This is a genomic window from Micromonospora sp. NPDC049903 (assembly GCF_044460945.1).
Classification (GTDB): Bacteria; Actinomycetota; Actinomycetes; order Mycobacteriales; family Micromonosporaceae; genus Micromonospora.
Genome location: NZ_JBITKL010000009.1, coordinates 38,977 through 154,319, shown reverse-complemented (window position 1 = coordinate 154,319; position 115,343 = coordinate 38,977). Strand labels below are relative to the sequence as shown.

Here is a 115,343-nt window from a genome sequence, read left to right as displayed (position 1 = left end):
GACGAACTCCTCGCGGCGGCCGGCCTGCGGTTGGCCCCGGTCGACCCGCTGCACGACACGACGCTGCCCGAGCGGACCACCGGGCTGTACCTCGGCGGCGGCTTCCCCGAGATGTACGCCGCCGGCCTGACCGACAACGTACCCCTGCGCCGGGCGGTGGCCGACGCCGCGGCGCGCGGCGTCCCGACGGTCGCCGAGTGCGCCGGCCTGCTCTATCTGGCCCGCGACCTCGACGGCGCGCCGATGACCGGGGTCCTGCCGGTGCGTGCCCGGATGACCGACCGGCTCACGTTGGGCTACCGGGACGCCCGGGCCGCCACGGACAGCGTGCTCACCGACGCCGACCAGGCGGTCACCGGCCACGAGTTCCACCGGACCCGCGTCGACGCCGATCCCGACAGCACGCCCGCCTGGCGGTTCCGGCCCCGCCCGTCCGCCGCGCACGGCACCGCCGCGCCGGTGCCCGACGGCGTCGTGTCCGGCACCGTGCACGCCTCCTACCTGCACGTGCACTGGGCCGGACACCCGAGCCTGGCGGCCCGCTTCGCCACCGCCGTGCACCGGCACACCACCGGCGCGGCACCGCGTACCCCCGCTGCCGTCCCGGCCAACCCGGACCCGGAAGCCCGGACTCCCGCCACCGCCTCGGCCGTCGCGGACCCGGAACCCGGTGGTTCCGCCACCGTCCCGGCTGACGCAGGCCCGGTACCTCGTACCCCCGCTGCCGTCCCGGCTGATGCGGGCTCCGCTGTCCCCGGCTCGGCTGTCGCGGGCCCGGCGGCCGGCGAGATTCCGGCCCCGCGTGTGTCCCGGGCGACCGGTCCCGTCCCGGCCGAATCGCCTGCCGTCGGTCGGGTCACGCTGGTCGGGGGTGGCCCCGGCGATCCGGGTCTGCTCACCCGCCGGGCGCTGGACCGTCTCGCCGAGGCCGACGTGGTGGTGGCCGACCGGCTCGTGCCGCACGCGGTGCTGCGCGACCTACGGCCCGGCGTCCGGGTCGTCGACGTGTCGAAGGTGCCGCGCGGCGCGTTCGTCCCGCAGGAGCAGATCAACCAGATCCTGGTCGCCGAGGCCCGCGCCGGACACCGGGTGGTGCGGCTCAAGGGCGGCGACCCGTTCGTCTTCGGCCGGGGCATGGAGGAGATGCTGGCCTGCCGGGCCGCCGGGGTGCCGGTGGAGGTGGTGCCCGGTGTGACCAGCGCCGTCGCCGTACCCGAGCTGGCCGGAGTGCCGGTGACCCACCGTGGTCTGACGCAGGGCTTCACCGTGCTCGCCGCCCACCTGCCGCCCGACGACCCGGGCAGCACCGTCGACTGGGCCGGGGTGGCCCGCTCCGGCACCACGATCGTGCTGCTGATGGCGGTGCAGACGCTGCCCGAGGTGACCGCCGCGCTGCTGCGGCACGGCATGGACCCGGCCACGGCGGCGGTCAGCGTGGAGAACGGCGGCACCGACCGGCAACGCGTGTTGCGCGGCCGTCTGGACGACATCGCCGACGTCGCCGCCGCCCACCACCTGAGCGCACCCGCCGTCACCGTGATCGGTGCGGTCGCCGCGTTCGCCGACGTCACCCCGCTCGCCGACGCCAGCGCCCGCCCCGGGTACGACGTCTGAGCCCGTCCCGGGGAACCGGCGTGGTCCCCCGGGACGGCAGCACTCAGCCGGACTCCTCCAGGTGGCCCTCGACCTCCAGGTACGCCTGCCGCAGCGCGTCCATCAGCGCCGGATCGGGCTTGGCCCAGAGCCCACGGTCGGCGGCCTCGGTGAGCCGCTCGACGATCCCGCGCAGCGCCCACGGGTTCGACCGGCGCAGGAACTGCTGGTTCTCCGGGTCCAGGACGTAGCTCTCCGCGAGCTGCTCGTACATCCAGTCGGTGACCACGCCGGCCGTGGCGTCGTACCCGAACAGGTAGTCCACGGTGGCGGTCATCTCGAACGCGCCCTTGTAGCCGTGCCGACGCATGGCGGTGATCCACCGTGGATTGACCACCCGGGCCCGGAACACCCGCGCGGTCTCCTCGGTCAGCGACCGGGTGCGGGTGGCGTCCGGGGTGGTGCTGTCCCCGATGTACGCCCGAGGCGCCTGCCCGGTCAACGCCCGCACCGTGGCGATCATCCCGCCGTGGTACTGGAAGTAGTCGTCGGAGTCGGCGATGTCGTGCTCACGGGTGTCGGTGTTCTTCGCCGCCACCGCGATCCGCCGGTACGCCGACTCCATGTCCTCCCGGGCGGGCCGCCCGTCCAGGTCACGGCCGTACGCGAAGCCTCCCCACACGGTGTAGACCTCGGCCAGGTCGGCGTCGTCGCGCCAGTTCCCGCTCTCGATCAGCGGCAACAGTCCGGCGCCGTACGCGCCGGGCTTGGAGCCGAAGATGCGGGTGGTGGCGCGCCGGTCGTCGCCGTGCCGGGCGGCGTCGGCGCGGGCGTGCGCGGCGAGGTAGTTCTCCTCGTCCGGCTCGTCCAGCGCGGCCACCTCCCGGATCGCGTCGTCCAGCAGGAGCACCACGTGCGGGAAGGCGTCCCGAAAGAAGCCGCTGATGCGCAGCGTGACGTCGATACGGGGGCGGCCCAGGTCGGCCAGCGGGACGATCTCGACGCCGGTGACCCGCCGGGACGCCGGATCCCAGACCGGTTGCGCGCCGATCAGCGCCAACACCTCGGCGATGTCGTCGCCGGAGGTCCGCATCGCCGAAGTGCCCCAGGCCGACAGGCCGACCGAGCGGGGCCACTCGCCGGTGTCCCGGCGGTAGCGCTCCAGCAGGCTGGTGGCCATCGCCTGCCCGGTCTCCCAGGCCAGTCGGCTGGGGATGGCCTTGGGGTCGACGGTGTAGAAGTTGCGGCCGGTCGGCAGCACGTTGACCAGTCCGCGCAGCGGCGACCCACTCGGTCCGGCGGGCACGTAACCCCCGTCGAGGGCGTGCAGGACGGCGTCGAGTTCGCCGGTGGTGCCGGCCAGGCGCGGCGCGACCTCGGTGGCGGCGAACGTCAGCACCCGGCCGACCTCCGCGCCGTGCGGGTGGTCGTCGCCGAGCACCTCGACGCGTACCCGGTCGACCGCCTCGACGGACCAGTCGTGCCGCTCCATCTCCTCGACCAGCCGTCGGGCCACCGCCTCGATCCGGTCCACCTCGGCGGTGTGTTCGGCACCGCCCTCGTCGAGGCCGAGCGCGGCCCGCAACCCGGGCACGGCGTCGGCCTGCCCGCCGAAGACCTGACGGGCGCGGAGGATGGCCAGCATCAGGTTGATCCGCGCCTCGCCGGTCGGGGCGTGCCCGAGCACGTGCAGGCCGTCGCGGATCTGCGCGTCCTTGACCTCGCAGAGCCACCCGTCGACGTGCAGCAGGAAGTCGTCGAACTCGGCGTCGTGTGGGCGCTGCTCCATCCCCAGGTCGTGGTCGAGCCGGGCGGCCTGGATGAGCGTCCAGATCTGCGCCCGCACCGCCGGCAGCTTGGCCGGGTCCATGGTGGCGATGTTGGCGTGCTCGTCGAGCAACTGCTCCAGCCGGGCGATGTCGCCGTAACTCTCCGCCCGCGCCATCGGCGGCACCAGATGGTCCACGATGGTGGCGTGCGCCCGCCGCTTGGCCTGCGCGCCCTCGCCCGGGTCGTTGACCAGGAACGGATAGATCAGCGGCAGCTCACCGAGGACCGCGTCCGGCCCGCAGCTCGCGGAGAGGCCGAGGTTCTTGCCGGGCAGCCACTCCAGCGACCCGTGCTTGCCCAGGTGCACCACGGCGTGCGCGCCGAACTCCTCGTCCAGCCACCGGTAGGCGGCCAGGTAGTGGTGCGTCGGCGGCAGGTCCGGGTCGTGGTAGATGGCCACCGGGTTCTCGCCGAAACCACGAGGCGGCTGGATCATCAACAGCACGTTGCCGGCCCGCAACCCGGCCAGGACGATCTCGCCGTCCGGGTCGGCGGACCGGTCGACGAACAGGTCACCCGGGGCGGGACCCCAGTGCTCGGTCATCGCCTCCCGCAGGTCGTCGGGGAGCGCGTCGAACCAGCGGCGGTAGGCGGCGGCCGGGACGCGGACCGGGTTGCCGGCCAACTTCTCCTCGGTGAGCCACTCCGGGTCCTGGCCGCCAGCCGCGATCAGCGCGTGGATCAGGCGGTCCCCGTCGGCGTCCTGGCCGTCACCGCTGGGCAGCAGACCGGGCAGCGCGTCCGGGCCGTCGACCGGTCCGACGTCGTACCCCTGCCCGCGCAGCGTCCGCAGCAGGTGGACGGCGCTGGCCGGAGTGTCCAGACCGACCGCGTTGCCGACCCGCGCGTGCTTCGTCGGGTACGCCGACAACACCACCGCGATCCGCCGCTCGGCCGGCGGAACGTGCCGCAGCCGGGCGTGCCGGACCGCGATGCCGGCGACCCGGCGGGCGCGCTCCGGATCGGCGACGTAGTGCGGCAACCCGTCGGCGTCGGTCTCCTTGAACGAGAACGGGACCGTGATCAGCCGTCCGTCGAACTCCGGCACCGCCACCTGGGTGGCCGCGTCCAGCGGGCTGAGCCCGTCGTCGCTCTCCGCCCAGGACGCCCGGTCCTGGGTCAGCGCCAGCGCCTGGAGGATCGGCACGTCCAGCTCGGCGAGCGCGCCGACGTCCCACGCCTCGTCGGCGCCTCCGGCGGAGACCTCCGCCGGCCGGGTGCCCCCGGCCGCCAACACCGTGACCAGCAGCGCGTCCGCCCGACCGAGCGTGGCCAGCAGGTCCGGCTCGGGGGCGCGCAGGCTTGCGCAGAACACCGGCAGCGGTACGCCACCGGCCTGCTCGACGGCCGCGCAGAGCCCCTCCACGAAGGCGGTGTTGCCGCTGAGCTGGTGGGCCCGGTAGTAGAGGATGCCCACCGTCGGCCCGGCCACCGTCGGTGCCGGACGTGACATGACGCCCCAGTCGGGGTGCGCGAGCGGCGGCGCGAAACCGTGACCGGTCAGCAGCACCGTGTCGCTGAGGAAGGCGTGCAGCTCGCGGAGGTTGTCCGGACCGCCCTGCGCGAGGTAGGCGTGCGCCTGCGCGGCGATGCCCTGGGCCACCGTGGAGCGGGCCATCAGGTCCGCGTCGGGCAGTTGTTCACCGCCGAGGGCGACCACCGGCACGTCGCCGCCGAGCAGCGTGTCCAGGCCACGCTGCCACATCCGGTAACCGCCGAGGATGCGGACCACCACTAGGTCCACGCCGGCCGTCAGGTCGGCCAGCGCCTCCGGTTCCTCGCCGACGCGGGCCGGGTTCGCCAGCCGGTACGCCGCACCGCTGGACCGGGCGCTGAGCAGGTCGGTGTCCGAGGTGGACAGTAGTAGGATCACACCGTCACCGGGCATGGTTGACTCCTCCCCGGGTCCGCGCCCGTGGCCGTCGGTCGCGGTCGACCGGAGTGTCTGGCTCGCGGGCCGGCACGGGGCCGGACCGGTGACAGTGGCGGGACCGCCCCGGACTCGCACCGGGTTCCTCCGCGCCGACCGCGTGATGCTGATCTCGGCGCGTTCCGTGCCGAGACTCCGACTCTACGATGAACGGGTGCCTGCTGTCTCCACCCCGTCCGGCCGTTCCGGCGCCGACCGGTGTCCCGGGGCGCTCCGAGCCCACCAGGCCGCCGACGGACTGCTGGTGCGCGTACGGCTTCCCGGCGGTCGGCTGAGCACGTCACAGCTACGCCGGCTGGCCGCCACCACCCGAGGCGACGCCGACGGCACGCTGGAGCTGACGTCACGGGCGAACGTGCAGCTCCGCGGCATCCGCGACCAGCAGGCGGTGGACCGGATCGCCGCCGTCCTGGTCGACTCGGGGCTGCTGCCCAGCGCCAGCCACGAGACGGTCCGCAACATCGTCGCCTCGCCGCTGAGTGGTCTGGACCACAGTGGCCGGCCCGACGTACGGCCGGTGGTGGCCCGGGTCGACGAGGCGCTCTGTGCCTGTCCCGAGCTGGCCGACCTCAGCGGTCGTTTCCTGATCGCCGTCGACGACGGCCGGGGTGACGTCGCCGCCCTCGGCGCGGACCTGTGCTGGCTGGCCGAGACCGGTGCGCTGCTGGTCGCGGGGCGCGACGTCGGGCTGCGGGCCGACGCCGACCAGGTCGCCGCGACGATCGTCACCGCCGCCCGAGCCTTCCTGCGTCACCGCGCCGGGCGGCGGGACGTGTGGCGGGTGGCCGACCTGCCCGAGGCACCCGCCGCCGTCGTCGCGGCACTGGGCGGGCCGCACGCCGAGCCGGTCGACCCGCCGCATGGCGGCCCGCCGCCGGTCGGTCCACATCCGGCCGGCTTCGTGGTCGCCGCCGCACCGCTGGGCCGGCTCACCGCCGCGCAGGCCGATGCGGTCGCGACGCTGACCGACGGACCGGTGGTGGTCACGCCGTGGCGGACCGTCGTCGTGGTCGCCGCACCCGAGGCGGCGGTGCCGGCGCTGAGCGGGGCCGGGTTGGTCGTCGACCCCGCCTCGCCCTGGGTCGGGGTGACCGCCTGCGCCGGCCGACCCGGCTGCGGTAGCGCGCTGGCCGACGTCCGCGCCGACGCCACCGCCGCCCTGGCCGCCGCCGCGCCGCCCGCCGCCGACGCGCTTCCCCTGCACTGGGCCGGCTGTGACCGGTGCTGCGGCCGACCCTCCGGCCCGGTCGCTCTGGCGGTGGCCACCGGCGCCGGTTACCGTGTCGCCGGTCCCCGAGAGGATCACCACGGCCCGCTGTCCGAGCGGGTGGCACAGGCACGGAGACCACGATGAGTTACGACTACGTCCGCGAGGGCGCCGAGATCTACCGCCGCTCGTTCGCCACCATCCGCGCCGAGACCGACCTGTCCCGGTTCCCCGCCGACGTCGCCCGGGTGGTGGTGCGGATGATCCACGCCTGCGGCATGGTCGACCTGGTCGACGACGTGGACGCGCACCCCGAAGTGGTCGCCGCCGGGTACTCGGCACTGGCCGCCGGTGCGCCGGTGCTCTGCGACGCGGCGATGGTCGCCGCCGGTATCACCCGCAGCCGGCTGCCCGCCGACAACGAGGTGGTGTGCACGCTGCGTGATCCGGCGGTGCCGGAGTTGGCCCGGCAGTTGGGCACCACCCGCAGCGCCGCCGCCATGGAGTTGTGGCGGGACCGGCTCGACGGCGCGGTGGTCGCCATCGGCAACGCCCCGACCTCCCTGTTCCGGCTGCTGGAGCTTATCGACGAGGGTGCGGGTCGGCCGGCGGCGGTGGTGGGCGTACCGGTCGGGTTCATCGGCGCGGCCGAGTCCAAGCAGGCGCTGGCCGACCATTCGGCCGGGATTCCGTACCTGGTCGTGCAGGGTCGTCGGGGTGGCAGCGCCGTCACCGCGGCGGCGGTGAACGGCATCGCGAGCGAGGTGGAGTGACCATGGTGGAGCCCGGCACCCTCTACGGCGTCGGGGTCGGACCCGGCGACCCGGAACTGTTGACCGTCAAGGCGGCCCGTCTGATCGCCGAGACCGACGTGGTCGCGTACTACTCGGCCCGGCACGGTCGCAGCATCGCCCGATCCATCGTGACCGGGCTGCTGCGGGAGGACCACGTGCACGAGGCCCTGGTGTACCCGGTCACCACCGAGGGCACCGACGACCCGGCCGGCTACGAGGGCGTGATCCGCCGGTTCTACGACGACAGCGCCGAGCGGCTGGCCGTCCACCTGGCCGCCGGACGCGACGTGGTGGTGCTCTGCGCGGGCGACCCGATGTTCTACGGCTCCTACATGTATCTGCACGAACGGCTCGCGCACCGGTTCCCGGCCGAGGTGGTGCCGGGGGTGACCTCGGTCAGCGCCGCCTCCGCCGTGCTGGGTCGACCGCTCGTCGAACGCGACGAGGTGCTGACCGTCCTGCCCGGCACGCTGCCCGCCGAGGAACTCGCCCGGCGGCTCGCCGACACCGACGCCGCCGCCGTGCTCAAGCTGGGCCGGACCTTCGACAACGTCCGCGCCGCCCTGGACGACGCGGGTCGGCTGCCCGAGACGTGGTACGTGGAGCGGGCCACCTCACCACGCGGACGGCACGCCCCGCTGGCCGACGTGTCCGCCGACGAGGTGCCGTACTTCTCGCTGGCGTTGCTGCCCAGCCCGACCAGTGCCGCCAGCCGGGACGACCTGCCGGCACCCGGACCGGCGTCGGCGGGGGAGGTGGTCGTGGTCGGGCTCGGCCCGGCCGGACCGCGCTGGCTCACCCCGGAGGTGGCGCGGGCGCTGCGCGAGGCCCAGCACCTGGTCGGCTACGGCCCGTACGTGGACCGGGTGCCGGTGCGTCCCGGCCAGCAGCGGCACACCTCGGGCAACCAGGTGGAGACCGAACGGGCCGCGCACGCGTTGGAGTTGGCCCTCGGCGGGGCCAGGGTGGTGGTGGTCTCCTCCGGCGACCCCGGGGTGTTCGCGATGGCCAGCGCGGTCTACGAGGTGGCGACCGGCCAGGCGAGATTCGCCGGGGTGCCGGTGCGGGTGCTGCCGGGCCTGACTGCGGCGCAGGCGGCGGCGAGCCGTGTGGGTGCCCCGCTCGGGCACGACTTCGCGGTGCTGTCGCTGTCGGACCGGCTCAAGCCGTGGCCGGTCATCGAGGCGCGGCTGGCCGCCGCCGCTGCGGCCGACCTGGTCCTGGCGCTCTACAACCCGGCCTCGGCCAGCCGTCGCTGGCAGGTCGGCGCGGCCCGGGAGACGCTGCTGCGCCACCGTGACCCGAAGACGCCCGTGGTCCTGGCCCGGGACGTGGGCCGGGCCACCGAGTCGATCACCGTGGTCACGCTCGGCGATCTCGACCCGGAGACGGTCGACATGCGGTGCCTGCTCATCATCGGTTCGTCGACCACCCAGGTCAGCACCCGGGGCGACGACTCCGTGGTGGTCTGGACGCCCCGCACCTATCCCGGGTGAACCGGCAGCGCCGACACCCAGTCCACCGCCTCGTCCACCCTGGACACCGCCGTCGGGCGGACGGCGGGGACCGGCCGGTCGATCATCACGACCGGTAGTCCGAGCTGCCGGGCCGCGTCGAGTTTCGCCTCGGTGAGCCGGCCGCCGCTGTCCTTGGTCACCACCACGTCGATGCGATGGGTGCGGATCAGCTCCAGTTCACCGGCGAGCGTGTAGGGACCCCGGCTGCGCAGCAGTCGGATGTGTTCCGGCAGCGGCTCCTCCGGCGCGTCCACGACCCGGGCCAGGATCCACAGCCCGGTCGACGGGCGGAACGCCGCGAGGCTCTGCCGTCCGGTGGTGAGCAGGACCCGCCGCCCGAGCGCCGGAAGTTCCCGGACCGCAGCGGCCACGTCGGGTACGCGGTGCCAGCGGTCGCCCGGCCGCGCCGTCCAGCCCGGTCGTTCCAGCCGCAGATGAGGTACGCCGACCCGGGCGGCGGCGGTGACGGCGGCGGTCCGGATCCGGGCCGCGTACGGGTGGGTGGCGTCGATCAGCACCTCGACGCGGTGCGTGTCGAGCCACCGGGCCAGCCCGTCGGCACCGCCGAACCCGCCGACGCGTACCTCACCGACCGGCAGGCGGGGATCGGCGACCCGCCCGGCCAGCGAGGAGATCACCGACAGCCCCGGTCGGTCGACGAGCCGAGCGGCGAGATCACGTGCCTCGGCGGTGCCCCCGAGGATGAGTACCCGCACCCGCTACCCCCTCGCACTCGTACCCGGGGGAGTAGTGAACCACGCGGCCTCGATGAAAGGAGGGGTCCCCTGCTAACGCCTACGGTATAGAAAGGGACCCCTCCTAACATCGGACCGCGTCGGTGCCGGCGCCCCGCGTCGGTGCCGGCGCCCCGCGTCGGTGCCGGCACCCCGCGTCGGTGCCGGCACCCCGCGTCGGTGCCGGCACCCCGTGTCGGTGCTGGCTCCCGCGTCGGTCAGGAGGCGACCAGGCCGTCGATCTGGTTGATCGCCCCGGTGGCGCCCTCCACCATGCCCATGTCCAGCACCTGCTGGAGCGCCTCGGCGGACGGGTACGTGCTCACGTACGTCGCCCGGGTCCCGCCGTTGTGCGCGGTGAAGGTGAAGACGCTCTTGGAGATCGGCATGTCCGGGTTGGGGGTGAGGTCGTCGTGGGCGAAGCCGTCCTCGAAGGCGAAGCTGCGGGTCGGGTCCACGGCGGTGACCAGCCAGTACCCGGCGAAGCGTTCGCCCTCGGGGCTGGTCATGTAGTAGGTCACCCGCCCGCCGGGTGTGAGGTCGTGGTCGACGACGGTGGCCGGATAGGTCGGCGGCCCCCAGATCTTCTCCAGTTGGCGTGGGTCGGCGTACACCTGCCAGATCCGCTCCACCGGCGCGGCGAAGTCGGCGGTGATGGTCAGGCTCAGGTTGTCGAGGTCCTGCTTGACGTCGGTGACGGGCACTGTTCAGTCCTCCTGGTCGGTTTCTGATGCGATGAGCATGTCGATGCGGGCGATACGGCCGCGCCAGATGTGTTCGAGCTCGGTGAGCATGGACGCCACCGACCGCACCGCCTGCACGTCGCCGCTGGCCAGTTGCTCGCGACCGCTGCGTCGCTTGGTCAGCAGGCCGGCCCTCTCCAGCACGGCGACGTGTTTCTGCACGGCGGCGAAGCTCATGTCGTAATTGGCGGCGAGCGCGGAGACGGAGTGCTCCCCGGCCAGCACACGGCGCAGGATGTCGCGCCGGGTGCGGTCGGCGAGCGCGTGGAACAGGGCGTCCGCCCGGTCCTCACTCGTCTCCGTCACAAACCCAATATACAACCGATCGGTTGTACGTCGTCAAGGGGTTAGCGGATTTGTCGGCGCGTGTCGCGACGCGGTACCTCGCGCCTTCCCGCTCAGCGGACGTCGACACGCACCCACCACGGCACGGCCCGGCCCCGCGAGATGTGTCGACTACCGGGGGTGGGCCGCCACGGCCCCGCGCCGATGATCGACCGCCGGTCGCCCTCCGCCGAGCAAGAGCGCTGGGCGTGCAAGGAAGGGTCCCCTGTTAACGCTTGGGGGTGTTAACAGGGGACCCTTCCTTGCGTCTGGGCGGGCCGGGGATGCAGAGATCGGAAGGTGGGTAGATTTGTTGTCGCTATGGCAGCAACAAATCGACCCACCTGCGAACGTCCCTGTGTGGGTCTTTCCCGCCAGTCGCCAGTTCGGGAACTTTGTCCGTTCTGGTGAAGGCTGTAACCCCGGAGCTGGCCCGACCACCACAGCGGCTGGTCCGACCGGTCAACTCACACGGCGAAGCGGGCTCAGCGGCGAGGCAACCGTGCCAGCCGGTTGAACACGGCTCCCAGGCCGACCGGGTGCCGACTGATCCAGAAGCCCGGCTCACGGCGGCCGGGCTTACTGCGGCCGGGCTTACTGCGGCCCGGCTTACTGCGGCCCGGCTTACTGCCGGCCGCCTCATGGCGCTTCGCCTCACGCGGCTGGCGACGGGCTCTCGGTCGGCTTCGCGCAGTTCATCCTGCGACTGGGCTGGTGCGCTCGGGGCGGCCGGTGGTCAGGGCGTCGAGGCGGCGGGGGGTTCGGGCTCAGAGGCGCGGCGCCGTTGCAGCGTCCGCGCGGCGACCACCGGCAGGACGCGCAGGATGAGCGCCAGGACCACGGCCAGAGTGACGGCCTGCCGTACCGACAGACCCTGCCACGCCAGCACGGCACCCGCGCCCACGCCGGTCAGCAACGCCCCGCGTGCGACCCGCAGCGCGACGACGAGACCCGAGGGTTCCTCCCCGGCCCGGTCGGGCTTGGACCACAGCGTGCTCACCGCCGCCGTGACCGCGAACAGTACGGCGATCAGCAACGCCCAGAGGGCGACCCGACCGATGCCGGCGTCGTCGGTCAGCGACGGTGCGGCGAAGGTGGCCGCCAGGAGGATGAAGAGGGTGGGCACCCACGTCAGGAGGAAGGCCGCCAGCCCGGTCTGCAACGCCCGGCGCCCCCGACCGACCTGCGGTTGCACCTGACTTCCGATGCCGGCGGTCACTTCGTCGGGGGCCCATACCAGCTGGCCGACCCTGCGCGGCTCGGGCGTTGGCTCAGACATGCCGGCAAGCCTAGTGCGCGGACTTCCCTCACCCTGTTCGGCGTCCTGCCCGCCGTGCTCGGAGTCCGGTGATCTCGGCCGACGTTCCCGCCGCTGTGGACGGTGTCCCGACCGCCAGCGCGCCCTCACCGCTCGCGCAGGGTCGCTGTCCGCGCGCCCTCACGGTCGCTGTCCGCGCGCCCTCACGGTCGCTGTCCGCGCGCCCTCACGGTCGCTGTCCGCGCGCCCTCACGGTCGCTGTCCGCGCGCCCTCACCGCTCGCGCAGGGCCGCCGTGAGCGCGGCGTCGAGGATGTCCAGGCCGGCGTGCAGGTCGTCGTCGCTGATGGTGAGCGGCGGGGCGATCCGGAAGATGCCGCCCATGCCGGGCAGTTGGACGATGTTCATGTGCAGACCCCGGTCGAGGCAGGCCGAGGTGACCCGGGCGCCCAGCGCGTCGGCCGGCGTCCGGCTCACCTTGTCGGTCACCAGTTCGATGCCCTGGAGCAGGCCCCGGCCCCGGACATCGCCCACCACCTCGTGCTCGTCCCGCAGGGTCTGGAGCCGCTCGGTGAGCTGCTCGCCGAGCTGCGCGGCCCGCCGGACCAGGTCCTCCCGGGCGATGACGTCGAGGACGGTCAGCGCGACCGCCGCCGCCAGCGGGTCGGAGACGTGGGTGGTGTAGAAGAGGAATCCCCGCTCGTGGCAGACCTGCTCGATCTCGGCGCTGGTCACCACGGCGGCCACCGGCAGTCCGGCGCCGAGGGTCTTGGACAGGGTCAAGATGTCCGGGGCGACGCCGTCGCGTTCGAAGGCGTACATCGCGCCGGTGCGGCCGAGACCGGTCTGCGCCTCGTCCAGGATGAGCAGCATCCCGCGCTCGTCGCACATCTGCCGGAGTCGGCGCAGGTATCCGGGCGGCAGGTCGATGATGCCGCCCGAGGAGAGGATCGGCTCGACCAGGCACGCGGCGAGGCTTCCGGCGGACTGCTGGTCAACCAGGGCGAAGCCGTACGCGAGTTCGGCCTCCCAGTCGTGTGCGCCGGTGGCCGTACGGAACGGCGACCGGTAGGCGTTCGGTGTGGGCAGGACGAGGTTGCCCGGCATCGGCGGACCGTAGCCGCGCCGCCCGGCGGAGAAGGTCGCCGACGCCGCCCCCTGCGTCATGCCGTGCCAGGACCGGTCGAACGAGACGATCTCGTACCGGCCGGTGTGGAGCTTGGCCATCTTGATCGCCGCCTCGTTCGCCTCGGCGCCGGTGGTGAGCAGCAGCGTCTTGCCCAGCGAGGGAGGCAGTGTGGCGGCGAGCCGCTCGGCCAGTGCGAGCAGCGGCGGGCTGAGCATGCCGCTGTAGAGGTGGTCCAGTGAGGCGACCGCGGACGAGACGGTGGAGACGATGTCCGGGTGCGCGTGGCCCAGGATGGCGCTCATCTGTCCCGAGGTGAAGTCGAGGATCGGCCTGCCCTCGCGGTCGAAGACGTACGCCCCACGGGCGCGCTCGATGATCCGGGGGGTGAAGCTGGCCCCGTAACGGATCAGCAGGCGGTCCGCCTGGTCCCAGAACGTCGTGTCCATCAGTGGTCCTCTCGTACGCACCGGGCGGCGGAGCCGGTCCCTGCCGGTCATCCTGCGACGGCCCCGGTGCGGGCGACAAGCAGACAAAGATCGCTGATCATTCGTCGTCGCCGTACGGTCGACCCCATGCTCAACCCTCGACGTCTGGTGGTGCTTCGGGCGGTCCTGGCCGCCGGATCGATCAACCAAGCCGCCCGGAACCTCACCTACGCCCCGGCCACGATCAGTCAGCACATGACCGAGCTGGCCAGGGAGACCGGCCTGGTCCTCTTCGTGAAGCAGGGACGGGGCATCGTCGCCACCGACGCCGCGCGACACCTCGCCGACCAGGCGCAGACGCTGGTCGCCGACTTCGAGCGGCTGGAACGGGTCGTCGCGGACCTGCGCGGCGGCCAGGGGGAGCACCTGGCGATCGCCTGTTTCGCCTCGGCGGCCGAACGGTGGATCCCGGAGCTGGTGCGGACCGTTCGGCAGCACCGACCGAACCTCACCGTGGAGATCAGCCTCAACGAGCCGGTCGACGGTCGGGGTCGCCGGCAGCCGGACCTGGACATCCGCACCGAGCCGGCTGGCGGCGTCGAGGTACGGCTCGACGGCTACCACCGGCACGAACTCGCCGTGGAGGAACTCGTCGCCGTGCTGCCCGTCGGGCACCCGCTGGTGGACGCCCCCGAGATCGCGTTGCGGGATCTCGGGGGCGAGCCGTGGGTGGACCACGACATCTACGACAGCCCGATCGGGCAGATCATCTCCAGCGCCTGCCGCACCGCCGGGTTCACGCCCCGGTTCGCCGCCCGGCTGGACGACCACCGGGCGGCCCTGCGACTGGTGGCGGCCGGTGTCGGTGTCACGCTGCTGCCGCGCCTGGCCGTGGTGGACCTGCCAGAGGGCGCGGTGTCGAGACCGGTGGTCCGTCCCGTCGTCCGGCGTCGCATCGTCGTGCACGTGCGTCGAGACCGCCGCCGGCACGAACTCCTCGCCCGGGCGGTGGCACGCCTGCGCGCCGACGCCGAGTCCGACCCCTGCACCGCGAGTCCCGACCACTGACCCGACCGCCGGGCAAGGGACGCCACCGACCGAGGCGGCGCGGATGACCGAGGGCGCAGGCGTCCGCACACGACCGGTCGCGAGCCTGGCGTACCCGCCGACCCGGCCCTGGCCGTCCCACCAGGCCCAGCCCGGGCCTGAGTCGAGCCCAGGCCCGGGCCGGGCGTACGCGCGCGACCGGCGCCCGAGGGCACCGGTCGCGGCGATGGGGCGACGGTCGATCAGCGCAACGGCCGGAATCCGGCGCGCAGCTCCTCGGCGAAGGCCATCGGCCGTTCCCAGGCGGCGAAGTGCCCGCCCCGGTCGAGCCGGTGGTAGTAGACGAGGTTCGGGTACGCCTGCTCCACCCAGCTCCGCGGCGCCTCGTACAGCTCGTCCGGGAAGACGCTGACCGCCACCGGCACCCGTACGCCCTTGGTGGCGAAGAACGAGAGTGCGTTCTCCGCGTAGAGCCGGGACGACGAGACACCGGTGTTGGTCAACCAGTACAACGTGATGTTGTCCAACACGTCGTCCCGGCTGAGGCCGCCCGGCCCACCCGCGAAGACCCGCGAGATGAGGTCCAGGCTGCGCGCGTCGTGGTCGAGCAGGAACGCGGCCAACCCGACCGGCGAGTCCGCCAGCGCGGTCAGGGTCTGCGGCCGGGTGCCCATCATGAGGGCGTACGCGACGTGCTTCCACACGAAGTCGAGCTGCTCGCAGGCGCGCCGCTCCTCGGCGGAGAGGTTCGACGGCAGCGAGCCGAGGGCGTCGTTCGCCCCGCTCATGTCGGACTGGAACAGCTTGTCGAGATCCGCCGGTACGGCTCCCGGCATGTTGGTGTGGATACCGGCCAACTCCGGCGGGGCCTGCACCCCCATCAGGTCCGAGATGATCGCGCCCCAGTCGCCGCCCTGGGCGACGAAGCGGTCGTACCCGAGACGCCGCATCAGCTCGGTCCACGCGCTGGCGATGTGCTCCGGACCCCAGCCCGGCATGGTCGGCTTGCCGGAGAAGCCGTGCCCGGGCATGGACGGGATCACCACGTGGAAGGCGTCCGAGGCGCTTCCGCCGTGGGCGGTGGGATCGGTGAGCGGGCCGATGACCTTGAGCTGTTCGATCACCGAGCCGGGCCAGCCGTGCGTGATGATCAGCGGCAGCGCGTCCTCGTGCTTCGAGCGGACGTGGATGAAGTGGATGTCCAGCCCGTCGATCTCGGTCATGAACTGCGGGACGCTGTTCAGCCGTGCCTCGACGCCACGCCAGTCGTACTCCCGCTCCCAGTAGCGCGCGACCGCCTGGATGGTCGCGAGCGGCACGCCCTGCGACTGGTCGGCGACGGTCTCCTTCTCCGGCCACCGCGTGGCGGCGATCTGGCGGCGTAGGTCGTCCAGCTCCGCCTGCGGGATCTCGACCGTGAACGGCCGGATCTGCGCGGTACGCGGTCGGGCTTCGGTCTTGACGGCCATCTCTGCCTCCTGTTCCCACTGTCGCGGGCGAACGGGATGTCCTCGTGCCGGGTCAGCTCACCGCCGGGCGGCGAACCGGTCGAGGTACGCCCCGTAGCCCTCGCGCTCCAGGTCGTCGCGGGGCACGAAGCGCAGCGCGGCCGAGTTCATGCAGTAGCGCAGCCCACCGGTCTCGATCGGACCGTCGTCGAAGACGTGGCCGAGGTGGCTGTCGCCGTGCGCGGACCGGACCTCGGTGCGGGTGACGCCGAGGCTGCGGTCCGGGATCTCGACCAGGTTCCCGGACTCGACCGGCTTGCTGAACGTCGGCCAACCGGTGCCGCTGTCGTACTTGTCGACGGAGGCGAACAGGGGTTCACCGGACACCACGTCGACATAGAGACCGGGATCCTTCGTGTCCCAGTACTCGTTGGCGAAGGGTGTTTCGGTCGCGGACTCCTGGGTGACCCGGTACTGCTCGGGCGTCAGGTCCGAGATCACGTCGGGGCTCTTGCGGTAGTCCTGAGACACCATCTCTCCTCCCGGCGGGCAGTGGCCCGATGGTCGGGGAATCTCCGAACCCGCTGCTTACCCCGCCCCCCGAGGCCTACGCCCCGGCCGGACAGTCACCGCGAGGCGTGTGCGGCCCGGGCGGGGGCACCCACCTCGTGCAGGTGTCGCAGCGCCTGCCGGTACGAGTCGACCAGGCCGGTCTGCTCGTAGCGGACACCGATCTCGGCACAGTACGCCTGCACGATCGGCTGGGCCCGGCGCAGGTTCGGCGTCGGCATGCCGGGGAACAGGTGGTGCTCGATCTGGTAGTTCAGGCCGCCGAGGGCCGCGTCCACCAGCCGGCTGCCGTGGACGTTGCGCGAGGTCAGCACCTGCTTGCGCAGATAGTCCTCGGAGCCGGTCGGATGCGGCATCCCCTTGTGGTTGGGCGCGAAGGTCATCCCGAGATAGACGCCGAAGATCGCCTGGTGCAGCAGCAGGAAGACCACGGCCTGCGGCGGGGTGAGGACGAGCAGCAGGGCCGTGAGGTAGCCGGCGGCGTGCAAAAGCAGCAGGGCGGCCTCGACACCCGGCCGCTTGACCGTGCCGTCTCGCAACGCCTTGACGCTGGACACCTTGAGACTGACGGCGAGCAGCGTGAGCAGGGGGAAGAACAGGACGGCCTGATGCCGGACGATGAATCCGCGCAGCCCACGGCGGCCGAGGGACGCCTCCGCGGCCCAGACGAGCACCTCCGGGGCCACGTCCGGGTCGAGATCGTCGTGGTTGGGGTTGTTGTGGTGGCGGGTGTGCTTGTCCATCCACCACCCGTAGCTCATCCCGACGCCGAGGTTGCCGGCCACCAGCCCGGCGAACGCACTCGGACGCCTGGTCCGGAACACCTGGCGGTGTGCCAGGTCGTGTGCCACGAGCGCGACCTGGGCGAACGTGACGGCGAGGAAGACTGCGGTGATCATCTGCCACCACGACGAACCGAGGGCGAAGAAGGCCGTCCAGCCACCGACGAACATGAGCCCGACGACACCCAACCTCAGGGCGTAGTAGAGGGGCCGGCGTCGCATCAACCCGGCGTCGGTGATCCGGCGGGACAGGACGGCGAAATCGCTGCCGCTCGTCGGGCGCGGTGGCGTCGTGGCGGTCGTCATGGTCCCAGCAGACCGCATACGGGACGCACCCGTCAGGAGTTCTGCCCCCACCCTACGACGGGGTGCTAGCACCACCGAGAAGCGCCTGACACGCAGGCACAATGTGACGATGGACCGGGTCGACGGCGAGGAGCGGGCGTACGCGTGGGCGTGGCGGGGCCTGCGTGCCGTACTCGCCGGTCTGGCCGCCGTCGGTCTGGCCGTGACCAACCTCGTGCTGCTCGGCGTCTCGCTGGTGGCACTGGCACTGGTCCCGGTGCCGTTCCTCGGCATGGCGTTGCTGCCGTGGACGATGACGCTGGTCCGCCACCGCGCGGATCTCGAACGCCGGCTGGCCACCCGCGCCGGTGTCCCGGTGTCCCGGCCCTACCGTCCGCCCCCGGCACGCGGTGTCCCCGGCGGGTGGCGGCGGTTCCGCTGGATCGTCACGGACCCGGCCACCTGGCGCGATCTCGCCTGGCTCCTGCCCGGCGCGGTGGTGTCCACCGCCCTCGGCCTGATCTCCCTGGCCGTGCCGCTCTACGGCGTGATGGGCCTGACGCTGGTGCCGGTGTGGATCTGGCTCGGCACCGACTGGTACGGCTACGGCCTCGTCTGGTCCGTCGACAATGCCGTGGAAGGGCTGGTCTGTGTGCCGCAGGGCGCCGCCATCCTCGCCGGTGGGCTCTGGTTGGCCCCGTGGCTGCGCCGCGTCGACGGGTACTTCACCCGGCTGCTGCTCGCCCCGACCAAGGCCGCGGAGCTGCGACTGCGCGTCACCGAACTGACCGTCACACGGGCCGACACCGTCGACGCCCAGGCCGCCGAGCTGCGTCGCATCGAGCGTGACCTGCACGACGGCATCCAGGCTCGCCTCGTCTCCCTGGGCATGATGATCGGCCTGGCCGACGAGCTGATCGACCGTGACCCGAGCGCGGCTCGTCAGATGCTCGCGGAAGCGCGGGAGTCCAGCGGTACCGCCCTGGTCGAGCTGCGCCATCTCGTCCGCGGCATCCATCCGCCGGTGCTGGCCGAGCGTGGGCTCGAAGGCGCGGTGCGGGCGTTGGCGCTGGGCCTGCCCGTCCCGATCACGGTCGATGTCGACCTGCCCGGCCGACTCGACACGCCGGTCGAGTCGGCCGCCTACTTCGCCGTGGCCGAGACGCTCACCAACCTGGTCCGGCACAGTCGGGCGCGGACCGGGGCGGTGTCCCTGCGGCACACCGACGGCACGCTGACCATGGTCGTCGCCGACGACGGGATCGGTGGTGCCGACCCGGGTGCCGGTTCCGGCCTACGAGGCATCGAACGCCGCCTGGCCGCCTTCGATGGCACGATGACCGTGTCGAGCCCGGTCGGAGGGCCCACCGTCGTCACCATGGAGTTGCCGTGCGCGTTGTCATCGCTGAGGACCACGCACTCCTCCGGGACGGGTTGACCCGGATCCTGCGGGCCTTCGACTTCGACGTCGTCGCGGCCGTCGACAACGGACCTGCCCTACTGCCCGCCCTGGTCAGCCTCCGGCCTGAGGTGGCGGTCGTGGACGTACGGCTGCCACCGACGTTCACCGACGAGGGCCTGCACGCCGCGATCGCCGCCCGTACCCGTCTTCCCGGGCTGCCGATCCTGGTGTTGTCCCAACACGTCGAGCCGTTGTACGCCCGGGAACTGCTCAGCACCCCGCACGGCGGCGTGGGCTACCTGCTCAAGGACCGGGTGTCCCACGTCGGCGAGTTCGTCGACGCGGTCCGTCGGGTCGCCCAGGGTGGCACCGCGATGGACCCCGAGGTGATCTCTCGACTGCTGGCCCGCCGGGAGCCCCTCGCGGCGCTCACCGTCCGGGAGCGGGAGGTGCTCGGCGAGATGGCCGAGGGCCGCTCCAACGCCGCGATCGCCGGCAAGCTGCACATCACCGAGAAGGCCGTCAGCAAACACATCAACAACATCTTCACCAAGCTCGACATGCCGCCCTCCGACGACCACAACCGGCGGGTCCTCGCCGTACTGGCATACCTCAACCCTTGAGGGGCGACGTTCTGTCGTACTCGGACCTGCGGAGTTCCGTCAGGTGTCTCAAGCGTCCACTCTCCACGGACCGTTACCGTCTGCTCACCAGAGGATCGAGTCGGTGCGTGCCGTCGACGACAGTCGGCCGGGACCGCCGACCGCGCCGGGTGCTCCGTTGCTCGTTCGGGCCGCCCGGACGAGCAACGGAGAGGGGCTCACGATGGTGCGACGAAGCGGGCGTCGACGGGTCACCGCCCTGGTGGTGGTGCCATGCGCGGCGGCACTCGTCCTGTCCCTGACGGTCGCGACACCTGCGGTCGCCGCCCCGGATGAGGTCGGGCCGGTCTTCGTCGACGGCCAGGCCCAGATCGTGCCCGAGTTCGCCGACTCCGCCGGTTGGATCCGGCAGCAGTTGTGGGTGGAGACGGAGTTCGACTCCGACGGCGACGGCCGGCGCGACCGGATGCACGTGGACATCACCCGACCGGGACAGACCGACGACGGCCTCAAGGTGCCGATCGTGTACGAGACCAGTCCCTACTACGCGGGCACCGCCTCCACCCAGGCGCAGTATTTCTGGAACGTGCGGCACGAGCTGGGGGAGGAGCCGCCCGCCCGGGTCTCCCCGCCCGCCATCGCCCACCGCGCGACCCGGACGGCGGTCTCCACCAGCGAGGTCGCCACCTGGGTGCCGCGTGGCTTCGCCGTGGTGCACTCCGACTCGCCGGGCACCGGCCTGTCGCAGGGCTGCCCGACCGTGGGCGGCAGCAACGAGTCGTTGGCGCCGAAGGCGGTCGTCGACTGGTTGAACGGGCGGGCCACGGGCTACACCAGCGTCGACGGTGACGTGGAGGTCGCGGCCACCGGCTGGTCCACCGGCAAGGTCGGCATGACCGGTACGTCGTACAACGGCACGCTGCCGCTGGCCGCCGCCACCACCGGCGTGGACGGACTCGAAGCGATCATCCCGATCGCGCCGAACACCTCGTACTACCACTACTACCGCGCCAACGGCCTGGTCCGGAACCCGGGTGGCTGGGTCGGCGAGGACATCGACTACCTGTTCGACTACGTCCACAGTGGCTACCCGGACCGCCGGGCGTACTGCGTCGAGCAGGTCCGGGTCAACGAGCTGAACCGCTTCCAGGACCGCCGCAACGGCGACTACAACGACTTCTGGGCCGGGCGCGACTACCTGCACGCCGTCGGCGGCGTACGCGCGGCGACCCTGATGGCACACGCCTTCAACGACTGGAACGTGATGCCCGAGCACAGCGTGCGGATCACCGACGCGCTCAAGGCCCGGGGCACTCCGGTGCAGATGTACTTCCACCAGGGCGGACACGGTGGTGCGCCGCCGCTGGAGATGCGCAACAAGTGGTTCAGCCGCTACCTGTACGGCCTCCGCAACGGCGTGGAGGACGACGCGCGGGCCTGGGTGGTCCGCAACGAGACCGGGACCAGCACGCTCACCCCGTACCCGGACTACCCGAACCCGGCCGCGCAACCGGTGACCATGGTCCTCCAGCCCGGCGGCGACACCAGCGGCGGGCTGACCTCGCTGGCGCTGCCGGGCGTCGGCGTCGAATCGCTGGTGGACGCCGGTGACACCGCCTGCAACGCCGGCGCCCTCGCCACCACCGTCTCGGACCAGCGGCTGCTCTACGTCACGCCGGAACTCACCGCCCCGGTGCACATCTCCGGCACCGCCACCGTGACGCTGCGGATGCGGTCGAGCAAGCCGGCGGTCAACCTGTCGGTGGCGCTGGTACGCCTGCCCTGGACCAGCGCGTCGGGCTGCACCTCCAGCACCCAGGGCAGCACCACCAGCATCATCACCCGGGGCTGGGCCGACCCGCAGAACCGCCACTCGCTGACCCGCGGCGAGCCGCTCGTGCCGGGGGAGTTCGTCGAGGTGACCGTACCGTTGCAGCCGGACGACCAGGTCGTGCCCGCGGGCTACCGGATCGGCCTGCTGGTCTTCTCCACCGACCGGGAGTTCACCCTGCAACCGGCCCCGGGCAACGTGCTCGGCGTGGACCTGGCGGCGTCGCGGCTGCGGCTGCCGGTGGTCGGTGGGCCGCTCGCCATGCCGATCTGCGCGGGTACCGACACCCGGGCGACCGTGGTGGTCGGCGGCGTGGACAGCCGGGTGGCCAACCGTGCGCTGGCCGGCACCTGCACGATCAACGACCACATCCTCGACGGGGAGCCGTGGCCGAACCGTGGCCAGTTCGTGCGACACGTCAACGAGGTGGTGGACCGGCTGGTCGCGGCCGGGGTGCTCACACCGGGCCAGCGTGGACCGATCGTGTCGGCGGCCGCCCGCTCCGGCGTCGGCGGCTGACCGAGATGTAAGGAGGGGTCCCCTGCTAACGCCTGGTGTATAGCAGGGGACCCCTCCTTACACGCCGGGCGATCGCGAGGGCGGGGCAGCCCGGTCGGGCCGCCCCGCCCTCGCGCCGTCGTCAGCTGGTCGGGAAGTTGTCCGGGGTACGGATCCGGTCGCGGACCCAGACCCCGGCGGGCTTGAGCACACCGGTGCCGGTGTACGAGCTGCCGCCGCAGGTGCCGGCGTTGAAGACGGCACCACTGCGGAAGTCGTCGGAGAAGTTCCAGTTCACCCAACTGATCTTCTTGGTGGCCATCAGGTCCAGGTACTGCTGGGCACGGGTGAAGTCGTTCGCCCCGTCACCGGAGGCGGTCTGGGTGCCGAACTCGGTGACGAAGACCGGCAGCCGGTCGGCGGTCCGGGACAGCGCGTTCAGGTACGTCGTGCCGTGCGAGGCGGCGTAGAAGTGGAACGTGTACATGATGTTCGACGCGTTCACCGGACTGTTGACGATCTCGGTCTCCGAGGAGCCCTCGGACAGGCCCAGCGACGACCAGGCGCGCGTGCCGACCAGCACCACGCCGTCCGGGTCCTGCGCCCGGATGACCGGGATGATCTGCTCGGCGTAGCTCTTGATCGACGCCCAGCTCACCCCGTTCGGCTCGTTGGCCACCTCGTACAGGATGTTGGTCTTGTCCTTGTGGCGCTGGGCGATCTCGGTGAAGAAGGTACGGGCCCGGGCCAGGTTGTGGTTCGGGTCGCCCGGGGTGAGCATGTGCCAGTCGACGATGGCGTACATGCCGCGTGCGGTGGCCCGTTCGATGTAGTCGTGCACCCGGTCGGTGAAGCCGCGCGGGTCGGTCTCGTAGCCGCCCTCCTGGATGTACATGGAGATGCGCAGCACGTCGGCGTTCCAGTCGTAGGCGAGCGCGTCCAGCGAGGCGTTGTTGACGCACTGCGAGTACCACTGGATGCCGTGGGTGCTCATGCCGCGCAACTGGATCGGCCGGCCGTACCGGTTGCAGAGCTGCACGCCGCAGACCCGCAGTTGACCGTTGATCGAGGCGGGGGTGCCGGTCACCGTACCGGGTGCGGTGGTCGCGGAGACCGTCGTGCTCGCCGCCGAGACGTTGCCGGCGGCGTCGCGGGCCCGGACCGAGAAGGTGTACGCGGTGGCGGGGCTCAGGCCGCCGACGGTGGCCGAGGTGGTGCCGACGACGCTGGTGGCGAGCGTGCTGCCCCGGTAGACGTCGTAGCCGGTGACCCCGACGTTGTCGGTCGCGGCGTTCCAGGCCAGCGCCACGCTCGACGTGCTGGTGCCGGTCACCCGGAGGTTGCCGGGCACGCTGGGCGCCTGGGTGTCGGCGCTGCCGCCGCTGCACGAGCCGCCGTTGACGGTGCAGTTGGTCGGCGTGCCGCTGCCGGTGACGATGAAACCGAACGTGGTCGACGCACCGGCGGTCAGGGTGCCGTTCCAGGTGCGGTTGGTGAAGCTGTGCCGGTTGCCGCTGCTGGTCAGCAGGGCGTCCCAGTAGCTGCCGAGGGTGGAGCCGGCCGGCAGGTCGAAGTCGACCCGCCAACTGGTGATGGTGGTGGCGGTGTCGTTGCGGACGGTGAAGCGGGCCTCGTAGCCGCCACCCCACTCCTGGACCTTGGCGAAGTTCGCGGTCGCGGCCTGTGCGCCGGGGGCGGCGACCAGGACGCCGGCGATGGCGAGTGTGGCGGCGAGGACTCCGGACACCGCAGTACGCAGTCTGGACATTCCACTCCCTCTGTCGTCGTGGGGTAGCTGCCGACACGCGTCGAAACAGGACTGTAAAGATGTCTTACAGTCGGGTCAACCCGTCGATGGCAATCCATGCGATCGTCGGGTCGGCCGGCATCGCGTCGACCCGTCGACGACGACCGCGCGCATCCGCTCCGCCGGGAGCCCGACGCCAGCGGGTCTACCGTCCGGTCCCGGACCAGGTGGTGATCCGGACGACCTGGTCGTGCCCTCCCGTGACCAGGGTCGTCGGGCCGCCGAAGGCCACGCCGTGCACCGCCCCGGCGTGATGGACCCGGCCCACCTCCCGGCCCTCCGGCACCGTCCACACGCGCCCGGTGCGGTCGTCCCCGGCGGTGCCGAGCAGACGACCCCACGCACCGAACGCCACCGACAGGACCCCGCCGTCGTGCCGGACGGTAGTGACGGGCTCACCGGACCGGACGTCCCAGACCACGGCGGTGCCGTCGTAGCTGGCGGTGGCGATCAGCGCGCCGTCGGGGCTGAAGGCCACCGCGTTGACCCAGTCATCGTGCGGTAGCGACCGGAGCCGTCTGCGCGCGGCGACGTCCCACACCTCGGCGTCCCGCCGTCCGCCGGCCGTCGCCAGCAGCGCGCCGTCGGGATGCAGGGCGACTCCGTGCAGCAGGTGAGTGCCGGTGAACGTGGCCAGCCGGCGTCCCGATCGACTGTCCCAGAGCACGGCGGTCTGGTCGTGGCTGGCCGTGGCGAGCAGCGTGCCGTCCGGGCTGAAGGTCACCGCGTTTACCCGGTCGTCGTGGCGCACCCGCAGCAGATGGTTGCCGGTGGCGGCGTCCCAGACGCGGGCGGTGCAGTCCCGCCCCGCCGCCGCGACCCGGGTGCCGTCGGGGGCACAGCAGACGCCACCGGCCGCGTCGCCTCCGGGGTCGAGGCGGCGGCGCCAGCGCAGCCGTTCGTGGCGTAGGTCCCAGAGCTGGACCTCGCCGGGCGAGCCGGTCGTCAGGGTGAGACCCGCACCGTCGACCGCCACCGCATAGACCCGGCGTCCCACCGTGATCGTGCGCGGGTCGGTGCGGCCGTGCTGGTCGACGACGGGCGACGCCCCGTCGCCGTCGGGTGTGGGCCCGCCGTCGGGGGTGGCGGCGGTCGGCCTGGTCTGGCCGTGGCCGGGCCGGGCGCCGGAGGCCCGTCGGGAGCCGGGTGTGGGTCGGACGGCCAGGAGCGCCGCACCGTACGCGACGGCCAGCTCCGGTTCGGCGGTACGCAGGACCGGCCGTCCGGTGTGCCCGGACAGGGTCCGCCCGACCGAGGGCATCCGGCTCGGCCCGCCCACCGGGATGATCCGGTCGATGTCGGACCAGTGCAGGCCGAGGTCGTCGAGAAGCCGCTCGCACTCGGCGATGGTCTCCAGCAGCGCCGGCCGGACCAACTCGTCCAGTTCGTCACGGGTGAGCGTGAACGTCGTCGGCGGATCCAGCTCGGTGAGGTGCGCCGGATGGACGGTGACCGTGGAGAGCCGGATCTTGATCTGCTCGCAGGTGTCGCGCAACGCCAGCCGGCGGGGCAGCAGGTCGAGGTCGGTGGTGTCGGCGAACAGGTGGGCGATGCGGTCCGGGAACCGCTGACGGAGGTGGGCCAGTAGCAGGCGGTCGAAGTCGGTTCCGCCCAGGTCGGGAATGCCGCCCGGTCTGCCCAGCACCGCGAAGGCGCCGTCCGGACCGGTCTGCGCCACCGCGCAGTCGAAGGTGCCGCCGCCCAGGTCGTAGACGAGCGCGGTGACCTGCGCCGGCAACGTGGTGTCGGCGAAGGCGTACGCGGCTGCGGCCACCGCGTCCGACTCCAGCCGTACCGTCGCCGGGTCGAAGCCGGCGCGGCCGGCGGCGGTGCGCATGAGCTGCCGGTTGTGTTCCTCCCAGCTCGCCGGCACCGTGACGACGACCCGCTCCGGTGCGCCTGCCACCGTCTCGACGGCCTGGTCGCGCAGGAAGCGCAGCACCTCGGCGGTCAACTCGTGCGCGGTGAGCTCACGGTCCTCACCCAGCGCCGAGGGGATCGGGTCGGCGAAGTCGCGTTTGAAGCGGGAGCGGTAGTGCTGGGGCCGGAGCCGCCCGGCGGTCTCGGCCGCGCCACCCACCGCGAGGGTGCCGTCGGGCAGCAGGCACACCGTCGACGGCACGGTGGGCACGCCCGCCCGTACGGCCGGGTCGCGGGCCAGGACCGGCTCCTTGCCGGGGCGGCCGATCACCAGCGTCGAGGTGGACATGCCGACGTCGACGCCGTAGACGAGGCCGGTGGTCATCACGGTCGCCGGTGTGCCTCGTCGGTCGGCCGGGCCAGGTCGTGGGCCCGGTCCCGGAGCCGGTCGAACTGTTCCTGAAGGCCGGCGAAGACGCCCACCCGGGCGTTCAACTCCGCGATCCGCTCCGCCCGCTCACGCTCGTCCCGGGCCCGGGCGGCAGTCAACCGCCGTTCGGTGGCCGCGTACGACTCGCTCTGCGCGGCCACGTGGTCCTCCAACGCCTGGGCAAGCGCGTCGACGTAGTCGTTGACCTGGTAGGTGAACTGCCGCTCGGCCCGTCGACGGGAGGATTCGATCATCGGGATGACGCGGTCGCGCAGCGCCGCCTCCTGCTCGTGCCGACGGCGACGTTCGGCCTGGAGCTGGGCCTCCTGCCGTCCGGCGAACCAGCCGGTGATCTGCCCGACCATGCCACCGACGATGCCGCCGAGCAACGCGCCCACGATCGGGATGACGCTGCCCGCCACCGCGCCGATCGCGGCACCCGCCCCGCCGTACGCCATGCTGCCGCTCCACCCCGTGCGGAACGTGGCGAAGCGGGTGGGCTTGTTGCTGCGCGTCGGATGCACGTCGTGCACCCCCGCTACGGCGACGAGATCGGTGCCCTGCGGGAGGTCGACGACGACGGAGAGGCGTTGGGCGTACCGGTCCGCCAGATGCTCGGCGGCCAGCCGGAGCTCCCGTTGGGCGCGTTGACCCGCGTCGACGATCTGGGTCGAGACCCGGCGGGCCAGGGCGTTCGGGTCGGATCCGGCCTCGTCCGTGCCGAGGCTGCGCCGGAACTGTTCGGCGATCTGGTCGAAGTCCACGCCGAGTTGGTCGCGTACGCCGCGGGCGGCCAACTCCATGTCCCCGCGCAGGCTGCGTCGCCACCCATGGGTCTCGGCCCGGAGCTTGTCGGCCTCGGCCCGGGCCGTCTCGATCTGCGTGCCCAGCTTGTCGAGGTTGTCGTCGACGAGCGCGGTCAGCTCGGTCGCCAGCGGCGCGATGGCGTCGTCGAGAAGGGTGGTCACGGCGTCCGCGACCCGGACGACCTGCCGGGCTCCGCAGGTGGACGCGAGGGCCCCCCACAGCTCGCGATCGAGGGCGGGGAACCCGGACTCGGCGAGCAACTCGGGGTCCTCGTCGGCCAGCGCGGTGGTCTTGCGTAGGGCGGAGACGGCGACCATCCGCAGCTCGTCCTCGGGTATGCCGGCCACCGCGGCGATGCGGCTGCGGGCTGCCGCCACCACGGGCTGCGGGTCGACGACCTTGTCGATGCAGGTGATCGCGACCAGCACGGTCGGGCACTGGGCCAGGGCGTGGGTGAGGAACTCCAGTTCGGGCGTACCGAGGGGCTCGACCGCCGACGAGACGAAGATCAACGCGTCAGCCTGGGGCAGGAAGGCCCGGGTCGCGGCCGTGTGCGCCGGGTTGAGGCTGCCGATCCCGGGGGTGTCGACGAGCACCAGGCCGGAGCGCAGCCGCTCCAGCGGCAGCCCGATCTCCACCAGGCTCACCCGGCGGGTGTTGTCCGGGTTCGCCTGCTCGGTCACGAACCCGCCGATCTCGTCCGGCCGGACCGACAGCGGGGCGGGTGCGGCGGACGGTTCGTCCGGGTCCTCCGCGAAGTGCACCACCGCCTGTTCCGTTTCGGCCCAGTGCAGCGCGGTGGCGGTCGCGGTGGTGACGTCCAGGTCGACCGGAAAGAGTCCGATCCGTTCCACCAGCGCGTTCAGCAGGCTCGACTTGCCCTGCCGGAACTCGCCGCAGACGACCACGTGGTAACGGCCGGCCGCCACCCGCTCGCGTTCGGCGGTCAGCGTCCGGACGGCGGATTGCGGCAGGTCGTCGGCGAGGGCGACCTGGACGTGGTCGAGGAGGGAGAGCGTGTCCTGTCGGAGTCGATCGAGTGCGTTCACTGGTCACCTCTCTGAAGGGCCGGGCGGTGGACGATCACCTGCTGGTCGTGCGGCGCCGTGCCGTCTCCGGCCGGAGCGGGTGATCCAAGGTCGTCGACGCCGGACAGCAGGCGCAGCGCCTGGCGTGCCCGGTGGGCGATGTGTTCGTGGCACCGCCGCATGGTGGCCACCGCCCGCGCGGTGGGCCGGTCCAGCGTCGGATCCTGCTCCCGGGCCGCCCAGGCGCGGACCCGTTCCCGGGCCCGGTCGAGGATGAGCCGCGGTGCGCTCTCCTCGGGCAGGCCCAGCCGGGCGGCGCAACTGGTGCCGTGTTCCCCGGTGACGCGCAGCAGTTCGGCCGACTCTTGCGCGGTGAGCGTCACCTCGCCGTTGTAGAAGGCCGACAGCGTCCGCAGTTCGGCGAAGGCGGGCATCCGGGCGCGTAGTCGCTCGACCGCGGCGGCGACCTCGCCCACCGGCGCGGGTACGGGCGGCCCGCCCCGCTGCGCGGTCAGCCGGACACGCGCCACCTCCCGGTCGGCGTCGCGCAGTCCGTGGTCGAGTTTGAGCAGTGTGGACCGGTTGCCGAAGTGGCTGACGATCAGGTCCTCCAGGGCGCTGACCCCGCTGTCGGCACGCAGCCGGTCCCGAAGCTCGGCAGGGGTGAGACCGTCCCGGACGTACCCGCAGGCGCGGGTGACGCCCCAGGCGCCGAGATGTTCGGTCAGCGCCCGGCGTTCGGCGACCGGCAGGGTGATGCCGCTGAGGTTCGGCGCGTGGGCGAAGCGGCCGACGTCGGCGGCGTGGCGGACGAGCCGTCGCGGGTCGGCGGTGGCGAGGTCGGCCAACCAGTCCAGGTGCTCGTCGGTCAGGGTCTGCCCGCCGATGCCGAGCAGCCCCGAGACGGGCAGGATGGTGTAGAACATCCGCCGCATCCGGGGCCGACGAAGATGCTCGTCGGCCAGTGCGCGCGCCGCGACCATCGGGTCGAACGTCATCGGGTCCGGGCGGCCTGGCAGGTCCGCCATCGGTGGCCAGAATTGGTCGCAGCGGGTCAGTACGCCGAAGGACCGCAGCGGTGTGATCGTACCGCCGACATCGCCGAGGAACTCCTCCAGCGTCGCCTTGTCGGTCTCGTGCAGGGCGCGGCTGAACAGATAGAGCACGGCGTCGGCGCGGTCCAGTTCGGCGGCGCTGTCCTGGTGCACGTCCCGCGCGGTGCGGTGCAGGACGTCGAGTGTGGAGCCCACCGCGACGCCGCCATCGGTCGGCGCTAGCCCGAGGAACTCGCTGGTGTTCGCCGAGTCGACGCCGTACACGCTGCCCAGCCCGGGTGTGTCGACCAACCGGAACCGGCACAGCAGGTCGTGGGGCAGCCCGAACTCCACCTTGCGGATGCGCCGCAGGTGCGCCAGGTGCTCGGGGTCGCGGACGGTCAGTTCGCGCAGCCGCTCCGGTGGCAGTTCGGTCGGCGTCGGGTCACCCCGGTAGTGGACCCGGACGGTGGGCACCGGGGCGTATCGCAGCTCGTTGACGGTGAAGGTCAACTCCAGTTGGCCGGTGGCCGCCACCGGTGTGCCGAGCAGCGCGTTGACGAGCGTCGACTTGCCGCGCTTGATCTGGCCGACGACGGCGACCCGCATCGGCTGGGACAGCCGGTCACCGGCCTGCCGCAGCAGGTCGGCCAACGGGTCGAGCGCCGGTCCGCCGGTCCGGGCGAGGGCGGCGCAGCGTGCCAGCTCCGTCAGCACGGAGCCCGGTGGCGGGTGCGGGGGCACGACAGTGGGGGACATGGCCCTGGCCTTCCGGGTCACGATGCCGGTCGCGTCGAGGCTATGTCCGGCGGCGACCCCTGTTCCGGTCATACGACGGCATCTGAGGTGCTCGGGCGGTCCGACAATGACCGCGCCGCCGGTCCGGCGGAAGCGGTGGATCCCGCCCCGGTGCCCGAGAGGAGACGGAGACATGGCCCAGCAGGGGAGGTTCGTCCGCAGGCTGCTGATGGCGGTCGACATCGAGGGGTACAGCCGGCGTACCGCGGCGACCCACTACGACGCCCAGGTGCGGCTGCTGCGGATCGTGCAGTGCGCCTGCCGCTACGCGCGGATCCGCCAGGTCGAGCCGCAGGAGAGCGGCGACGGCCTGATGCTGGTGTTCCCGCCGGGGCTCGACGAGGCCCGCGTGGTGCCGGCGCTGATCCGGGGCTTCCGGCACGGGCTGTACGAGAACAACCGTGATCCGGGCGAGTTCGGACCGATCCGGGCCAGGATGGCGATCGTGGAGGGTGCCACCGCCCGCAGTCCCAACGGCTACGCCGGTCCGGCCTCGATCCTCGTCAACGACCTTGTGGGCGTGCCGGTGCTGAAGCGGAAGCTGGCCGACGCCCGGCCGGACAGCGACGTCGCGGTCATCGTGCCGCACCCCCTCTATGCGGACCTGGTCAGCCAGAACTATCCCGGCCTGTCCCGTGAGCACTTCTCCCGCGTCGAGTTGGCCCTGCGGGGGGAACCGGTGGTCGCCTGGATCTGTCTCCCGCTGGCCGGGCCGGCACCCGATCCGCACGGTGCGGAGGTCCGCTGGGACGGGGTCGCCACGGTGCTCACGGTCTCCGGGCTCGCCACCGTCGCCGCCGAGTTCGCCCGCCGTCACCGGGCGGCCGTGGTAGCCGCCGGGCGTGCGACGTCGCCCGGCGGCCGGGACACCCACCACCGTGACCACGACGACCCTGACCGCTGGGAGCACCATCCGCCCAGCCACCACGACGACGTCGACGAGCCGCGCCACGACCTGCACCACCACGACGACGACCTGCACCACCACGACGACCTGCACCACGACGACGACCAGTCGCACCCCTGACCGGCGCGACGGTGGTGACTTTCGGTGTCGATGCCATCACCTGAGGTCGATCGACCGGCCGATCGGTGGTGTGCTGTCGGCATGACCGGCCTGCCATCGCCGCCACCCGACCCGCCCCTGACCCCCGCCGAGGAGATCGCCGTCGCCGGCACCATCAACGCCTCGTTCCAGGTCGCCACCCAACAGGCGGACAGCAAGGTCAGCATGTTGCTCGTGGTGCACTCCGGCATAGCCGTGGTGATGTCCACCCACCTGAAGGGGGCGGCCGGGCTGGTGGCCTCCGGTGCGGCGGCCGGGTTGGCAGCCGTACCGTTGCTGGCGGTCGTGGTGGTCGGTTTCCTGGTCTCCGGATACCACCTCATGCAGGGACTTCGGCCACGACTGACGCCGCCGGCGCCGGACAACCGGTTCGCGTTCCCGGCGGTCGCCGCCGGGGCCCTCGGTGGACCGGAGGCGCCCGCCGCCGGGGCGGCCTCCGGCCGGTTGCGTGCCGAGGCATGGGAGTCGGCCCGGCGGCTGGCGGAGATCGCGATGGTGAAGAACCAGCACGTGGTCAGGGCACTGAACTGGATGGCGCTGATGGTGCTGGCGGCGCTGGTGGCGATGACCCTGGTGACCCTCGCCGGTTAGGGCGCGACGGCTGCTGCCACGGTCCGCAGCCGTCCCGCGTCCGTGATCACCACCCGTCGGTAGCCGAGTGTCACCGCGCCGTCGCGCTTGAGTCCGGCGAGCGCCCGCTGCACGCTCGGCTCGGCCGCGGCCACCAACTCGGCCAGGTCGGAGTGGCTCAACGGCACGTCGACGAGGATGCCGTCGCTGACCGGACGGCCGTAGACCTCCCCCATGTGCACGAGCAGCCGGGCGATCCGGACCCGCACCGGGTCGCCACCGACGTCCACCCGGTGCCGGTTGGCCATCCGCAGCTTGGCGGTGACGACCCGGCGTACCGCCCCGGCGAGTTCGGGACGGTCGTCGAGCAGCCGGCGGAAGTCCGCTGCGGGGGTGACCCGTCCGGACGCGGCCGCCGCCGCCACGACCGACGCGGAGCGCGGGCCGCCGTCGAGGACGGCCAGCTCACCGATGAGGTCACCGGGGACTCGGACGGCGAGCAGGGTGGGGTTGCCGTCCGCCTTGTGGCCCAGCACCCGGACGTGTCCGCGCAGCAGCAGGATGACCGCGGTGCCGGTGTCGCCCTCACGGATGATCAGGTCGCGGGGCCGCCACGACCGGGGACTGCCGGCCGCCAGCATCACCGCGCGGTCGTTCTCGGGCAGCCCGGCGAGGAAGCTGCCGGCGGGCCACGGGCTGCTGGGGGCGGTTCGCTGTTCGGGGATCACGGAAGCTCCCGGGTGGGCCGGCGAAGCGGATGCGAGGAAGCTAACGCCCGCGGGCGGCCACCCGGCATCATCCTTCACGGTACGCCGGAGACCCGTTCACTCTGTGTAGATCACTCGACCGTCCAGTGTGTTCTCGCCGACTCGGTAGGCGACCCGGAGCACCCATTCCACGTGATGACGCCGTTTGGTCTGATCGCTCGCCACCTTCATGTCCAGATTCGGACTGGTCGACTTCTTGCTGTTCCTCGGCCAGCAGGGCGGATAGGGGCCGGCGGGCACGGTGATCTCGGCGTCGTGGCCGGCGAAGCGGTCCCGCAGCAACACGTCGGACCGCTCGGCGAAGCGCCGCCACCAGCTGCCGGGTGCGGGCAACGGGCGCGGGAACAGGGAGCGCACCGCCTCGTCGACCACCACCAGGCGGCGCAGTCGACCGCCCTGGTCGCGCTCGTCTGCGTACTCCCGCAGTCGGCGCAACAGGTGCTCCCGGTAGTGCCGCTGCTGGCCCTCCTCGTCCAGCCGATGCTTGCCCGCTCGGGCCGGGTGCAGACTGTGGTCCAGCGACGCGCGACTACCCGCCAGGCTGAGCACGTCGGTCACCAGGCGCGCCAGGTCGTCCTCGCGTGCGTGCAGCGCCGCGAACACCTCGGCGTCCGGTTCCGCACAGGGCAGGTCGAGTCCCGCGCTGCCCACACCGGGCAGGGCCGGTACGAGCGCGCCCGGCGGCCCGGCGACACCCTCTCCCAACCGGGCGAGTCGGCCGCGCCAACGGGTGGCCTGCCGATCGGGAAATCCGAGGCAGGTCAACCACATCCACTCCCAACAGTGGGCCGGGTCGGACGGGGGTGCGGCGTCCCGCCAGGCGGCCAGCTCGTCGTCGGCGAGGAACTGCGCCACGAGCGCGTCCACCTCGGCCGCGAGTACCGGCCGACCCCGCCCCGGACCACCGGCCGGCACGGAGCCGGAGGTGGACGCGGCCGCAGCCGGGCTCCGGGACGCCGGGACGGACGGCTCGGTGTCCCCGGTGCGCGGTGCACCGACGGTGGGCTCAGCGGCGGTCGGTGCCGGACCGGCGGCGGCCCACAGTCGGCGCAGCACGTCGCCGATCAGCCGGCCCGTCTCCCGGTCGGCGTCGTCACCGGGCGGCGGCCAGTGGGCGGCGGCAGCCAGCGCCCGGCCCAGCTCGTCGAGGGCCCGCCGGGCCTGGTCGGCGCGGGGTCCGCCGCGCCGGGCGAGGGCGTCGAGCGTCACCTCGAGCGGCGTACCGTCCGTCGGCTGCATCAGTGCTTCCCGGTGAACGGGTCCCAGTCGTCGTTCCACATCGGTTCTCCCTCGCTCATCGCGGTGTGGAAGACGGCTCCGGGGTGGCCGAGCATGTCGGTCAACCGGGTCGTGGTCAGGTATCGCGGATAGCCACGGTGCACCCGCAGCCAACCGCGTCGGTCCAGGGAGGCGAAGTAGGGCACCGCGCGGTCGTACGGTCCGTCGGGCGGCTCGAGATGTGCCAGGACGACGGTGTCGCCCGCCGCGTCGACCCCCTCGAACTGCCACAGCCGGCGGCCGTCACCGACGTCTACGGGTGCCGGCAGCGGCTGTTCGCCGACCATCCCGGGCACCGGCGGCTCGTCCGGGTGCAGGGTGTGCATCCGGTGCGGCCACGCCGGGTGGTCGGTGGCGGCGGGGAAGACCAGGGTCGCGTCGTCCGACCGGTGGCCGGTGTGGCGGGCCGACGGCGCCCCGACGTGGATCGCGACCGGCAGCCGGTCGATGGTCCCGTCCGGTCCGGTGACTCCCGCCCGCAGGCGGGGCAGGATGTTCGCCCCCGGCTCGTGCAGCAGGTGGTCGGGGGTCCCGCCCACGCAGAGGAAGACCGTCGGGGTGAGGTCCTGGTCGATCTGTAGTTGGAAGTACAGGTCGGCGGGGGGCTCGCCGGGCAGCGTCAGACCGGTCTGGCGCAACGCGTGGGTCGCCAGGTGGAACTGGAACTCGCCCCACTCGATGGATTCGCGGGCGCCCAGGTCGCGGTGCACCCGCAGGTTGCGCGGAACCGGATACCAGCGGCTGCGTGCGGCCAGGTTGCCGTTGCGGTCGCTGTACCGGCAGGGGGTGCCCGCCTCCAGCAGTAGCAGCCCGCTGCCGCCGTCGGGCTCGCGCAGGAAGAAGTGGCACGGCAGGGAGAGGAACATGTTGTTAACGTCGATCATGACGGCGCTGCCGCCCCGGTTGAGCTGGGCGACGATCCCGGCGCCATCCTCGGCGGTGCCGCGTAGGTTCTGTTGCTCCTCCGCCCAGCAAGCACCGAGCGAGGCGGCCTGCTTCGCGTTCGTGGTCTCCACCGCCATCGCCGACGGGTCCCAGGCCCCGGTGGCGCCGTGCTGGGTGAGCCGTCGGGCGAGCGTCTCGCCGACGAGTTGGCGTACTACCGGCATCTGGGCGCTCCGCCCGGAGAAGAAGACCTGGTCGAGCGGTTCCGCGTCCGCGCCGCGCAGGCGTACGTTGACGATGTCCGCGGCCAGGTCGGCCGCCTTGACCACGACCGGCCGGACCAGGCGGACGAAGTCCTCGCTGGACAGTTCCAGCGACGGCGCGCGCGCACCGCCGTCGAGCAGCGGCACGTCGCTCCGGCGGACCTCGGCGAGAACCTGGTCGAGTTGGGTGTCGAGCACGGTGACGGATCCCGGCCCGGTCAGCCGACCCAGCTCGATCTTGACGCTCTCCGCCTCCGTCCACAGCAGATTGAAGGCGTACGTCGAGATGCCCGACTCGGCGTCGGTCGGAAGCAGGTCACTCAACGCCTGGCGGACCGACGACGGGGCCGGATCGAGCGACTGGTTCGCCAGCACCATCGGAGCCAGTGGCTGGTAGCTGCCGTCGATCGCCCGGCTGACCCCGGGCCACTGGTAGGTGTCCTGCATCCGCCGACGCTCCTGCTCCGGCAGGTTCGCCACCAGCGCGTCGGTCAACCTGGCCTTGATCCAGTAGAAGACCCGCAGGGTGAGCAGGTCACCGCCGAGCTGCGGATGTCCGGTGGAGCCGAGTACCCGTGGGGTGATCAGGTAGGAGCAGCCCGCCCTCGGGTCGTTCGCGGCGGCCGGGGTCCGGTCCTCCAGGTCGAGGGCGAGCAGGGCGATGTCGGTGGTCCCGCCCCCGATGTCGATGACGAGCAGGTTCCGTCGCCAGACCCGGTGTCCGGCCACGTCGACCGGACGGCTGCGACTGCGGAACCGTTCCATCCCCTCCGGCAGACTGCCGCGCAGCTCCCGCATGAGGAAGTACATGCCGGCCGCGACCCCCTCGTCGTAGGTGAAGGTCGGCAGCGGCACCAGCAGGTCGTCCTGGAACAGGCTGCGCAGTCGTTCCCGGCGCGCCGGTGGCATGGTGGTCGGATAGGTGACGACGACGTGGCCCACCGCCTGCGGCTGCCCCGTTCCGCCGCGCGCGGCGAAGCGCAACGCGCTGTCGATGAGCCAGTTGTAGGCGTGCAGCACCAGGAAGTCGCTGTTGGCCGGCTTCCTGGGCGCGGGCTTCCAGTTCAGCCCCGCCAGGTCCGGCGCCAACGGCCGGCTCCGGCCCAGCGACCGTTTGAGCCCCGGCAGCGACCGGACGTAGCCCTTCTCGTCCTCGGTCGGCCGCACCAGGCTGACCCGGGCCGGCGCGGGATCGGTGCCGATGACGTGCACGGTGCTGGAGACGGTGTCCGGGTTGTCGACCTGGTCGAACTGGACCTTCATCAGCTTCGAGGTCGTCAGCGCCGGGGTGTAGAGGGCGTCGTCGAGGATCCGGTGCAGGCGGCCCGCGAGCCAGGTGCCCAGCAGGGGATCGCTGGTGGCCCCCGGCCGCAGTGCGATCAGCACCAGGTCCCGGATCCGGGCCCGGAACTCGTTGACACCCTCCCTGGCGTCGTCGAGCAGCCGGACCAGTTCGTCGATGTCGGTGAACGGGTGGTCCGGTGCGCCCGGCAGGCCGACGGTGCGTTCCCGCACCAGCCGCAGGCACTTGTCGCGCAGGTCGAGCCAGGCGCGGCGGGCCGCGCCGTCGTCTGGCCCGGCGGACTGAAGCAGCTCGGCCAGCGCGGTGCGGAGAACCTCGTCCTGTGCGGGGTCGAGGTCGCTGCCCTGGATCTTGTGGTCGTTCACCATGGTGATGGTGGAGCTGGAGGTGCCGAAGTCGATGGCGAACATCTTGGCCACCTGGTGCCCGGTCACCGGCTGCCGCAGCGGCTGCTCGGCCACCCCGCTGCCCAGCCCCTCGCCCCCGGAGAGCGTCTCGGTCTCCGGCTCGGCGTCGGGTGCCGCGAACTCCAGCAGCAGCGGGAAGTCCCGGGTGGTGACCGCTTCGCCGCCGAAGGTCACCCGCCAGGTGAGCCGGACGGACTCCAGCCGACCGGCCGCGCCGGGCAGGTTCAGATACTCGAAGACCGGAAGCGCGGCGGACACTTCCTGGGGCTCGCCCACGGTGACGGCCCGCCACGACGTCGTCGGGTAGTTGCGGGCCAGGTACCGACCGAGGGCCCCGGTGGCCGGTGCGGCGTCGGCGAGGAACACGTCCCACACCTCCACCGGCCCGCCGACGGCGCGGATCGCCACCCGAGGCAGGTGATAGCGCCCGTGGTGCGGGTACAGCCGGAACCGGTCGGGTGCCACCACGGCGGTACGGCTGCCTGCTGCGGGCTCGAAGAGCATCTCGACGGTCACTTGTTCTCCTCCTGGCTGGAATCCAGATCGGTCGGCCAGTCCCGGAGCAGTCGCTGCCACACCGAGCCGGTCGTGGTGCCGCCCGGCTGGGTGTTTCCGCCGAGCCAGGCGGCGGACCCGTCGGGGACGAGCCGCTCGATCGACACCGCCTTCGGGATCTCCTGGTGGACCTCGGTGACCTCCCGCCGGACCCGGTCCGCCAGGTCCACCAGCGCGTCGAACAGGCGTTGCTGGGCGACGCGCAGCACCCCGTCGGTGACCTCCTGACGCATCCGCAGCAGCCGGACGACGTGCTGTTCCTGCCCCTCGTCCTGGCTGGTCACCGCGGCCTGCCCGGGTGCGGTCGCCCACGGCAGTTGCTGGGCGGGCAGCAGCGGGAACAGATCGGGTACGTCCGGGCCGTCGAGAGGTGCCGGTTGCGCCAACGCGTCGGACCGTCGACGGATGCGTCTGACCACCCATTGCACCTGGGTGTAGCTGCGTAACCAGGTACGCCGGTTGGCCCCGCCGTCCGGGTCCAGCGCGGCGAGCGCCGCCGCCCGGGCCGGTTCGTCGAACGGGTCGCCGGGACCGTTCCACACCGAGCCCAGGGCTTTAGTCGTCTCGTCGACCCAGAGTGCGGTGAGCCGGTTGAACTGACGACCCGCCTCCCGGGTGGCGTCGGCGACGAGGCCGGCGAAGCGGAGCCGCAACTGGGCGGTGTTCGTCAGCAGTTCGGCACCGCCGCCCCCGGTCTGCGGGGTGTGGGTACGCCGGTCCTCCTCGTCGTCCTCGTCGACCACGTGCTCACCGGCGGCGGAGGTGGGGACCATCACCCGTCCGGTGTGCAGCGTGGCGTCGAGCGTCTCGTCCCAGCCCTGCCAGGCGAACACGGTGCGGGCCACGGAGACCCGCAGCAGGTCGAGGGAGTCGTCCAGATGCTGTCGCCACGCCGGGTCGGCGGTGCCGGGGCGCAGCTTCGCCGCACCACCGACGAGGACCTGTTCCGCGGCGAGCAGTTCGTCGCGCAGCCGGAACAGGTCGTTCACCACGTCGTCGCCGGCCTGCCGGGAGGTGCTGGTGTCGTGCCAACCGAGGGTGGTGACCAGTTGGTGCATCGTCGCGGTGTGCCGGCGCAGCGCGTCGAGCTTGAGCCGTACGCCGTGCTCCGTCACGTGCCGGGCGACGAGCGTCCGCAGCGCCTCGACGCCGCCGTCCTCGGCGGCGGCGGTGACGGCCCGGGCCAGTGGCGCGGTGGCGTCCCTGGCGGTGAGCGCGTCCCCGATCCCGCGCCAGGCCGCCATCCGTTGCTGCACGACCGCACGGTGGGCGGCGAGCACCCCGGCCAGTTCCCGGTCCGGCCGGTACGGCATCCGATGCGCGTCGATGGCGTGCAGGAGACTGGTCAGGGCGATCCGGTCGGGGCGTCGGCCGGTCAGCTCGTATCCGGTGCGGGCCAGGTCGCGGAAGCCGGGGTCGGTTCGGGCGAGCTGGTCGACCGTGACCGCCCCGGTGGGCGCGGCCGGCGGGGTGAGCAGGTCGAACATGGTGCCCACCACGAGCACCGAGTCGGCCAGCTCGGCCTTGCTGCGTCCGTGCCCGGCCAGCAGCGCCAGGAACCGGGTGGCGACCTCAGTGCCGGGCCGTTCCGACCGGACAGTGATGAGGATGGTGTGGGTGTCGCGCAGCAGGGCGGCCGACAGGAAGTCGTCGCGGGCGGCACCGCGCGCGTTGAGGCCGGGGAAGTCGAGGAACTCGACCTCCTGGACGCCGGCCAGCCGGTCGACCGGCCACCGGTCCGCCGGCACCGAGACCTGGAGCGTGATCCGCCCCAGCAGGGGAAAGATCTCCCGAAGCACCGTGGCGGTCAGTTCGGTGTGCGCCGGGAGGGGGATCGCCGGTGCACGGACCGGATAGGACGACGGTGGTCTGCGTGCGCCGCCGATGGTCAGTCCCTCGGCGTAGGCGTCCAGGTGCAGCGGCCGGGACGCCCCGGCGTTCGTCGGGTGCACCAGTTCGCCGGCACGGTCCAGGGCGTCCCGGATGCGCAGCAGCTCCCACGCCGAGTCTCGGATGGCCAGGACGCTGGTTTCGGGAAGAGCGCCCTCGGGATGCTCCGGCCAGACGTACCGGCGGCACCACTTCTCGAAGGTCGTCCAGCCGTCCCGCACCGGGTGATACCCGCGCAGGGTCGACACGTCGACCGGCAGGTCGGTCTCGGCGACCGTATTGCAGATCTTGTTGAGGATGAAGACCGCGCCGGCCGACACCTGTGCCGCCGACAGCAGGCTCACCGAGGCGGACGTCACCTCCACTGGTGAACCCGGTGGCCCGGCACCGAGCCGGACGGCGGTGACGTTGCCGGTCGTCGCCTCCGTCGACACCGGGAGCAGCTCCGGACGACCGAGCAGCGTGCCCAGCAGCAGGGACTTGCCGGCGCTGTACTCACCCACCACGCCGATGGTCACCGGTGCCAGGCAGGCGTTCTCCAGCTCGTAGGTCTGGGCGACCAGGTCCTTGCGTAGGTCGAGGAGTTCGGCGGGCCCGGTGGCGGTCTGCGTCTGTAAGCGGACCCGCTCGGCCCATCGTCGGTACCCGTCGATCCGGTCCTGTGTGGTGTGCGACATTGGCATCTCCGCTTCGGGTGGGGCTGTTCAGCCGCCGTGCCTGAGGTGGCCCAGACGGGTGGACTTGCGGAAGTTCTCCTCCTCGCGGGCGAGGTCGTAGAGGGTGTTGGCGCGCACCTGGTCGAGGTCGGCGACCTGGTCGACGGAGTCACGGCCGGCCTGCAACCACCGCGCGGTGCGATACGCCGACAGTTCGGCCTGGGCCCGGACCCGGCGGTCGTAAAGGGTCGGCGGGGCCAGCAGCTTGAGCGAGACCGGCAGCAGGTCGATGGCGAGCAGCGTCACCCGCAGAACCCAGGGGATCGCCACCACCAGCAGGTTGTCCCGGTTGTCTTGGAGGAACCGGTGCAGCGCCCGTTCCTGGGTGATCCACCCACGGTCGGCGGTGATCGCCGCGACGCTCGCGTCGATCCTGCTCTGTCGGTCGCTGCGCAGCTTCTCGATGCGCTCGTCGAGGGCGGCGTTGGCGGCGGCGACCTCGTCGCGGGTCTGCCGGGCGACCGTGCGCAGTCGCCGCAGCTCCGTCTCACGCTGCGCGGCGACCTGGCCGTAGCCGGGCCGTCCGCTGCCGCTGGACCCGTCCGCCTCGCCGGCCAGGGCGTCCGCCGCCTCGGTGACCGCCTGTTCGGCCGCCGTGACCCGGTCGTCGTTCGCCTGCTTCTCGGACCGCAGCGCCGCGATCTCGGTCGTCTCGCCCCGGGAGTCGACCTGCTGCGCCACCCGGACCTGCTCGGTATGGCTACGGTCCAGCTCGCGGCGGATCTCGGACTGGAAGATCAGCAGCAGGACGGCTTCGGTGACCAGGAAGGCGGCACCGACGGCGATGACCACCCGGAAGCCGTACTGCGGCAGCCGGCGACCGCGCCGCGACCACCAGCCGGCGCGCCGCGTGGCGGAACCGGCGTCGACATGACGGAGGTCGCCGTAGCTCGGCTCGGCCATGATCGAGCGGTCGGCCCAGAAGATCAGCACACCCCAGCCGACGGCGAACGGGATCAACGCGACGGTGAACCCGCCCCGGATCACGGACCCGAACAGGGCGAACATGACCGCTGACAGGGTCGCGATCAGCACGATGAACACGCCGATGCCGACGTAGCGGTACCGCTCCAGCCGGGTCTCGACGAGGGTGCGGTCCACCCCCGCGCACCACAGGAACAGCCAGGTGAACGGATTACGCCCGGCCGCCCGACCTGGCCGGGCGGTCTCCGTGGGTGGCGGCGCGGCACTCGTCGCCGCACGCAGCGCGTCGCCGCTGTCCGGGCCGCGCCGGCGGCGCCGCCATCTGTTGCCCCATCTCGTCACCATGACCGCGCCACTCCCCACGACGGGCCTGCACCGCACCGGCCGGTGCCGGCGATGGACAGTGTGTGGGCCGGGGCGGTGCGCAGTCCCGATCAGAAAGCGGGATGTGTGGGCTCGAAAGGCGTCGCCCCGGCCCACGTGGGCCGGGGCGACGGTGGTCGTCCGAGGGTCAGCTCCGCGGGACGTTCATCCGAGCGGGGATGAGGTCGTAGCGCGCGGGGTCGATGTCGTCCAGGGTGCCGTCGGTGATCGAGTCGACGATGCCGAAGAGGCCGTCCTCGACCTGCTTGGTCAGCATGCCGTGCTGCTTCTGGCCCCACGACTGGGTCTGGCCACGCGTCTCGAACAGGATGGTGGCGCTACCGCGCAGCGCGAACGAACCCAGCGCGGTGCCGGGCAGGTTCGTGTTCTGCGGGTAGAGCGTGACCTTGCTCTGCGGGGAGTTGCCGGACTGGAGCGCGTCGTAGACCGCGACGTTCACCCGGCGCGACGCGTCGTAGTCGAACTTCGGCCAGTTGCCGTGCTGCGCCGGGTCCGTGATGAAGCGTCCGGAGATCGACAGGGTGGTGTAGTCGTCCATCCCCACACCGGTGTAACAGGCGGCCTGGTTGTGCAGGTCGGCGAAGACGTCGACGGTGCCGAACTCCCGCTCCAACGAACGGTAGACGTCCCGGGCGGTCTGGGCCTCCGGGGTGATGTACCAGCCGACGGAGGCGCTGTTGCCCGGGAAGTCGCCGGGGCTGGGCACGTAGTCGAGGTTGGGGTTGAAGTCGCGGTTCACGTCGAACCCGCCGACCCGGGTGTTGTAGTTCCAGGCGGTCCGGGCGTCAGCCAACTGCGGGAAGTCGGCGACGACGTCGGCCCAGGTGCGGGCGTTCTGCCGGGTGTCCAGCTCGCTGCCGTCCGGGTTGAGCTTGGGGATGGCCACCACGGTGACCGCCTTGCGGATCTCCTCGGACCGCTTCGAGTTGTTGCCCAGCGTCCGCAGGGCGTCGAGCACCGCGGCCGTACCGTGCATCTCGTTGCCGTGGATCTGGCTCTGGATCAGGACGACCCGGTCGCCCTCGCCGACCCGGGCGGTCCAGATCTCGCGACCGTGGTTCGAATGGCCGGCCACGTCGACGCGGACCTTGCCGTTGCTGGTGTGCTCGATCTGCCGAAGGCTCCGACGGAGTTCCTCGTGGCTGATGAAGCCCTGCACCGACTTGTTGCCGGTCTCGTTTCCGCAGTGCGATTCGAGGGGTTGGGCGACCGCCGGCCCGGTGAGTGCCACCACGGCACCGGGAGCGCCGATGAGTAGTGCGGCGGCGACCGCGACAGAACGCTTGACCCGACGTGTTGGCGATGCCGCCATAGCTGAGCGCATGAATGTCCTCCACAGTGATCGGGTGGATCTAGTCCGTCACCTAAGCACAGGTCAGGGCCGGTAGCAATGCACGGCGGAGAGATCGGCCACTGTTTGCGGCCGAATGTCGGAACCGTGTTTCCGAAAGCATTCCGATCGATTTTCGGGAGGGCTCGCCGGGTGGCGGCGGGAAGTCTCAAGAATTCCTCAACAGTCGACCGGGAAGCTGCACTCCGAACGTGTGGCCGACTATTTTCGCGCGCACGGCCAGGAGTTGCCGGGAGGTGGTCCGACGATTGTCGGAAAGCGGTTCGGCGATTGTCGGAGCAGTTTCCCGCAATTGTTTCCGATGCCTCGACAGATGTCGGAGGCGGCTCAGTCGGCGGACGGTTTCGGGGTGCCGCAGAGCGTGGTGCCGGGCGGGATGACCTCTTCGGCGCTGTGGATGCGGTACGGCGGCGGCCCCAACCGGCCGGACGGGTCGATCGGCGTGACGTTCAGCAACCGCAGAAACTTGTTGATCACCTTCGCCACCGGGGCCAGGATCGTGTAGCCGACGCCGTACGAGGCCCGGATGCCGATGCCCACGCCACGGCACACCGCCAGCGGCGCGCCCAGCGCCGACCCCATCGTCGTCCCGTACGCCGTCGACACCTCGAAGAAGAGGCCGGCCTTGAGCACGAACGCGCTGAACCCCAGGTCGAATCGGACCCGGTGCTCGGTGAGCAGGCCCGTCACGCCGACCGGCACCCCACGCAGGGAGTTGATCAGGCTTTCCTTGCGCTGGAAGCTCTTGCTGACCTGCGGGCCGAACGTACCGTACCCGTACCCGTACCCGAGCGAGCCGGCCAGGGAGAACTCGCCGTTGCCCTTGAGCGTCCCGGCCTTCGCGCCGAACGCCGTGGTGACCTTGACCGTCTGACTGATCGTCAGCGCCAGCGGCACGCCGATCACGGTGCCCATCGGGATGGCGAACTCGACCGGGATCGGCAGCACCGCCTTGATGTTCGGCCCACCCCGGATGCCCGCCTCGAACGCGTACCGGATGCCGAAGCCTCCGGTGATCGACAGTTCGGCCCGGGTCACGCTGCCGCCCCTGACGTCCAGATGGAAACTCGCCTTGGGCTGGTCGAAGGTGAGCGCCGCCCGGCCGGACAGCTTGGTGCCGTCGCGGTCGTAGTGGAAGCTCACCTCGGCCCCGCTGCGCAGGCTGACCCCGGTGGAGAAGTTCGCCACGACCGACCTGACCTCGCCGCCACCCCGGACCGGTGCCGGCTGCGCCGGCCGGGGCGGCGTCGGCGCGACCCGCAGCGGTCCGTGGCGACCGGCCCGGCCCGACGGGGTGGCCAGCGCCGCGTCGGCCTCCTCCTCGTCGAGCGTCCAGATCGGCTCACCGGCCTGGTAGGCGACCGGATCGTCGAGCGCGATGTCCTGCCGGGCCAGCGTGCCGTCGCGGATCACGTCGGTGACGGTCACCGGCCCGATCGTGACCAGCAGGTCCCCACCCTCGCGCCGCAGGTCGAGCACCCGGCCGACCCCGCGGCCGGTGACGAACATGACCTTCCCGGGCGCGAGGTCGTCGGCGCGGGGCGCGGCAGCGTCGATCCGCCAGGTGAGGCCGTCGGCGGTGACCGAACGCACCGCGCGGCCACCGCCGCCGACGAGGACCACGTCCGGTTGGTACGTCAGGTCGGGGTGCGGCACGGGTGCCATCCCGTACCGCAGCGCGGACTCGCTGTACGGGTCCTCGTCCAGCACGCCGACCGCGTCGCCCGGTGACCTGCCGGTGCAGGCCGAGGCGGTCAGCAGCAGCACCACCGTGAGGACGGCCGAGACAAGCTTGCGCACCAGGGACTCCTCGCCGCCGGGGGTACGACCCGCCGTTCCGGCCGCCGAGCGGTGGCGTGGTCCGGTCAGGTCGGGTCAGCGGCGGTGCGATCGACAGTAGAGTCCGCTCGGCGCGGAGGAATCCGGAGTTTCCCCACCCGTCGGGAGCACCGCACGGGCCGGTCGCCGGTCTCCGAGGGGTGTTCCGATTCCTCCGCCCGGGCGGCCGGACAGTGCGACAGTGGTCGGGAGGGCACGGGTCGGGGGCGGGGGAGTCGATGCGGATCGGGTACAAGCTGGCCAGCGAGGGATTCGGGCCGACCGAGATCATCCAACAGGCGGTCCGGGCCGAACAGGTCGGATTCGACTTCGTCGAGATGAGCGACCACTTCCACCCGTGGCTGGACGACCAGGGCCACTCCTCGTTCACCTGGACGGTGCTCGGCGCCGTCGCCGCGCGTACCGACCGGATCGGTCTGGCCACCGGGGTGACCTGCCCGACGGTGCGCTACCACCCGGCGATCATCGCGCAGGCCGCCGCCACCCTCGCGATCATCTCCGACAACCGGTTCACGCTCGGCGTCGGCGCCGGTGAGCGCCTCAACGAGCACGTCGTCGGCCAGGGGTTTCCGAGCGCACGCGGGCGGCACGAGCGGTTGCGCGAGGCGCTGGACATCATCCGGCTGCTCTGGTCCGGTGGCTACCACTCGTACGAGGGCAAGCACCTGCACCTGGAGGACGCGCGGGTGTTCGACCTGCCGGACCGTCCGCCGGTCATCGCCGTCGCCGCCAGCGGTGCCGCGTCGGTGGCCATCGCCGCCGAGCTGGGTGACGGGCTGTTCGCCACCGAGCCGGTGGCCGACCTGGTGCAGAACTACCAGCGGCTCGGCGGTCAGGGGCCGCGCTACGCGGAGGTCCCGATGGCCTGGGCCACCGACGAGGAGCAGGCGGTGCGGGCCGCCTGGGAGACCAGCCGCTGGGCGGTCACCGGCTGGAAGGTGATGAGCGAGCTGCCGAACCCGATCAACTTCGAGGCTGCCGCGCGGACCGTCACCCCGGACGACGTCCGCGCGCAGTTCGCCGTCGGCCCCGACCCGGACACCTACGTCCAGGCGGTCCGCACGTACGTCGACGCCGGTTTCGACCACATCGTGCTGCAGAACGCCGGGCCGGATCCGGACGGGTTCCTCGACTTCTTCCGCGACGTCCTGGCCGAGCGCCTGCGCGCACTCGGCTGACCGCCGCACTCCCGTCCGCGCGCCGCGTACCCGCTTCGTCGCGGGGTGTCGCGGCGCGTCGTCGTGCTCTGCCCCGGTGCGCGGGCGCGGCTAGGCTCGATCATGCCGCCCTCGCCCCACCCCGTGGCGGCCCGCGTCGACCCGTCCTACCTGGGAGAGCTGTGACCCTCGTCAGCGCCTACACCGCCTCGTCCGCGACCGCGCCCCTCGCGCCGGGTCAGATCCGTCGGCGGGAGGTGGGACCCCGCGACGTGCTGATCCAGATCGCCTGGGCGGGAATCTGCCACTCCGACATCCACACCGTGCGCGGCGACTGGGGCACCGTGCCGTACCCGCTGACCGTCGGGCACGAGATCGTCGGCGTCGTGACCGAGGTCGGAGCGGAGGTGACCCGGCACGCCGTGGGTGACCGGGTCGGGGTCGGCTGCATGGTCGACTCGTGCCGGGAGTGCGCCAACTGCCAGGCCGGTCAGGAGCAGTACTGCCTGCGCGGGTTCACCGACACCTACAACGGCACCGACCGGGACGGCTCGGTCACCCAGGGCGGCTACTCGACGCACATCGTGGTGGACGAACACTTCGTGCTGCGGATCCCCGAGTCGATCCCCTTCGAGAAGGCCGCGCCGCTGCTCTGCGCCGGCATCACCACGTACTCGCCGCTGCGGCACTGGAAGGCCGGGTCCGGCAGCCGGGTCGCGGTGGTCGGCCTCGGCGGTCTCGGCCATATGGCGGTGCAGCTCGCCGCCGCGATGGGCGCGGAGGTGACGGTGCTGTCCCAGACGCTGAACAAGCGCGACGACGGGCTGCGCCTCGGTGCCACGCACTACCACGCCACCAACGACCCGGAGACCTTCACCCGGCTGCGGTACGGCTTCGACCTGATCGTCAACACGGTGAGCGCGCAGATCGACCTGGAGGACTACCTGAACCTGCTCGCCCTGGACGGCACGCTGGTGACCGTCGGCGCGCCGCCGGAGCCGATGCCGGTCCGCATGTTCACGCTCTTCGACAACCGGCGCTCGCTGGCCGGGTCCACCATCGGCGGGATCCGCGAGACCCAGGAGATGCTCGACCTCTGCGCCGAACGGGGGATCGCCCCCGAGGTGGAGGTGATCGAGGCCGCCCAGGTCAACGACGCCTGGGAGCGGGTGCTCGCCGCCGACGTGCGCTACCGGTTCGTGATCGACATCTCCACGATGACGTCCTGAGTCGGGTGCGCCGACGCGTGCTCGGCCCGCCTTTTCCTCAATTTTCGCCGCCACCTGGTTCGCTGCTCGCAGGACCGGACGACGCAGCAGACCGCCGAAGGAGACGAATGCGATACCACGTGTGGGCCGGATCGGCCCTGGCCGTACTGCTGGTGGCCGGGACCGCCGCGTGCGGCAACGGTGACACCGACGCCACCGGTCCCGGCCCGGACCCGGGACCGGTGGCCACCAGTACGGCGAGCAGCTCCCCGTCGGCGACGCCCGACCTCGACGCGGGGGAGGAACTGGCCCGGGGCATCGACGTGCCGTGGGGGCTGGCGTTCCTGCCCGGCGGCGACGCGCTGGTCGCCGAGCGCAACACCGGCCGGGTCCTGCGGATCTCGCCGGGCGGCGGCACGCCCGACGAGGTCACCACGGTGCCCGGCGTGAGCGCCGGTGGTGAGGGCGGGCTGCTCGGGCTCGCCGTGTCGCCGGACTTCGCCGACGACGACCTGGTCTACGCCTACTTCACCGCGTCTGACGACAACCGCATCGTCCGGTTCCGACTCGACGGCGGCCAGCCGGAGGTGGTCTTCTCCGGCATCCCCAAGGCCAGCTTCCACAACGGCGGACGCATCGCCTTCGGCCCCGACGGCATGCTGTACGTCGGCACCGGCGACGCCGGGGACACCGGCACCTCGCAGGACCCGGCCAGCCCGGCCGGCAAGATCCTGCGGCTCACGCCGGACGGCGAACCGGCGCCCGGCAACCCGACTGCCGGTTCCCCGGTCTACAGCCTCGGGCACCGCAACGTGCAGGGCCTGGCCTGGGACCCGGAGGGCCGGCTCTTCGCCACCGAGTTCGGGCAGAACGACGTCGACGAGGTCAACCTGATCGAGGCCGGGCGCAACTACGGCTGGCCCGAGGTCGAGGGTGAGGGCGACACCGCGGGCGGGCGCTACACCAACCCGCTGATCACCTGGTCCACCCGGGAGGCGTCGCCGTCCGGCATGGCGATCACCGCCGGCAACGCCTACGTCGCGGCGCTGCGCGGCGAGCGGCTCTGGGTGGTGCCGCTCGACGGCGACCGGCTCGGCGAGCCGACCGCGCGGCTCGACGGGTACGGGCGGCTGCGGACCGTGCAGGTGGCCCCGGACGGGGCGCTCTGGGTCACCACGTCCAACACCGACGGGCGGGGCGACGTCCGCGACGGCGACGACCGGGTGCTGCGCTTCCCGGCTCGCTGAACCGTGACCCGGCGGGCCCGACGGGTCCGCCGGGGATGCGGTGTCAGGCCACCGCGCCGTGCAGGACCACGTGCTCCGGCGGCGCGGTGCCGAACACCACGTCACCGTGGAAGACGGCCCGACCCGACGGCCCGTCCAGGCTGAACGAGACGCGGTCGAACCGGCTGCCGTCGAGGCGGGTGGTGCCGTGGAACTGGGCACCGGTGAAGTCGACGTGTCCGGCCTCGCCGCCACGCAGGTCGAGGTCGACCAGCGTGGCGCCGCAGAGCCACAGGTGCACCCCCCGCCACTGTCCCGGCCCCGGACGCAGCCGGTCGGCGAGCAGCCGCTGCGCCAGTCGCCGTTCCCGCAGCAGGGCGTCCTGCCCGGCGGTGCGGGCCTCGGCGTCCAGCGGGAACGGCACGGGCACCCGCAGGAAGGCGCAGAACGCCGTCACGACGCGCTGCCGCAGCTCGGGTCGGTCGTCCCCGAGACGGGCCAGGATCCGTAGCCCGGCCGCACGCACCACCGGGTCGGTGTCGGCCAACTGCCGGGTATAGGGCGCGACCGAGGCGTCCGGCGTCAGGGGACCGCCCGTGGCGTCCACCGTCCAGCCGAACGGCCACTCCGACTCGCCGTCGTCGGTGCCGCCGGACCAGTGGGCGCCGGTCAGGTCACCGCCGGGGTGGGTGAGGTGGGCCCGTCCGGCGAACCGGGCACCGGTGAAGGTCGCCCGGGCCCCGAAGCGAGCGTGGTGGAACCAGGCCGGGCCGTCGAAGCGTACGTCCCGGAACGACACGTCGCCGACGAACCGTGCGCCGTCGCCACCCTCCTCCCAGTCCTGGTAGTCCTCCACCAGGACCGCCACCGGCCAGTGCGGGTCGTCCTCGTTGGGCTCGTCCCACGGCGCCGGGGTGATCTCGTCCACCGTGTCCCACGCCTCGTCCTCCTCCCACCACGTCTCGGCGCCCCGGCCGAACCAGGCCATGCCGGCGAACACCGCGCCGGTGAAGTCGGTCCGTCCCCGGAACCGGGTCCGGCCGAAGGCGGCGTCGCCGGTGACCCGCAGGCCGGTGAAGGTGGCGTCGTCGGCGAAGACCGCCCGCGAGAACGACGCGTCGGTGTCGACAACGGCCCCCTCGAAGGCGGTGACACCGTGGAACCGGGTGTCGGTGAACCGGGCCGCCCGCAGTCGACAGGCGCGGAAGTCGGCGTCGTGCAGCGTCGCGCCGGACAGGTCCACGCCGATCCCGTCCCAGGGCGGGGTCCTCGGGGCCGGGCCGGAGCCGCGCAGTCGGTCGGCGAGCAGGCGCAGCACCGTCCGACGTTCCTCGGCGTCGACGTCCTCCGGCGCGGGCGCGGTCCGCAGCCACGCGCAGATCGTGTCGGCGATCGGCTGTCGCCGTGCGGGGTCGGTCGCGCCGAGGGCGACCAGTGCCTGCGCCGCCGCGAACCGCGCGCCGGGCGCGGCGGCGGTCAGCCGTCGCACCGCCTCGCCGTACGCCGTCGAGGTGTCGTCCACGGCGCGAGCCTAGTACGGCGACGCCCATCGTGATCATGGTCGGCCGGGCCGCTTCACTGTGGCACCGCTCAGGACGCGGGTGCGGTGCGGGCCCCTGCGGTCAGGATCGCCTCGGCCAGGGCGGCCACCGTGTCGGCGGGCGCGCTGTCGCGGTGCAGCAGGACGAACTCCACCTCGCCCAGCGGCGGCAACCGGTGTCCGGCCGGGGCCGGCACCAGCCCGGGCGGGACCAGCTCGGCGGAGTGTGCCATCACCCCGAGACCGGCGCGGGTCGCCGCCACCAGCCCACCGAGGCTGGTGCTGGTGCAGGCGAGCTGCCAGGCGCGACCGGCCGCGCCCAGCGCGTCCAGGGCCTGCGCGCGGGAGATGCTCGGCGGCGGGTACGCGACCAGCGGCACCGGTTCGTCCGGGCCGAGCCGGTGACCGGGGGCCGCCAGCCAGATCAGCCGGTCCCGCCAGACCAGCCGGCCCCGGTCCTGCCCGGCCAGACGCTTGGCGAAGACCACGTCCAACTGCTGCGCGTCGAGCCGGTGGTGCAGGGTGCCGCTCAGGTCGACGGTCAGCTCCAGGTGCACCAGCGGATGGCGGTGCCGGAAGTCGCGCAGCACCCGGGGCAGGTGGGTGGAGATCAGGTCGTCGGAGACCCCGAGTCGCAACCGGCCGCGTACCGGTCCGGCGGCGAAGTGGCGTCGGGCCCGGTCGCCCGCGTCCAGGATGTCGCGGGCGAAGGTCACCATCGCCTCGCCGTCGACGGTGAGGCCGACGCTGTGCGTGTCCCGCACGAACAACGCGCGGCCGGTCTCGGCCTCCAGCCGCCGGACGTGCTGACTCACCGTGGACTGGCGCAGCCCCAGTCGGGCCGCCGCTCGGGTGAAGCTCAGAGCCTGGGCCACCGCCAGGAAGCTGCGCAGCTGAACGGGGTCGTACACCCGGCGAAGCTATCACGTTGTGTGATGGCAGTCAGCATGATGATCGCCTTTCCCACTGATCCATCCGGGCCGACAATGGTCGGGCAGCCGCCCCGAGGTGGGCGGACGGCAGGAGCGACCGGAGGGGAGAGGCGATGCGCTGGCCGCGTCGGCTGCCGATCGACCCGTTCATCGCGGCGCTGTTCGGCACCGTGGCGCTGGCCGCCCTGCTCCCGCTGCGGGGCACGGCCGCCGAGGTGGGGCGGGTGGCGGCCCAACTCGCGGTGGCGTTGCTCTTCTTCCTGCACGGCGCCAAGATCGCCCCGAGGGCGGCGCTCGCCGGTGCCCGGCACTGGCGGCTGCACGCGGTGGTGCTGCTCGCCACGTTCGTCCTCTTCCCACTGCTCGGGCTCGCCGCCGCGCCACTGCGACCGGCGGTGCTGACCCCCGAGCTGTACCAGGGTTTGCTCTTCCTCTGCGCCGTCCCCTCGACGGTGCAGACCTCGATCGCGTTCACCGCCATCGCTCGGGGCAACGTGCCGGCGGCCGTCTTCACCGCCTCCTTCTCCAACATCGCCGGCATCGCGCTCACCCCGCTGCTGGTCACCCTGCTGCTCCAGGGCTCCGGCGAGGTACGCGTCAGCGCCGGCTCGATCGGCACGGTGGTGCTGCAACTGCTCGTGCCGTTCGTCGCGGGGCAACTCTCCCGCCGGTGGACCGCCGGCTGGATCGAGCGGCACCGCTCACTGACCGGCCGGGTCGACCGGGGCGCGATCCTGCTGGTGGTCTACTCGGCCTTCAGCGCCGGCGTGGTGGCCGGGGTCTGGGACGAGGTCTCACCCGGGCGGTTGGCCGTCCTGATCGCCGTCGTCGCCGGCCTGCTCGCGCTGGTGCTGGGGCTGCTGTACGCCGGTGGCCGGCTACTCCGCTTCGACCGGCCCGACCGGGTGACGATCCTGTTCTGCGGGGCCAAGAAGAGCCTGGCCACCGGGCTGCCGATGGCCGCCGTGCTGGTGCAGCCCGAGGCGCTCGGCCTGCTGGTGCTGCCCCTGATGATCTACCACCAGATCCAACTCGTCGTCTGTGCGTGGATCGCCCGCCGCTGGGCCGACCGCGGGTAAGGAGGGGTCCCCTACTAACGTCTCGTGTATAGGAGGGGTCCCCTCCTTGCACCTCAGGGCGTGCGGCGTGGACGGAAGGCGCGGCCCCGGCCCAGCGCGTCGGTGTACCCCCACCGACCGGGGATGTCGAGCAGTTCGATCTGGCCCATCTGTTCCGGCACCCCGGCCTCCACCGCCAGGTGGTTCGCGTACGGCTCCAGGCCGAGCAGCGTCCGCAGCACCATCAGGGGCGTACCGCTGGACGGGGCGTACGGGCTGTCGGCGAGCCCGTACGGCACCGGGACCTTGGTGGCGGCCCGGTCGTAGCCGGTGAGGTACGCGGGCAGCCGGCCGTCGAAGTAGCGGCTCGCCTCCAGCATCCCCTCGGCGATGCGCGCCGCCTCCGCACGGAATCCGGCCCGGCACAGCCCCCACGCGATGATCGAGTTGTCCCAGGGCCAGACCGCGCCGGTGTGCCGCCCGAGCGGGTTGTAGCCGGGTTCGTCCTCGGCGACGGTGCGGATGCCCCAGCCCGACCAGAGGCCGGGACCGAACAGGTGCCGCACCACGTCGTCGCGCCGCGACATCGGGACCATGTCGCTCCAGAGCAGGTGGCCCATGTTCGAGGCCAGCCCGTCCACCGGTCGGCCGTCGACGGAGAGCGCCACCGCGTAGTGCCCCCGCTCGGGCAGCCAGAAGTCCCGATCGAAGCGGTCCTGCAACTCGGCGGCCTCGCGGTCCAGTCTGTCGGCCCACTCCGGGTCCCCCCAGAACAGGCGCGCCATCCGGGCGGCCCGCCGTTTGGCGTCGTAGGTGTAGCCCTGGACCTCGCAGGTCGCCTGCGGGAACCCGGCCGGACGACCGTCGGCGAAGCAGATCGCCTGCGCCGAGCTGCGCCAGGTGCCGCCCACCTGCTCGGTGCGGCTGGTCTGGCACCCGGCCCAGACGTAACCGGTGCGATGCGGGTCGGCGTGGCCGTCGAGCCAGGCGATGGCCGCCCGCACCTCGTACTCGTACCCGCGTACCACGTCGGCGTCGCCGGTCCACCGCTCGTACTCGTCGAGCAGGATGACGAAGAGCGCGGTGGTGTCGACGGCGGTGAAGTTTGCCGACTCGGGGGTGTCGTTGAAGGCGGCCGAGTCGCCGTACCGGCACTCCTGGACGATCTTGCCCGGCTGTTCGCCCCGGAACGGGTCGTCGCGCGCACCCTGGGTCAGCGCCAGGATGCGCAGGGTCCGGGCCGCCCGTTCCGGCAGGAAGGGCAGCGCCTGGAAGCTGCTGACCAGGCTCTCCCGGACCAGCAGGGTCATCGACCAGGGCAGGCCGGTGGCGGGTAGCCCCTCGAGGTAGTTGAGGCCGGGGTAGTGCAGCGCGGCGAGGTCGTGCACGGACCGCTCGTACGCCCGTTGCAACGGCGCGTAGTCGGCGCGTAGCCGGGGTGCCGACGAGGTCAACCGGGTGATGTCGGTCAGGAGTCGGGTGTCGGCGCGCCCGGTCGAGCTGTTCAGCCGCTCCCGCAGGTCACGGCTGTGCAGGTCGCGGACGAGGGTCAGCACCCGCAGCCGGGTGCTCCAGGCGCTCTTGGCCTCGATCGTGACCGTGAAGGTCAACCCGTCCTCGTCGATGACGGCCGGTTCGCTGGCCGTGACCACGGTCTCCCGGTGCAGGCTCTCCCGCTTGTAGTGCAGCCGCAGGGTGTCGCGCTCGACCGTCGCGACCACCGGTCGGTCCCGGCGGAGGCCGCTGCGGACCTCGGGGACCTCGGCGAAGTCCGCAGCGACCGCCAGTCGCATGGTGTAGCGCACCGCTGCGGGCGCGTGGTTGAGCAGCGTGATCTCCTCCTGGAACTCCTTGTCCACCCGGCGTCGCCGCATGATCGAGGTGGTCGCGCTGACGTAGTGGGTGGGCTCGCCGGGCACCAGCCCGAACCGGGACTCCCAGGTGTGCACCGCGTCGTGGGAGAGCACCGAGAGTTGCTCCCCGTCGAGGGTCAGGTCCCAGGTCGACAGGAACCGGGTGTCGAAGAAGTAGAGGCCCATCGGCGTGGTCGGTGTGGTCCCGACGTTCCCGTTGGCTTCGCTGATCATGAACAGGCTGCCGGCGAAGATGCGGGTGGCCTGCTGGAGCCCGACCAGGCCGGGCTCGGCGAAGGCCGTACCCGGTTCGGCCGGCTCGGTGGCGCCACTGTAGGCGGCCACCGGCAGCAGCCGGCGGAAGAGGTGCATCAGGGCGAGGTCGCCCTCGACCGAGAGCACTCCCCGGAACAGCATCGAGACGAAGTGGTCGTGGCCGGCGAGGAGGCGCTCGAAGGAGGCCCGGCTCATCTCCACCCGGCAGTCGGCGTGGCTGCCGTCCCGGCGCGCGTGGACGCGGCCGTCGGCGAGCGTGACGAACCAGGTGTCGTCCCCGTCGAAGTCGAGGCGGAGCACCCCGGTGGGCGTGGTGGGCAGGCGGCCGGGCGGTGTCTCGGCCAGGCTCGCGAAGAAGCTGTCGAGCAGTCCGTCCACCTGCCCCTCCCCGTCCGCCCGCCGCGCCGGTAACACGTTAAATCGGACATACAACATATAATTGTCTTCTGGTGTGGGGCCGTGCTTCAGTGGAAGTGCGGACACATCGGTCCGGGGAGGTGCGACGGTGGACGGACGGATCGCGGCAGGGATGCGCTACCACACGTACGGGCCAGGACGGGGCGACACGTTCCTGCTCGTCCACGGCTGGTGCGGCGACCACACGTACCTGGAGCCCGTGGCCCGTCACCTGGCCGCCCGACCGGCCCGGGTGGTCGCCGTCGACATGCCCGGCCACGGCGACAGCCCACCCTCGCCCGACGGGTACGGCGTCGAGCAGATGGGCGGTCACCTGCGCGCCCTGGTCGAGGCGCTGGATCTGCGGCGGGTCACGGTGATCGGGCACAGCCTCGGCGGGGTCTGGTCGTTGGCCGCCGCAGCCGCCGACCGGAGTCGCTTCACCGGGCTGGTGATGCTCGATTCCGCGGTGGCCGGGCCGCCGGGGGCCGCCGAGTCGCTCGACCAGGTGGCCGAATCGCTGCGCGACGACACCTCGGGCGCAGCCCGGGAGAAGATCGTCCGCTCGTACTTCCGGCCCTACTCCGAGCCGCGCCTGGTGGAGCGGGTCGTCCGGGCGATGGGCCGACCCGCCACCGAGATCGCCTACGAGCCGATCGCCGGCCTGGCCGCGTACGTGCGGCAGGGCGCGGACGTGGCGGCGTTGACCACCTGGGCCCGGCCGTTGCTGATGATCGGCACCGACGCGCCGTTCGCCGACTACGCCCACCTCACCCGACTCGTCCCCGAGGCGCACATCGGGCAGACCGCAGGCTCCGGGCACTTCGTGCAACTGGAGGTGCCGGCACAGGTGAACGCGATGATCGACCGCCATCTGGAGATCACCCGCTGAGCGCGCCGCGCACGGGACGGGGCGACCGACGCCGGAGCGGGACACGCCGACCGGACGGCGCGCCACGGGCCGCCGCCGGGTCGGCCGATGACGGGGGAGCGGTGAGGACGGACGACGTACGGGCTCGGGCGCTGCTGCTGGCGGGAGTGCTGCTCGGCGCGGCCGGGATCTTCGACGCGGTCGCGGCCGGCGCCGACCTGACCGGTGACCGGTACGTCTCGATCGGCGAGGGCGTCGTCCACCAGCACGACATCACCGGGTGGGTCTGGCTGCGACTGGTCACCGCGGTGGGCACGGCACTGGCCGGGGCGCTCGTACCCCTCGGCCGCCGTTGGTCGACGGTGCTCGCGCTGGCCGCCGTGGCGGTCTTCGTCGTGCTGCACCTGTTCCTGTTCACCTACCACCCGGTGCAGACGGTGCTGGTGCTCGGGCCGGCACTGGCCGCCGCCCGGCTGGTGCTCCTGCACCGCTCCGGCCCAGCCCGCTGAACCGCGCCGGACCCGGCCCGGTCAGCGGGTCGGTCGGCAGACTTTCCCGGTGAAGGCGGGGTCGGGTTGCCGGAACGCTGCCCAGGCCGGGTTGGCCGCGATGGCCAGCGGTGGCGCCTGCCACGCGGCGCCGAGCCGCTGCAACAGCGGGTACTCGTCGCGCTCCTGCTGGATCGGCTCGCCGGAGAGGAAGGCGACCAGCCGGTTCTCGACCAGCGCGCGGTTCAGCAGGCCGCCGTGGACCCCGGGCATCTGGAACACCGGGATGTCGGAGTAGTCGCCGGGTGGCGCCTCGGCCGCGGTGCTGGTGGGGACGAAGGCGACCATCCGTACGCCGGGCACCGGGCACATGAGCTGGTTGCGGTAGAACGGCGCGTTGTCGACCAGCGAACGGATGAACGGCTCGTCCGGGCCGGTGCCCGGTCCACCGCCCTTGTGCAGCACGCCGAACATGACCCGCAACTGCCACCCGGTGACCACGCCCCAGCCCCGGTCCTGGTGCGGCGGCGGATAGTAGGCGCGTCCCGCGTTGATCAGCGGGCTGAACATCGCCAGCGCGTCGACCGCCGGATGGGCACCCTCCTCGAGGTAGGTGCGGGCGACCATGGCACCCTCGCTCTCGCCGATCAGCGCGATCGGCCGCCCGGTACGCCCGTGCAGCCGCTGCACCTGCTCGCCGAGCAGGCGTACGCTCTGCGCCACCGAGATCGTGGTGTCCGGCGGCCCGTACGGCAGGGGGGTGCCGTCCGGGGCCAGTCCCCGGTAGGAGAACCGCTCGACCCGGTCGTCGGCCGGTGCCTCGCCGCCGTACGCGGAGCCGTAGCCGGCGAGGACGATGACCGCCTGCGGCACCTCCGGCGGCAGCGGGTGGTCGAGCACCACCGCCTCGGCCCGCAGGTCCTTGCCTGGGACCGCGTGCACCAGCGGCGGGATGAGCAGCGGCACCGCCAGCGCGAGCACGGCCGCGACCGGGGTCGCCGGCAGCCACGCCAACCGGACCCGGGGCGCGCACAACGCGGCGTGCACCGTCCGGTCCCACAGCAACCCGTTCACCACCCCTGCGGCGGCGGCCACCGGCACCGTCCACCAGCCCGGCACGCTCCAACACAACGCACCGGCCATGGTCAGCACCACGAAGTTCAGCAGCGACCAGCCGACCAGGGACAGCGACGGCACTCCACGCCACCAGGGACCCACCACGGCGGCCCGTTGCAGGAACGGTGCCAGCAGGAACATCGGCAGCAGGGAGGCCAGCAGCACCCAGGACAGCGCCACCACCGACGCGGCCACCGAGATCAACGCCCACGGTGCCACGATCACCGCCACCAGCAGGGCCAGCCCGAGGCTGCGCCGCAGCAACCACCGCACCGGCGGTCGGGGCACCCCGTCCGGCCAGGCCAGCACCACCAGCACGGTGTGGAACACGCCCCGCGCCGCCACCACCACGCCGAACCAGAACAGGAACTTCGGCCAGGAATCGTGGTAGACGTACAGCCAGCGCAGGTCGTGGTAGGTGTCGTACGGCCAGACGGCCGAGGTCTGCGGCGCGAGCCCGGTGGCGGCGACGAAGCCCAGGGCGACCAGGACGGTGGCCTCGACGGTCGGCGACACGGCAGTGAGCAGCAGGAGTCCCGCCCGCCTGCGCTGCCGCATCCTGCCTCCCTGCCGTCTCCTCCCTGGCAGACTCCACCGGGAACGGCCGTCGTGTCGGGCAGTTCGGCAACTTCGCGGCGTGCAAGTGCTCGGCAGACCGGGTGACGACGCCCCGGCGGGGCGCCGCCACCCGGCAGGACACGCCTAGCCGAGCGCCGGGTACGGGGCCTCGATCTCGGTGACGATCTCCTCGCCGTCGACGGTGCCGGTGACCCGGACGGTGGCGGTCCCGGCCGGCACCGCCGCGCCGCGCGTGTTGAACTGCTGGAAGGCGGTCTTGCCCGGGGCGACGCCGGTCACCGTCCGCGAGCCGAAGGCGGTGACCAGCTCGATGGTGAGCGGCATCTGGTCGGCGTTGCGGGCGGAGACGGAGACGTAGGCGTTGCCGCCGATACGCTGCGTCTTCGCGGTGACCTCGACGTCGAACGAGGTCCCGGGGTCGAGTTCGGCCCTGGCCCGGGTGGCGTCGGCGACGATCCGGTCGCGTTGCGCGGCGGTGAAGACGTCCGCGTCGACGAACGCGTCGGCGATGCGGGTGACGGTCGTGACGAACTGGCTGTGGCCGGCGAACGGCGCTTCGTCCCAGAGCAGGTCGAGGAAGGTCGGACCGTCGGTGCCGGGTGACGGCACGCCGGTGACCGGCACGTCGTACGCGGGCAGGCCGTCGTTGCGCTTGTGGTTGGGTACGCCGGTGTCGATGCCGCCGAACACCACCGTCGGTTCGACCCGTCGGAAATACGACGAGACGGCCTGGGTGTCGGCGACGTAGTACGGCCGCAGGGTGAACCCGTGCGTGGCGAAGAGCTGGTCACCGGCGGCCGTGGTGCTGCTCGGGGTGATGGCGGCCCGGGTGTAGTCGCCGTCGCGCTTGAGATGGCGGTACAACGACAGTTCCCGGAAGGCGCCGCCACCGGGGTTGCCGAGGATCTGCAGCAGCACCGGTCCCCAGAACACGGCCTGGGTGTCGGGGCGGTCGATGGCGCGCTCGATCTGGATGCTGAACGGCATCCGGATGTCGACCGTGTCACCGGATCGCCAGGTGCGGCTCAGCGTCAGGTAGCTGCCCGGGGTGGCGCTGTGCTGGTGCGCGACCCCGTTGACGCTGACCTGGAAGCCCTTGCGCACCCAGGCCGGTACGCGGAGCTTGACGTCCAGCGGGCCACTGCCGTTGACGGTCAGCCGGACGTGGTCCTGGCGGGGGTACTCCGTCTCCTGTACGACCGTGAGGTCCTTCTCCGACCAGGTCAGGGTCGACGGCACGTACAGGTTGACCCAGAGGGTGGAGTCGTCGGCGGACTTGAAGTAGATCGTCTCCTGGTACTTGGTGTGGTTCTCGATGCCGGTCCCGCCGCAGCAGGTGCCGGTGTTGCCGTAGCCACGGGCGGCCCCCGGGGTCAACGGCTGGAAGTAGGTGACCTGCGGGTTGCTGACGGTGGTGGTGTCGGCGCGGGACCCGGCGATCTGGTTGATCAGACCCCGCTCGTAGTAGTCCAGGTACGCCGGGTCCTGCTCGTGGAAGAACAGGTTGCGGGCGAGTTTGATCAGGTTGTAGGTGGTGCAGGTCTCGGCGCCGCCCTGGGCGATCGAGTTGGCGATGTTGTCCCGGTTCTGGAACAGCTCGATGTTGTTGTTCGAGCCGGGGTAGTTGCCGCCGGTGCCGCCGTTGGCGTACGCGCGGTGCGGGACCACCATGCCGAAGAAGTTCTTGGCGGCCTGGAAGTACTCGGTGTCCCCGCTGTGCTCGTAGACGCGCAGGTAGCCGACGAACTGCGGCACGTGCGAGTTGGCGTGCAACCGGTCGGGCCGGCGCCGCCCCGGGTTGGTGGCCGCAGTGGTGACCAGGATGTCCCGGTTCTCCACGCAGGCGTCGAAGAGCGACTCGCGGTTGTCGAACAGCTTGGCGGTCTCCAGGTGCCGACTGTCGCCGGTGAGCGCGGAGATCTCGGGGAACACCTCGTTCGCGCCGCCGGTCTCACCGGCGATGTAGAGGTCCCACATGTAGTTCAGGTTGTCCCGGGTGATCGGCCCCGGGTAGCCGGGGTGGTTCTTGTCCCCGACCGTCAACGCCAGGTGCGCCCAGTTGGCCATCCTGGTCACCACGTCGAGCGCGGTGGCGTTGTCGGTGTGGTAGTACGCGTCGAGCAGACCCCGCATGATCTTGTGTTGGGTGTACCAGGGGGCCCAGGTGTTCGTTGCCGCGTTGCTGCCGTACACCGCCCACCTGGGCGGTCCGAGCCGCAGCACCGCATCCTCGGGGATGGCGCCGAGGTAACCGGGGTGGGTCGGTACCCACAGCTCGGTGCCCCCGCTCTGGGTGGCGACGATGCCGCCGTCGCGACCGTTGGGCGACGAGTCCAGGATCGTCGACCCGCCCTCCTCCTCGAACCGGTACCAGGCGATCGAGCCGCCACCGGTGCTGCCGGCGGGGGAGTCCTGGAGGGAGGCCACCTCCGGCGCGCTCAGCGCCCGGTCGAAGATGTGGAACTCGTCGATGGTGGCGTTGAGCATCGGGTCGCCGTACTGCGATCGTCCGATCCACCGGTTGCCGGGGTTCCCCAGGTTCGCCGGGCTCAGCGTCATGTTCGTGTTCTGGCCGGCCTGCACGCCGTTGACGTAGAGCGTGCCGGTGTTCTGGGTGAGCGTGACGGCCAGGTGCACCCACTGGTTGACGGGCAACGCGCTGGTGCCGTTGATCTGCTGTTCGCCGGTGCTGCCGCCGACCGTGATGGCGAACCGGGGAGCGTTCCCGGTCGACCCGGCGCGTGGGGCGAGGAACATGTTCACCGTGCTGTTCTGGCCGAAGTCGAACAGCCGGCTCCAGTTCTGCGTGGCCGCCAGGTTGACCCACGTCGCGATGGTGAAGTCGGTGAGCTGGCTGATCGCCTCCTGCGGCAGCGTCACGTGCTCGGCCCGGCTGGGCCCGCCCAGTCGCAGGCCGCTGCCGAACCGGCCGGTCACCCGGCCGATCTCGGGCTGCTCCGGCTCCTGCGGGTCCCCGCCCGGATCGCCGGTGCCCATCCGCGCCGTGATGGCCGCCTGGCAGGCGGCGAGTTCGCCGACCATCCAGTCGAGCTTGTTCTTGAAGATCGGTTCGCCCAGGTCGGCGTACCCCTGAGCGAGGGCGGTCATGAAGTGCCCGGCCCAGTGGCCGCTGAGCAGCCCGCCGTCCTCCCAGCCGCCGGGTGTGGTGACCCCGGCCGGGTTCGGCCGGCCCGCCTGGTTGTTGAACAGCACCAGGAAACGCCGCTCGTCGAGCTGCCGCAGGTAGTTCTTCATCCGGTCCCGCTTCTGCTGAAGCAGACCGTCGCCGAGCCGGACGTCACGGAGCTGGAACGGCCGGACCGGTGCGGTGCCGCCCGGACCGGGGTCGGCGACGACGCTGCCCGGGGCGGGCGAGCCGGGGCTCGAACCCGGGGCCGGCGCCGCCTGTGCGGCGGCCGGGAACGCCGCCGCAGTGGCGACCGCGGCCACTCCGGCGGCGGACACCTGCAGGACCTGACGTCGACTCACGGGGATCTCAACGGATTCAGCCACTTAGGATCGTCCTTCCAGGTGGGGTACGGCTCGACCGGTGCGGTGGCGCAGAGACGGATTGTCAGCGAGTGTGAGCGTTAACTTTTCGCTCGTCAATCCCTACGACCCGGTAAAGTGCGGACTTCGACACCTGCGGGAAACGAGGTGATGTTAGCGCTCACACACGCGGTCAACTGGGATTCCGGGCACTGTGGAGACGCCCTCTCAGCCGTGGTCGACGTCGGATCCGTCGTCCTCGGACGCGGCCAGCCGTCCCAGCGACAGCGGCGCGGCGATCGGTCGTTCCGCGAAGGCGCGCAGGTCCGCCTCGGTGACCGCCCGACCGGCGTACCGAGCGGTCAGGCAGGCGGTGGCGAAGCCGCACACCCGCCCCTGGCACCACCCCATCCCGGGCCGGGCCAGCAGCTTGACCGTCCGGGCCTCGGTGGCGCCCAACCCGGTCACGGCCTGCCGGATCTCGCCCGCGCCGACCTCCTCGCACCGGCAGAATACGGTCTCGTCGGCGCAGCGCACGAGCACGTCGGCGGGGACCGGGTAGGCCCGGTGCAGCGCGGCGGCGAACCGGCGCAGGGCGCGGCGTCGCCGACGCGCCGCCCGGTCCCCGGTCGGCGGTCCGTCGCCGAGCGAACCCGCCGCCGAGGCACCGGCGATCCGACCCTCCACCGTGGCCAGGTCGGCGCCGCCGACGCCGGTGGCCTCACCGGCCGCCCACACCCCGGCGACACTCGTCGCCTGGTCCTCGTCGACGGAGAGCACCAGGCTCCGGTCGGCGTCGACCCGGGTCGCGCACCCGAGCTGAAGTGCCAGGTCGAGCTGCGGTGTGAAGCCCCAACCGACCGCCAACACGTCGCAGTCGATCCGCCGCTCGGAGCCGGTGCGGATCCGGCCGTCCCGGCCCCGCCGGCCGACGATGACACCGGTCAGCCGGTCCGTGCCGGTCGCCCGCAGCACCACGTGCCGGTGCCGGACCGGCACCCGGTGCCGCAGCAGCCGGGCGGCGTACCCGGCGGCCTCGCCGAACTTGCCGGCCACGCCGAGCAGCGCGCGGGGATGCCGGGCGAGGCCGAGCGGACCGTGCGCCTCCAACACCGCCGCCACCCGCGCGCCGTACCGGGCCAGACCGTCGGCGACCGGCAGCAGGAACGGGCCGGTGCCGGCCACCACCACCCGCCGTCCGGGTACGACGAGGTGCCCCTTGAGCAGCGTCTGCGCGCCGCCCGCCGTGAGCACGCCGGGCAGGTCCCAGCCGGGGAAGGGCAGTTGCCGGTCGTACGCGCCGGTGGCGAGGACGAGTCGGCGGGCGGTGACGGTCACCGGGGCGGGGGTGCCGTGCTTGCGGGGCTCGGCGCCTACCAGGCAGCGCAGCGCCCAGCCGTCGCCCTCCGGCGTGACCGACCAGACGTGGTGCCCGGCCAGCCGGACGACCCGACCGGCGTCGGCCAGCGTGGCGAGACGGTCCACGGTGGAGGTGAACCGCGTCCATCCGTGGTGCAGGGTGGTCGGCCGGAAGCGGCCGACGCCGGGAGCGGGGGAGCGCCAGTACTGCCCGCCGGGGCGTACGCCCGCGTCGACGATCGCCACCCGGGCCCCGGCCTCGGCCGAGGCCAGCGCGGCGGCCAGTCCCGCCGGGCCGGCCCCGACGACCGCCACGTCCACGTCTGTGCCGGTCATCGTCCGGTGCCCTGCTGGGTGCGGACGTCGTCGCCCGGGGCGGCCGGCACCAGGCAGGCGCGCAGCGACGGTTGCCCGTTGACGGTCAGCAGGCAGTCGAAGCAGATCCCGATGCCGCAGAACAGCCCCCGAGGTCGCCCGCCGAGCCGGGTGTCCCGCCAGGACCGCACCCCGGCGGCGGTGAGGGCGGCACCGACGGTCCAGCCGTCGCGGCAGGGCACCGGCGTGCCGTCCAGGAGGATCTCGAACTCGTCGGGGTGGCTCACCGGGACACCTCCGGGTCGAACCGGTCCGGGCGGAACGGGGTCAGGTCCAGCTCGGTCGGCGTGCCGAGCAGGCTCTGCGTGACCAGGCGCGCGGTGCCCGGGGCCAGGCCGATACCGGCACCCTCGTGACCGCAGGCGTGGTGCAGCCCGGGTGCGCGAGGATCCGGGCCGATCACCGGCAGATGGTCGGGACAGTACGGCCGGAAGCCCTGGTACGCGCGGATCACCGCGACGTCGCGCAGCACCGGGAAGAGGCGTATCGCACCGGCGGCGAGCTGCCGCAGGGCCGGGACCGAGACGCTCCGGTCGAAACCGACGCGTTCCCGGCTGGCGCCGATGAGCACCGTGCCGGCCCGGGTGCCCTCGACCACCGTGGAGGTCCGTAGCGCGGCCGAGTCGCTGGCCACGTCGGCGACGTAGTCGGCGAGGTACACCTTGTGCCGGATCAGCGCCGGGAGCGGCTCGGTCACCAGGATGTAGCCGCGTCGGGGCGCGATCGGCAACGCGACGTCGGCCAGCGCGGCGACCTCGCCGGCCCAGGTGCCGGCGGCGTTGAGCACGGCGGCGGCGGGGATGTCGCGTCGCGGCGTCCGCACGCCGACCACCCGTGGCCCGTCCCGCAGCAGGCCGGTGACCGGCTCGTGCGGCAGCACGGTGGCGCCGTCGCGGCGGGCCAGCCGCAGCAGGTGGGCGGCGGCGAGCATCGGCTGCACCTGCATGTCCTGTGGGTACCGGTAGCCGCCGGTGAGGTCGTCGCTCAGGTGAGGTTCGTGCTCCCGCAGCCGGTCCCGGTCGGCCGCGACCGCCTCGACGCCGAGGTCGCGTTGCCGCGCGGCGAGCCGGGCCAGGCCGTCCAGGGACGCCCGGTCGGTGGCGACCACCAGCCCGCCCTTGGCCTCCATCTCCACCAGCTCACCGAAGGTCGTGCCCCGCACCGGCAGTTCGGCCAGGGCGCGCCACTGCCGGTGCGAGTGCAGCGCGAGGTCGAGTTCCGGGCCCGGTTCCTTGTCGGAGACGAGGATGTTCCCCTCGCCCGCCCCGGTGGTGCCGCCGACGATCGGTCCACTGTCCACGACGGTGACCGACAGGCCCGCCCGGCTCGCGTGATACGCGCAGGCCGCCCCGACGATGCCCGCGCCCACCACGACCAGGTCCACCGCTCCGCTACGCACGCGACCACCGGCCCGATCGGACGGTGCCGCAGGGGCGGGGCGCGGGCATGGCACCTCCGACGTCGAGGGCTGGAGAGCGGTGGGACGCCGTTGTAATGTGTGACATTGTACTGGCCGGCACGGATAAGGAGCACCCCGATGCCCCCTCGGTCGAGACCATGGCACGGCGTCCTGGTGGCCACCACGGTGCCGCTCGACGACCGACTCGCGGTCGACGTCGACCGGTACGCCGAGCACGTCCGCTGGCTCGCCGACGAGGGCTGCGACGGGGTCGTGCCGAACGGCTCGCTCGGTGAATACCAGACCCTCACCCCCGAGGAGCGCAGCACGCTGGTCCGGGTCGCGGTCGACGCGGCTCCGGACGGCTTCACCGTGATGCCCGGCATCTCCGCGTACGGCGCCATCGAGGCGCGGCGGTGGGCCGAGGACGCCGCCGAGGCCGGGTGCGCGGCGGTGATGCTGCTGCCGCCGAACGCCTACCGGGCCGACGAACGGGCCGTGGTGGCGCACTACCGCGAGGTCGCCAAGGTCGGCGTGCCGGTGGTCGCGTACAACAATCCCATCGACACCAAGGTCGACCTCACCCCGGAGCTGCTCGCCCGCCTGCACGGCGAGGGCCTGATCGTCGGCGTCAAGGAGTTCACCGGCGACGTCCGCCGCGCCTACCGGATCGCCGAGGCGGCACCCGGCCTGGACCTGATCGCCGGTGCCGACGACGTCACCCTGGAACTCGCCGTGGCCGGCGCGCCCGGCTGGATCGCCGGGTACGTCAACGCGCTGCCCCGGGCCTGCGTCCGGCTCTTCGACGCGGCTGCCGACGGCGACCTGGCCACCGCGTTGCCGCTCTACCGCGCGCTGCACCCGTTGCTGCGCTGGGACTCGCGGACCGAGTTCGTGCAGGCCATCAAGCTCTCGATGGACGTGGTCGGACGCTACGGTGGGCCGTGCCGCCCGCCCCGGGTGCCCCTCACGCCGGAACATGAGCGCATCGTTCGGGAGGCCACCGAGAAGGCGGTGGCGGCCGGCGGTCGGTGACGGGAAGGGCGGTAGGGCGATGCGCAGCACACGGGTGTTCCACGCGGTCGACTCGCACACCGAGGGAATGCCGACCCGGGTGATCACCGGCGGGATCGGCGTGGTCCCCGGTGACTCGATGGCGCAGCGGCGTCGGTACTTCGTCGCCCACCTCGACCACCTGCGCACCCTGCTGATGTGCGAGCCGCGCGGGCACGCCGCGATGAGCGGGGCGATCCTGCAACCGCCCACCCGGCCCGACGCCGACTGGGGCGTGCTCTTCATCGAGGTCAGCGGCTGCCTGCCGATGTGCGGACACGGCGCCATCGGGGTGGCCACCGTCCTGGTGGAGACCGGCATGGTCACCGTCACCGAGCCGACCACCGTGATCCGGCTCGACACCCCGGCCGGGCTGGTGGTGGTCGACGTGGCGGTCCGCGACGGGCATGCCGAGTCGGTGACCCTGCGCAACGTGCCTGCCTTCGTGTCGGAGCTGGACGCCACGGTCGACGTGCCCGACTTCGGTCCGGTCACCCTGGACCTCGCCTTCGGCGGCAACTTCTATGCCGTCGTCGACCTCGACCGGCTCGGGATCGCCTTCACGCCGACCGATCCTCAGGTCCGGCAGCGGATGCTCGACGCCGGGCTGGCCATCATGGACGCGGTCACCGACCAGCTCCGGCCGGTGCATCCGGAGGACCCGACGATCGCCGGCTGCCACCACGTCTACCTCGCCGCACCGGGCTCGGACGCCCGGCACTCGCGGCACGCCATGGCCATCCACCCCGGCTGGTTCGACCGCTCACCCTGCGGCACCGGGACCTCGGCCCGGATGGCCCAACTGCACGCCCGGGGCGAGTTGGCGCTCGGCGCCGACTTCGTCAACGAGTCGCTGATCGGCAGCCGCTTCGTCGGACGGCTGCTGGACCACACCACCGTGGCGGACCGACCGGCCGTGATCCCGACGGTCACCGGCCGCGCCTGGATCACCGGCACCGCCCAGTACCTTCTCGACCCCACCGACCCGTTCCCCGCCGGCTTCCAGCTCTGACCAGCACTGGAGTTCTCACATGTCCGTCGTCGTGTCCGCCTGCCTCCAGCGCCCGGAGGACACGGTCGTCTCGGTGCCCGCCGCGACCACCGAGGACGTCTGCACGGCCGCCGAGGCGGCCCGCGCCGCCCAGCGCGGCTGGGCGGCGGCACCTCCTGCCGGGCGGTCGGCGGCGCTGCACGCCGCCGGCGAGAAGGAGACGTGGTGGTGACTGACGCCTTGGAGTTGCCGGCCCTGGGGGCGCGTACGAGCCTGCGCGGGCAGGTCGCGCACGCGCTGCGGGCCGCGCTGGTGGCCGGCCAGATGCGCCCCGGCGAGGTCTACTCCGCACCGACGCTCGCCGCCCGACTCGGCGTCTCCGCCACACCGGTCCGGGAGGCGATGCTCGACCTGGTCAAGGAGGGCCTGGTCGAGACCGTGCGGAACAAGGGTTTCCGGGTCACCGAACTGTCCGACCGGGAACTCGACAACCTGACCGAGATCCGCCAGTTGATCGAGGTGCCGACCACTGTGCGGGTGATCGGTGTGGCCACCGCCGAGGACGTCGCGCGGCTGCGGCCGATCGCCCACCGGATCGTCGAGGTGGCCGAACGCAAGGACCTGATCGCCTACATCGAGCACGACCGCCGGTTCCACCTGGAACTGCTCGCGTTGGCCGGCAACAGCCACCTGGTCTCGCTCGTCGGTGAGCTGCGGGCGAGGTCGCGGCTGTTCGGGCTGACCCGGCTCGCCGAGACCGGGGAACTGGTGCCCTCTGCCCGCGAGCACGTCGAGATGCTCGACCTGATCGAGGCGGGCGACCGGACCGGACTGGAACGGCTGATGCGCGTGCACATCGGCCACGTACGCGGCCGGTGGGCCGGTCGGGCGGAACCGACCGCCGACTGAGCGGTGGGCGTACGTCAGCGCTGCCAGGCGGCCCAGAGTTCGGCGTACCGGCCGCCCGCGGCGACGAGTTCCGCCGGGGTGCCCAGCTCGACGATCCGCCCGTGCGCCATCACCGCGATCCGGTCACAGCTCTGCGCCTGGGTCAGCCGGTGCGCGACCACCACGGCGGTGCGGCCCCGCACCAGGGCGGCACTGGCCAGCTCCAGTTGCCGGGCACCGGCGCTGCCCGCCTCGGCACTCGCCTCGTCGAGCACCACGATCGGCGGGTCGAGCAGTGCGACCCGGGCCAGCGCCACCTGTTGCGCCTGCCCGGGGGTGACCGGGTGGTCACCCTCACCGACCGGGGTGTGCAGCCCCTCCGGCAGCGCGGCGACCCACTGGTCGGCCCCGACCAGCCGCAGCGCGTCCCACAGCTCCTCCTCGGAGGCGTGCGGCGCGGCCAGGCGCAGGTCCTCGGCGAGCGTGCCGGCGAAGACGTGCACCTCCTGGGTGACGACGCCGACGGTGCGCCGCAGCTCCGCCGGATCCAGGTCGGCGATCGGCCGACCGCCGAGCAGGACCTCGCCCTCGGCGGCCGGGAACACCCCGCCGAGGATGGCCGCCAGCGTCGTCTTGCCGGCGCCGCTCTCGCCGACCACGGCCAGCGACTCGCCCTCGGCGATCTCCACCGAGACGTCGTGCACGACGGTGGGCCCGCCGGGGTAGCGGTGCCCGATCGACTTGGCGCCGATCCCGCCCGCCGGTCGATCGCCGGTGCCCGCGCGGGACTCCGGCACGTCGAGTCCGGTGATACCGACCAGCCGGGCCAGCGCGGCCCCGGCCGACTGCACGTCGTTGAACGAGATCAGCAGCATGCCGAGCGGGCCGAAGAGCCGGTGGAACAGCAGTGCGGCGGCGGTGACGTCACCCACGCTGCTCTCGCCCGCGCGGACCAGCAGGAAGCCGGCGAGCAGGACGGCGGTGAGTCCGATCGCCTCCGCGTAGTTCATCATGTTCGCGAACCACAGGAATCCGCGTACCGCCCGCAGGCGCGCGGTGACCGCGTTGCGCGACGCTCCGTCCACCCGCTGGCCCTGCCGCTGCGCCATACCGTAGGCGTGCACCGTCCGCGCGCCGGTGAACGTGGTCAGCAGGCTCTGCGTCCGCACCGCCGCCGCCTCGCGCTCGGCGGCGTAGAGCCGCTTCGCCTGGGGCACGAACCGACGCAGGCTCAGCACGTGCACCGGGAAGACGACCAGGAACGCCAGCGCGATCCGCCAGTCCAGGGTGGCGAAACCGGCGAAGGTGATGACGACGGTGACCAGGGCGGTGAAGATCCCGGCGGCCAGCCGGACCGAGTCGGTGACCTGTTCCACGTCGTCGGTCACCCGGGCGGCGACGTCGCCGGAGCCGGCGCTCTCCAACCGCGCCGAGTCCATCCGCAGGGCCCGGTCGAGCACCTCTTCCCGCAGGTCGGCGCAGGCGCGCATGCCCCACTCGGTGACCAGCCACCGCGACACGCCGGTCAGTACGGCGGCCAGCAGGCCGGTGCCGAGGATCCAGGCCGAGGTCGTCAGCAACGCGTCGACGGTGCCGCCCGCGACGACCAGGTCGACCAGTCGGCCGAGCAGGATCGGCACCACCACGGCCGCAGCGCTGGCCGCCACGGACGTCAGGACCGACGTCCAGGCCAGCAGCGGATAGCGGCGCAGGTTGCGCCAGAAAACGGCCAGGGTCTCCCGGCCGGAGGCGACCGGCAGCATCGTCGTCGCGCTCATCGCAGGACCACCTCGGCGTACGCGGACTGGGTGAGCAGGTCCCGGTGCGATCCGACGGCGGCCACCCGCCCGGCGTCCAGGAAGACGACGCGGTCGCACCGGTCGAGCAGCGGCGCGCTGGTGGTGACCAGCACGGTGGCCCGGTCGTCCCCGGCCCGACGGGAGCGGATCCCCTCGGCGATGGCGTGCTCGGTCACCGCGTCGACCGCCGTGGTCGGATCGCGGAACACGGTGACCGGCCGGTCGGCGAGCAGCGCCCGGGCCAGGGCGATCCGCTGCCGTTGCCCGCCGGAGAGGTTCAGCCCGTGGTCGAGCAGCTCGCGGTCCAGGCCGGTGCCGCCCTCGGCGAGCAGGTCGTCGACGGAGGCCGCCGCCATGCTCTGCCGCAGCGCCGTGTCGTCCCGGTCGTCACCGCTCTGCAACACCTCGCGCAGGGTGCCGCCGAACAGGTCGACCGCGTGCGGCTCGACGAGCACCACCTGCCGCAGCGAGGCCGCGTCGAGGTCGCCGACCGGCGTACCGGCCAGGGTCACCTCGCCCCGCTCCGGTGCCCGTGCCCCGGCCAGGAGGTCGGTGACGTCGTCGGCGGTGGTGGTCTGCCCGGTCACGACCCCGAGCACTTCGCCGGGCCGTACTTCGAGACTGGCGCCGTCCAGGCCCGAGGTGTGCACCTCGGCGAGGACCAGCGGACCGGGCTGCGCCGCCCGTACGCCGGAGGTGGCGCGCTCGGGCGCGGCCAGCACCTCGGCGACCCGGGTCGCGCTGGCCCTCGCGGTGGCCAGCCGGAAGACGCAGTCGGCCAGGTTGAGCACCGGGTCGGTGATGAACGCGGCCAGGCCCACGATGGTGATGAGCTGCCCGACCGTGATCCGCCCCTGGAGGGCGAACCAGCCGGCGAGGGCGGCCACCACGGTGATCAGCAGGCCGGTGGTGAACGTCGACACGCCGACGAACGCGGCACCGGCCTTGACCGCGCCGACGTTGGCGCGCAGCGAGGTGCGGCTGGCGGTCCGGTAGCGTCGCGACGCCTCGTCGACGCCGCCGAACCCGCGCAGCGGCCGGAGCCCGCGCAGCAGGTCCGACGCGGTCGCGGCGGCCCGGCCGATGGCCTGCTGCTGGGCCGAGGTGTGGCGTTCCACGACCGGCCCGAGCGCGTGCAGGCCGAGCACCAGCACCGGGATGCCGATGACCAGCCCGAGTCCGAGCGTCCAGTCGATCCGCAGCAGGACGATCGTGGAGACGACCAGCCCGAGCAACGCGGACACCACCCGGCTGCCCAGCTCCAGCGAATCGGCGGCGGCCTGGGTGTCGGTGGTGGCGATGGAGAGCAGCTCACCGCTCTGGCGGCTGGTGCGGATGCCCTGGCCGCCCAGCAGTCGCCGGACCACGCGCATCCGCAGGACGTGCGACTCCTCGGTCACCGCCCGGGACAGGAACCAGAACCCGGACCGCCAGCCCATGGTCAGCGCGGTGAACAACACGAAGATCCCCAGGACCGACCAGATCATCGCCGAGGGCGACCCGGTGCTCACCGCCTGGTCGATGACCAGGCCGATGGCCACCGGGACCAGCGCCTCACACACCTGGTGCAGCGACCAGAAGGCGGTGCAGAGTGCGGTGTCCCGGCGCTGCCGCCAGAACATCTCGCCGAACAACCGGCCGGTCGGGCTGACTCGCACGGTCACCTCACCCGCCGTCGGTCGGTGCGGCGGATCCCCGCCGTCGGCTGTGCCATCTCGCCTCACTCTCCACAAGTTAGGTGAGGCTAACCTGTGGTCGTGGCGCGGCGCCATCCGGTAGGGGGTGTCGCCCCGGCGGTCAGCCGGGGACCGCCACCGCTTCCCGGGCGAGCGTGACCGCGCCCAACAGGGCGGCGTCGTCGGCGAACCGGGACAGTACCACCTCCGGCCGATACGGCAGCACCTCGGTGAGCCGGTCGACCAGCAGTTCCCGGATCAGGGCGCTGCCGGCCACCCCGCCCACCAGCACCACCCGCTGCGGGTCCAGCAGCAGGCAACTCGTGACCAGGTGTCGGGCCAGCTCGTCGAGTCGGGCGGTCAACGCCTGCCGCTCCGGCCCCGGTCGTTCGGCCGCACCGGCGAGGGCCGCCGCGCCGCCGGAGAGGCCCAGTTCGGCGGCGAGCCCGTCCAGGGCCCGGCCGGAGAAGTCCAACTCCAGCATGGTGCCCGGCCACGGGCCGCCGGAGACCGCGTACCCGATCTCACCGGCCGCGCCCCGGTGGCCGGAGACCACCGCGCCGCCGACGGTGATCGCCGCGGCCACTCCGGTGCCCAGCCCCAGCACCAGGCCCGGGTCGGCGTCGCGTAGCGCGCCGAGCCGCAGTTCGGCCAGGGCGGCGGCGTTGAGGTCGTTGTCCACCGCCACCTCGGTGACGTCGAGCGCCTCGCGGACCGCGTCGGCCAGCCGCAGTCCCTCCCAGCCGGGGACGTTCGGCGCCAGCTCGATGCCGTCCGGCCGGATCACCCCGGGGGAGGCCACCCCGGCGGCCAGCAGCGGGCCGCCCACCTCGGCCACCAGCCGGGCGGCCAGGTGCAGCGCCCGTTGCAGCGCCTGCGGCGCACTGCGCTCGGCGTACGTGGGGACCCGCTCCCGGGCCAAGATCCGGCCCTGCCGGTCGGCGACCCCGACGGCCATCTTGGTCCCGCCGAAGTCGATGCCGAGCAGCAGCCCGTCGGTGTGCGCGCCCGACTCGGGTCGCGCCAACTGCACGCTCATCGGGCCGCCATCTCGGCGGCGACCGCGTCCAGCGCGGTGTCGGCCCGGTCGAGACGGTCGCGGACCGCCGCCAACCGCGCCCGCGCCGCGTCGAATCCGCCCCGCAGCGTCGCCACCTGGGCGCGTACCGCGGCGGCACCCGGCCCGTCGGCCTGGGCGCGGCCCAGCACCAGCTCCGGCCGGACGGCGGCGGCGATCAGGTCGTCCACGGCGGCGTCGTCGAGCCCGCCGGGCACCAGCCCCTCGGCGGCGGCCCGCACCTCGTCGGCGGTCCAGCCCTGCGGGTCACCGCCGCGTACCAGCCGACCCACCACCGAGTGCGCGGCCCGGAACGGCACACCGTGCCGGGTCAGGGCGTCGGCGGCGGCGGTCGTGGTGGCCCCGGAGGCGACGATCTCGGCCGCCGACGGCGGCGTCAACGGCGCGATCTCGGCGAGGAAGCCGCCGAGCAGGGCGAAGAACCGGTCCGCCCGGTCGTTGCTCTCCCAGAGTCGCACCTGCACGTCGGTGGTGGCGTTGTTCGAGTCCTCCCACCAGGCCGCGCCCACGTTGTTCAGCACCGAGGCGGCGTCGGCGGCGGCCTGCCCGGCGTACGAGACCAGGTGCTCCAGCAACACCGGGTTGCGCTTCTGCGGCATGATGCTGCTGCCCTGGGTGAAGTCACCGGGCGTGGTCACCCACTGCCAGCTCAGCCAGTCCATCAGGGTGCGCGCCAGCCGCGCCCCGGTGGCCAGCGCCTGGGCGTTGAGGGTGCCGACCCGCACCAGGTGGTCGGCACCGGCCACCGCCTCGTACGAGTTGGTCACCAGACCCGCGAAGCCGAGCAGCTCGGCCACCCGAGCGGGGGAGATGTCCAGGTCGGTGCCGGCGAACGCGCAGGAGCCCAACGGCGAGACGTTGAGCGCCTCGATCAGGTCGGCGTAGGCGACCGCCTCCCCGGCCAGCGCCTCGGCGTACCCGGCCAGCGCGTGCCCGATGGTGGTCGGCTGGGCCGGGCGCCGGTGCGTGTAGCCGGTGATCACCACGTCCGCGTACCGGTCCGCGGCGTCCAGCGCCACCGTGCCGGCGGCCAGCACCCGGTCGAGCACCCCGGTCAGCTGGTCGCGCAGCAGCATCCGGAACACCCCGGCGTCGAGGTCGTTGCGGCTGCGCGCCATCTGCACGTCCAGCTCCGAGGTGGGCACCCCACAGGCCGCCGCGAGGCGCTTCTCCACCAGGTAGTACGTGTCCTCGAAGGTGCCGTCGAAGGGCGGCGCGTCGGCCTGGTCGGCGCGCAGCTCGGCCAGTCCGCGCAGCAACCGGGCGCCCCGCTCGGCGGGGATCAGTCCCTGCTCGGTCAGCATCACCACGTGCGCCTGACTGGCCCGCACCATCGCCGGGAACAGGTGCCCGACGTGGTGGTCGTAGGTGGGCCGCAGGTGGTGCCGCTGGTAGGTGGTCAGCGCGGGTGTGCTCATGACGGAGTTCCTTACTTCCTCTCCAGGCCGGGTCGGCGCGGGGGCCGTCCCGGACGGTCGGCCGGTCAGTCGTCGAGCCCGAGCAGGCGCTCGGCGTTACCGGCGAAGATCGCGCGCAGATGGTCGTCGGGCAGGCCCAGCTCCCGGCAGATGCGGAGCTGGTCGTCGAGGTAGCGGGTGACGTACCCGCGAGGGAACCACGACGAGTCGCTGCCGTACACGATCCGCTGCGGGCCGATGGTCTCGTAGCAGCGCCGGAACAGGTCCTCCAGCGTCAGCTTGTACGGCATCCAGCGCACCCACTGGTTGGAGCCGGAGGTGTCGACGTGCACGTTCGGGCAGCCCCAGGCGGTGAAGAGCAGCTCCTGCACGTACTGCACGCCGAAGTGCGGCACCACCACCGGCAGCTCCGGGAACCGGCGGGCCATCCGGGCCAGCTCCTCCGGACCGCCGTGCCGACCGAAGGTGAGGCCACCGGCGCTGCCGTAGTGCCCGATGTGGATCAGCACCGGCACACCGAGCCGCTGCGCGGTGCCCCAGAGCGGATCGAGGTCCGGCCCGTCGAGCGGGCCGCGCAGCAACGGCGCGAACAGCTTCAACCCGCGCAGGCCGCGTTCGGTGACCGCCCGTTCCAGCTCGGCGGCGGCGTCCGGCGCATACGGGTCGTGGTGGGCGAAGCCGAGCAGCAGGTCCGGGTGCCGGTCGACCACGTCGGCCACCGCGTCGTTGCCGCCACCGGTGACGAACACCGCCCGGCGTACGCCGACCCGGCGCAACTCGTCGGCCCACCGGTCGGCCTCGTCCGGCCAGTGCGCGGCGGGCGGCTCCGGTTCCGGGAACGACCACGCCTGCCGCCAGGCCCGCGCGTACGGGGCGGAGGCGGCGGCGCGGGCGGCCCGTTCGGGTGCCCCGCCGGGGTGCATCCCGGCGGCTTCCTCGCAGGCGTGGATCGTCTCGTCGGCGCCGATGCGGAAGTGCAGGTGGAAGTCGACGACGTCCAGTCCCCGGTCCACGGTCACCCCTCCTCCCGAGCGAGCGTCGAATCAGCGGACGGATCGGCGGACGGCAGCGGATCGGTCGGCAGGGGATCGGCGGTGGGCGCAGCGGGTGGCGGGGCGGCGACCCAGGCGGCCACGATCTCCCGCAGCCGGGCACCGGCGATGTGCCGGACCCGCTCGCCGCTGGACACGTCGGCCAGCGAGATGTGTCCGGACCAGCCCTGCCACGGGTCGGGCCGGGACTCCACCAGCACGTACGGGTGGGCCACCGGCAGCTTCGGCTTCGGCGGCAGGTCCTCGACCGCGTCGAGGCGTACCGCGTCGGGGTCGAAGCCGAGCACGCCCGAGGTCTCGTAGGCCCCGCCGTGCCCCCGCGCGGGCAGTTCGCCGTAGATCTGCGTGGTCTCCGCCGGGGTGACCAGCTGGAACCAGTTGACCAGCAGCAGGCTGGCCTGCCGACGGCCGGAGACCCACTCCATCGCGGCCCGCGCGGTGGACATGTTGGCGTCGTGCCCGTTGACGATCAGCAGGCGGGGGAAACCGGCCGCCACGATCCCCTCGATCACGTCGGCCAGGTAGCCGACCGCGATCTCCGGGCGGATCGCCACCGTCCCCGGCCACGGACGGGTCTGCCCCGGGCAGGCCGCGTACGGCACGGCGGGGAACAGCACCCCGCGCGGGCCCTCGCCGGTCGCGCCGCTCTCGGCGGCGAACCCCTCGGCCAGGATCAGGTCGGTGCCCAGCGGCAGGTGCGGGCCGTGCCACTCCACCGCGCCGACCGGCAGCACCGCGAAGTCCGCGGCGGCGGCCACCGCCGCCAGTTCGCCACCGGGCACCCGCCCGATCGGCAGCAGGCCCGACTCCGGCCAGCTCACCGTCTCGTCGGTACGCGTCACGCCGTCCACTTCGCCGCCTCCCGGGACGCCGACCGGCCGCTCTGCAACCGACCGGAGACCACCATCACCACGAAGATCAGCGCCACCTGGAGCATGCCGTAGGCGGCGGCGGTGCCGACCTCGAACGAGTACATCCGATTGTTGATCTCGACCGAGATCGGTGCCGTCTGCGACGTGTAGATCAGCACCGAGGCGACGAACTCGCCGACGCCGTTGACGAAGGCCAGCAGCGCGCCGGCCGCCACCCCGGGGATCATCAGCCGCAGGGTGACCGTGCCGAACGCCCGCCACCACGAGGCGCCCAGGTTGCGGGCCGCCTCCTCCAACGAGGGGTCGATCTGCGCCAGCGTGGCCGAACTGGACCGGAACACCAGCGGCAGGAACCGCACGAAGTACGCCAGCGGCATGATCCAGAAGGTGCCGATCAGCACCTGCCCGAAGCTGAACGCGTTGCCGGTGCTGAACGCCGAGATCAGGTTGATCGCCACCACCGTGCCGGGCAGCGCCCAGGCCAGCATGACCGCCACGTCCAGCAGCGCCCGACCCCGGAAGTCCAACCGCCGCACGGCGTACGCGATGAGCACGCCGACCACCACACAGGCGACCGTGGCGATCAGGCTCATCTGCAACGAGTTGAGGATCGGCTGGAACGCCCTCGGGTCGGAGAAGATGGTGACGAAGTTCTGCCAGGTGTACGCCGACGGGATCACCTCGGTCGTCCACGACCCGTCCTCGGAGAACGCCACCAGGCCGATCGTGCCCACCGGCGCCAGCAGCACCACCGTGGCCAGGATCGAGGCGGCCAACGCGGCCCACTTGCCGAACGGGTTGGTGATCTCCCGCCGGTGCGCGGCGACGCCCTTGGACTGCGAGCGGTAACTGCGCCGCCCCTCGTACCAGCGCATGCCGAGCAGGAACAGGATCGACACCACCGCCAGCACCGAGGCGTACGTGGAGGCCATCGGCAGGTCGCCGTTGGTGCGGTTGATGTAGATCTGCATGGTCATCGTGCGGTCCACCCCGAACAGCAGCGGAGCGGTGTACGACGCCAGCGAGGTCATGAACACCAGCAGCGAGGCCGAGACCAGCGCCGGGGTGAGCATCGGCAGCAGCACGGTCCGCCACACTCGGACCCGACCGGCGCCCAGGTTGTAGGCGGCCTCCTCCACCGACGGGTCCATCCCGGCCAGGGCGGCCGAGGCGGCGAGATAGAAGAACGGGTACATGGTGAAGGTGTGCACCACCAGCACACCGGCGATGCCGGTGAACGGCAGCACCGGGCTCTCGGTGCCGAACAGTTGCTGGAGCCCGCGCGGCAGGATGCCGGTCTCGCTGTAGAGCAACTGGAACGAGATGGCGCCGATCAGCGGCGGCAACGCGGCCGGCACCAGGATGATCGCCTCGATCAGCCGGCGGCCGGGGAACTGGAAGCGCTTGAGCAGGAACGCCATCGCCACGCCGACGATCCCGCAGAGCAGCACGCTGGCCGCCGAGATGCCCAGCGAGGTGAGCAGCGACGAGCGGGCCACACCCTCGCCGCGCAGGAACTCGGTGTAGTTGGCCACCCCGTCCACCCCGACGCTCTCGGCGAAGGTGGCGAACATCGGCTGGACCACGTACCCGAACAGGATCAGCGCCAGCGGGAACACCAGCGCGTACGGGAACCAGCGGGAACTGGCGCCACCGGCGAAGCGCCCGCCCAGCCGGGGACGGCGACCCCGTCCGGGCGGGGTCGGGTCCTCGGTGATCGGCGGGACGGTGGCGGCGCTCGGTGCGGCCGTCACGGGTGCACCACCCACATGCGTTCGCGGTTGAGCCGCAGCCCGATCTGGTCGCCGACGGCGATGCCGGACGGTACGTCGATGGCGGCCACCTGCACCGACTCGCCGGCCACCTCGATCACCAGGTTGGTGGCCATGCCGGTGAACTCCAGCTCGGTCACCCGGCCGGGCAGCGCGCCCGTCTCGGTGACCGAGGTGAGGCCGATGTGCTCCGGGCGTACCGAGACCAGCGCGCTCTCGCCGGGACGCAGGCCGTGCCCGACCGGCGCGGCCACCACGATCTCGGTGCCGTCCGGGCGGCCGACGGTGACCGTCTCGTCGGTGACCGCCGTGACCGGCAGCGACAGCACGTTGCTGCGGCCGATGAAGCGAGCCACGAAGGCGTTCGCCGGCCGGTGGTAGATCTCCTGCGGGGCGCCGATCTGCTGCACCCGGCCGGACTCCATCACCGCGATCCGGTCCGACATGGCCATCGCCTCGGCCTGGTCGTGGGTGACGTAGATGGCGGTGGTGCCGCTCTCCTTCTGGATGCGGCGGATCTCGGTGCGGGTCTCCTCGCGCAGCTTCGCGTCGAGGTTGGACAGCGGCTCGTCGAGCAGCAGCGTACGCGGGCGGATGACCAGGGCCCGGGCCAGCGCCACACGCTGCTGCTGACCGCCGGAGAGCTGGTCGATGCGCCGCTCGCCGTACCCGCCTAGGTGCACCTCGCCCAGCGCCTCCTCGACGCGTCGCCGGGACTCGGCCCGCCCCACCTTGCGGATCTTCAGCCCGTACGCGACGTTCTGCGCCACTGACATGTGCGGGAACAGCGCGTAGTTCTGGAACACCATGCCGGTGTCACGCTTGTTCGGTGGCCGGCGGGTCACGTCCTCGGTGCCGAAGCGGATCCGGCCGGAGGTCGGGAAGTAGAACCCGGCCACCATGCGCAGGGTGGTGGTCTTGCCGCAGCCGCTCGGGCCGAGCAGGGTGAAGAACTCACCGGCGGCGATGCTGATGTCGACATCGTCGACGGCCGCGGTGTCGCCGGCACGGGCGAATCGCTTGCTCACCGACTCCAGCGTGACATCGATCATGATGTCCTCCTTCTCGTGCTGCCGGTCGTAGGTAAGGAAGGTGCTGCCGGCCAGCGATGTTAGGAAGGGACCCTTCCTAACGTCTCCGGTATAGGAAGGGTCCCTTCCTAACATCGGTCGGCCGGGCGGCGACCGGGCCGGGTACGCGTACCCGGCCCGGCAACCGACGCGGTCAGCCCTTGTTCTTGATCTGGCTGTTCCAGTGGTTGATCCACTCGGTCTCGTGCTCGGCGATCACGTTCCAGTCGACGTTCATCGGGCGCAGGTCGAGCTGGGACAGCCACTCCGGCTGGTCGGCGATCTCGATGGCGGGGATCTGGAAGAAGTCCTTGGCCAGGTCGGCCCGGAGCGCGTCGTCGAAGAGGAACTCGATGAACTTCTGCGCGCCCTCGGAGTTGCCGCCCTTGACCGCGGCGAGGCCGTCGACCAGGACCGGCGCACCGGAGGTGGGCATCACGTAGCCGAAGGGCATGTTCGACTGGTTGGCCTGCAACAGCACGTCCTGCAGGTTCCAGGCGCTGAGCGTGCCCTGCTGGCGGGAGAGCTTCAGGTACAGGTCGGCCGGGTTGGCCGCGTACGAGCCGGTGTTGGCGTCGAGGCGCTTGAGCCAGTCGTACCCGGGCTGCGGGTTGCTGCCGTCGGGGGAGAGGCGCTGGATCATCGAGGCGTAGATCGACCGCATGGTGCCGGACGCGGCCACGTCCCGGATGATGATCTTGTCTTTCCACTGCGGGTCGAGCAGGTCGTCCCAGTCCTTCGGGGCCTGCTCCGGCGTCAGCGCCGCGTTGTTGTACATGATGACCTCGGGCAGCAGGATCTCCCCGAACCAGCGGCCCTCGGCGTCCTTGTACTGCGCGTCCATGTTCCCGGCGAACGACGGCTGCCAGGAGGCCAGCAGGTCCTCGGCCGCGCCGGCCGACAGACCCTGCTGGGTGCCGCCCCACCAGACGTCGGCCTGCGGGTTGGCCTTCTCGGCGCGGACCCGCTCCAGGATCTCCTGGGCGCCGATGTTGAGGATCTCGACCTTGCCCTGGTACTCGGGGTACTTCTCGGTGAACTTCTCCACCACGAAGTCCGTGACCTTCTTGTCCCGGGCGGTGTAGATGGTGAGCTGCTGGACGTCACCGGCCGCGTCGTCCGAGCCGCCACCGCCGCAGGCGGTGCCGACGGCGAGCACGCTGGCGAGCGCCCCGGCCAGGAAAAGTCGTCGTTTCATGAGGTACCTCCGAGGGAAGGGATCAAGGGGTGGGTAGGAGTTGGGGTGTGCCGGCCGCCGCGGCGGCGAGGGCGTAACTGACCGCACCGTGCAGCACCGCGCGGTCGCCGAGGACCGCCCGGCGTACCTCGGTGGCGGCGGGCGCGGAGGCGTCGACGAGCGTCTGGAGCCGCGCCACGGCGTCGTCGTCGAGCTGGGTGGCGGCACCGCTGAGCAGGACCCGGCCCGGGTCGATCACGCAGGCGCAGGAGACGATCAGCCGGGACCAGGCGGTCAACACCTCATCGAGGTACGCGGCCGCGCGCGCGTCGGTGCCGGCCAGCTCGACCAGGGCGGCCACCGGTGCGTCCGGCCGCCGGCCGGGGGCGAGCGCGACGACTCGTTCGGCGACGGCGTTCTCCGACCACCGGGCCTCGAACGGGCCGATCCCGTCGTGTCCCTGGTCGCTCGGATCCAGCGGCAGGAAGCCCACCTCGCCGGCCGCACCACCGGCACCCCGACGGACCTGCCCGTCCAGGACCAGTCCGGCGCCGATGCCGTCGGCGACGTGCAGCAGCAGCAGGTCGGCCACGTCGCTGCCGGCCCCGGCGGCGTGCTCACCGGCCGCCATCAGGTTGACGTCGTTGTCCACCACGACCGGCACGCCGAGGTGGCGTTGCACCGATTCGCCTATCTCCCGGCCTTCGACCAGCCCCACCGAGGGGGCGAGCCGGACCGTGCCGCCCGAGGAGACGCCCGGCGCGGCGATCGCGACCCCGCGCAGCGCGGGCAGCCCGTCGCCGGCCAGTTCGGGTACGGAGCGGCAGATGGTCTCGACGATGTCGCCGGCGAGCCGGACCGCCCGGTGGGCGATGACGGTGCCGTCGCTGTCGGCGATCTCGCAGCTGATCCGGGTGGGCTCCAGCGACACCGCGGCGACCAGTTCGGCACGCGGGTTGAACTCCAGCATGGCCCGGGGGCGACCGGCCCGGGAGGTGCCCGGGCCGCGTTCGAGCAGGTAGCCCTCGGCGATCAGCTCGCGGACGAGGGGAGTGAGCGTGGCGGGGCTCAACCCGGTCAGCTCGGTCAGCTCGGCACGGGAGAGCAGCCGAACCTGGCGGGCGGTGGAGATCACCGAGAAGCGCTTGATCTCCTTCGACCGCTCCCGGCTCACCGGGCTCGTTGGTGGCGTCACCACGTCAGTCACACTTCCTTCCTACGGCGAACGAACTATTGCGTCAAGTAACGAGTTGGTCTCGGGCGCTCGGCGACACCGCTCTGAGCTGGCCAGATGTCCGATTCGTGGAGGTGGTTCGAGGGGTGCTGGGGCGGGTGCTGCCGCGCCGAGTAGGCGGAGATTATTTATTCCGCGTACAAACGAAGCGGGGTGCGGCATCCGGTCGTCCTGGTGTCGTCAGGCGTGACCATCCAGTGTGTACGGACCGGTTCGGTGGCGTGCGCCGGGTCGGCGCGCGAGACGTACCGCCGTGCCGACCCGGCGTCGGTCAGGCCGGACGGCTCGTCGCGGCGGCCCGGATGCCCTCGAGACCGAGCAGCGCCGTCGCGGCGGTGCTGGGATGCCGGCCGCCCGCGGTCGCCACGGCGAGCTGCCAGTGCGGCGGGTCGGTGAGCGGCACGAAGCGCGCGGCGGTCCGCTTGCCCCGGAACACCTGGGGTACGACGGCGACGCCGAGCCCGTGACCGACCAGGTCGAGCAACCAGTGCACGTCGTTGACCTCGAACGCGACCCGCCGCTCCACCCCGGCGGCGGCCATCGCCTGGTCGACGGCGTCGCGGCTGATCCAGCCGGTGGAGAAGTCGACGAAGGTCTCGCCCGGCAGTTCGCGCAGGTCGACTGCGGTGCGGTCGCGCAGCGGATGCGTGGGCCCGCAGGCCAGCACCAGCGGCTCGGCCCGGAACGGGGCCAACACGACGCCGGGCACCACGCTCGCGGGCGCGGAGACGAACGCCAGGTCGAGGTCGCCGGTGCGGACCCGTTCGATCAGGTCGGGTGAGCCGCCCTGACGCAGCCGGATCTCGACGCCCGGGTGGGCGGCGTGGAAGCGGGACAACGTCGCCGCGAGGTCGACCGCGCCGAGGCACTGCAACGTGCCGATGGCCAGCGTGCCGCGCAGCAGCCCGCGTACGGCGGCGACCGCGTCCTTGGCGGCGGCCACGTTGGCCAGGGCGTGCCGGGCCTGGGTGAGCAGCGCCCGCCCCTCGTCGGTCAGCTCCACGCTGCGGGTGTTGCGGACGAAGAGGCTGGCGCCCAGCTCACGCTCCAGCGAGCGGATGGAGGTGGAGAGGCCGGACTGCGCCACGTGCAGCCGCTCGGCGGCGCGGGTGAAGTGCCGTTCCTCGGCGACCGCCACGAAGTACTCGAGCTGGCGCAGCTCCACGATTCATCACCGTCACCGATTGCCGGAATCAGATTCTTCTGTTGGACAGCTTAGCTATCGGGGTAGAAGGTGGAATCCGGGCGTTGCGGGCCACCGCCCGCCCGCCGAACCGCACCGCTTCGAGGAGGAGCCTGTATGCAGACCCGCCGTATCGGTGACGTCGCCGTCGGCGCGATCGGCCTCGGCGCCATGCCGATGTCGATCGAGGGCCGTCCCGACGAACAGCGCTCGATCGCCACGATCCATGCCGCGCTGGACGCCGGGGTCACGCTGATCGACACCGCGGACGCCTACCACCTGGGCCCCGCCGACGCCGGTCACAACGAGTCGTTGATCGCCAGTGCCGTGGCAAGCTACGGCGGCGACCCGTCCGACGTGCTGATCGCCACGAAGGGCGGCCACGTACGCCCCGGCGACGGCCTCTGGACGCTGAACGGCAGGCCCGAGCACCTCAGGGACGCCGTCGAGGCGTCGCTCAAGCGGCTCGGGGTCGAGGCGATCGGCCTCTACCAGTTCCACCGCCCCGACCCGAACACCCCGTACGCGGACTCCATCGGCGCGTTGCGGGACCTGCTCGACGCCGGCAAGATCCGGATGGCCGGCATCTCCAACGCCGACCCCGACCAGATCAGGCAGGCCAAGGAGATCCTCGGCGGTCGACTGGTCAGCGTGCAGAACCAGTTCTCGCCCGCCTTCCGGTCCAGCGAACCGGAGCTCGCGCTCTGCGCCGAACTCGGCATCGCGTTCCTGCCCTGGAGTCCGCTCGGCGGCATCTCCAACGCCGCCGAGCTGGGGTCACGGTTCGCGGTCTTCGCCGAGGTCGCCCGGGAGCGTGGGGTCAGCCCGCAGCAGGTCTGCCTGGCCTGGATGCTGGCGAAGGCGCCCACGGTCATCCCGATCCCCGGCTCGTCGCGCCCGGAGACGATCCGGGACTCCGTCGGCGCGGCCGACCTGGAACTCTCGGCCGAGGAACTGGCCCGACTCGACCCGGCCTGACCCCACCGGCACCCGCGAGCCCCGTCCTCCGGCATCGGCGTGGAGGACGGGGGTCGCGGCCGGTGCGCGCCCGTCATCGACCGTCTACTATCTACGGTGATCAGGTCGGCGTCGAGGAGGTCGCCATGCGCAGGTCGATGCCGTCTCTCGTCGCCGTGTCCGGTCTGCTGGCCGGGTCCCTCCTGGCGGTCACGCCGACCACCGCAGGCAGCGCCCGCGCGTCCACGTCGGCGGGCAGCGCTCTCGCGGCCTCCTGGACCGGCCCGTTGAGCACCCGGGGGCGGTACGTGGTCGATGCCCACGGCAACCGCTTCAAGCTCAGGTCCGGCAACTGGCACGGCGCCAGCGGCACCTGGACCGGCAGCGGCGACCGCGCCGACCCGGCCACCCACCACGCCGGGGAGATGGCCGACCAGGTCCCGATCGGCCTGGACCGGGCCCCGATGGCCGAGATCGTCGCCGGCTTCCACGAACTCGGCCTCAACAGCATCCGCCTGCCGTTCTCCAACGAGATGATCCGCGACACCCGGCCGGTGCCGGACGCCGCCGTCCGCGCCAACCCGCAGCTGCGCGGCCGGACCCCGCTCCAGGTGTACGACGAGGCGGTCCGGGCGCTGACCGCCGAGGGATTCGCGGTCATCCTCAACAACCACACCAACACCTCGCGCTGGTGCTGTGGCGTCGACGGCAACGAACGCTGGAACGCGAGCCAGAGCACCGCCCAGTGGGAACAGGACTGGCTCCTGATGGCCCGCCGGTACGCCGGCAACCCCCGGGTCGTCGGCGCCGACCTCTACAACGAGGTACGCCGCACCATCCTCGACGATCCGAACTGGGGACTCGGCGACCGGCACGACTGGCACGCCGCCGCCCAGCGCGCCGGTGACCGGATCCTCACCGAGGCCAACCCCGACCTCCTGATCATCGTGGAGGGCATCAACTGGTACGGCCTGCCGGTGGACGGGTTCCCGCACGGGCGCCCCACCCTCGAACCGGTCGGCCGGCTCTCGCACACCCTCGTGCGCTCCCACAAACTGGTCTACTCGGCGCACTTCTACGGCTACACCGGCCCGAACCACAGCGGCGCGACCGGCATCGGCGAGACCAGCGACCCCCGATACCAGGACCTCACCCGTGACCAGCTCGTCCAGACCGTCCGGCGGCAGGCGACGTACGTGGCGCTCGACGCCGACCGGCACTTCACCGCACCGGTCTGGATCAGCGAGTTCGGCGTGGGTGGCCGGGACAACACCAACCAGCGTTCCCGCGACTGGTTCCACCACTTCGTCGACTACCTGATCGCCACCGACGCCGACTTCGCGTACTGGCCCCTGGTCGGCTGGCACGACAACCGGCGCGGCAACGGCTGGGCGCTGCTGCACTGGGAGGCCGCCGGCCACCGGATGGGCCTGTACGACGGCGACGACTGGCGGGCCGACGCGTGGCGTCGCCTGGTCACCGGTGGCCGCACCGGTCCGGTCGCCCCAGTGCGGGATTGGTCGATGCTGACCCTCGACCACGCCGACCTGAACCAGTCGGTGCGGATGCGCGCCGTACCGGACTGGGACTCCGGCGCCCGCAAGGCGGTCTGTCCCGACGACCAGCGGCTGATCGGCCTGAGCCGTACCGGAAACCGGGGCCTGTGCACCGACGCCCCGGACACCGGGGGCCACGTCGTGGTCCGCGACGAGTCGTACGTGGACGTCGACTGGGCCTCCGGCTTCACCAAGCTGCAATGCCCGCCGCACAAGACCGTCGTCGGGTACGCCGTCCGTGGCGCCAACCTGTCCTCGGTGCTCTGCCGCGACGCGGGCACCACCGTCGCCGGCACCCGCCGAACGGTCTGGTTCGACCGTGGCGACAACCGGCCGGCCGGCAACCCGGGCGGCGACTTCGCCAACGGCCACCACAAGGGGCAGTGCGCCGTAGGTGAACACCTCGTCGGAGTCGCCTACCGCGCCTGGATCTGGTCACCCGGCAAGGAACCCGACGCCCTGCTGTGCCGTAGCTGACCGGAGGTTCGCGGCTCAGCTCACCCCGAGGACGACGGCCAGCGAGACCACCGTCGCGGGCGCGCCGGGGTGGCGGATCGTGTCGGCGAGTACGTCCCGAGCTGCGGGCCGGTGGCGTACCTCAGCCGACGCGGTGCGATCTGCGTCGAGCAGCACCGGTGTCGCTCCCGGCGAGAAGCTGCCGTCCACGCGTCAACTTGCCGAGCAACACGACGTGCACATCTCCACGATCAGCCGTGTCATGTCGCTGCTCAAGGACAGAGAGCTGGTGGAGGGGCATCCCGGGAAGGGCGTGTATGTCGCCGAGTCGGATCGCAAATCCGAGTAGCGATCCCCACTGCGCTCCGTCCACGCCGGCACAGCGCTAGGTGGGTAGATTTGTTGTCGCTCCAGCAGCAACAAATCTACCCACCCTCACCGGCTCGCCTCGCGCCGCGCGCCGACTCCCTCGCCCTGAGCCGGCGAGATGTTAGGAAGGGTCCCCTGCTATGCACCAGGCGATAGCAGGGGACCCTTCCTTGCACGCACCAATGCGCGCCCGAGGCGCCAGCGCGCATCAGCGGCGGTCTAGTTCCGACTGGAGGCGTTGCAGGAGCGTCTTGCGGGCCTTGCCGCCGCGTTCGCGTCGCAGCGCCGCCCGGAGCTGGTTCTTGTCCAGGCCGGGTACGAGTCGACTGGCCTCGGGAACCGTCAGCTCGGTGAGCCGCTCGGCCGAGGTGGCGGCCCGGCCGCGTGGGGAGGTCGTCTCCTTGCGGGCGCGTTTGGCCGGGCCGGTGTTGGCGACGAACTGCCGACCGGTACGCGACGCCCGTCGCTTCTTGGTGTCGGTGTCGCGCTTCTGCTCGTCCGAGAGCTTCTCCCACGCCTTCTTCGGCAGGTAGCGGGCCGTTTCGTCACCTTTGCGAGCCCGGGTGGAGCCGGTGCTGGTCTGCCACTTCTCCGCACCCCAGCGCTCCAACGACCGCTGCCGTGAGTCCTTCGGCCCCAGGAAGCCGCCGCCGCGCCGCTCGTACTCCTTGGTGAGCAGTTGCGACTTGCGGGCCGACCACTGACCGGGTCGGCCGCCCCGGTCGGAGGCCATGATCTCGGCCTTGATCTGCTCCCGGAGTTCCGGTTTCGTGTACCGCGCCATGCCGGGTCGTTACCCGAACCCGGCCCTGGTGAACGTGGCCGTCGGGGTCCGGTCCCGGCGGCGGCGGGGCCACTCGCCGGCCTCTGCCATGCTTGGCAGGGTGACGACCGGCCATCCCCGCACCCATCGTCGTACCCGCCGCCCCTGGCGACTCCTGCTCGCGCTCGGTGCCGTCGCGGCCCTGGGCGCGGTCGCCTACGTGGTGGTGCCGCAACTGCTGCCGCCGGGGCCGCGTCCGCTGTTCCAGATGCCCGTGGGCTGCGGCGAGACGTGGCAGGTGGGCACCTACCCCGGCCACGGCGAGTACGACGTCGACTTCTTCCCCCTCCAGGGTGAGCAGTGGGGGCAGCCGGTGCTCGCCTCGTACGCGGGCACCGTCACGGTGTCCGGCATCAACGGGTCGCTGGGTGGGCGTACCCCGGAGAACCCGGAGGGTCCTCGGGGCCGGGGCGGCGGCTACTGGGTCAAGATCGACCACGGCGGGCGGTGGGAGACGCAGTACCTGCACCTGCTCGAACCACCGTTGGTCGAGGAGGGGCAGCGGGTCGCCCAGGGCGAGCAGATCGGGCGGATCGGCAGCACCGGCAACTCGGGCGCCCCGCACCTGCACTACGAGCAGCGGGTGGGCTGGCAGAAGGTGGAGACCTGGTTCGACGGCGTGCCGTCCGGCATCACCAGCGACGACGCCGAGTACACGATGAAGCTGACCAGCAACAACTGCCCCGACGGGCAGCCCTGACGGAGCTGCGAGGGCGGCCGTGTCGGACCCCTCTGCTGAGATACCGGCATGGGTGTTCTGTACGACTACTTCCGCGCGGCCGACGACGCCGCTGCGGTCACGCTGATGGTGGAGATCGACGGTGGGCCGGTCGTCGTGGCCGACGGGCGGCCCGGCGTCGACGCGATCGACTGCAAGGGCATCGACCCGTCGGTGACGCTGGCGGAGTTGGTGGCTCTCGTGCGCGGTGAGGCGGACGCCGACGACCTGGTGAAGGACCGGCTGGTGTGGAGCGGAGCCGAGGACGGCCCCTGGTTGACCGCGCTCGACGACGCGACCCGGGACACGCTGGCGTCGATCACTGCCGAGCAGACGCCCGAGCTGTCCGCGCAATGGGGACGCAGCGAGGAACTCGCCTGGGACGGGCCGCTCCCCGACGACCAGATGCAGCCGGTGATCGAGGAGGTCAGCGCGCTCGCCCGAAGGGCCCGGGACGCCGACGAACACCTCTACTGCTGGTCCTGCCTCTGATCCCGCCGCCGTTCGCGTCCTGCCGTCACGGCCGTTTGCGGTTAGCGTGAGGTTCAAGGACATCTTTCAGTAGCCGGGAAAGAATCCAGGGGAGGACCATGTCCAGCACCAGATTCCGGTTGGCCGGCGCCACCTTCACCCTGATGCTCGTCGCGGTCGCGGGCTGCACCACGGGCGAGGGAGTCGACGTCGACGGGGCCGACGGGGCGAGCGCGGGCGGTGTCCTCAACGCCGCCATCGGCGGTGAGCCCGACCAGCTCGACCCGCACAAGACCTCCGCCTACTACAGCTTCCAGGTCCTGGAGAACGTCTACGACACCCTGGTCGAGCCGGACGCGAACCTGGAGATGCAGCCCGCGCTGGCCACCGAGTGGACCACCAGCGACGACCAGCTCACGTGGACGTTCACCCTCCGCGAGGGCGTCAAGTTCTCCGACGGGTCACCGCTGACCGCCGAGGACGTCGTCTACTCGTACACCCGGATCATCGACGAGAAGCTGAACACCGCGTACAAGTTCTCCACCGTCAAGTCGGTGACCGCGCCCGACCCCACCACGGTGGTCGTCGCGCTGACCGCGCCCACCCCGAACCTGCTCGCCAACCTGGGCGGCTTCAAGGGCGTGGCGATCGTGCAGAAGGCCAACATCGAGTCCGGTGAGGTGACCACCAAACCGGTCGGCAGCGGCCCGTTCGCGATCGGTTCCTACCGCAGCGGCGACAGCATCCGGCTGGTCCGCAACGAGAACTACTGGGGCGAGAAGCCCAAGGTGGACGGGGTCACCTTCACCTTCGTCAGCGATCCCACCGTGGCCCTGCAGAACCTGCGCGGCGGCGAGGTCCACTGGACCGACAACCTGCCCCCGCAGCAGGTGCCCGCGCTGCTCGACGCCGACGACCTGACGGTGCGTTCGGTGCCGTCCACCGACTACTGGTACCTCGCCCTCAACCAGGCCCGTAAGCCGTACGACAACGTCGCCGTGCGCCGGGCGATCGCGTTCGCCCTGGACCGGGAGGCGATCACCAAGGCCGCCAAGTTCGGGCTGGCCACCGTCAATCAGACCGCCATCCCGCAGAACAGCGCCTACCACTACGAGTACGCGCCGTACACGCACGATGTGAACCAGGCCCGGCAACTGCTGGACCAGGCCGGTGTCAGCGGGCTGACCCTGGACCTGATGGTCACCACCGAGTATCCGGAGACCGTCACCGCCGCCCAGGTGATCGCCTCGCAGTTGGCGGAGATCGGCGTCACCGTCAAGATCCGTACGCTGGACTTCGCGCAGTGGCTCGACGAGCAGGGCAACGGCAACTTCGACGCGTTCATGCTCGGCTGGCTGGGCAACATCGACCCGGACGAGTTCTACTACGCCCAGCACCACAGTGGCGGCACCTTCAACTTCCACAAGTACGCCAACCCCACCGTGGACCGGCTGCTCGACCAGGCCCGCACCGAGACCGACCAGGGCGTCCGCAAGCAGCGGTACGAGCAGGTGGCCAAGCAGATCGTCGACGACGCCAGCTACATCTACCTCTACAACCCGGACGTGGCGCAGGGCTGGTCCAGCGGTCTGACCGGCTACGAGGTACGCACCGACCGGGCGATCCGGTTCCGCGACGCGGCGTTGGCGAAGTGACCGGGGCGGGGACCGCAGGTGGCCCGCTTCGTGATCCGCCGGCTGGTGCAGTCCGGTGTCGTGCTGATCGGCGTGACACTCGTGGTGTTCCTGCTGATCCAACTGGTGCCGGGTGACCCGGTACGCGTCGCCCTCGGCACCCGGTTCGACCAGGAGACGTACGAGGCGCTGCGGGCCCGGTCCGGGCTGGATAAGCCGCTGGTCCCGCAGTACTTCGACTACCTCTTCCGGGCGCTGACCGGCGATCTGGGCGTCAGCTTCCGCAGCGGTCGGCCGGTCACCGCGATCCTGCTGGAACGGCTGCCGGCGACACTGTCGCTGGCGCTCACCGCGGTGCTGTTCGCGGTGCTCGTGGCGTTCCCGCTCGGGATCGTCTCGGCCATCCGCAGCGGTTCGCTGGTCGACCACGCGGTACGCGTGTTCAGCCAGTTCGGGGTCTCGGTGCCCGACTTCTGGATGGGCATCATGGGCATCCTGCTCTTCGCCGGGGTGCTCGGATGGCTCCCGCCGTCGGGGTACGTCGCGCTGACCGAGGACCCGGTCCGGTGGGCCTCTCACGTGGCGCTGCCGGCCGCCACGATCGGCCTGGTCACCGCCTCGATCCTGACCCGCTTCATCCGTTCCTCGATGCTGGAGGTGCTCTCCGAGGACTACGTCCGCACCGCCGAGGCGAAGGGGCTACGCGCGCGGGTGGTGGTGCTGCGGCACGTCCTGCGCAACGCGCTCATCCCGGTGGTGACCGTGGTGGCGGTGCAACTGGCCAGCCTGCTCGGCGGTGTGATCGTGATCGAGGTGCTGTTCGCCTGGCCCGGCATCGGCCGGCTCACCTTCGACGCGGTCCGGGCCCGGGACTACCCGGTGCTGCAAGGCGCGGTGCTGCTGGTCGCGGCCCTGTTCCTGCTGGTCAACCTGCTGGTGGACGTCCTCTACGCCCGCCTCGACCCGAGGATCAGGGTCCGATGAGCGGCCGGCTCGGACGACTCGTCCCGCCCTGGGCCGGCGTCCGCCCGCGAGGCGGCGGCGACGGGCAGGTACGCCGCGCGCTGTCGGCGCTGTGGCGCGACCCGCTGGCCCTGAGCGGCAGCGCGGTGCTCGTACTGCTGGTCGTGGTGGGGGTGGCCGGTCCCTGGCTGGCGCCGTCGGGCGTCAACGAGGTGGACACCGACCGGATGCTCCAGCCGCCGAGCTGGTCGCACCCGTTCGGCACCGACGAGCTTGGCCGCGACGTGCTCAGCCGGGTCATGATCGCGGCCCGGGTCTCGCTCCAGGTCGGGTTGGTCAGCGTCGGCATCGCCCTGGCCGTCGGGGTGACCCTCGGGCTGCTCGCCGGTTACTACGGCGGCTGGCTGGACAACATCCTGATGCGCTGCATGGACGTGCTGTTCGCGTTCCCGGTGCTGCTGCTCGCGGTGGCGATCGTGGCCGTGCTCGGCCCCGGGCTGCTCACCGCGATGATCGCGATCGGGGTGGTCTACACGCCGATCTTCGCCCGGGTCACCCGAGCCGGGGTGCTCTCGGTGCGCGAGCAGGTCTTCGTCCGGGCGGCGGTCTCCATCGGCGCGTCGGACCTGCGCATCATGGGTCAGCACGTGCTGCCGAACATCGCGGCGCCGCTGATCGTGCAGACCTCGCTGTCGCTAGCCTTCGCGATCCTCTCCGAAGCGGCGCTCTCCTTCCTCGGTCTCGGCGTGCAACCGCCGGAACCGGCCTGGGGCCGGATGCTCGACGACGGCCGGGAGTTCGTCACCGACGCGTGGTGGCTGGGCGTCTTCCCGGGGGCCGCCATCTTCCTCACCGTCCTGGCGTTCAACCTGGTCGGCGACGCGCTACGGGACGTGCTCGACCCCCGCCAGCTCACCGTCGCCGAGGCCCGAAGGAGCACGTCATGAGCGAGCGTCAGCGAGTGAATCATCAGGTTCAGCGCGGTGGTGCCTCATGGCGGCGCGGAGCGCAGCGGAGTGCCGGCATGAGCGAGCGGAGTGAGCGAATCATCAGGTTCAGCGCGGTGGTGCCTCATGGCGGCGCGGAGCGCAGCGGAGTGCCGGCATGAGCGAGCGGAATGCCGGCGTGGGCGACCGGGGCGAGGTGCTGCGGATCGAGGACCTCGCCGTGACCATCGGGACCCGGCGGGGGCCGGCGCGGGCGGTCGTCGGGGTGGACTGGTCGGTCCGGGCGGGGGAGACGCTGGCCCTGGTCGGCGAGTCGGGCTCCGGCAAGAGCATGAGCGTGTTGGCCGCGACCGGGCTCGCGCCGCGCTCGGCCCGGGTGACCGGGCGGGTGCACCTGCTCGGCACGGAACTCACCGGGTTGCGGGAGGCGGAGCGCCGACGGATGCGTGGGCGGCACGTGGGTTTCGTGTTCCAGGATCCGATGACCTCGCTCAACCCGGTGTTGACGGTGGGTCGGCAGGTCGCCGAGGCGAGCGAGGAGCATCTCGGCCTGAGTCGGCGGGCGGCCCGTACGCGCGCCGTCGACCTGCTCGACCTGGTCGGCATCCCGTCGGCGCAGCGGCGGGTGGACGCGTACCCGCACCAGTTCTCCGGCGGGATGCGGCAGCGGGTGGTGATCGCGATGGCGTTGGCCTGCGAGCCGGACCTGCTGATCGCCGACGAGCCGACCACCGCGTTGGACGTCACCACGCAGGCGCAGATCGTCGAGCTGGTGGCGGACCTGCGGCGGCGACTCGGGACGGCGGTCGTCTGGATCACCCATGACCTGGGCGTGGTCGCCGGCATCGCGGACCGGGTGGCGGTCATGTACGCCGGTCGCATCGTCGAGCAGGGGCCGGTCGACGCGGTCTTCGGCCGGCCGGCGCACCCGTACACCAGCGCGCTGCTGGCGGCGCGGCCGGACCCGGCGGCGGGCGGCGGCGAGTTGGTCACCATCCGGGGTGCCCCGCCGAGTCCGTTGGACCTGCCGCCCGGGTGTGCCTTCTGGCCCCGCTGCCCGGTGCGGGGTGACGCCCGCTGTGAGCACGAGTCGCCGCCGCTGGTGCCGGTGTCGGCCGGGCACGAGGTCCGCACGTTCTATCCGCAGCGGCCCGGCGGGGAGGCCCGATGACGGCCGAGCGGACCGAGCCGCACCTGACCGGCCACCGGCCCGGCGAGCCGGCCGACGTGGTCGCCGCACTCGACGACCTGACGGTGTGGTTCCCGACCCCGGCGGGTGTGGTCCGCGCGGTGGACGGGGTGTCGCTGCGGGTACGCCGGGGTGAGACGTTGGGTCTGGTGGGCGAGTCGGGCAGCGGCAAGTCGACCACCGGGTTGGCGTTGTTGCGGCTGGTCGACCCGACCTCGGGCACGGTGCGGGTGGCCGGGCAGGACGTGACGCACTGGTCGCGGCGGCGGTTGCGGGCGCTGCGCCGCCGGGTGGCCATGGTCTTCCAGGATCCGCAGGCGTCGCTCGACCCTCGCCGGACGGTGGGCGCGAGCATCGCCGAACCGCTGGTGGTGCACCGGCTCACCGATCGTGGTGCGGCCCGGCGGCAGCGGGTCGGGGAGCTGCTCGACATGGTCGGGTTGCGCCGGGACGTCGCCGACCGGCATCCGCACGAGCTCTCCGGCGGTCAGCGGCAGCGGGTCGGCATCGCCCGCGCGCTGGCCGGCGAGCCCGACCTGATCGTGTTGGACGAGCCGATCGCGTCGCTGGACCTCAGCGTGCAGGCCCAGATCATGAACCTGCTGCGGGGACTGCAACGGGACCTGGGGCTGACCTACCTGTTCATCGCGCACGACCTGGCCGCCGTGGAGCACATGAGCGATCGGATGGCGGTGATGTATCTGGGGCGGATCGTGGAGTCCGGCACGCCGGCCCGGATCTGGCAGCAGCCGGCGCATCCGTACACTGCGGCGCTGCTGTCGGCGATCCCGGTGGCGGATCCGCAGGTCGAGCGGGCCCGTCGGCGGGTCATCCTCGGCGGCGACATCCCCAGCCCGGTGGACCCGCCGGAGGGCTGCCGCTTCCGGACCCGGTGCCCGCAGGCCCGGCCGGAGTGTGCCGGGACCGATCCGCCGCTGGTCGAGGTTGCCTCGGGGCACCGGGCCGCCTGCCTGTTCGCCGGGGAGGCGGTACGGGCGATGCGCGGCGAGTAGTCCACCCGGCCCGACACCTTGACGGGCCGCGCCTAACTGTCCACCATTCCTATATGTTTGATGGATTATGTAGGGCACGGGTGGGGTGACGTGTACGTCTCAGCGCGATCGGACTACGCCGTACGGGCGATGCTGGCGGTGGCGCAGCGCCACCCGGCGGTGGTGAAGGCGGCGGTGCTGGCCGCGAGCCAGGACATCCCGTACTCGTTCCTCCAGGGCATCCTGCTGGACCTGCGCCGGGCCGGCCTGCTGCACAGTCTGCGCGGCGCGGACGGCGGCTACGCGTTGACCCGCGCGCCGGACGGGATCACCGTGGGCGACGTGCTGCGCGCCACCGGCGGGGCGTTGACGACGGTTCGTGGCGCGCCCGCCGACGTGGCCACCTATCACGGCGTGGCCGCCGGGCTGGGGGAGGTGTGGCTGTCGGTGCACCGGGCGATCGAGGACGTGGTCGACCACGCCACTCTGGCCGATCTGCTCGCGCCCGCAGATGGGCGGGGACGGGACGTCGTTGATCGGCCGCCCCGGGTGGCGTGACGGATCGGCGCGTCGAGCCGGTCGGGCAGCCCCGTTCGGTAAGGCTTGAAAACCTGTCGAGTTAGTGGGATATTCGGTGCGCGGTCGGCGCGGACGATCAGACCTGCCGCGTCCGATGTGGAGTCGGGCGCGACGGGGAGATCGGCGTCGTGCCGGCCGGGCATCGGCGCCCGGTTCGTGGCCGCGTCCACCACTGCATTCGGTACACGGCAGCCCAAAACGGGCATATTCCCTATCTAATTGGTCGGATTTATATAGTGCGGTCACGCACTGGAGGAGGACGGGTTCCGATGAGGCACCGGATCAGAGCGGCCATCGCTCTCGCCATGGTCACCGGCGTGGCGCTGTCGGGCTGCGGCGGCGGTGACGCGGCCGGCGGCAGCTCCGCCACGTTGAGCATCGTCGGCTTCGCGGTACCCGAGGCGGCCAACAAGGCCATCGCCGCCGAGTGGAACAAGACCGAGGCGGGCGAGGGGGTCCGGTTCCGGACCTCGTACGGCGCCTCCGGCGACCAGAGCCGCGCCGTGGTGGCCGGCCTGAAGACCGACTACGTGCACTTCTCGGTGAGCAGCGACGTGACCCGCCTGGTCGACGCCGGACTGGTCGAGGCGACCTGGGACGACGGCCCGACCAAGGGCATCGTCTCATCGTCGGTGGTGGTGCTCGCGGTCCGCGAGGGCAACCCGAAGAACATCCAGGGCTGGGACGACCTGATCAAGCCCGGTATCGGCATCGTCACCCCGAACCCGGCGTCCTCGGGTGCCGCCCGGTGGAACGCCCTGGCCGCCTGGGGGCACATCGCCGCCAACGGTGGCACCGATGCCCAGGCGCAGGAGTACGTGACCAAGCTCTTCGGCAACGTCGTGTCACTGCCGAACAGCGGACGGGACGCCACCACCACGTTCCTCGGCGGCACCGGTGACGTGCTGCTCGCGTACGAGAACGAGACGATCCTCGCCCGGCAGAACGGCGAGAAGCTGGACTGGGTCCTGCCGGAGACCACCATGCTGATCGAGAACCCGGGTGCGATCCTCAAGGACGCCGACCCGAAGGCGAAGGATTGGCTGGACTTCGTGCTCGGCCCGCAGGGGCAGCGGCAGTTCGCGCTGACCGGCTTCCGGCCGATCATCGACGGCGTCGACACCAGCGGCGTCGAGGGCGCCATCGACCCGAACAACCCGTTCCCGGCCCCGCAGAAGCTGCTGACCGTGGAGAAGGACTTCGAGAGCTGGTCGGCGCTGTCAGAGAAGTTCTTCGACGAGAGTGACGGCATCGTGACCAAGATCATCGCGGCCTCCGGGAAGGCCAAGTGACCTCGGCGACCCTGGTTCCGGACCGGCCGGCGGGCAACCGCCGGTCGGCCCGGGCCGGCCTCCCGCTCACCTGGGTCTCCGGTCTCGGGCTCGGCGTGGCGATGGTGTGGTTCAGCCTGCTGGTCCTCATCCCGCTCGCCGCCGTCGTGGTCACCGCCAGCGAGGGTGGCTGGGGCGGGTTCTGGCGGACGGTGACCAACGAGCAGACCGCCGCCACCCTCCGGTTGACCATCGGTACCGCGCTGCTGGTCACGCTGGTCAACGTCGTGATGGGCACGCTGATCGCCTGGGTGCTGGTGCGGGACCGGTTCGTCGGCAAGCGGGCGCTGGAGATCCTCATCGACGTCCCGTTCGCCCTGCCGACGATCGTCGCGGGCCTGGTGCTGCTGTCGCTGTACGGGCCGGACAGCCCGCTCGGCGTCAACATCGCCAACACCCGGATCGCGGTCTTCCTCGCCTTCCTCTTCGTCACGCTGCCGTTCATCGTGCGCACCGTGCAACCGGTGCTCTCCGAACTGGACCCGGACGCGGAGGAGGCGGCGGCGTCGCTGGGCGCGAGCCGGTTCACCACCTTCCGGCGGATCATCCTGCCCAGTCTCACGCCGGCCATCGCGGCGGGCGCCACCCTGTCGTTCGCCCGCGCGGTCGGCGAGTACGGCTCGCTGGTCCTGCTCTCCGGCAACCTGCCGATGCGTACCGAGGTGGCCTCGGTCCGCATCCTCAGCAGCATCGAGAACGACAACCCCGACAGCGCGGCAGCGGTCGCGGTGGTGCTGCTGGCCGTCTCGTTGGCCGTCATCGTCGTGCTCGACGTCATTCAGCGGAGGGTGATGCGCCGTGGCTGAGCGTTCCACCGTCGCGCGGACCCAGGTCGGCCGCCGTCCCGGCCGGTACGTCCTGCGGTTCGTCGTGACGACGTACCTCTTCTTCCTGGTGGCCTGGCCGTTGTACCTGGTCGGACGCAACGCGTTCGCGGACGGCTTCGTCAATCTCAACGACATCCTGACCGACCCCGACGTGACCCACGCGCTGCAACTGACCGTGCTCGTCGCGGTCGTCGCGGTGGTCATCAACACCGTCTTCGGCGTCGGCATCTCGCTGCTGCTGGTCCGCTACGACTTCCCCGGCAAGCGGACGCTGAACGCCCTGCTCGACATGCCGTTGTCGGTGTCGCCGATCGTCGTCGGCCTCGCGCTGATCCTGGTCTACGGCGGCCGGGAGGGCTGGTTCGGCCCGACGCTCGAAGCGGCCGGATTCCAGATCATCTTCGCGGTGCCGGGCATGGTGATGGCCACCGTGTTCGTGGCGCTCCCGCTGGTCATCCGGGAGGTCGTCCCGGTCCTCCAGGAGGTCGGCGACGAGCAGGAACAGGCCGCCCGCAGTCTCGGCGCGAACGCCGTGCAGACGTTCCGCCGGATCACGCTGCCGTCGATCAAGTGGGGCGTGATCTATGGCGTCGTGCTCAGCCTGGCCCGCTCGCTCGGCGAGTTCGGCGCTGTCAAGATCGTCTCCGGCAACGTGCTCGGCGCGACCCGGACGGCCACCCTCGTGGTCGAGGAGAAGTACCTGAACTTCGACAAGGGCGGCTCGTACGCCACCGCCTTCCTCCTCGCCCTCGTCGCCGTGGCCTGCATCATCGTCGTATCCGTCCTCAGGCCGAAGGAAGACCGTTGAGCATCGAGATTTCCCAGGTCGGCAAGCGTTTCGGAGACTTCGTCGCGCTCGACGACGTGTCGGTCAGCATCCCCGCCGGTCGGCTCACGGCGCTGCTCGGTCCCTCCGGCGGCGGAAAGTCCACGCTGCTGCGGATCGTCGCGGGACTGGAACGCGCCGACACCGGGCGGGTCGAGATCGACGGTGTGGACGCCACCCACCTGCCGCCGCAGAAGCGCAACGTCGGGTTCGTGTTCCAGCACTACGCGGCGTTCAAGCACCTGACCGTCCGGCGCAACGTGGCCTTCGGGCTGGAGATCCGCAAGCGCTCCAAGGACGAGATCACCCGCCGGGTCGACGAGCTGTTGTCCCTCGTCCACCTGGGACAGTTCGCCGAGCGGTTGCCGTCGCAGCTCTCCGGCGGCCAGCGCCAGCGGATGGCACTGGCCCGCGCGCTGGCCGTCGAGCCCACGGTGCTGCTGCTCGACGAGCCGTTCGGCGCGCTGGACGCCAAGGTCCGCAAGGAACTGCGCGACTGGCTGCGCCGGCTGCACGACGAGGTGCACGTCACCACCGTCTTCGTCACCCACGACCAGGAGGAGGCCCTGGAGGTCGCCGACGAGATCGTGGTGATCAACGAGGGCCGGGTGGAGCAGATCGGCTCGCCCGACGACCTGTACGACCGCCCGGCCAACGAGTTCGTGATGCGCTTCCTCGGCCCGGTCACCCAGCTCGGCGACGAGTTGGTGCGCCCGCACGACCTCCAGCTCTCCGCCGACGGCGCGGACAGCGCCGGCGTGGTCGGCCGGGTCACCCGGGTCACCCGGATCGGCTTCGAGATCCGGGTCGAGGTCACCACCTCCGGCGGCCAGCCGGTGATCGTGACCCTCACCCGCAACGAGTTCCACGCGCTCGGGATCCAGGTCGACTCGCCGGTGCGGATCCGCATCACCCCGGGCAGCCCCACCACCACGGTCACCGCGCCCGCCCAGCGCGCGGAGGAACCGACCCTCGCGCCGTCGCACTAGCGCGAACGCCTCGCCGACCCCGACGCGCACTGCGCAAGATCATGCCCGACGGGCACCGCGCAGTCCCGTGCCCGACGGGCACCGCGCAGTCCCGTGCCCGACGGGCACCGCGCAGTCCCGTGCCCGACGGGCACCGCGCAGTCCCGTGCCCGACGAGCACCGTGCAAGATCGTGCTCGATCCTGGATCGAGTGGCGTCCTCGCGACCATGAGGCCACTCGATCCGGGATCGAGTGCTGTCCGGGCCGGCGGTGAGATCGCGTCGGAACGGCAGCGTGGTGCGGTGGTGCGGCGGAATTGACGCTGGGTGCCGCCGGGGGTGAGACTAACCCTATTCAACCGATAGGATTCGCGGTCTTCGGTGGGAAGGTGGTCGGCGGGATGACGCGTGTGATCCGGACGGACGAGGAGGCCGTCGAGGTCGCCCGGAAACTGGCGGCCGTCCTCGCCGACGAGGCCGGCGTCCGAGACCGGGAGCGTCGACTGCCCGAGTCCGAGGTGGCCGAGCTGTCCGCCTCCGGTCTGCTGGGCATCACGGTGCCCGCCGAGTTCGGGGGTGCCGAGGTCTCGGTCGCCACGCTGACCGAGGTGTTCCGGACGCTGGCGGCGGCCGATGCGAGCCTCGCCCAGATCCCGCACAGCCACGTCGTCTTCCTCCAGGCGCTGCGCCTGCAGGGCACCGAGGAGCAGCAACGGCGCTACTTCACCGCCGCGCTGGCCGGGCAGCGGTTCGCCAACGCCCAGTCCGAGCGCGGCGGACGGACCGTCGCCGACGACGCCACCACGCTGCGCCGCCGGACCGACGGCGGATACGTGCTGGACGGGGAGAAGTTCTACTGCACCGGTGCGCTGTTCGCCGACTGGCTGGTGGTCCGCGCCGTACTGGCCGACCCGACCGAGCCCGGCGGTCCCGCTGCGTCCGGCGCTCCCGCTGCCCCCGACGACGCGGGCGCGAACGGCGGCCCGGCGGCGAGCGGCGGCCCACCCGCGAAGGTGCTGGCCTACCTGCCCCGGGACACCCCGGGGGTGACGGTGCGCGACGACTGGGACGGGATGGGGCAGCGCACCACGGCCAGTGGAACGGTGCTGCTGGAGCAGGTGGCGGTGGACGAGACGCAGGTGGTGCCGTACACGCCGATCTTCGGTGCGGCGACCACCTACGGTGCGCGGGCCCAGGTGCTGCACGCCGCGCTGGACACCGGGATCGCCCGGGGCGCGCTGGACGCCGCAGTGGCGCAGGTGGCCCGGGCCCGGCCGTGGTTCGAGTCCGGTGTCGAGCGGGCCGCCGACGAGCCGCTGCTCATCCAGCAGGCCGGGGAACTGGAGATCCTGGTACGCGGCGCGGAGGCGCTGCTGCGCGAGGCGGCGACCGCGATCGACGCGGCCGAGGTGGACCTGACCGACGACAGAGCGGCTCGCGCCTCGGTGGCGACGGCGGTGGCGAAGGTGGCCGGCGCCCGCGCCTCGGTGGAGGTCTCCTCGGCGCTGTTCGACCTCGGCGGCACCCGCTCCGCCGCCGACGCGTTGAACCTGTCCCGGTACTGGCGTGACGCGCGTACCCACACGCTGCACGATCCCACTCGGTGGAAGGTCCAGCACATCGGTCGCTGGCTGCTCGACGGCACCCCGCCGCCGCGTCACGGTCAGCTCTGACCGGCCCGACGCGTCGTTGCCAGGCCGACGGGTCACCCGGTCACGTCCAGGCCGCGAGGACGCGTCGTTCCAGCAGCCCGAGCAGGGTGTCGGCGAGCTTACCCAACACCGCCAGCAGCACGATCGCGAGCAGGATCACGTCGGTGCGGCCGGTGTTCTGGCTGTCGATGAGCAGGAAACCCAACCCCATCGACGAGGCGATCAACTCGGCCGCGACCAGGAAGAGCCAGGACTGCGCCATGGCCAGGCGCAGCCCGGCCAGCACCGGCGGCGTGGCGGCGGGCAGCAGCACCGTGCCGAGCAGCCGTACGCCGGAACGCCCGTATGCCCGACCCAACTCGACCAGGTGCGGGTCGACGTGCCGGAGCGCGGCGGCCACGGTGGTGAAGACCGGGAAGAACGCCCCGATCGCGACCAGGGTGATCTTCGGTGTCTCACCGATGCCGAACCAGAGCAGCAGCAGCGGCACCCAGGCCAGCGACGGGATGGCACGGACCGCCTGGATGGTCGGGCCGACCAGCGAGCGGACCGCCCGGGAGAGCCCCACCAGGGCGCCCAGCACCAGTCCGGCGACGGATCCGGCGGCGAACCCGAGCAGGACCCGCTGCACGCTGATCGCCAGGTGCTGCCACAGCTCACCCCGGGCGAGGAGTTCCCGCAGCGCCAGCAGCACGTCGTACGGGGGCGGCAGTTGCGCGCGCGAGTAACCGCCGGAGGTGGCCAGCAGGTGCCAGCCGACGAGCAGTGCCAGGGGAAGCAGCAGACCGGCGACGGCGTACCCCACCCGGGAGGTCCAGGCCCGACCGGTTCCGGCGGTGGCCGGGACCGGCGGTGCGGCCGGGCGGGCCGGTGGCGGCTGCACCGCCACCGGACTGCCCGCGCTCACGGCTGCGCCCGCGCCTGGGCGAAGCGGGGCTCGAAGATGCTGTCCAGCGCGGCACGGGCCTCGGTGTCGGTGCGGACGTTGCCGTCGGCGACCAGGATGGGCAGCACCCGTTCGAAGACCTGCCGTTGCGCCGGGCCCGGCACCGGGTCGACGTCGAACCGGGTGCGTTCGGCGAGCACCACCCGGGCCACGGCGGGGGAGACCTTCGACTCGCGGGCCAGCAGCTCCACCGCCTGGTCCGGGTTCGCGACGATCCACCGGCGGGCCCGCTCGTAGGCGTTCACCACCCGCTGCACCAGCTCGGGGTGACCGGAGACGAACTCCTCGCGGGCGTTGAGCACGCCGTAGGTGTTGAAGGCGACGTTGCGGTAGAGCAGGGTCGAGCCAGCGTCCACCTGGGTCTGGGCCATGTGCGGATCGAGGCCGGCCCAGGCGTCCACGTCCCCGCGCTCCAGTGCGGTCTTGCCGTCGGCGTGCTGAAGGTTGACCACGGTGACGTCGCCCGGCGCCAGCCCGGCCTCGTCGAGCGCCTGCAACAGGAAGAAGTACGGGTCGGTGCCCTTCGTCGCGGCGACCTTGCGTCCCTTGAGCTGTGCGACCGAGGTGAGCGGGGAGCCCTTGGCGACCACGACGGCGGCCCACTCCGGCTGGCTGAACACGCCGACGGTCTTGATCGGGGAACCGTTGGCCCGGGCCACCAGGGCGGCGACACCGGCGGTCGAGCCGATGTCGAGCGCGCCGGCCCGCAGGTTCTCGTTGGCCTTGTTGCTGCCGGCGGACTGCAACCAGCTCACCGACACCCCCTCGTCAGCCAACTCCTCCTCCAGCCAGCGCTGCTCGCGGAGCACCAGGCTCGCCGGGTTCCAGTACGCGTAGTCCAGACGCAATCCGGTGGTGCCGCCGGCTGCCGAGCCGCCGCTGTCCTCCCCGGCGACACAGCCGGTGAGCAGCAGGGCGGCGGCCAGCACGACGGCGACTGTCTTTCTCATGAGCTCCTGCTTCCTTCGGGGGAGACGCCGAGACGGTCGAGTAGTTCGGTGCGCAGGGTGGCCGAGGCCGGCGAGCCGAGGTCCCGGGGCCGCGCCCCCGGTACGGCGGTGACGTGCTGGATGGTGGAGCCCCGTCCGGCCGGACCGGCGGGGCCGAGGACGACGATCCGGTCGGCCAGCCGCAGCGCCTCGTCGACGTCGTGGGTGACCAGCAGCACCGTGCTGCCGGCGGCGCGCTGCACCTGGTCGACCAGGTCCTGCATGCGCAACCGGGTCAGCGCGTCCAGGGCGGCGAACGGCTCGTCCAGCAGCAGGACACCGGGTCGCCGGGCGAGCGCACGGGCGAGCGCGGTGCGCTGGGCCATCCCGCCGGAGACCTGCCGGGGGCGGTGCTCGGCGAAGGCGCCCAGCCCGACCACCTCCAACCAGGCCCGGACGTCGGCGCGGGCGGTCGTCCGGTCGTGGCCGGGCGCGAGACCGAAGGCCACGTTGCCGGCCAGGGTCCGCCACGGCAGCAGGCGGGGGTCCTGGAAGACCATCGCGGTACGCGCCGCCACGCCGCGTACCGGTCGACCGTCCACGGTGATCTCACCGGCGCTCGGTCGGTCCAGCCCGCCGACGAGGCGCAGCAACGTCGACTTGCCGCATCCGGAGGCGCCGAGCAGCGCGACCACCTCACCGGCCTCGATCCGCAGGGTGACGTCGTCCAGCACGTGGTGGGTGCCGCGACGACCGACGAAGGCGCGTCCGACCTGGCGTATCGAGACCGGCGCGGGTTCCGTGTGCAGCCCCGGCGCGAGTCGCGCGGCACTCGTCGGCATGCCACCTCCTTGCCTCGTCCGGTGGGTCGGCTCACAATACCCATATAACCAACCGGATGAGTAGGGTATATCTCGTGCGGCCGGAAGGGGCGATCCGGAGCGCGGGGCGGACACCGTCCACCGGGGCCTCCGCCCGGTCTCGGGGTGGCTCCCGACGGAGGGTCGACGTAGGGGGAGTGGCCTGTGAACGCGGTCCCTGGCAGGGTGACGGTGTGGACACCCCGCGCTACCGTCCTGGCGCCGATCGGGCAACGTCGCCCGGCGACCCGGCGCCTTCCGCGCACCCGGTCGCCCGAGGCGGTCGGGCCGACGCCGGCCGAATCCATTCTCGACGGAGGGAACCCGACATGACCCGGCCCCACCCGCTTTCGGCGGCGGCCTCGGACGCGCCCGAGGCCGCCGAGGCGCAGGTCGACGCCTTCACCCTCGAATGGCAGGAGTGGCACCGCCGCCACGAGGAGAACCTGGCCGACCCGCACGGCTTCCTCGCCGTGACCGGGCTGTACTGGCTCACCGACCGCCCCGAGCCCGTCGCCGACCTGCCCGGACGGTGGCACACCGGCGCGGACGGCGTGGTGGTCGACCTCGCCGACGGTGAGGCGCTCCTCATCGACGGCCGGCCGGTGACCGGCCGGCACGCGTTCGGCCCGATCCCGGAGCGCGGCGGCGTCACCGTCGGGCTCGACGGCGGCGTGCTGGAGATCGCCCGACGGGGCGGGTACGACATCCTGCGTCCACGCCGCCCCGACCATCCGCTGCGGACCGCCTTTCGGGGCACCCCGGCGTACCCGCCGTCGACCCGCTGGGTCCGGCCCGGACGGTTCGTCCCCTTCGACAGCCCCCGACCGACCACCGTCGGCGCCGCCGTCGAGGGACTCCAGCACGTGTACGACTCTCCCGGCACGATCGAGTTCGCCGTGGACGGTGTGCCGTTGCGCCTGACCGCCTTCAACGGCTGGTCGCCGGGAAGCCTGTCGGTGCTGTTCACCGACGAGACCTCCGGCGTGACCACGTACGCCGCCAACCGGGCCCTGACCGTCGACCCGCCCGACGAGCAGGGTCGCGTCACCGTGGACTTCAACCGCGCCACGAACCTGCCCTGCGCGTACACCGACTTCGCGACCTGCCCCCTGCCGCCGTCGGAGAACCGCCTGCCGATCGCCGTCGAGGCCGGCGAGAAGACCCCGTACGAGCGGCAGCAGGACGTGCCCCAGCCGCAGCGCACCATCCCCGGGAGGAACCCGTGACACCGCCCACCGACGACCAGCCACCCCTCGACGCCGAGGCCGACGAGATCCGGACCCTGCTGCGGCACCAGGCCAGCACGGTCACCGTGGTCACCGCGCCGGGGACACCGGCGGTCGGGTTCACCGCCACGTCCTTCACGTCGGTGTCGTTGTCGCCGCCGGTCGTGTCGTTCTGCCTCAACCTCGGCTCGTCCAGTTGGCCCACGCTCGCCGCCGCCCGGCACGTCGGTGTCCACCTGCTCGCCCACCACCAGCAGGACCTCGCTCGCACCTTTGCCACCAGCGGCATCGACCGGTTCGCCGAGCCGACGCGGTGGCGGGTCGGTCCCGAGGGCGTACCCCTCCTCGACGACACCCTCGCCTGGCTGCTGTGCCGGGTGATCGACCGGGTGACGGTCGGCAGCCACGCCATCGTGCTGGCCGAACCGGAGCTCGTGCACAGCCCGGCGGCCGGTTCGCCGCTGCTCTATCACCGGGGCCGCTACACCGGCCTGGTGCCCGGTGCCGACGGCTGGGTCGGGCCGGTCGCCGCCTGACCACCGACGCCGCACCCCGTGCCCGCACCGCCCGAGAGCGTCAGGGATTCTCTCCTTCGTAACGCCGGCATGGGATCCTTGGACCGCCCGGTGTGCCGGCGCCGGGCCGCGTGCGGGCATCGACGCCCGCCCACCGCGACGCCGCGGCAGCCGGCCCGGTCGAGCCGACGAGGTGAGTTCATGGCCGTCGTCCTGGACACCGCGCAGCTACCGGTCGTCGACCGGGTCGAGGCGGTGCACGCCACGATGGCGTACGCCTCCGCGCCGTGCCACGTGATCCACGAGGACCCGACCGGAGACGTGTACGCCCGGATGGCCGTCTGGGATCTCGGGGACGTCTCGGTCTTCACCACCGAGGCGTCCGGCATCCGGCTGCTGCGCACCGCCCGGCAGACCCGGCAGGACGTGACGCCGGTGGTGGCGCTCTCCGTGCAGGAGCGTGCCGACGGGCGACAGGAACAGGGAGGACACCGGGCGTTGGTCCCCCCGGGCGGGCTGATGGGGATGGACCTCTCCGCCCCGTACGACTTCTCCTGGTCCGGCGACGGTGCCGCCGGGTGCCTCCACATCCCCATCGACCGGCTCGCGTTGCCGGTGGACGTGATCCGGCGGGCCCTGGGCAACCTGCCGGCCAGTCCGCTCTATCCGCTGGTCACCCGGCACGTCGTCGACGTGGTGGGGCGAGCGGACCGGCTCGGCGCCGACCCGGCGGCACCGGTGCTGGGCGCGGCCAGTGTGGAGCTGGCCCGGGCCCTGCTCACCTCGGCGGCGTACGCGACCGCGCGGCACGCCCACGTCGACGGGGCCGGAACGCTGCTGACCCTCGTCCGGGCGTACGTCCGGCAGCACCTGGCCGACCCCGACCTGCGGCCGGCGACCATCGCCATGGCCCACAACGTCTCCCTGCGCCACCTGTACAAGGTCTGCGCCCAGGCCGACTTCAGCCTGGAACAGTGGATCATCGGGGAGCGGTTGAAGGGTGCCGGTGAGGAGCTGCTGCGGCCGCAGAGCCGTAACCTGACCATCGCGGTGGTGGCGCGCCGGTGGGGGTTCAGCGATCCGACCCACTTCGCCCGGCGTTTCCGCGCGGCCTACGGCCTCACCCCGGGGCAGTGGCGACGGATGCACGCCGACCTGCCGCGCTGAGACACCGCCTGCGGGCAGCCGTCCGGGTCAGGACTCCGCCGGGAACCGGCTCGCCAGTTCGTGCCGGTACGGCGGGTCGGCACCGGCTCGGGTGCAGGTCACGGCGGCCACCTCGACGCCGTACCGCAGTGCGGCCCGGACGTCGTCGTCGGACCACGCGGGCGCGGCGGCGGACAGGGCGGCGAGCAGTCCGGCGGTGAAGGCGTCACCGGCGCCGATCGTGTCGGCCACCGCGACAACCGGCGCCGGCTGCCGGAATCCGCTCGTTGCGGAGGCGGCGGCCGCGCCTCCGGCGCCGAGGGTGACCACGGCGAGCGTCACGCCGAGGTCGCGCCAGTGCCGCAGGACGTCCTCGGTCGACCGGCCCGGATAGAGCCAGGCGACGTCCTCCTCACTGGCCTTGAGCACGTGCGTGATCCGGGCCAGCTCGTCGACGCGGGCCCGGGCCGCGTCCGGGTTGCCGGTCAGGCCGGGCCGGATGTTCGGGTCGACGCTGACGAGCGCGCCCCGCTCGCGTGCGGCCCGCAGGGCGTCGGTCAACCGGTCGGCGCCCGGGTGCAGGAAGGCGGCCAGCGAGCCGGTGTGCACGATGCCCCGCCCGGTGAGCGCCGGGGCCAGTTCGTCGGTGCGCCACTGCCAGTCGGCGGTGCCGTCGACATAGAAGTCGTACGTGGCCACGCCGGTCCCGGTCAGCGTGGCGATCCCCAGGGTGGCCGGCTCGTCGGCGTCGACGGCGTGCCGCAGGTCGACGCCGTTGGTCTCGGCGTGCGCGCGTAGCCGTCGGCCGAAGCGGTTGGTGGAGAAGCGGGCGAGCAACACGGTCGGTACGCCCAGCCGGGCCAGCCCCACGGCCACGTTGAGCGGACTGCCGCCGGGGTGGGCGGCGTACCGGCCGTCCGGCTGCTGCACCAGGTCGACGACGGCCTCACCGATCACGGTCACCGCCGGTGCGGCGGACGACGCGGGTCCGGCGGGCGGCGGCTCCGCGTCGTCGGCGACCGTCACCTCAGGCACCGCCGGTGGCCGGCAACGGTTCGCGTGCCACCAGGCCGGCGTCGGGTTCGTAGCGCACCGGCACCGGGTCGCTGATCTCGCCGACGAACGTCCCGTCGCCGTGCTCGACGAAACCGAGCAGTGCCCAACCGTCCTCGGTCGACACCAGCCGGGGCGCGTACAGGTGCGGCTGCGCGATCGGTCGGGCGGCGGCGATGTCCCACGGTCCGCGTACGGTGGGCGCGGTGGCCAGCCAGAGCCGCTCCCGGGACTCACCGGGCGCGGTCGAGGGGTTGGTGCAGAACAGCAGCAACGGCTGTCCGTCCACCACGGCGACCTGCGGCACTTCGAGGTGACCGAATCCGGCCGGCGCGGACAGCGGCGGTTGCACCGTCCAGTTCAGCAGGTCGGGCGAGGTCGCGTGACCGACGACGCCGCGTTCGGCGGCCGGCCCCTGGTTACCACGCGCGGTGATCAGCATGTGCCAGCCGTCGCCGTCCGGGTCGGCGAAGACCCACGGGTCGCGCCACGCCTGCTCGTACCACGCGTCCAGGTCGAGCAACTCGTACCAGGTCGGGTCGGCCTCGATCAGCGGGGTGTCGCCGTGCCGGTGCCAGGTGACCATGTCGTCGGAGACGGCCAGACCGATGCGCTGGACCAGGCCGTCCTCGGCGCGGCCGACGCCGGTGTAGAAGAGATACCACCGCCCGTCCGGCCCGCGTACGGTGCTGCCGGTCCAGGTGGCCAGGTCGTCCCAGCCCGGTGAGTCGGCGGGCACCAGCGCGTCCGGGAGCAGCCGCCACTCGCGCAGGTCGGTGGAGACGGCGTGGCCGATCGTGGCGCGGCGGTGGCGACGGTCCGGGTCGAGGAGGGCCCGGGAGGCGCGCAGGAAGAACGCGTGCCACCGGCCGTCGTCGTCCTTGGCGTACCAGCTGTCCCACACCCAGTGGTCGGGCAGACGAAGCATGGCGGGGAAGGTATCACTAAATCGGTTTAGCCCGCGACCTCGGGGTGGCGTCGCTCTCGGTGCGCGGCAGCGGCGTCCGCGCTGCCGGAGCCGCGACCGACCGGCGGCGGCGCAGTGGCATCGGGACCAGGGCCGGGCCGGAGTCGTCCTTGTCGAGCAGCAGCTCCACCGCCCGGCGGCCCATCTGCTCGTGGGGGATGGCAGCCGTGGACAGCCCCGGGCGCAGCCAGGAGGCGATCGGGTCGTCGTCGAAGGAGATCACCGAGATGTCGTCGGGGATCGTCAGGCCGGCCTCCCCGAGCGCCTGGTACGCGCCGAAGGCCAGCCGGTCGTTCATGCAGATGATCGCGCTCGGTCGGTCCGGGCGGCCGAGCAGGGTCTGCGTCGCGGTGTAGCCGTGCTCCGGCAGCCACTCGGTGCAGAAGCCCTCGGCGAACAGCGCGACACCGGCGGCGGCGAGAGTGCCCCGGATGCCGCGCAGTCGCGCCTCGGCGGCGAGCGAGATCTCCGGGTCGCGTTCCTTGGGTCGGTTGCGGCCGATCAGGGCGATCCGGTCCCGGTGCCCCCGGGCAAGCAGCGTCTCGGCGATCGTGGCACCGGCCAGCTCGTCGTCGGGCAGGACGCTGGGCAGCTCCTCCGAGCTGGTGGCGTTGAGCAGCACCACCGGGCCGTTCAGGATCGCCTTCGGCACGGTCAGTCGGCGGGTGGCCATCGCCGCATAGATCACGCCGTCCACCTGACGGTCGAGGATCGCCTCGATGGCGTACTGCTCGAACGCCGCGTCGCCCTGGGTCTCGGTGATCAGCAGGACGTGGTCGCGCTCGCGGGCGGCGTCCAGCGCGCCCCGGATCAGGCCACCGGCGAAGCGCGTGGTGGCGACGATGTCCGAGACGAAGGCGATGGTCGCCGTCTTGCGGGTACGCAGACTGCGAGCGGCCACGTTGGGGCGGTAGCCGAGTTCCTCCGCCGCCGCGAAGACGCGCTGGTGTGCCTCCGCGGAGAGCCGGGTGCCCTCGCGCCCGTTGAGCACCATCGAAGCTGCGGTCTTGGACAGCCCTGCCCGTCGGGCGACATCGGCCAGTGTTGCCCTGTTGCGGCCCATGAGTCCTCCGTTCGCGGTCGTCCGTACGACGCCGCCGTTGCCCATCATGCTGGGTCGAGTCGCGTTCCGGCTCACCGGTGGCGGGTCGGATGTCGGCGAAGGCCCCTGGTGAACCGCTTGTTTCCGGACCGTTGCCAACTCGTCCTTGACAGGCCGGGGTGCCGCGCGCATGCTCTGCTAAATCAGTTTAGCGACGTTGTTTCGCCACTGCGGAGGGCGCTGTCGACAGCGACCTCCGAGGTCATACCGGATACCGCGAGCCGAGGTGCGGTGCGCGACGCGCAGGCGTGGCGTCACCGACCGTGGTGGCGAGCGTACTCGTTGGTCGCCGACCCGCGAGGACGTGCGGATGAGTCAAGGGAGCCATTGACGTGCGGGAGTTGTCCACCAGATTCACCCGTCGCCGGCTGGCACTGATGGTGCCACTACTCGCCGTCGGTCTGACGGCCACCGCCTGTAGTGCGCCGGGTTCGGAACCGAACGCGCCGGACGACTCCGGCGCCCCGGTCAGCACCGAGCTCGGAACCGACCCGATCACCCTGGAGATGTACGCGGAGACCGGCTTCCCGCTGGCCAAGGCGCTCGCCGACGAGTTCACCAAGCAGCACCCGAACGTCACGTTCAACATCCGCGAGGACCAGTTCACGGTCATCGTGGAGAACGCGCCCCGGGTGCTCGCCTCGGACAACGCGCCGGACATCATCCGGCTGCCCACCATGGTCGACCTGGTCAAGGACGGCCTGCTGAAGAACCTCGACCCGTACTTCGACGCGCACGGCTGGGACAAGTTCCCCGCCTCCCAGCTCGTCCAGCTCCGGCTGACCGAGGGCGGCGCGGAGCGCGGCAGCGGCTCGCTGTACGGCATGGGCCTCGGCTACAGCGTGACCGGCGTCTTCTACAACAAGAAGCAGGCCGAGCAGGTGGGCATGACCCAGCCGCCGACCACCATCGCCGAGTTCGAGGACCTGCTGGCCAAGGCCAAGTCCGCCGACCTCCAGCCGATCATGCAGTTCAACAAGAACACCGCCGGCATCAACTTCCCGTACCAGGCGCTGCAGAACCAGTTCGGCGACCCGGCCCCGATCGCGGACTGGATCTTCCAGAAGCCGGGCGCCACCTTCGACACCCCCGCGTCGCTGAAGGCCGCCCAGACCATCGAGAAGTGGGCCAAGGCCGGCTACTTCCCGAAGGACGCCAACGCCATCGACTACACCGCGATGATGGGCGAGTTCCAGAAGGGCAACGGCCTGTTCATGTTCAACGGCGACTGGGAGTCGGCGAACCTGGACAAGAACATGGCCGGCGACGTCGGGTTCTTCCTCTTCCCCGGTGAGACCGCCGAGGCCAAGAACGTGGCGATGTCCGCGCCGAACACCTTCGGTGTCGGTGCCCGGGCCAAGAACGCCGACGCCGCCGCCTTCTTCCTCAACTGGGTGCACACCAACGACAAGGCCCGCGAGATCTCGGTCAACGTCGGCGGCTCGCACCCGGGTGGCCCGGCCGAGCTGGCGCTGCCGCCGGTGACCGAGGGCACCGTACTGGCCGAGACGCTGAAGGCGTCCCAGCAACTCGGCGCCGACAACGGCGCGGTGGACTTCACCGCCAACGCCACCGGTGGCATCTTCGCCGCCGCCATCACCCCGGAGATGCAGAAGCTGATCGCCGGCCAGCAGAACCCGGAGGGCTACGTCAAGGCGGTCCAGGCCGAGTACGAGAAGGAACTGTCCCGATGACGTCTGCCCTCGGCAGCGTTCCCGCCGGGTCGGGCACCACTGCCCGACCCGGCGGGGCGGACCCCCGTCCCGCCACGCGGCCCCACCGGAAGCGGTGGGGCCGCGTGGTGCGGTGGAGCGGCTGGCTCTGGGTCCTGCCCGCCCTGGCCATGTACGGCTTCTTCGTCCTGCGCCCGCTCGTGATGACCGTGCAGTACTCGCTCTACCGCTGGAACGGCATCGGGGCGGCCACCTGGGTCGGGCTGGACAACTACGTCACCGTCTTCACCGACCGCGACCTGCTGAAGATCATCGGCAACGCCTTCGTCCTGATCATCTTCTTCAGCTTCATCCCGGTCGTCCTCGGCCTGGTGGTGGCCAGCCTGGTCCGGCGCATCACCACCGGTCCGGGCGGCACGCTGGTCCGGACCGTGCTGTTCCTGCCGCAGGTGATCCCGCTGGTGGCGGCCGGCATCGCGTGGAGCTGGGTGCTGTCCAGCAACGGTCTGGTCAACCAGGCCCTGCGAGCCGTCGGGCTGGACGGCATCACCCGGGCCTGGCTCGGCGAGTTCAGCACCGCGCTGCCGTCGGTGGGCGTGATCGGCACCTGGATCATGCTCGGACTCTGCACGATCCTGCTGGTCACCGGCATGAGCAAGATCGACCCGTCGCTGTACGAGGCGGCCCGGATGGACGGTGCCGGCCCGATCCGCGAGTTCTTCGCGGTGACCCTGCCCAGCCTGCGCCAGGAGATCGGCGTCTGCCTCACCGTGACCATCATCGCGGCGCTGGCCAGCTTCGACATCGTCTACATCTCGACCAGCGGCGGCCCGGGCATCCAGACCACCGTGCCGGGCCTGGAGATCTATCGCCTGGCCTTCTCCCAGCGTCAGGTCGGGCTCGCCTCGGCCCTGGGCGTGGTGCTGATGCTGCTGGTGCTGATCTGCGTGCTGCCCATCCAGCGGCTGACCCGGGGGGAGAAGCCATGAACATGACCACCCGCAGTGAGCGGCTGACCGGACGGGTCTTCCTGATCGCCCTGGTCGTGGTCACCCTGCTGCCGTTCCTGAGCATGCTCTCGGCGGCCCTGCAACCACGCGGCACCGTACCCACCGGTCTGGCCTGGCCCTCCGATCCACAGTGGGGCAACTTCGTCGACGCCTTCACCGCCGCGAACATGGGTGCCCTGCTGGGGTCCAGCATGCTGATCGTGGCCGGGGTGGTGCCGTTCGGGGTGATCATCGCGACCATGGCCGGGTTCGGCCTCGGGCACCTGCGGGTCGCCGGCGGCCACATCGCCTTCGGGCTGCTGCTGCTCGGCCTCACCCTGCCCTTCGAGGCGGTGGTGACCCCGCTGTACTACCAGATGCGGGACCTCGGCCTGCTCAACACCCGGTGGGCCATCATCCTGCCGCTGATCGGCCTCTACATGCCGTTCGCGGTCTTCTGGATGCGGGCCCACTTCACCAACGTGCCGCGCGAGCTGTCCGAGGCGGCACGGGTCGACGGCAGCAACACCTGGCAGTTGTTCTGGCGGGTGCACGTGCCACTGGCCCGCCCGGCCATCGCCTCGCTGACCATCCTGCTGTTCCTCTGGACCTGGAACCAGTTCCTGCTCGCCATCGTGATGGTCGACGACGCCACCAAACGGACCATGGCCGGTGCCCTCGGCGCGTTCCAGGGACAGTGGGGAACCGATCTGGTCTTGCTCTGCGCCGGATCGTTGCTCATCCTCACTCCGACGCTCATCGTGTTCCTGATCTTCCAGCGCCAGTTCATCAAGGCCCTCCTGCAGGGCTCCGTGAAGGGATGACGGGTTGAACGACACCCCGATCCACGGCCACGCCGACGAGGGCTTCGGGCCCGTCGCCGACGTGTTCCGGGACAACTTCGTCGACCGTGGGGAGGTCGGCGCCGCAGTCGCCGTCTACCTGCGGGGCACCAAGGTCGTGGACCTGTACGGCGGGCTGGCCGACCCGCGCTCCGGTCGACCCTGGACCGCCGACACCCCAGCCGTCGTCTTCTCGGTGACCAAGGGGATCATGGCGATCTGCGCCTACCTGCTGGTCCAGCAGGGCCGGCTCGACCTGGATGCCCCGGTCACCCGGTACTGGCCCGACTTCGGTCGGCACGGCAAGGCCGAGATCCCGGTGCGCTGGCTGCTCACCCACCAGTCCGGACTGCCCACGCTGGACCGCTCCTTCACCCGCGCCGAGGTGCTCGCCTGGGACCCGGTGATCGAGGCGATCGAGGAGCAGGCCCCGCTGTGGCAGCCGGGCACCGCCCACAGCTACCACCCGATCACCTACGGCTGGCTGATCGGTGAGGTGATCCGCCGGATCACCGGGGAGATGCCCGGCGGCTACCTCGCCCGGACCCTCGCCGAACCGCTCGGTCTGCGTACCTGGGTCGGCCTGCCGCCCGCCGAGCGCGACGCGGTCGCCTGGATGCTGGCGCCGCTGGGTGAGCCCTTCCCACCCGGCGACCCGGTCGCCGAACGCGGGATCACCATGGGCGGCGCGTTCGCCTTTCCCGCTGACGCCGACGGCCTGGTCAGCTTCAACGACCCGGCCATCCAGGCCGCCCAGGTCCCCGGCGCGGGCGGGATCAGCACCGCCGAGTCACTGGCCCGCCTCTACGCCGCCTGCGTCTCCGACGTCGGCGGCGGACCGCTGCTCACCACCGCGTCCGTCGACGACGCCGTCACCGTCCGCGTCGCCGGCCAACAGGTGTACGGACTCCCCGACGTCGGACACCGCTGGGGCACCGGCTTCCTCGTCCACTCGACACCGCGCCCGATGCTCGGCGAGCGCAGCTTCGGACACGACGGCGCAGGCGGACACCTCGCCTTCGGCGACGACCACCACCGGGTCGGCTTCGGTTACGTGGTCAACCAGATGGGCGGCATCATCGACGAGCGCGCCAACCTGCTCGCCGCCGCCCTGCTGTCCTGCCTCAGCGAATAGGGCCGGTGTCGAAGTCCTCGGTCGAGCCGAGGCAGAGTCCAGGCGGCGGTCCAACGCGGCCGGTCGTCGCTTGGGCCCGCCGCAGGCCGGCCAGGGACCTCGACACAGGCCCTCGGCGGACCGGGTCGACGTCACAGCCGACGAGCCGTGGCGTCGACCCCGCCGTCACCGGTCCGGCGCAGTGCGGCCCGTCCGACCTGGCCAACGACTCCGGCCCGTCCGCCGCAGTGCGGTGACCACCAGCAGGGGTGCGAACGCCTCCGCGCCGGCCGCCACCCGCTCGGCCAGCCCGACCCGCCCACCGTCGGCCGCCATCTCGGCCACGAACCAGGCCACCGGCACCAGCAACCCGACCGCCAGCCCCACCCACGGCACCCGTCGCTCTCCTGCCCGTGCTGCGGCCGGCCAGAGCGCCAGCGCGCCGAAGGCCACGGCGGCGGCGAGCGTGTGGGGCACCGACCCGCTGCCGTCGTCCGGTAGCGGGAACACCGCCACCGCCAGCGTCGCCACCCCGCCGAGTGCGAGCAGGGCCCGCCCGGCGGGTGCGAGGGTACGCAGCCCGGCGGCGGTGACACAGTGGCACAGCCCGAGACCGGCCAGCGCGACCGTCATGATCCACCGGTCGGTCGCGCCGACGGCGGCGAGTGCGCTGATCGTGCCGGTGACCTGGTCGAACCCGCCCGGTTGGCGGGCCGCGCCCAGGGTCCACCCACCGATCAGGAGGATCGGCGCCGCCACGGCGGAGACCAGCGCCCATCCCGGTACGACTCGCATCCCCGCACCGTACGTGCCGTCCCGCCGCTCCCACGCCACCGGCACGTACCAGGCCGCGCCGTTCCTCGGCGTCGGTCCCGTCGATCATGGAGTCATGGCGTGCACAAAAGCCGTCTGTCGGTGTAATTCGGCAGCCACAACTCCATGATCGACGAGGCGGGGCCGTGGGATCCGCTCGGGTCGCGTGGACCCGAACGAGGCTCGCCGGCCGCGAGATCGATCGCGGCCGGCGAGCCCGGACGGTGCCTCTTGAGCGGTGTGTCAGCCCTTGCGCTGGGCCAGCAGCCACTGGAGGATGCTGCGGTCCTCGTACGTCGGGCCGTAGGCGGCGTGGTAGTCGGGCAGCGAGAACGCCTCGTTGCCGTACTCGGTGTAGTGCAGCAGCTCGGCGATCTGCGCGGGCGTCTTGCCCTGGGCCTCGTAGGCCGCGCGCAGGGCGGTGTGCGTATTGCGGGCGAGCGAGATGTTGAGCAGGTGGTCGTTCACCCCGTGGGTGATCCAGAGCGGCACCTCGCCGGCGGCGATGGCCTTGGCCTGGTCGGCGCCGACCTGGAAGCCGCCGGTCACCAGACCACCGGCGAACAGGTCGGGACGCTTGGCGAACGCCTCCCACAGCAGCCGGGAGCCGTACGACACGGTGGTGGCGTACACCCGGCCGGTGTCCACCGCGTGGTCCTTGACGAACTGGTCGACCAGCCGGATCAGCAGGTCACCCTCGGCGGGCAGGCCGACCCGCTGGTTCTGCGGGGCGAGCACGATGACGTCCTCGCGGCTGCCGGTCCAGCTCGACTGGAGCCAGGCGGTGGCCGGGATGTCGGCGGCGATCTGGACGCCCAGGTTGTCGCCGTCCCAGCCCATGCCGTGCCCGGGCAGGACGACCATCAGCGGGTACTTCTTGCCGGGCTGGTAGTTCTTCGGCAGGTGGTAGTGGTACGGCAGCACCATGCCGCTGCTCAGGTACGAGCCGTACTGGAAGTCGTCGACGAGCAGGTTCACCGGCTTCTCGGTGACCCCACGCGGGGTCTTCGGGGCGGCCTTGGCCTGCACCGGACCCTTGCCCTTGCCCTTGCCGGGCTGGGCGTGCACGTCCTTGCGCTGGGTCACCCGGGTGGGCAGCTCGGTGTTGACCTTCACGCTGCACAGGAAGGTCGGGCACTTGGAGACGATGACGGTCCAGCCGAGGTTCTCGGCGGGGTCCAGCTCGACGATGACGTACCGGCCGTCCACCGAACGACGGTCCGCGCGGGTGGTCGGCGCGCTGTTCGTGTAGGTGTGGGTGACCTTGCGGTCGGCCAGCTTCGGCAGGTCTTCCATCTGGTTGAAGCGGAAGTTGTAGACGGTGTCGGAGACCGAGAAGGTGGAGTTGTCGAGCTCGCGGGGGTTCACCGTCTGCGGGTACTCGACGGCGACGGCGGAGACCTTCTGGCCGTACGTGTAGACGGTGGTGATCGGTGTGACACTGCGGATGCCGCCGGCGTTGTCGCCGGGACCCTTCGACGCGGCGTACGCGGCCGTGCCGGAGGTGGCGAGAAGTGCCACCGCCGCCACGGCGGTGAGCGTCCTTCGCAGTCTCATCGGTCCTCCTTGTTGGACGCGTCCGGCTGCCGCGGGCGGGTCCCGTGGCAGCGCCCCGGACCGGTTGCGGTGGTGTGGGGGAGGACGGGCGCTAAACTGATTTAGCAGAGCATCGGCGTCCGGCTGTTCGATGTCAAGACTGTGCTGGTGACGGCGCGGGAACCGACCGTGCGTGCCGGGTGTCGTCGGTGCTCGCGTCGCGGGCTTCGGCGCCGGTGCGCCGAATGCGTCCCCGCGCGTCCGGCCCACCATGGAGCGCGAGGCCAGCCGGTCACGGTGTGTGACCGGCAGGTGGGCTTCCGTCGACCGGGCGATCCGTTTCCCTTTGCGGGTCGACAGATGTGATGGGGCGACGCCTTGCCCGTCGCACCGGGGCGCGAGTTGGCGTATTCTCTGCTCTCGATGGACGATATTCGGGTGGCGGGTGCTGACGCTCGACTTCCTTCGATGTTCAACGCCTTGACCTGCGGTGATTCGGCCGACCGGTGGAGCCTCGGCTTCGTTACGAGAACGTGACCGCTGGATTTCCGGCGAGGTGTTGACCCGGGCAATGTGAGCGCTAACACTTGGGCCCCGAAGTGCGATCCGCGCAGCCGGTGCGACGGCGCGAGTTCCAGATTGGGGAAGCCAGTGAGCAGAAGAATTCTGGCCGCTCTCGGTAGCGCCGCCCTGGCGCTGAGTATGGCGGCGTGCAGTGGTGACGGTGCCGGAAGTGGCAACACCAGCGACGAGAAGCCGTCCGACCTCACCATCGGCGTCTCGATGCCGACCCAGACCTCCGAGCGGTGGATCGCCGACGGCAACTCCGTCAAGGAGAAGCTGGAGGCCAAGGGCTACAAGGTCGACCTCCAGTACGCCGGTGACGACATCCCGACCCAGTCGCAGCAGGTCGACCAGATGATCACGCGCGGTGCCAACGTGCTGATCATCGCCGCGATCGACGGCACCGCCCTCAGTGGACAGCTCCAGGCGGCGGCCGACGCGAAGATCCCGGTCATCTCCTACGACCGGCTCATCCGGGACAGCCCGAACGTCGACTTCTATGTCAGCTTCGACAACTACAAGGTCGGCGTGGCCCAGGCCAGCGCGCTCCTGGTCGGCCTCGGCCTGCAGACCAAGGACGGCGGCAAGGGCGAGGAGACCGGGCCGTTCAACATCGAGCTGTTCGCCGGGTCGCTGGACGACAACAACGCCCACTTCTTCTTCGACGGCGCGATGGACACCCTCAAGCCGTTCATCGACGCCGGCACCCTCAAGGTGAAGTCCGGGCAGACCAAGATCGAGCAGGTGGCGATCCTGCGCTGGCAGCAGGAGGCCGCGCAGAAGCGGATGGAGGACCTGCTGACCTCCAGCTACAACGACAACAGCAAGGTGGACGGCGTGCTGTCGCCGTACGACGGCATCTCCCGCGGCATCATCACCGCGCTGCAGAACGCCGGCTACCGGGGCGCCGACGAGATCCCGGTGGTCACCGGGCAGGACGCCGAGATCGCCTCGGTCAAGCTGATCGACGACGGCATCCAGAGCTCCACCATCTTCAAGGACACCCGCCTGCTGGCCGAGCAGGCCGTGGTCGCCGGTGAGGCGTTCCTCCAGGAGAAGACGCCCGAGGCCAACGACAGCGAGACCTACAACAACGGGGTCAAGGTCGTCCCGTCGTACCTGCTGCCGGTCGAGACCGTCTTCAAGGACGACATCCAGAAGGTGCTGATCGACTCCGGTTACTTCACCGCGGAGGAGGTCGCCGCCGGTCAGGCCAAGAGCTGACGGCGACACCCCCGGGGGGGGGGGGGGGGGGGGGGGGGGGGGCCCGGGCCGCCCCCCCCCCCCCCCCCCACAGCCAACGAGCCCCCCC

At 72.1% G+C, this 115,343-nt stretch carries 92 protein-coding genes, 2 pseudogenes and 1 riboswitch (1 of these 95 running past the window's edge); of the genes and pseudogenes, 45 read left to right on the top strand and 49 right to left on the bottom strand.

The features are described 5' to 3' along the window. Together ACIBO1_RS16830 and cobA are read left to right on the top strand one after the other, a co-directional pair. Positions 1-564, top strand: a pseudogene (locus ACIBO1_RS16830) (cobyrinate a,c-diamide synthase) (its annotated part extends 819 nt beyond the left edge of the window); the annotation flags it as partial. Continuing rightward, positions 556-1,614 (top strand): uroporphyrinogen-III C-methyltransferase, encoded by a 1,059-nt coding sequence (gene cobA, locus ACIBO1_RS16825; protein ID WP_396747294.1) that lies wholly within the window; start codon positions 556-558, stop codon positions 1,612-1,614. The pseudogene ACIBO1_RS16830 and the gene cobA, both read left to right, overlap by 9 nt. Positions 1,615-1,657: 43 nt before the next feature. On the opposite strand, the gene cobN is transcribed toward cobA, so the two are convergent. Further along, positions 1,658-5,311, bottom strand: a complete 3,654-nt coding sequence (gene cobN / locus ACIBO1_RS16820) for a cobaltochelatase subunit CobN (RefSeq protein WP_396747099.1) — start codon at positions 5,309-5,311, stop codon at positions 1,658-1,660. A gap of 51 nt (positions 5,312-5,362) precedes the next feature. Next, a riboswitch (cobalamin riboswitch) is annotated at positions 5,363-5,441 on the bottom strand. Between the two features lie 66 nt (positions 5,442-5,507). On the opposite strand from cobN, the gene ACIBO1_RS16815 reads away from it, so the two are divergent. The 3 genes from ACIBO1_RS16815 to ACIBO1_RS16805 are packed head-to-tail and all read left to right on the top strand — an operon-like array spanning position 5,508 to position 8,850. Further along, positions 5,508-6,707 carry a precorrin-3B synthase gene (locus tag ACIBO1_RS16815; RefSeq protein WP_396747096.1) on the top strand — a complete coding sequence of 400 codons (1,200 nt, stop codon included), beginning with the start codon at positions 5,508-5,510 and terminating at the stop codon, positions 6,705-6,707. Further along, on the top strand, positions 6,704-7,333 hold the full coding sequence (locus tag ACIBO1_RS16810; protein WP_396747093.1) for a precorrin-8X methylmutase: 630 nt from the start codon (positions 6,704-6,706) through the stop codon (positions 7,331-7,333). The genes ACIBO1_RS16815 and ACIBO1_RS16810 overlap by 4 nt, the downstream gene beginning before the upstream one ends. 2 nt (positions 7,334-7,335) lie before the next feature. Then, complete coding sequence (locus tag ACIBO1_RS16805) at positions 7,336-8,850, top strand: precorrin-2 C(20)-methyltransferase (protein ID WP_396747090.1); 1,515 nt, start codon at positions 7,336-7,338, stop codon at positions 8,848-8,850. Here ACIBO1_RS16805 and ACIBO1_RS16800 read toward each other — a convergent pair. The 5 genes from ACIBO1_RS16800 to ACIBO1_RS16780 form a co-directional block, all read right to left on the bottom strand. Next, on the bottom strand, positions 8,838-9,587 hold the full coding sequence (locus tag ACIBO1_RS16800) for a cobalt-precorrin-6A reductase (RefSeq protein WP_396747087.1): 750 nt from the start codon (positions 9,585-9,587) through the stop codon (positions 8,838-8,840). The genes ACIBO1_RS16805 and ACIBO1_RS16800 overlap by 13 nt on opposite strands. Before the next feature lie 236 nt (positions 9,588-9,823). Further along, complete coding sequence (locus tag ACIBO1_RS16795; protein WP_396747084.1) at positions 9,824-10,309, bottom strand: SRPBCC domain-containing protein; 486 nt, start codon at positions 10,307-10,309, stop codon at positions 9,824-9,826. Between the two features lie 3 nt (positions 10,310-10,312). Beyond that, positions 10,313-10,654 carry an ArsR/SmtB family transcription factor gene (locus ACIBO1_RS16790; protein ID WP_396747081.1) on the bottom strand — a complete coding sequence of 114 codons (342 nt, stop codon included), beginning with the start codon at positions 10,652-10,654 and terminating at the stop codon, positions 10,313-10,315. Between the two features lie 754 nt (positions 10,655-11,408). Beyond that, on the bottom strand, positions 11,409-11,951 hold the full coding sequence (locus ACIBO1_RS16785) for a hypothetical protein (protein WP_396747078.1): 543 nt from the start codon (positions 11,949-11,951) through the stop codon (positions 11,409-11,411). A 251-nt stretch (positions 11,952-12,202) separates the two neighbouring features. Next, positions 12,203-13,504, bottom strand: coding sequence for an aspartate aminotransferase family protein (locus tag ACIBO1_RS16780; protein WP_396747075.1), 1,302 nt, complete (start codon positions 13,502-13,504; stop codon positions 12,203-12,205). A gap of 126 nt (positions 13,505-13,630) precedes the next feature. Here ACIBO1_RS16780 and ACIBO1_RS16775 point away from each other — a divergent pair, with 126 nt between their 5' ends. Next, on the top strand, positions 13,631-14,551 hold the full coding sequence (locus tag ACIBO1_RS16775; RefSeq protein ID WP_396747073.1) for a LysR family transcriptional regulator: 921 nt from the start codon (positions 13,631-13,633) through the stop codon (positions 14,549-14,551). A 221-nt stretch (positions 14,552-14,772) separates the two neighbouring features. On the opposite strand, the gene ACIBO1_RS16770 is transcribed toward ACIBO1_RS16775, so the two are convergent. The 3 genes from ACIBO1_RS16770 to ACIBO1_RS16760 all read right to left on the bottom strand — a co-directional run bounded on the left by ACIBO1_RS16770 (position 14,773) and on the right by ACIBO1_RS16760 (position 17,636). Next, entirely contained in the window at positions 14,773-15,999 is a 1,227-nt protein-coding gene (locus ACIBO1_RS16770; RefSeq protein WP_396747070.1) for an epoxide hydrolase family protein, read from the bottom strand. Positions 16,000-16,056: 57 nt separating this feature from the next. After that, positions 16,057-16,512 (bottom strand): peptide-methionine (R)-S-oxide reductase MsrB, encoded by a 456-nt coding sequence (gene msrB / locus ACIBO1_RS16765; RefSeq protein ID WP_396747067.1) that lies wholly within the window; start codon positions 16,510-16,512, stop codon positions 16,057-16,059. Positions 16,513-16,604: 92 nt separating this feature from the next. Then, complete coding sequence (locus ACIBO1_RS16760) at positions 16,605-17,636, bottom strand: fatty acid desaturase family protein (RefSeq protein WP_396747064.1); 1,032 nt, start codon at positions 17,634-17,636, stop codon at positions 16,605-16,607. Between the two features lie 109 nt (positions 17,637-17,745). Between ACIBO1_RS16760 and ACIBO1_RS16755 the strand changes: the two genes are divergently transcribed. The 3 genes from ACIBO1_RS16755 (at position 17,746) to ACIBO1_RS16745 (ending at position 21,969) form a co-directional block, all read left to right on the top strand. Next, on the top strand, positions 17,746-19,053 hold the full coding sequence (locus ACIBO1_RS16755) for a sensor histidine kinase (protein WP_396747061.1): 1,308 nt from the start codon (positions 17,746-17,748) through the stop codon (positions 19,051-19,053). Beyond that, complete coding sequence (locus ACIBO1_RS16750) at positions 19,005-19,640, top strand: LuxR C-terminal-related transcriptional regulator (RefSeq protein ID WP_396747058.1); 636 nt, start codon at positions 19,005-19,007, stop codon at positions 19,638-19,640. The genes ACIBO1_RS16755 and ACIBO1_RS16750 overlap by 49 nt, the downstream gene beginning before the upstream one ends. Positions 19,641-19,842: 202 nt before the next feature. Next, positions 19,843-21,969: a Xaa-Pro dipeptidyl-peptidase gene (locus ACIBO1_RS16745; RefSeq protein WP_396747055.1), complete on the top strand. Its 2,127-nt coding sequence runs from the start codon at positions 19,843-19,845 to the stop codon at positions 21,967-21,969. 121 nt (positions 21,970-22,090) lie between these two features. Here the strand turns inward: ACIBO1_RS16745 and ACIBO1_RS16740 are convergent. From ACIBO1_RS16740 to ACIBO1_RS16725, 4 genes and pseudogenes are all read right to left on the bottom strand, one after another. Then, positions 22,091-23,611 (bottom strand): annotated as a pseudogene (locus tag ACIBO1_RS16740) (cellulase family glycosylhydrolase); the annotation flags it as partial. A gap of 289 nt (positions 23,612-23,900) precedes the next feature. Further along, entirely contained in the window at positions 23,901-26,000 is a 2,100-nt protein-coding gene (locus ACIBO1_RS16735) for an Hsp70 family protein (RefSeq protein ID WP_396747052.1), read from the bottom strand. Then, positions 26,000-27,901: a dynamin family protein gene (locus ACIBO1_RS16730; protein WP_396747049.1), complete on the bottom strand. Its 1,902-nt coding sequence runs from the start codon at positions 27,899-27,901 to the stop codon at positions 26,000-26,002. Before ACIBO1_RS16730 ends, ACIBO1_RS16735 begins: the two co-directional genes overlap by 1 nt. Next, positions 27,898-29,745 carry a dynamin family protein gene (locus tag ACIBO1_RS16725; RefSeq protein ID WP_396747046.1) on the bottom strand — a complete coding sequence of 616 codons (1,848 nt, stop codon included), beginning with the start codon at positions 29,743-29,745 and terminating at the stop codon, positions 27,898-27,900. The genes ACIBO1_RS16730 and ACIBO1_RS16725 overlap by 4 nt, the downstream gene beginning before the upstream one ends. Positions 29,746-29,845: 100 nt before the next feature. Between ACIBO1_RS16725 and ACIBO1_RS16720 the strand changes: the two genes are divergently transcribed. Together ACIBO1_RS16720 and ACIBO1_RS16715 are read left to right on the top strand one after the other, a co-directional pair. Then, entirely contained in the window at positions 29,846-30,739 is an 894-nt protein-coding gene (locus ACIBO1_RS16720) for a hypothetical protein (protein ID WP_396747043.1), read from the top strand. 81 nt (positions 30,740-30,820) lie between these two features. Continuing rightward, positions 30,821-31,369, top strand: coding sequence for a hypothetical protein (locus ACIBO1_RS16715; RefSeq protein WP_396747040.1), 549 nt, complete (start codon positions 30,821-30,823; stop codon positions 31,367-31,369). On the opposite strand, the gene ACIBO1_RS16710 is transcribed toward ACIBO1_RS16715, so the two are convergent. The 7 genes from ACIBO1_RS16710 to ACIBO1_RS16680 form a co-directional block, all read right to left on the bottom strand. Next, positions 31,366-32,076 (bottom strand): Crp/Fnr family transcriptional regulator, encoded by a 711-nt coding sequence (locus ACIBO1_RS16710; RefSeq protein WP_396747037.1) that lies wholly within the window; start codon positions 32,074-32,076, stop codon positions 31,366-31,368. The genes ACIBO1_RS16715 and ACIBO1_RS16710 overlap by 4 nt on opposite strands. A 96-nt stretch (positions 32,077-32,172) precedes the next feature. After that, positions 32,173-33,354, bottom strand: a complete 1,182-nt coding sequence (locus ACIBO1_RS16705; protein WP_396747034.1) for a hypothetical protein — start codon at positions 33,352-33,354, stop codon at positions 32,173-32,175. Beyond that, complete coding sequence (locus ACIBO1_RS16700; protein ID WP_396747031.1) at positions 33,354-36,767, bottom strand: hypothetical protein; 3,414 nt, start codon at positions 36,765-36,767, stop codon at positions 33,354-33,356. Before ACIBO1_RS16700 ends, ACIBO1_RS16705 begins: the two co-directional genes overlap by 1 nt. Then, a complete protein-coding gene (locus ACIBO1_RS16695; protein ID WP_396747028.1) occupies positions 36,764-39,373 on the bottom strand; it encodes a hypothetical protein in 2,610 nt (869 codons plus the stop codon). The genes ACIBO1_RS16700 and ACIBO1_RS16695 overlap by 4 nt, the downstream gene beginning before the upstream one ends. 27 nt (positions 39,374-39,400) lie before the next feature. Then, positions 39,401-40,681 carry a DUF4407 domain-containing protein gene (locus ACIBO1_RS16690; RefSeq protein WP_396747025.1) on the bottom strand — a complete coding sequence of 427 codons (1,281 nt, stop codon included), beginning with the start codon at positions 40,679-40,681 and terminating at the stop codon, positions 39,401-39,403. Positions 40,682-40,847: 166 nt separating this feature from the next. After that, complete coding sequence (locus ACIBO1_RS16685) at positions 40,848-42,032, bottom strand: M14 family zinc carboxypeptidase (protein ID WP_396747022.1); 1,185 nt, start codon at positions 42,030-42,032, stop codon at positions 40,848-40,850. Between the two features lie 366 nt (positions 42,033-42,398). Next, positions 42,399-43,871 (bottom strand): hypothetical protein, encoded by a 1,473-nt coding sequence (locus tag ACIBO1_RS16680; RefSeq protein ID WP_396747019.1) that lies wholly within the window; start codon positions 43,869-43,871, stop codon positions 42,399-42,401. 257 nt (positions 43,872-44,128) lie between these two features. Between ACIBO1_RS16680 and ACIBO1_RS16675 the strand changes: the two genes are divergently transcribed. The 3 genes from ACIBO1_RS16675 to ACIBO1_RS16665 all read left to right on the top strand — a co-directional run bounded on the left by ACIBO1_RS16675 (position 44,129) and on the right by ACIBO1_RS16665 (position 47,522). Then, positions 44,129-45,088: a TIGR03557 family F420-dependent LLM class oxidoreductase gene (locus ACIBO1_RS16675; protein ID WP_396747016.1), complete on the top strand. Its 960-nt coding sequence runs from the start codon at positions 44,129-44,131 to the stop codon at positions 45,086-45,088. 161 nt (positions 45,089-45,249) lie between these two features. Further along, positions 45,250-46,296, top strand: coding sequence for an NAD(P)-dependent alcohol dehydrogenase (locus ACIBO1_RS16670; RefSeq protein ID WP_396747013.1), 1,047 nt, complete (start codon positions 45,250-45,252; stop codon positions 46,294-46,296). 107 nt (positions 46,297-46,403) lie between these two features. Next, positions 46,404-47,522 carry a PQQ-dependent sugar dehydrogenase gene (locus tag ACIBO1_RS16665; RefSeq protein ID WP_396747010.1) on the top strand — a complete coding sequence of 373 codons (1,119 nt, stop codon included), beginning with the start codon at positions 46,404-46,406 and terminating at the stop codon, positions 47,520-47,522. A gap of 43 nt (positions 47,523-47,565) precedes the next feature. Here the strand turns inward: ACIBO1_RS16665 and ACIBO1_RS16660 are convergent, their stop codons facing one another. Together ACIBO1_RS16660 and ACIBO1_RS16655 are read right to left on the bottom strand one after the other, a co-directional pair. Next, positions 47,566-49,023, bottom strand: a complete 1,458-nt coding sequence (locus ACIBO1_RS16660) for a pentapeptide repeat-containing protein (protein ID WP_396747008.1) — start codon at positions 49,021-49,023, stop codon at positions 47,566-47,568. Between the two features lie 68 nt (positions 49,024-49,091). Beyond that, positions 49,092-49,952, bottom strand: coding sequence for a LysR substrate-binding domain-containing protein (locus ACIBO1_RS16655; protein WP_396747005.1), 861 nt, complete (start codon positions 49,950-49,952; stop codon positions 49,092-49,094). Positions 49,953-50,086: 134 nt separating this feature from the next. Here ACIBO1_RS16655 and ACIBO1_RS16650 point away from each other — a divergent pair, with 134 nt between their 5' ends. Then, entirely contained in the window at positions 50,087-51,052 is a 966-nt protein-coding gene (locus tag ACIBO1_RS16650; RefSeq protein ID WP_396747002.1) for a bile acid:sodium symporter family protein, read from the top strand. 53 nt (positions 51,053-51,105) lie between these two features. Here ACIBO1_RS16650 and ACIBO1_RS16645 read toward each other — a convergent pair whose 3' ends face one another. Continuing rightward, the gene (locus ACIBO1_RS16645; protein ID WP_396746999.1) at positions 51,106-53,538 is read right to left on the bottom strand and encodes a glycogen debranching N-terminal domain-containing protein; all 2,433 of its coding nucleotides are present in this window, start codon (positions 53,536-53,538) and stop codon (positions 51,106-51,108) included. Positions 53,539-53,665: 127 nt separating this feature from the next. On the opposite strand from ACIBO1_RS16645, the gene ACIBO1_RS16640 reads away from it, so the two are divergent. Both ACIBO1_RS16640 and ACIBO1_RS16635 read left to right on the top strand, forming a co-directional pair. After that, positions 53,666-54,448 carry an alpha/beta fold hydrolase gene (locus ACIBO1_RS16640; protein ID WP_396746996.1) on the top strand — a complete coding sequence of 261 codons (783 nt, stop codon included), beginning with the start codon at positions 53,666-53,668 and terminating at the stop codon, positions 54,446-54,448. A 101-nt stretch (positions 54,449-54,549) separates the two neighbouring features. Further along, positions 54,550-54,936, top strand: a complete 387-nt coding sequence (locus ACIBO1_RS16635; RefSeq protein ID WP_396746993.1) for a hypothetical protein — start codon at positions 54,550-54,552, stop codon at positions 54,934-54,936. A 21-nt stretch (positions 54,937-54,957) separates the two neighbouring features. On the opposite strand, the gene ACIBO1_RS16630 is transcribed toward ACIBO1_RS16635, so the two are convergent. The 5 genes from ACIBO1_RS16630 to ACIBO1_RS16610 all read right to left on the bottom strand — a co-directional run bounded on the left by ACIBO1_RS16630 (position 54,958) and on the right by ACIBO1_RS16610 (position 63,232). Continuing rightward, on the bottom strand, positions 54,958-56,589 hold the full coding sequence (locus tag ACIBO1_RS16630) for a hypothetical protein (protein ID WP_396746990.1): 1,632 nt from the start codon (positions 56,587-56,589) through the stop codon (positions 54,958-54,960). A gap of 144 nt (positions 56,590-56,733) precedes the next feature. Continuing rightward, positions 56,734-60,123: a beta-L-arabinofuranosidase domain-containing protein gene (locus ACIBO1_RS16625; RefSeq protein ID WP_396746987.1), complete on the bottom strand. Its 3,390-nt coding sequence runs from the start codon at positions 60,121-60,123 to the stop codon at positions 56,734-56,736. Positions 60,124-60,327: 204 nt separating this feature from the next. After that, entirely contained in the window at positions 60,328-61,794 is a 1,467-nt protein-coding gene (locus ACIBO1_RS16620) for an FAD-dependent oxidoreductase (RefSeq protein ID WP_396746984.1), read from the bottom strand. Continuing rightward, complete coding sequence (locus ACIBO1_RS16615; protein WP_396746981.1) at positions 61,791-62,060, bottom strand: (2Fe-2S)-binding protein; 270 nt, start codon at positions 62,058-62,060, stop codon at positions 61,791-61,793. Before ACIBO1_RS16615 ends, ACIBO1_RS16620 begins: the two co-directional genes overlap by 4 nt. After that, complete coding sequence (locus tag ACIBO1_RS16610; protein ID WP_396746978.1) at positions 62,057-63,232, bottom strand: NAD(P)/FAD-dependent oxidoreductase; 1,176 nt, start codon at positions 63,230-63,232, stop codon at positions 62,057-62,059. Before ACIBO1_RS16610 ends, ACIBO1_RS16615 begins: the two co-directional genes overlap by 4 nt. 138 nt (positions 63,233-63,370) lie before the next feature. Between ACIBO1_RS16610 and ACIBO1_RS16605 the strand changes: the two genes are divergently transcribed. The 4 genes from ACIBO1_RS16605 to ACIBO1_RS16590 are packed head-to-tail and all read left to right on the top strand — an operon-like array spanning position 63,371 to position 66,185. Beyond that, positions 63,371-64,267, top strand: coding sequence for a dihydrodipicolinate synthase family protein (locus tag ACIBO1_RS16605; RefSeq protein WP_396746975.1), 897 nt, complete (start codon positions 63,371-63,373; stop codon positions 64,265-64,267). Between the two features lie 19 nt (positions 64,268-64,286). Continuing rightward, entirely contained in the window at positions 64,287-65,297 is a 1,011-nt protein-coding gene (locus tag ACIBO1_RS16600; RefSeq protein WP_396746972.1) for a proline racemase family protein, read from the top strand. A 19-nt stretch (positions 65,298-65,316) separates the two neighbouring features. Beyond that, positions 65,317-65,508: an aldehyde dehydrogenase family protein gene (locus tag ACIBO1_RS16595; protein WP_396746969.1), complete on the top strand. Its 192-nt coding sequence runs from the start codon at positions 65,317-65,319 to the stop codon at positions 65,506-65,508. Continuing rightward, entirely contained in the window at positions 65,505-66,185 is a 681-nt protein-coding gene (locus tag ACIBO1_RS16590) for a GntR family transcriptional regulator (RefSeq protein WP_396746966.1), read from the top strand. Before ACIBO1_RS16595 ends, ACIBO1_RS16590 begins: the two co-directional genes overlap by 4 nt. Before the next feature lie 14 nt (positions 66,186-66,199). On the opposite strand, the gene ACIBO1_RS16585 is transcribed toward ACIBO1_RS16590, so the two are convergent. The 11 genes from ACIBO1_RS16585 to ACIBO1_RS16535 all read right to left on the bottom strand — a co-directional run bounded on the left by ACIBO1_RS16585 (position 66,200) and on the right by ACIBO1_RS16535 (position 80,477). After that, positions 66,200-67,942 carry an ABC transporter ATP-binding protein gene (locus ACIBO1_RS16585; RefSeq protein WP_396746963.1) on the bottom strand — a complete coding sequence of 581 codons (1,743 nt, stop codon included), beginning with the start codon at positions 67,940-67,942 and terminating at the stop codon, positions 66,200-66,202. Further along, positions 67,939-69,627, bottom strand: coding sequence for an ABC transporter ATP-binding protein (locus tag ACIBO1_RS16580; protein WP_396746960.1), 1,689 nt, complete (start codon positions 69,625-69,627; stop codon positions 67,939-67,941). The genes ACIBO1_RS16585 and ACIBO1_RS16580 overlap by 4 nt, the downstream gene beginning before the upstream one ends. Positions 69,628-69,760: 133 nt before the next feature. Further along, positions 69,761-70,678: an ROK family protein gene (locus ACIBO1_RS16575; RefSeq protein ID WP_396746957.1), complete on the bottom strand. Its 918-nt coding sequence runs from the start codon at positions 70,676-70,678 to the stop codon at positions 69,761-69,763. Beyond that, positions 70,675-72,135, bottom strand: coding sequence for an argininosuccinate lyase (locus ACIBO1_RS16570; RefSeq protein ID WP_396746954.1), 1,461 nt, complete (start codon positions 72,133-72,135; stop codon positions 70,675-70,677). Before ACIBO1_RS16570 ends, ACIBO1_RS16575 begins: the two co-directional genes overlap by 4 nt. A gap of 65 nt (positions 72,136-72,200) precedes the next feature. Further along, positions 72,201-73,148 (bottom strand): amidohydrolase family protein, encoded by a 948-nt coding sequence (locus ACIBO1_RS16565; RefSeq protein WP_396746951.1) that lies wholly within the window; start codon positions 73,146-73,148, stop codon positions 72,201-72,203. A 2-nt stretch (positions 73,149-73,150) separates the two neighbouring features. Continuing rightward, complete coding sequence (locus ACIBO1_RS16560; RefSeq protein WP_396746948.1) at positions 73,151-74,029, bottom strand: creatininase family protein; 879 nt, start codon at positions 74,027-74,029, stop codon at positions 73,151-73,153. Further along, positions 74,026-75,813: an ABC transporter permease gene (locus ACIBO1_RS16555; protein WP_396746945.1), complete on the bottom strand. Its 1,788-nt coding sequence runs from the start codon at positions 75,811-75,813 to the stop codon at positions 74,026-74,028. Before ACIBO1_RS16555 ends, ACIBO1_RS16560 begins: the two co-directional genes overlap by 4 nt. Continuing rightward, entirely contained in the window at positions 75,810-76,883 is a 1,074-nt protein-coding gene (locus ACIBO1_RS16550) for an ABC transporter ATP-binding protein (protein ID WP_396746942.1), read from the bottom strand. Before ACIBO1_RS16550 ends, ACIBO1_RS16555 begins: the two co-directional genes overlap by 4 nt. Before the next feature lie 172 nt (positions 76,884-77,055). Continuing rightward, positions 77,056-78,099, bottom strand: coding sequence for an extracellular solute-binding protein (locus ACIBO1_RS16545; RefSeq protein ID WP_396746939.1), 1,044 nt, complete (start codon positions 78,097-78,099; stop codon positions 77,056-77,058). Positions 78,100-78,121: 22 nt separating this feature from the next. Then, positions 78,122-79,285, bottom strand: coding sequence for an ROK family protein (locus ACIBO1_RS16540; protein ID WP_396746936.1), 1,164 nt, complete (start codon positions 79,283-79,285; stop codon positions 78,122-78,124). A gap of 298 nt (positions 79,286-79,583) precedes the next feature. Further along, complete coding sequence (locus ACIBO1_RS16535) at positions 79,584-80,477, bottom strand: LysR family transcriptional regulator (RefSeq protein WP_396746933.1); 894 nt, start codon at positions 80,475-80,477, stop codon at positions 79,584-79,586. A 135-nt stretch (positions 80,478-80,612) separates the two neighbouring features. On the opposite strand from ACIBO1_RS16535, the gene ACIBO1_RS16530 reads away from it, so the two are divergent. Both ACIBO1_RS16530 and ACIBO1_RS16525 read left to right on the top strand, forming a co-directional pair. Continuing rightward, the gene (locus tag ACIBO1_RS16530; protein WP_396746930.1) at positions 80,613-81,473 is read left to right on the top strand and encodes an aldo/keto reductase; all 861 of its coding nucleotides are present in this window, start codon (positions 80,613-80,615) and stop codon (positions 81,471-81,473) included. 125 nt (positions 81,474-81,598) lie between these two features. Next, positions 81,599-83,485: a glycoside hydrolase family 5 protein gene (locus ACIBO1_RS16525; RefSeq protein ID WP_396746927.1), complete on the top strand. Its 1,887-nt coding sequence runs from the start codon at positions 81,599-81,601 to the stop codon at positions 83,483-83,485. Positions 83,486-83,500: 15 nt separating this feature from the next. On the opposite strand, the gene ACIBO1_RS16520 is transcribed toward ACIBO1_RS16525, so the two are convergent. Beyond that, the gene (locus tag ACIBO1_RS16520) at positions 83,501-83,674 is read right to left on the bottom strand and encodes a hypothetical protein (protein ID WP_396747306.1); all 174 of its coding nucleotides are present in this window, start codon (positions 83,672-83,674) and stop codon (positions 83,501-83,503) included. On the opposite strand from ACIBO1_RS16520, the gene ACIBO1_RS16515 reads away from it, so the two are divergent. Further along, the gene (locus ACIBO1_RS16515) at positions 83,619-83,813 is read left to right on the top strand and encodes a GntR family transcriptional regulator (protein WP_396746924.1); all 195 of its coding nucleotides are present in this window, start codon (positions 83,619-83,621) and stop codon (positions 83,811-83,813) included. The two genes, ACIBO1_RS16520 and ACIBO1_RS16515, sit on opposite strands and share 56 nt — an antisense overlap. 228 nt (positions 83,814-84,041) lie before the next feature. Here the strand turns inward: ACIBO1_RS16515 and ACIBO1_RS16510 are convergent, their stop codons facing one another. Then, positions 84,042-84,617, bottom strand: coding sequence for a DUF5872 domain-containing protein (locus ACIBO1_RS16510; protein ID WP_396746921.1), 576 nt, complete (start codon positions 84,615-84,617; stop codon positions 84,042-84,044). 100 nt (positions 84,618-84,717) lie between these two features. Here ACIBO1_RS16510 and ACIBO1_RS16505 point away from each other — a divergent pair, with 100 nt between their 5' ends. From ACIBO1_RS16505 to ACIBO1_RS16445, 13 genes are all read left to right on the top strand, one after another. Further along, the gene (locus ACIBO1_RS16505; RefSeq protein WP_396746918.1) at positions 84,718-85,356 is read left to right on the top strand and encodes a M23 family metallopeptidase; all 639 of its coding nucleotides are present in this window, start codon (positions 84,718-84,720) and stop codon (positions 85,354-85,356) included. Positions 85,357-85,404: 48 nt separating this feature from the next. Further along, positions 85,405-85,866 (top strand): hypothetical protein, encoded by a 462-nt coding sequence (locus ACIBO1_RS16500; protein ID WP_396746915.1) that lies wholly within the window; start codon positions 85,405-85,407, stop codon positions 85,864-85,866. Positions 85,867-85,964: 98 nt separating this feature from the next. Next, on the top strand, positions 85,965-87,500 hold the full coding sequence (locus ACIBO1_RS16495) for an ABC transporter substrate-binding protein (protein WP_396746912.1): 1,536 nt from the start codon (positions 85,965-85,967) through the stop codon (positions 87,498-87,500). 18 nt (positions 87,501-87,518) lie between these two features. Beyond that, the gene (locus ACIBO1_RS16490) at positions 87,519-88,463 is read left to right on the top strand and encodes an ABC transporter permease (RefSeq protein ID WP_396746909.1); all 945 of its coding nucleotides are present in this window, start codon (positions 87,519-87,521) and stop codon (positions 88,461-88,463) included. Continuing rightward, positions 88,460-89,389, top strand: coding sequence for an ABC transporter permease (locus tag ACIBO1_RS16485; protein ID WP_396746907.1), 930 nt, complete (start codon positions 88,460-88,462; stop codon positions 89,387-89,389). Before ACIBO1_RS16490 ends, ACIBO1_RS16485 begins: the two co-directional genes overlap by 4 nt. Positions 89,390-89,546: 157 nt before the next feature. After that, entirely contained in the window at positions 89,547-90,560 is a 1,014-nt protein-coding gene (locus ACIBO1_RS16480; protein ID WP_396746904.1) for an ABC transporter ATP-binding protein, read from the top strand. Next, on the top strand, positions 90,557-91,591 hold the full coding sequence (locus tag ACIBO1_RS16475) for an ABC transporter ATP-binding protein (protein WP_396746901.1): 1,035 nt from the start codon (positions 90,557-90,559) through the stop codon (positions 91,589-91,591). The genes ACIBO1_RS16480 and ACIBO1_RS16475 overlap by 4 nt, the downstream gene beginning before the upstream one ends. Before the next feature lie 90 nt (positions 91,592-91,681). Next, positions 91,682-92,128, top strand: a complete 447-nt coding sequence (locus ACIBO1_RS16470) for an RrF2 family transcriptional regulator (protein ID WP_396746898.1) — start codon at positions 91,682-91,684, stop codon at positions 92,126-92,128. Positions 92,129-92,418: 290 nt separating this feature from the next. Continuing rightward, entirely contained in the window at positions 92,419-93,441 is a 1,023-nt protein-coding gene (locus ACIBO1_RS16465; RefSeq protein WP_396746895.1) for a sulfate ABC transporter substrate-binding protein, read from the top strand. Then, complete coding sequence (cysT, locus tag ACIBO1_RS16460) at positions 93,438-94,286, top strand: sulfate ABC transporter permease subunit CysT (RefSeq protein WP_396746893.1); 849 nt, start codon at positions 93,438-93,440, stop codon at positions 94,284-94,286. The genes ACIBO1_RS16465 and cysT overlap by 4 nt, the downstream gene beginning before the upstream one ends. Then, on the top strand, positions 94,279-95,115 hold the full coding sequence (locus ACIBO1_RS16455) for a sulfate ABC transporter permease (protein WP_396746890.1): 837 nt from the start codon (positions 94,279-94,281) through the stop codon (positions 95,113-95,115). Before cysT ends, ACIBO1_RS16455 begins: the two co-directional genes overlap by 8 nt. Beyond that, positions 95,112-96,122, top strand: coding sequence for a sulfate/molybdate ABC transporter ATP-binding protein (locus ACIBO1_RS16450; RefSeq protein ID WP_396746887.1), 1,011 nt, complete (start codon positions 95,112-95,114; stop codon positions 96,120-96,122). Before ACIBO1_RS16455 ends, ACIBO1_RS16450 begins: the two co-directional genes overlap by 4 nt. Before the next feature lie 380 nt (positions 96,123-96,502). Continuing rightward, on the top strand, positions 96,503-97,774 hold the full coding sequence (locus ACIBO1_RS16445; RefSeq protein WP_396746884.1) for an acyl-CoA dehydrogenase family protein: 1,272 nt from the start codon (positions 96,503-96,505) through the stop codon (positions 97,772-97,774). A gap of 40 nt (positions 97,775-97,814) precedes the next feature. Here ACIBO1_RS16445 and ACIBO1_RS16440 read toward each other — a convergent pair whose 3' ends face one another. From ACIBO1_RS16440 to ACIBO1_RS16430, 3 genes are read right to left on the bottom strand one after another with little or no spacing between them, the layout of a single operon-like run. After that, complete coding sequence (locus ACIBO1_RS16440) at positions 97,815-98,660, bottom strand: ABC transporter permease (protein ID WP_396746881.1); 846 nt, start codon at positions 98,658-98,660, stop codon at positions 97,815-97,817. Continuing rightward, positions 98,657-99,649 (bottom strand): aliphatic sulfonate ABC transporter substrate-binding protein, encoded by a 993-nt coding sequence (locus ACIBO1_RS16435; protein WP_396746878.1) that lies wholly within the window; start codon positions 99,647-99,649, stop codon positions 98,657-98,659. Before ACIBO1_RS16435 ends, ACIBO1_RS16440 begins: the two co-directional genes overlap by 4 nt. Beyond that, positions 99,646-100,470: an ABC transporter ATP-binding protein gene (locus ACIBO1_RS16430; protein ID WP_396746875.1), complete on the bottom strand. Its 825-nt coding sequence runs from the start codon at positions 100,468-100,470 to the stop codon at positions 99,646-99,648. Before ACIBO1_RS16430 ends, ACIBO1_RS16435 begins: the two co-directional genes overlap by 4 nt. A 347-nt stretch (positions 100,471-100,817) precedes the next feature. On the opposite strand from ACIBO1_RS16430, the gene ACIBO1_RS16425 reads away from it, so the two are divergent. From ACIBO1_RS16425 to ACIBO1_RS16415, 3 genes are all read left to right on the top strand, one after another. Further along, positions 100,818-101,717, top strand: a complete 900-nt coding sequence (locus tag ACIBO1_RS16425; protein WP_396746872.1) for a DUF1684 domain-containing protein — start codon at positions 100,818-100,820, stop codon at positions 101,715-101,717. Then, a complete protein-coding gene (locus ACIBO1_RS16420) occupies positions 101,714-102,253 on the top strand; it encodes a flavin reductase family protein (RefSeq protein WP_396746869.1) in 540 nt (179 codons plus the stop codon). Before ACIBO1_RS16425 ends, ACIBO1_RS16420 begins: the two co-directional genes overlap by 4 nt. A gap of 180 nt (positions 102,254-102,433) precedes the next feature. Continuing rightward, positions 102,434-103,399: a helix-turn-helix domain-containing protein gene (locus ACIBO1_RS16415; RefSeq protein ID WP_396746866.1), complete on the top strand. Its 966-nt coding sequence runs from the start codon at positions 102,434-102,436 to the stop codon at positions 103,397-103,399. 27 nt (positions 103,400-103,426) lie between these two features. Here ACIBO1_RS16415 and ACIBO1_RS16410 read toward each other — a convergent pair whose 3' ends face one another. The 3 genes from ACIBO1_RS16410 to ACIBO1_RS16400 are packed head-to-tail and all read right to left on the bottom strand — an operon-like array spanning position 103,427 to position 106,461. Then, positions 103,427-104,404 (bottom strand): carbohydrate kinase, encoded by a 978-nt coding sequence (locus ACIBO1_RS16410; RefSeq protein ID WP_396746863.1) that lies wholly within the window; start codon positions 104,402-104,404, stop codon positions 103,427-103,429. A 1-nt stretch (position 104,405) separates the two neighbouring features. Further along, on the bottom strand, positions 104,406-105,359 hold the full coding sequence (locus ACIBO1_RS16405) for a glycosyl hydrolase family 32 (protein ID WP_396746860.1): 954 nt from the start codon (positions 105,357-105,359) through the stop codon (positions 104,406-104,408). Positions 105,360-105,375: 16 nt separating this feature from the next. Further along, complete coding sequence (locus tag ACIBO1_RS16400) at positions 105,376-106,461, bottom strand: LacI family DNA-binding transcriptional regulator (protein ID WP_396746857.1); 1,086 nt, start codon at positions 106,459-106,461, stop codon at positions 105,376-105,378. Between the two features lie 371 nt (positions 106,462-106,832). Between ACIBO1_RS16400 and ACIBO1_RS16395 the strand changes: the two genes are divergently transcribed. From ACIBO1_RS16395 to ACIBO1_RS16380, 4 genes are all read left to right on the top strand, one after another. Beyond that, complete coding sequence (locus tag ACIBO1_RS16395; protein WP_396746854.1) at positions 106,833-108,194, top strand: ABC transporter substrate-binding protein; 1,362 nt, start codon at positions 106,833-106,835, stop codon at positions 108,192-108,194. Positions 108,195-108,298: 104 nt separating this feature from the next. Beyond that, entirely contained in the window at positions 108,299-109,162 is an 864-nt protein-coding gene (locus ACIBO1_RS16390; protein WP_357214327.1) for a sugar ABC transporter permease, read from the top strand. Then, the gene (locus tag ACIBO1_RS16385; RefSeq protein WP_396746850.1) at positions 109,159-109,986 is read left to right on the top strand and encodes a carbohydrate ABC transporter permease; all 828 of its coding nucleotides are present in this window, start codon (positions 109,159-109,161) and stop codon (positions 109,984-109,986) included. The genes ACIBO1_RS16390 and ACIBO1_RS16385 overlap by 4 nt, the downstream gene beginning before the upstream one ends. Before the next feature lie 4 nt (positions 109,987-109,990). Further along, a complete protein-coding gene (locus ACIBO1_RS16380) occupies positions 109,991-111,139 on the top strand; it encodes a serine hydrolase domain-containing protein (protein ID WP_396746847.1) in 1,149 nt (382 codons plus the stop codon). Between the two features lie 165 nt (positions 111,140-111,304). Here the strand turns inward: ACIBO1_RS16380 and ACIBO1_RS16375 are convergent, their stop codons facing one another. Together ACIBO1_RS16375 and ACIBO1_RS16370 are read right to left on the bottom strand one after the other, a co-directional pair. Further along, complete coding sequence (locus ACIBO1_RS16375; protein ID WP_396746844.1) at positions 111,305-111,913, bottom strand: DUF998 domain-containing protein; 609 nt, start codon at positions 111,911-111,913, stop codon at positions 111,305-111,307. Positions 111,914-112,174: 261 nt separating this feature from the next. Then, entirely contained in the window at positions 112,175-113,488 is a 1,314-nt protein-coding gene (locus ACIBO1_RS16370; RefSeq protein WP_396746841.1) for a hypothetical protein, read from the bottom strand. Between the two features lie 630 nt (positions 113,489-114,118). On the opposite strand from ACIBO1_RS16370, the gene chvE reads away from it, so the two are divergent. Beyond that, entirely contained in the window at positions 114,119-115,255 is a 1,137-nt protein-coding gene (chvE, locus tag ACIBO1_RS16365; RefSeq protein ID WP_396746838.1) for a multiple monosaccharide ABC transporter substrate-binding protein, read from the top strand. The last annotated feature ends 88 nt before the right edge of the window (positions 115,256-115,343 follow it).

What these genes read in the sequence shown, in the direction of transcription:
- cobN (WP_396747099.1), bottom strand. Translation starts at nt 5,311, where the DNA reads ATGCCCGGTGACGGTGTGATCCTACTACTGTCCACCTCGGACACCGAC.
- ACIBO1_RS16810 (WP_396747093.1), top strand. Translation starts at nt 6,704, where the DNA reads ATGAGTTACGACTACGTCCGCGAGGGCGCCGAGATCTACCGCCGCTCG.
- ACIBO1_RS16805 (WP_396747090.1), top strand. Translation starts at nt 7,336, where the DNA reads ATGGTGGAGCCCGGCACCCTCTACGGCGTCGGGGTCGGACCCGGCGAC.
- ACIBO1_RS16785 (WP_396747078.1), bottom strand. Translation starts at nt 11,951, where the DNA reads ATGTCTGAGCCAACGCCCGAGCCGCGCAGGGTCGGCCAGCTGGTATGG.
- ACIBO1_RS16780 (WP_396747075.1), bottom strand. Translation starts at nt 13,504, where the DNA reads ATGGACACGACGTTCTGGGACCAGGCGGACCGCCTGCTGATCCGTTAC.
- ACIBO1_RS16775 (WP_396747073.1), top strand. Translation starts at nt 13,631, where the DNA reads ATGCTCAACCCTCGACGTCTGGTGGTGCTTCGGGCGGTCCTGGCCGCC.
- ACIBO1_RS16770 (WP_396747070.1), bottom strand. Translation starts at nt 15,999, where the DNA reads ATGGCCGTCAAGACCGAAGCCCGACCGCGTACCGCGCAGATCCGGCCG.
- msrB (WP_396747067.1), bottom strand. Translation starts at nt 16,512, where the DNA reads ATGGTGTCTCAGGACTACCGCAAGAGCCCCGACGTGATCTCGGACCTG.
- ACIBO1_RS16760 (WP_396747064.1), bottom strand. Translation starts at nt 17,636, where the DNA reads ATGACGACCGCCACGACGCCACCGCGCCCGACGAGCGGCAGCGATTTC.
- ACIBO1_RS16755 (WP_396747061.1), top strand. Translation starts at nt 17,746, where the DNA reads ATGGACCGGGTCGACGGCGAGGAGCGGGCGTACGCGTGGGCGTGGCGG.
- ACIBO1_RS16745 (WP_396747055.1), top strand. Translation starts at nt 19,843, where the DNA reads ATGGTGCGACGAAGCGGGCGTCGACGGGTCACCGCCCTGGTGGTGGTG.
- ACIBO1_RS16735 (WP_396747052.1), bottom strand. Translation starts at nt 26,000, where the DNA reads ATGACCACCGGCCTCGTCTACGGCGTCGACGTCGGCATGTCCACCTCG.
- ACIBO1_RS16725 (WP_396747046.1), bottom strand. Translation starts at nt 29,745, where the DNA reads ATGACCGGAACAGGGGTCGCCGCCGGACATAGCCTCGACGCGACCGGC.
- ACIBO1_RS16720 (WP_396747043.1), top strand. Translation starts at nt 29,846, where the DNA reads ATGGCCCAGCAGGGGAGGTTCGTCCGCAGGCTGCTGATGGCGGTCGAC.
- ACIBO1_RS16715 (WP_396747040.1), top strand. Translation starts at nt 30,821, where the DNA reads ATGACCGGCCTGCCATCGCCGCCACCCGACCCGCCCCTGACCCCCGCC.
- ACIBO1_RS16705 (WP_396747034.1), bottom strand. Translation starts at nt 33,354, where the DNA reads ATGCAGCCGACGGACGGTACGCCGCTCGAGGTGACGCTCGACGCCCTC.
- ACIBO1_RS16695 (WP_396747028.1), bottom strand. Translation starts at nt 39,373, where the DNA reads ATGTCGCACACCACACAGGACCGGATCGACGGGTACCGACGATGGGCC.
- ACIBO1_RS16690 (WP_396747025.1), bottom strand. Translation starts at nt 40,681, where the DNA reads ATGGTGACGAGATGGGGCAACAGATGGCGGCGCCGCCGGCGCGGCCCG.
- ACIBO1_RS16685 (WP_396747022.1), bottom strand. Translation starts at nt 42,032, where the DNA reads ATGGCGGCATCGCCAACACGTCGGGTCAAGCGTTCTGTCGCGGTCGCC.
- ACIBO1_RS16675 (WP_396747016.1), top strand. Translation starts at nt 44,129, where the DNA reads ATGCGGATCGGGTACAAGCTGGCCAGCGAGGGATTCGGGCCGACCGAG.
- ACIBO1_RS16665 (WP_396747010.1), top strand. Translation starts at nt 46,404, where the DNA reads ATGCGATACCACGTGTGGGCCGGATCGGCCCTGGCCGTACTGCTGGTG.
- ACIBO1_RS16650 (WP_396747002.1), top strand. Translation starts at nt 50,087, where the DNA reads ATGCGCTGGCCGCGTCGGCTGCCGATCGACCCGTTCATCGCGGCGCTG.
- ACIBO1_RS16630 (WP_396746990.1), bottom strand. Translation starts at nt 56,589, where the DNA reads ATGCGGCAGCGCAGGCGGGCGGGACTCCTGCTGCTCACTGCCGTGTCG.
- ACIBO1_RS16620 (WP_396746984.1), bottom strand. Translation starts at nt 61,794, where the DNA reads ATGACCGGCACAGACGTGGACGTGGCGGTCGTCGGGGCCGGCCCGGCG.
- ACIBO1_RS16605 (WP_396746975.1), top strand. Translation starts at nt 63,371, where the DNA reads ATGCCCCCTCGGTCGAGACCATGGCACGGCGTCCTGGTGGCCACCACG.
- ACIBO1_RS16600 (WP_396746972.1), top strand. Translation starts at nt 64,287, where the DNA reads ATGCGCAGCACACGGGTGTTCCACGCGGTCGACTCGCACACCGAGGGA.
- ACIBO1_RS16595 (WP_396746969.1), top strand. Translation starts at nt 65,317, where the DNA reads ATGTCCGTCGTCGTGTCCGCCTGCCTCCAGCGCCCGGAGGACACGGTC.
- ACIBO1_RS16585 (WP_396746963.1), bottom strand. Translation starts at nt 67,942, where the DNA reads ATGAGCGCGACGACGATGCTGCCGGTCGCCTCCGGCCGGGAGACCCTG.
- ACIBO1_RS16575 (WP_396746957.1), bottom strand. Translation starts at nt 70,678, where the DNA reads ATGAGCGTGCAGTTGGCGCGACCCGAGTCGGGCGCGCACACCGACGGG.
- ACIBO1_RS16570 (WP_396746954.1), bottom strand. Translation starts at nt 72,135, where the DNA reads ATGAGCACACCCGCGCTGACCACCTACCAGCGGCACCACCTGCGGCCC.
- ACIBO1_RS16550 (WP_396746942.1), bottom strand. Translation starts at nt 76,883, where the DNA reads ATGATCGATGTCACGCTGGAGTCGGTGAGCAAGCGATTCGCCCGTGCC.
- ACIBO1_RS16545 (WP_396746939.1), bottom strand. Translation starts at nt 78,099, where the DNA reads ATGAAACGACGACTTTTCCTGGCCGGGGCGCTCGCCAGCGTGCTCGCC.
- ACIBO1_RS16530 (WP_396746930.1), top strand. Translation starts at nt 80,613, where the DNA reads ATGCAGACCCGCCGTATCGGTGACGTCGCCGTCGGCGCGATCGGCCTC.
- ACIBO1_RS16525 (WP_396746927.1), top strand. Translation starts at nt 81,599, where the DNA reads ATGCGCAGGTCGATGCCGTCTCTCGTCGCCGTGTCCGGTCTGCTGGCC.
- ACIBO1_RS16510 (WP_396746921.1), bottom strand. Translation starts at nt 84,617, where the DNA reads ATGGCGCGGTACACGAAACCGGAACTCCGGGAGCAGATCAAGGCCGAG.
- ACIBO1_RS16500 (WP_396746915.1), top strand. Translation starts at nt 85,405, where the DNA reads ATGGGTGTTCTGTACGACTACTTCCGCGCGGCCGACGACGCCGCTGCG.
- ACIBO1_RS16495 (WP_396746912.1), top strand. Translation starts at nt 85,965, where the DNA reads ATGTCCAGCACCAGATTCCGGTTGGCCGGCGCCACCTTCACCCTGATG.
- ACIBO1_RS16485 (WP_396746907.1), top strand. Translation starts at nt 88,460, where the DNA reads ATGAGCGGCCGGCTCGGACGACTCGTCCCGCCCTGGGCCGGCGTCCGC.
- ACIBO1_RS16480 (WP_396746904.1), top strand. Translation starts at nt 89,547, where the DNA reads ATGAGCGAGCGGAATGCCGGCGTGGGCGACCGGGGCGAGGTGCTGCGG.
- ACIBO1_RS16475 (WP_396746901.1), top strand. Translation starts at nt 90,557, where the DNA reads ATGACGGCCGAGCGGACCGAGCCGCACCTGACCGGCCACCGGCCCGGC.
- ACIBO1_RS16465 (WP_396746895.1), top strand. Translation starts at nt 92,419, where the DNA reads ATGAGGCACCGGATCAGAGCGGCCATCGCTCTCGCCATGGTCACCGGC.
- ACIBO1_RS16445 (WP_396746884.1), top strand. Translation starts at nt 96,503, where the DNA reads ATGACGCGTGTGATCCGGACGGACGAGGAGGCCGTCGAGGTCGCCCGG.
- ACIBO1_RS16435 (WP_396746878.1), bottom strand. Translation starts at nt 99,649, where the DNA reads ATGAGAAAGACAGTCGCCGTCGTGCTGGCCGCCGCCCTGCTGCTCACC.
- ACIBO1_RS16430 (WP_396746875.1), bottom strand. Translation starts at nt 100,470, where the DNA reads ATGCCGACGAGTGCCGCGCGACTCGCGCCGGGGCTGCACACGGAACCC.
- ACIBO1_RS16425 (WP_396746872.1), top strand. Translation starts at nt 100,818, where the DNA reads ATGACCCGGCCCCACCCGCTTTCGGCGGCGGCCTCGGACGCGCCCGAG.
- ACIBO1_RS16415 (WP_396746866.1), top strand. Translation starts at nt 102,434, where the DNA reads ATGGCCGTCGTCCTGGACACCGCGCAGCTACCGGTCGTCGACCGGGTC.
- ACIBO1_RS16405 (WP_396746860.1), bottom strand. Translation starts at nt 105,359, where the DNA reads ATGCTTCGTCTGCCCGACCACTGGGTGTGGGACAGCTGGTACGCCAAG.
- ACIBO1_RS16400 (WP_396746857.1), bottom strand. Translation starts at nt 106,461, where the DNA reads ATGGGCCGCAACAGGGCAACACTGGCCGATGTCGCCCGACGGGCAGGG.
- ACIBO1_RS16385 (WP_396746850.1), top strand. Translation starts at nt 109,159, where the DNA reads ATGAACATGACCACCCGCAGTGAGCGGCTGACCGGACGGGTCTTCCTG.
- ACIBO1_RS16375 (WP_396746844.1), bottom strand. Translation starts at nt 111,913, where the DNA reads ATGCGAGTCGTACCGGGATGGGCGCTGGTCTCCGCCGTGGCGGCGCCG.
- ACIBO1_RS16370 (WP_396746841.1), bottom strand. Translation starts at nt 113,488, where the DNA reads ATGAGACTGCGAAGGACGCTCACCGCCGTGGCGGCGGTGGCACTTCTC.